This is a genomic window from Gemmobacter nectariphilus DSM 15620, from assembly GCF_000429765.1.
Lineage (GTDB): Bacteria > Pseudomonadota > Alphaproteobacteria > Rhodobacterales > Rhodobacteraceae > Wagnerdoeblera > Wagnerdoeblera nectariphila.
On record NZ_AUCM01000006.1, the window covers coordinates 1 to 112,643 of the forward strand.

Consider the following 112,643-nt stretch of genomic DNA (forward strand, 5'->3'; position numbering starts at 1 on the left):
CTCGACCAGTCCAGTCTCTACGTCATGTGCCAAGTTACCGAAGTAACGTGACCCACAAGTAGTGAAGCTGACATCCACATCATCGGCCGAAGCCTAGTGGACCGATATGCAAACGATCGTCGCCGAAACGACCAAACCGCCCGCATATCCCTTCATCATCCATCAATGTCAAAGAGCGCAACAATCCAGAACAACAAACAACCGAACCGACCCAATTCTCACCGGGCCAACTCGACCGTGCAGTCCACATTGTCAACCTCAACTTCCCATCAGGCTCGCACCCTCCGTTCCGTCTCAGCTACCGTCCGTCCCGGTTCCTTCCGTCCCCGTCGTCTCGGTGAAGCGGTATTTAGGGAGGTTCGAAGGGGGCCGCAAGAGGAAAATGTCGAGGAGATGACGCTTTCTGCCAGAACGCCGGAAAATTTCGCGATCACCCCGGCGCAGGGAAATTTCCGAACGATTTTGCACCCTTGGCGAGCAAGCTTTGCAAAAGCGGCCTTACCCACCCCTTCTAGAGGCGCCGAATCCGCCCCAGACGCAGGGCGATCAGTGCGAAAACGATGCCCAGATAGACCATCGGTTCCGGGGGCCAGGCCTTCACCACCATCATGTAATGGGCCGCCCCCGCCAGCGTTGCCGGCCATGCCAGCAGATGCAGCCGGCGCCAGGCGGCCCCGCCCATCCGGCGGATCGCCCGGTCGGTGCTTGTCACTGCCAATGGCACCAGCAGGACCAGCCCCAGCATTCCGATGGTAATATAGGGACGCTTGATCAGATCGCGGATGACCTCGTCCCAGCGCAGCTGGATATCCAGGACCAGCCAGACCAGCAGGTGAATCACCGCATAGCCAAAGCCTAGGACCCCCAACGCACGACGATAGCGGATCAGGTTGATCCCCAAGGCCCGCATCAGCGGTGTGACGCACAGCGCCGCAATCAGGAATCGCAGCGACCAGATCCCCAGTTCATGTTCCAGCGGCCTGACCGGATCGGGCCCCAGCCCGCCCTGCACCAGCCGCCACACCAGCCACAGCGCAGGAAGCGTCCCCCCGATCCAGACCACCCAGGTCGGCACATGGCGCAGCCCCCGGTTCACCCGCATCGCCACGGGCATCAGTGCGGCAACCGGCATCAGTAGAACTTCGCCAGATCCATGCCGGAATACAGCCCCGCCACCTCGTCGGCATAGCCGTTGAACATCAGCGTCTCGCGTCGCTTGGCGAACATCCCCTCGCCGATGCGCCGCTCGCTGGCCTGGCTCCAGCGCGGATGATCCACCTGCGGGTTCACATTCGCATAGAAGCCGTATTCCTGCGGCTGCAGCTGATTCCAGGTCGTCGGCGGCTCGCGGTCCATCAGGCGGATCCGCACGATCGACTTGATCGACTTGAAGCCATACTTCCACGGCACGATCACCCGGATCGGTGCGCCGTTCTGCTTCGGCATCGGCTCGCCATACAGTCCGGTCGCCATCAGGGTCAGCGGGTGCATCGCCTCGTCCAGCCGCAAGCCTTCGACATACGGATAATCCAGGTTCATCTTGCGCACCCCCGGCATCTCCTCGGGGCGGGCAAGCGATTCGAAGGCGACATACTTTGCCCCCGGCTGCACCCCGACCCGCTTGAGCAGGCCCGCCAGTTCGAACCCTTGCCATGGCACGATCATCGACCAGGCCTCGACACAGCGGAAGCGGTAAATGCGCTCCTCGATCGCCTGCCCCTTGAGGACATCGGCCAGATCATAGGTGCCGGGCCGGTCAACCAGCCCGTCGATCTTGATCGACCAGGGGTCGATGGTCATCGCGCCGGCATGGCGCTTGGGGTCATCCTTGCCAAAGCCGAATTCGTAGAAATTGTTGTAGCTGGTGATCGCCTCCAGCGCGGTCGGCGGCTCGTCCACCGTCCAAGCGGCGCGCGCGGGACCGGCCAGGGCCATCGCCCCCGCCCCGGCAATCACCGCACGGCGCGACAGGAACAGGGATTTGGGCGTCACATCGGACCAACGCGGATCGGCGGAACGGGGTCTGCGCATCGGGGCCTCCTGCGGATGCTGACAAGTCTACTGGACAATACGCGGCAAACCGGCCTGCGATTACACCGTCTCACGCCATCGTGACCCGGTGGGCCGGGTAGACATATTCACGATCTCGCATCATTCTGACCCTGCGGCCCGTCTGGCCGACAGGAGGAGACCCATGTTCCGCGCCCTTGCCGCCGCCATAGTTCTGGCAGCCGCCAGCCCCGCCTCGGCAGAGTTCATCACCCGCACCGTGGAGGGCAACTTTGACGACATCGCCTTTGCGGTGGAAAACGCCATCATCGGCAAGGGGCTGGTGGTCGATGCCGTCAGCCACGTCGGCGAGATGCTGGAACGCACCAAGGCTGATGTCGGAGCGACCCGCACCGTCTTTACCCAGGCCGATGTGCTCAGCTTCTGTTCGGCCAGCCTGTCGCGCAAGGTGATGGAGGCCGACCCGGCCAATATCCAGTTCTGCCCCTATGGCATCTCGGTCTTTGCCCTGCCCGACCAGCCCGGCAAGGTCACCGTCGGCTATCGCAGCTATCCCGAAGGCGCCATGCAAGAGGTCCAGGCCCTGCTGGCCGACATCGTCAGCGACGCGCTGGATTGATCACATCCCCTCACGCCTCTTGACGGCGGCGTGAGTGCGGGCCGAAACAGGCGGCACCGGTCATCGACCCCGGATTTCAAGGGGCGCTGACGCGAATATGACAGTGATCTGTCCCCGTCACGCCCCGTAATTCCCCACGATGCCAAGCACGGCATCGGGTTTTTTAGGGAGTGACCAATGATCCGCAGAACCTTTCTGGCTCTGACCGCTTCGACCTTCCTGGCCGCGCCGGCCTTTGCCGATGGCCATTCCAAAGACATCGTCGATACCGCCGTCAGCGCGGGCAGCTTCACCACCCTGGTTGCTGCCGTGCAGGCCGCGGGTCTGGTCGATACGCTCAAGGGCGCGGGCCCCTTCACGGTCTTCGCCCCCACGGACGAGGCCTTTGCCAAACTTCCGGCAGGCACCGTCGATGATCTGCTCAAGCCCGAGAACAAGGCCAAGCTGACCGCGATCCTGACCTACCACGTCGTTCCGGGCAAGGTCATGTCGGGCGATCTGTCGAACGGCATGAAGGCGGCCACCGTCCAGGGCGCCGAAGTGACCATCATGACCGAAGGCGGCGTCAAGGTGAACGAGGCCTCTGTGGTCACGCCCGATATCGCGGCCTCGAACGGCGTGATCCACGTCATCGACAGCGTGATCATGCCCCCGATGTGATCTGCAAGGTCGGGCCGGGATTTTCCCGGCCCGCTTTCCGTCAGGCCGCGCGCAGCCGGTGAAAGCCCCGGCGCTCTGCCCCGCGCGCCCAGCGTTCAGCGGCAATGACCGCCTCACGCAGGTTGGAAAACCAGCACACCAGCGGCTGCGTCCGGCGCCCCGACTTGCCCCATTCGCGCAGCACCGAATATTCGCCGAACAGGTTCTCGGTCACTTCGACGCGGTAGAACCTGCCAGGGCGGGTCAGCAGCAGCGCCAGCACCCTACAGCCCCAGAACGTCAAGCATATCGTATTCCCCCGGCTTCTGACCCTGCCCCCAAAGCGCCGCCTTCAGCGCCCCGCGGGCAAAGATGCGGCGGTCCGTCGCGATATGGCGCAGCACGATCCGCTCGCCATCGGCAGCGAACAGCACGTCGTGCTCGCCCACGATGTCACCCCCGCGAATGGCGGAAAACCCGATCCGCCCGCGCCCGCGCGCACCGGTGATCCCGTCACGCCCGCGGTCCGACACCTCGTCCAGCACGACGCCCCGCCCCTCGGCCGCGGCCTCGCCCAGCATCAGCGCGGTGCCGGATGGCGCATCCACCTTCATGCGGTGATGCGCCTCGATCACCTCGATATCCCAGTCGGCATCCAGCGCCGCCGCCACCTTGCGCGTCAGCTGCACCAGCAGGTTGACCCCAAGGCTCATGTTGCCGGCCCGCACGATCACCGCATGGCGCGCCGCGGCCTCGATCCTGACCAGATGCTCGGCCTCAAGCCCCGTGGTGCCGATCACATGAACCGCCCGCGCCTGGGCGGCCAGCGCGGCGAATTCCACCGTCGCGGCGGGCGCGGTAAAGTCGATCACCGCCTGCGCGCGGGAAAACGCCTCCAGCGCATCGTCGGTCACCACCACGCCCACATCAGCCCCGCCCATGCAGGCCCCGACATCGCGCCCCACCCAAGGGTGCCCGGACCGTTCCACACAGGCGACCAGGCGCGCAGCCTCGCTGGCCAGCACCGTATGCACCAGCATCTGCCCCATCCGGCCCGAAGCGCCCGTGATCACGATTCCCGGCAAGTCAGCCATGCAGCACCCCTGTTCTTTGCCTTTTTCCAAATACCCTCGCGGGCACCGCCTGGTGCGCCATCGGATCAGGATCCAACCGGCGCCTGCCACAAGGCTCCACCGCCTCCATACCGCACCCGAATCGCCCATGCAAAGCCGCCCGTTGCGGGAACGCGCCGAAACGCCTATCTGAGGGTCATGGCACAGAACCGCTTTTCCTCGGGCTCCGGCCCCTCGCAACGTCAGCTTCGCGTCGGCGAACTCATCCGCCGCACGCTGTCGGATGTGCTGAACCGTGCCGATGTGCACGATCCCGATCTCAATCGCATGTCGATCACGGTGGGCGAGGTCGCGGTTTCCCCCGATCTCAAGATCGCCACCTGCTACGTCATGCCCTTGGGCGGCGGCGATCCTCAGGGCGCCATCACCGCCCTTGCCCGCAACAAGGGCGAGCTGCGCCACCTGGTCGGCAAGGCCCTGACGCTGAAATTCTCGCCCGACCTGCGCTTTCGCCTGGACGAGACGTTCGACCGCCTGGACGAAACCCGCCGCCTGTTCGCGGATGAACGGGTGCAGCGCGACATCGCGGCCCCCGACGACGAAGACGATGATAGCTAAGGCGATTCTCGCCATCCTTGCGCTGGCGAGCCCCGCCCTGGCAGACCCCTGCCGCACCGCGACCTTCGAGGACACCCCCTACACGGTCTGCGAGGCGCAGGCCGGGCAGGATCTGCGCCTGTTCCTGAACGGCGCCGATGGCGCGCTCCTTGGCAGCTTTCAGCGAATCGATGCCGCGCTGTCACCGCGCAAGCTGGCCTTTGCGATGAACGCGGGCATGTATCATGCCGACCGAAGCCCGGTCGGCCTGTATATAGAAGAAGGGCAGCAGACCGCCCGCCTTGTCACATCTGCAGGCCCCGGCAATTTCGGGATGCGCCCGAACGGTGTGTTCTGCATCCGGCCCGACGGGCGATTCGCCGTCATCGAATCGCGCACCTTCGCGCAGACCCCGCCCGAGTGCCGCTTTGCCACCCAATCCGGGCCGATGCTGGTCATCGGTGGCGATCTGCACCCGCGGTTCCTGCCCGAATCCGATTCGCGCTATACCCGCAACGGCGTCGGCGTCAGCGCAGATGGCAGGCGCGCGCTGTTCGTCATCTCGGATGCCCGCGTGACCTTTCACCAGATCGCCCGGTTCTTCCGCGACGGCCTTGGCCTGCGCGACGCGCTGTATTTTGACGGCAATATCTCGCGTCTGCACGCCCCCGGACTGGGGCGCAGCGATTTCGGCTTTCCGATGGGGCCGGTGGTCGGGCTGGTGGTGGACTGACCGGGCTTAGCTGCCGGTCAACATCGTCCACCAGATCTTGCCGCTCTTTTCCTGATACAGCGCAAAACCCATGTTCCGCGCGTCGGGTTGCAGCACGATGGCGCGGGTATCCGGGTCAGCCATCCAGGCGGCCAGCGTTTCCAGCTCGGTCTCGTAGGTCTCGGAAATCAGCTCGCCCAGCAGGGTGCCGGGATAGCCCACGCGCTGCGCCCGCTGGATGGGCGAGGAGCCGTCAGACCCGAAGTGCCAGGGCCGGTTCTGCACCGACATGTCCCGCGAATGCGTCGCGGCGGCCGCGTTCAGTTCGGCGTTCAACGCAAGCGGCGTCAGACCGCGCGCCTGCCGCAAGGCATTGACCGAATCCGTCATGCGCAACTGGATGCGCCCGACATCGGCTTCGCGGATCTTGTAGACCTGCGGCAAGGGCTTGCCATCGGGGCCCAGGGTGGCGCCCCCCATCGTGTCCGCGCAGGCCGACAGGACCAGGACCGCACCCAGCGAAAGCAGCACTTCACGACGCAGCATCGCGCATCCACCTTGTTTGCAACGTATTCTGCGACGCAATACATGATCAGCGGACAGGGGGCAAACCCTGCCAATGACACCTGCGTGAATACCCGCTGACATCTGAAGTGACAGGGGTTTGAATTGCGATCCCCGGCATCTCGCCGTAAGGATACCGCCAACGATCCGAATTCCCATCAGAGCAGACGACCAGAAGGACCGCCGCATGTCGCGCGACACCCTGAACCGCATGAACCGCCGCCTCTTCCTTGGCTCGGCCGCCGTTGCCGCCACCGGACTGGCCATGCCCGCACTGGCCCAGACCAGCGCCAGCACCACCGAAATGGAAAACGCCGTCGCTGGCGGGGTGCGTCACAACATCTCCAGCTTCCGGACGCTGCAATGGCAGCCCTACTTCGACAACACCAAGAACGGGGCGATCCTGGTCGACCTGACCTCGCGCGCGCTGCACTACTGGTCCGAGGATCAGTCGATCTACCGCCTCTATCCTACCTCGGTGCCGCTGAGCGAGGATCTGACCCGCCGGGGCCGCACATCCGTGGTGCTCAAGGATCCCAGCCCCAGCTGGCGCCCGACCCCGTCGATGAAGGAACGCAACCCGGACTGGCCGGATTTCATCGGCCCCGGCCCGGAAAACCCGCTGGGAACCCGCGCGCTGCACCTTGGCTGGACCTACTACCGTATCCACGGCACCCACGACACCCGCAAGATCGGGCGTCGGTCCTCCAACGGTTGTGTCGGGCTGTATAACGAGCACATCGAAGAGCTGTACGAGATGGCCAAAATCGGCACGCAGGTGTTGCTGATTTGACAACGTGACCCGATTGCCACAGGCCATGTGCTTTCCCCCGTTGCGTTTTCACCGCACCGATGGTTAGGAATGAATCACGAGGCATCTTGTTCGCGCCCGCTGCTGCCCTCATTCAACTGGCAGCGGGTTTATCTGGAGGTTACTATGAAGAAAATCGCTCTCGCTGCCGCCCTGTCGATGGCTGCTTCGACCGCTTTCGCTGGCGGCCCGGCTGCTCCGGTCGTCGAGGCTCCGGTCATCGCCGCCAAAACGTCGTCGTCGTCGGGCGTCCTGATCCCGCTGCTGCTGCTGGTCATCGTCGCCGCTGCTGCGTCGAAGTGATCTGACGCAAGTCAAACGAAAAGGGCGCCCCCAGCGGGCGCCCTTTTTGTTTGTCCGGTGATTTGCCCGGCGCGGCGGCCAGACAGGGCCGGTCCTCAGACCCAGCCCTTCAGGTTCTCCTCGATCACCGCGACCAGCGCTGCGATATGCGCCTCGTCATCGTTCAGACAGGGGATATAGGTAAAGCTCTCGCCCCCGGCATGAACGAAGGCTTCCTGAATCTCGCCCTGAATCTCCTCGAGCGTTTCGATGCAGTCAGCCGAGAAGGCAGGCGCGATCACCGCGATGTTCTTCTTGCCCTGTTTCGCCAGCTCGGCCACATGCTCGACCGTATAGGGCCGCAGCCATTCCTCGCGCCCAAAGACCGACTGGAAGGTGGTATCAATACTGCCCTTGTCCCAGCCCAGCCGTTCCCGCAGCAGGCGCGAGGTCTTCTGGCACTTGCAGTGATAGGGGTCGCCCTCCATCAGATAGCGCTTCGGCATCCCGTGATAGCTGGCGACCAGCACGTCGGGCTTGCGTTCCAGCCCGGCATAGACCCGTTCCACGGACTGGGCGAGCGCCTCGATATAAGCCGGATGCGCAAAGTATTCGGGCACCGTGCGCGCTGCCGGCTGCGCCTTTTCCGCCATCAGCGCGCGGAAGAACTGATCGTTCGCCGTCGCCGTCGTCGCCCCGGCATATTGCGGATACAGCGGAAAGAACACGATCCGGTCGCAGCCCGCCTTGACCATCTCGCGCACCTTGCTGACGGTCGAGGGGTTGCCATAGCGCATGCAGAAATCGACCATCACCTCATCGCCATGCAGATCGGCCAGCGACGCGGCAATCTTGGCGGTCTGGGCCTTGGTGATCGTCATCAGCGGGCTTTCGCCCTTGTCGTGGTTCCAGATCAGCTTGTAGTTCGCCCCGCTGGTGAACGGGCGCTTGGTCAGGATGATCAGCTGAAGCAGCGGCTGCCACTTCCACGCGGGGAAATCGATCACCCGCTTGTCCGACAGAAACTCGTTCAGATACCGGCGCATCGACCAGTAGTCGTAGTTGTCCGGTGTGCCAAGATTGGCCAGCAGAACGCCCACCTTGCGGCGCGGCACAGGCGGGTGATTGGCGGGCAGCGGCGCGGTGGCCTGTGGGTCGGTCATCGGGGCTCCTCTGGCATCCGGGCTGGAACATACCTCAGATAAGCGGATTTGCGCCGGGGTCAATCAATCGCGCTGCGGCAGAACGCCCTCGTCGACATTCAGCGCCTCGGCCAGCCGATGCGCGGCCGATCCGGGCCGCAGCGGCTTTTGCTGGCTCTCGTGCGGCTTCCATCCGGTCAGGAACACCAGCTCGAAGGTTGCGCGAATCCGCCCGTCAGCCTCGGGGTAATGCGCCGCATACAGCGCCGCCGCCTGCGCCAGCACGCCCCGCCCGGTAAAGCGCCGCAGCCGGCCGGCCAGGGCGTTCCCCTCGCCCATCGCACGCAGATCGCGCATCAGATGCAGCGCATCGCGGTAACTGACCCGCTGGGTCAGGCTGTCGGCCACCGGCAGCGCGAACCCGGCCCGTTGCAGCAGCGCGCCCAGATCGCGGATCTCGCCCATCGGCAGCACACGCGGCGACAGCCCGCCCGAAACTGCTGCCTCGGCCTCGGCCAGAACAGCGCGCAATTCGGCCAGCGTCTGCCCGCCAAACAGCGCGCCCAGGAACAGCCCGTCTGGCCGCAGCGCGCGAGCGCATTGAATGATCTGCCCCACCGGATCATTCGCCCAGTGCAAGGACAGCGCATGGATCACCAGATCCTGCGACCCGGGCGCCAGATCCAGCACCTCGCCCTCGGCCAGCATCCGCGCGCCGGGCAGGCGATCTTGCCAGACCTGCGGAAAGGCGGTGACGACCGCCACATCCGTAAACGCCCTGTTAACCTCGATGAGGCGATCCTGCACCTCGTCGGCCACCAGCTCGTGCAGGAACAGCTCCGGCGCGCGGCGGGCGCGGGCACGGTTGCGGGCAAGGGCGGCGGGGTCGGTCAACTGCGGCGCGGACATGGGCGGACCATAGGGGGACGGAATGCGAATGCAAGCCCTGGTGCGGGCGATCTACCCGCCGCAATGCCTGTGCTGCGAGGCGCTGGTGGAACAGGACTTTGCCCTGTGCGGCGCGTGCTGGCGCGACATGCCCTTTGTCACCGGGCTGGCCTGCGACACCTGCGGCCTGCCCTTGCCCGGGGTGGAAGATGACGGCGCCCGCATCCAGTGCGACGATTGCCTGCGCACCCCGCGGCCCTGGGCGCGCGGGCGTGCCGTCGCGGCTTATGGCGGCAACGCCCGCCGGATGGTGCTGCAGCTCAAACATGCTGACCGGCTGGATCTGGCACGCCCGCTGGGCGACTGGATGGCCCGGGCGGCGGCACCGATCCTGACGCCGGACATGATCATCGCCCCGGTGCCGCTGCACTGGTTCCGCCTGCTGCGCCGGCGCGCGAATCAGTCGGCGCTGCTGGGCGCGCGGATCGCCCAAGTGACAGGCCTGCCGCATATCCCCGACCTGCTGCTGCGCGCCCGCCATACCCCCAGCCAGGAAGGCCGCGGGCGCGATGCGCGCTTTCGCAACCTGTCGGGCGCACTGCGCGCCCACCCCCGCCGAATCGCGCAGGCGCAGGGGCGGCATGTCCTGCTGGTGGATGATGTGATGACCTCGGGCGCCACCCTTGCCGCCGGGGCCGAGACGCTGAAGGCCGCTGGCGTGGCCGAGGTTTCGGTGCTGGTCGTGGCGCGCGTCAGTCAGGGCGGGCCCTGAGCCGGGCCGCCCCTAGAACCGCGGCTTGCCCGCATGTTTGGCCCGGATCGTGGCGATCACCTCGGGCCGGTCAATCCGCGCAAGTTCCGCCCGCCCCTCGCCCGCCATGTCGAAGCCATGCGCACTGCACAGCGCGGCAAGCGTCATCATCACGCCGCCGATTTCCTGCCCCGGCTCGCCCGCAGGGCGCGCATAGACGTAATCGACGATCTGCCCGACCACCTCGCGCGGGCAGCCCAGCGACTGGGCCAGTTCCAGCCCTTCTTCCAGAAAGCGCCGCATCCGCTCGGCCCGGTCCATCGCCACCTCGGGGCCGAAACATGCAACCACCCAGCGCTGCGCCTCGGCCTGAAACCCGTCGTCCATCATCCACTCCGCTCTTTGCCCTGTCCTGCCTGCCGAATGCCCGTCAAGGCAAGAGCGCAAGGTTGACTTGCCGCCCCGATCCGCCCTAACCTGCATCTGAGCAATAATTGCACAAATGCAGGTTCACATGGGCGCGCCCGCAACCGACCAGACACGGCAGCGCCTTCCGATGGACGAATCGCGCGATCACCTGCTGGTGCAGGTCGCCAAGATGTATTTCCAGCTCGACCGCACACAGGCCGAAATCGCCCAGTCGCTGGGCCTGACGCGCTGGCAGATCGGCCGCCTTCTGGCCGAGGCGCGCGAAACCGGCGTCGTCCGCATCGAGATCGCCCCCCGCGCCAACCGCGTCGCCGCGCTGGAATCCGCATTGCAGCGCCAGTGGCGGTTGCGCGATGCGGTGGTCGTGCCCTCGGATGGCGATGCTGCGGTGGATGCGGGGGCGGTCGCGCAGGCCGCCGCCACCTGGCTGGCCGGGCTGGCCGACAAACCGGCGCTGATCGGCGTGTCCTGGGGGCGCACCATGGCTGCCGTCGCCCGGGCGCTGCCGCCAGGCTGGAACCCCGATGCGCATGTGGTGCTGGTGAACGGGGCAACCGCGCTGCGCCTGACCTCGCCCGGCATCGGGGCGGTGGCCGAATCCTTTGCGCAATCGGCGGGCGGCACCGCCACGCTGCTGCCCGCCCCGGCGATCCTTGGCCGCGCCGAAACCCGCGCCGCGCTGGAATCGGACCCGGTGATCGCCGCCGCGCTGGACCTTGCGCGCCGCGCGCCGCTGGTGATCTTCGGCATGGGCGCGATGGAGGATAGTGCCTTGGCCGCCTCGGGCTTTCTGACCGATGCCGATATTGCGCGCCTGCGCGATCAGGGCGCTGTGGGCGATATCCTAGGCCGGTTCCTGGATGCGAACGGCAAGGTCGTCGATCCCACGCTGGATGCCCGCACCCTGGGCCTGCGCCCCGAATCGCTGACCTGTCGGCGTCATGCCGTGGGCGTCGTCTCGGGCCCCGCCAAGCAGGACATCGCCCTGGCCGCCCTGCGCGCGCGCCATGTCAACGTGCTGGTCACCGACGAATCGACCGCCCGGCACCTTCTGTCCGATTCCCCCTGACGCTACGAGGGCCCCGATGCAGACCGACTTTCCCCGCAATTCCGGTGTCCCGCTCGATCCGTCATGGTTCGACCGGGTGTCGGTGAACACCCCCGCCGCCGACCGCCGCGCCGCCACGCTGACCACCCGCCGCAGCGTGAAAAAGGACCACCAGGCCGCCTGGCTGTGCAAGGCGATCACCCTGACCGACCTGACCACACTGGCCGGTGACGACACCCCCGCCCGCGTCCAGCGCCTGTGCGCCAAGGCACGCCAGCCGATCCGCGCCGATATTGCCGAAGCCTTGGGGGTGGACCTGACCGTGGGCGCCGTCTGCGTCTATCCCACCATGGTGCCCCACGCTGTCCGCGCGCTTTCCGGCAGCGGCATCCCCGTCGCCTCGGTCGCCACCGGCTTTCCGGCGGGCCTGATGCCCCTGCCCCTGCGACTGGCCGAGATTCGCTGGGCCGTCGACCAGGGCGCGGATGAAATCGACATCGTCATCACCCGCGAACATGCGCTGCTGGGCAACTGGTCCGCGCTGTATGACGAAATCGCCGCCATGCGCGAGGCCTGCGGCGCGGCCCACATGAAGGCGATCCTTGCCACCGGGGAACTCAAGACGCTGACCAACGTCTATGCTGCCTCCATGGTGGCCATGCAGGCGGGCGCCGATTTCATCAAGACCTCGACCGGGAAAGAGGATGTAAACGCCACGCTCCCCGTCTCGCTGGTGATGTGCCGGGCGATTCGCGACTACCGCGCCGCCAGCGGGCAGATCGTCGGCTTCAAGCCCGCCGGCGGCATCCGCAGCGCAAAGGATGCGATGAACTGGCTGGTCCTCATGAAGGAGGAACTGGGCCTGCGCTGGATGCAGCCCGACCTGTTCCGCTTTGGCGCCAGCTCGATGCTGGCCGATATCGAACGCCAGCTCGAACACCATGTCACCGGCCGCTATTCCGCCGCCAACCGCCATCCGCTTGCCTGAGGTAGCCCCATGTCAAAGGTCAGAACCCTCATGGAAACCATGGATTACGGCCCCGCCCCCGAATCGAATGCCGATGTGCTGACCTGGCTGGCGCGCACGCCTGCGGTCGGGCACTGGATCGGCGGCGCGCATGTGGCCGAAGGGCCGCTGTCGGATGTGGTGAACCCTGCCACCGGCGCCGTGCTGACTCAGCTTCATACTGCAGGCGAATCGCAGGTGGACGCCGCGGTGCAGGCCGCCCGCGCCGCCTTTCCGGCCTGGTCGGCGCGGCCGGGGCATGAACGGGCGCGTTACCTCTATGCCATCGCCCGCGCGGTGCAAAAGCGCGAACGATTCCTGTCGGTCCTGGAAACCATGGACAACGGCAAGACCATCCGCGAAACGCGCGACATCGACATTCCGCTGGTCGCCCGGCATTTCTATCACCATGCGGGCTGGGCCGAGCTGATCGACAGCGAATTTCCCGGCCATGGCCCCGTGGGCGTCTGCGGCCAGATCATCCCGTGGAACTTTCCGCTGCTGATGCTGGCGTGGAAGGTCGCGCCCGCGCTGGCCGCCGGGAACACCGTGGTGCTGAAACCCGCCGATCTGACCCCGTTGACCGCCCATGCCCTGGCCGAGATCTGTGTGGAAATCGGCCTGCCGCCGGGTGTTCTGAACATCGTGCAAGGGGGTGGCCCCACCGGCGCGCTGGTCGCGGGCCATCCGGGCGTGGACAAGGTGGCCTTTACCGGCTCGACCGAGGTGGGCCGCGTGATCCGCCGCCAGATCGCCGGAACGGGCAAGAAACTCTCGCTGGAACTGGGCGGCAAATCGCCCTTCATCGTGTTCGAGGACGCCGATCTGGAGGCCGCCATCGAAGGCGTCGTCGATGCCATCTGGTTTAACCAGGGCGAGGTCTGCTGCGCCGGATCGCGCATTCTGGTGCAAGAGGGCATCGCGCCGCGCTTCTTCGCCCGGCTGGCCGAGCGGATGGAATCGTTGCGCGTCGGCGATCCGCTGGACAAATGCACCGATGTCGGCGCCGTCGTCTCGGCCCGCCAGCTTCAGCGCATCAACGACCTGCTGGCACAAGGTCAGGCCGAAGGCGCCACTTTGCACCGAGCCCCCGGCCAGCTGCCCGCCAACGGCTGTTTCAGCGCGCCGGGCTTCTTTACCGGCACCACGCCTGCCAGCACGGTGTCACAGGTGGAAATCTTTGGCCCAGTCGCCGTCACCATGACCTTCCGCCACCCGGACGAGGCGGTTCAGCTGGCCAACGATACCCGCTATGGCCTGGCCGCCTCGGTCTGGTCGGAAAACATCTCCAAGGCGATCGACGTGGCCGCGCGGGTCAAGGCAGGCGTGGTCTGGATCAACGCCACCAACATCTTTGACGCCGGCGCCGCCTTTGGCGGGATGCGCGAAAGCGGCTTTGGTCGCGAAGGCGGGCGCGAGGGGATGCGCGAATATCTGACACGCCGCAGCGGGCCAAAGCCGCACACGCGGAAGTTGACAGCTGTCAACTTCGATCCGGCGCCGCTGACCGAAACCGTGGCGCAAGCGGCCAGTGGCGGGGTGGACATCACCGCCCGGCACTGGATCGGCGGCAAATGGACCCGCGCCGACAGCGGGCAATCGGCCAGCGTGCGCGGGGCCAATGGCGCGGTGCTGGGTCAGGTTGCCATCGGCAGCCGCAAGGACATCCGCAACGCGGTCGAGGCCGCGGCCAAGGCCGGCGGCTGGGGCGGCGTCACGGCGCACAACCGCGCGCAAGTGCTGTATTTCCTGGCGGAAAACCTTGATCAGCGGCGCGGCGAATTTGCCGATCTGATCACCGCCAGCACCGGCGGCGATGGCACGGCCGAGGTGGATCAGGCGATCCGCCGCGCCTTTTGGGCGGCTGCGCAGGCCGACAAGGTCGATGGCACGGTCCGGGCCACGAAATCGGCCCATGTCACGCTGCACATCAACGAGCCATGGGGCGTCATGGGTGTGATCTGCCCGGACGAATCGCCGCTGCTGGCGCTGATCGCGCTGGTGATGCCGGCGCTGGCCATGGGCAACCGTGTGGTCTGTGTGCCCTCGCAGGTGCATCCGCTGGTGGCAGCGCGGTTTGCGCAGGTGGCAGCGGTGTCTGATCTGCCGGCAGGGGCGCTGAACATCGTGACAGGGCCGTCGGATATGCTGGCGAAAACGCTGGCCGAGCACGACGAGGTGGCGGCGCTGTGGTATTGCGGCAGCGCCGAGGGTTCGGCCATGGTCGAGCGGGCAGCGGCAGACAATCTGAAAGCCACGCGGGTTGATCATGGCCACCTGCGCGACTGGGCCGACCTTGCGGATGCGGCAGCTGATTTGCGCGCGGCGGTGCAGGTCAAGACGCTTTGGCTGCCCTACGGGGCGTAACGTTCCCGCACCCGTCAGGCGCCCCGGGGGGCGCCAGACGGCCTTGGGCCGGGCGCCGCTGACGCGGCGCGGCGGCCCGGGGTCACTGAAGCCGCTCTGGCAACGCGAGTCCGCGCAAGGCCTCGGTGACCGGCAGGGCGCGCTTGCCCTCGCGCTGGACCTGCGAAATCTCGACAGCGCCAGAGCCGCAGGCGATCCGCAGGCCGCCCCCGTGCAAGACCTGGCCGGGAATGCCGGACCCGTCGACGGCAATGGCGCGCAGCAGTTTCAGCCGCTCGGCGCCCATCTGGCACCAGGCGCCTGGAAAGGGCGACAGCCCCCGGATCCGCGCCGCGACCTGATCGGCGGGCAAGGTCCAGTCCACGCGCGCCTCGGCCTTGTCGATCTTGTGGGCATAGGTCACGCCGTCCTCGGGCTGCGGCTGGGGCACCAGATCGGGCAGCCGGTCCAGCGCCTGCGCGATCAGATCCGCGCCCAGGGCCGACAGCCGGTCATGCAGATCGGCGGTGGTTTCCTCGGGCCCGATGGCGGTTGCCTGACGCAAAAGGACGGGGCCGGTGTCGAGCCCGGCCTCCATCTGCATGATGCAGATGCCGGTTTCTGCATCGCCCGCCATGATCGCCCGGTGGATCGGCGCCGCCCCGCGCCAGCGCGGCAAAAGCGAGGCATGGATGTTCAGGCAGCCATGGCGCGGCGCGTCCAGCACGGGCTGCGGCAGGATCAGGCCATAGGCGACGACGACCGCCACATCGGCATTCAGCGCGGCAAAGTCGGCCTGCGCCTCGGGCGTGCGCAGGGTTTTCGGGGTGCGCACCGGCAGCCCCAGCGTCTCGGCCCGCGCCTGGACGGGCGAGGGGCGCAACTGCTGGCCCCGGCCTGCGGGGCGGGGTGGCTGGGTGTAGACCGCGACCACCTCATGTGCGGCGGCCACCGCATCCAGCGCGGCAACCGAGAAATCCGGCGTGCCCATGAAGACGACCCGCATCAGCGCCCCCCGATCTTGGCCGCCCGTTTGAGCAGCATCTGGCGTTTCAGCGGGCTGAGACGGTCGAAATACATCTTGCCGTTCAGATGGTCGATCTGGTGCTGCACCGAGGTGGCCCACAGATGGACGAAATCCCGTTCTTCGATTGCGCCATCGGCGTTGAGAAACCGTATCGTCACCGCGCGCGGGCGGGAGATCACGGCCGATACCCCCGGCAGGTTGGGCGAGGCTTCGTCATGGTCGCGCATCTGGCCCGAGGCATGGAGGATTTCCGGGTTGGCCATCAGCACCGCCTTGCCGCGTTCCTCGGAGCAATCGACGACGGCAAGGCGCTGCATGACGCCGATCTGCGGACCGGCAAGGCCATAGCCGGGCATGGCGTCCATAGTTTCCACCATATCGGCCCAGATGCGGCGGATGTCGTCGGTGATGGTCTCGACCGGGGCGGCGGGGGTGCGCAGGCGTTTGTCGGGCCAGGGCAGGAAGGGGCGTTGCACGGGCGTTGCTCCTGTGGCGGCGGCCGGGGGTTTCACCCCCGGACCCCCAGGGTATTTGGAAAAAGGCAAAGAGGGGTCAGGCGGGGCGGCCCATGGCCGCAAGTGCCACCGAGGCGGCGACGCGGGCAGGTTCGTCCAGCAGGTCGATGCAGAGCCGGCCGTTCAGATGATCGAGTTCGTGTTGTGCGCAGGTGGCGGCAAAGCCAGTCAGGTGTTCTTCGAGGATCGCGCCGCTGAGGTCAGTCCAGCGCAGGGTGATTTCGGCCGGGCGGGCGACGGGGCAATCGACGCCGGGGATCGAGAGGCAGCCTTCGGTGCGGGTGACCAGATCGTCCGAGGCGGCAAGGATTTCCGGGTTGAGGCAGACCCGCGGGCTGGGCGCGCCTTCCTTCCAGGTGGTGTCCATGACGAAGATCCGCTGCATCACGCCGATCTGGGGGCCGGCGAGGCCGCGGCCGGGGGCGGCATACATCGTGTCCAGCATGTCGGCGGCCAGCTGGCGCAGGCGATCGTCAAGCTGTGTCACCGGCGTGCAGGGACGCCGCAGGCGGGGGTCGGGAAAGCGGAGGATCGGAAGAATGGCCATGGCCGGGAATTACCACCGGGCGGGGCCGTCGTCCATGGGACGCAGCGCGCCGCGGCCGTTCAGGCGCGGGCGCGGTCGCGTTTCAGTTTTTCCATCTTGCGGGTGATCATCTGGCGCTTGATCGGGCCCAGATAGTCGATGAACAGCTTGCCATCGAGATGGTCGATTTCATGCTGGACGCAGGTGGCCCAGAGGCCGGCGAACTGTTCTTCGTGCACGGAGCCGTCGAGCGCCATCCAGCGCACCTTGACCTCGGCCGGGCGGGTGACTTCGGCATATTGCTCGGGGATCGACAGGCAGCCTTCCTCGTAGGTGCTGGTGTCTTCGGAGGACCAGATGACCTGCGGGTTGATCAGCACCATGGGGCGCGGGGGTTCCGGCGCCTTCATGCAATCCATCACCAGCACCCGTTTCATCACGCCAACCTGCGGCGCGGCAAGGCCGACACCGGGGGCGTCATACATGGTCGCCAGCATGTCATCGGCGAGCATGCGCAGCTCGTCGTTGAATTCGGTCACGGCGGGGCAGGCCTTTTTCAGGCGCGGATCGGGATGGATGAGGATGGGGCGCAGGGTCATGCCCTATGATCTAGTGAATGGCGCGCTTTCGTGCAATGGTGCCGCGTCGGGCCGGAATGTCGCACGGTGGGCGGAACGGATTCCGGCGCAGGATCGGTTTGGTGGGAAATTGTTGCGAAATTGCCCAGAAATTCGGGATGATTTCCCGATCAAGCTGGAATATCCGGAACAATCAGACCCCGCACAGCAGGCAGGACGAGACAGCATGAACTTTGACGAGATCATCGAGCGCCGCGGCACCCATTCGGCGAAATGGGACATGATGGACAAGCTTTACAATGTTCCGGCCGATACGGGCATCTCGATGTGGGTGGCCGACATGGACTTTCGCCCACCGGCCTGTGTGCAGAACGCGCTGAAGGACATGCTGGACCACGGGGTCTATGGCTATTTCGGCGACGACCGCGCCTACAAGGAGGCGATCCGCTGGTGGATGGCAAACCGCCATGGCTGGGAGATCGAGGGCGATGCGATCCTGACCGCCCACGGGCTGGTGAACGGCACGGCCTTGTGCGTGCAGACCTTTACCCAGCCGGGCGAGGGTGTGGCGGTGATGGCGCCGGTCTATCATGCCTTTGGCAAGGTGGTGAAAGGGTCGGGCCGGCGGCTGGTCGAGCTGCCACTGAAGCTGGAGGCCGGGCGGCTGGAGATGGATTTCGCGGCCTGGGACGCGATGATCGACCCTGGCACCAAGATGCTGATCCTGTGCTCGCCGCACAATCCGGGCGGGCGGGTCTGGACGGTCGAGGAGCTGCGCGGGGTTGCCGAGTTCTGCAAGCGGCATGATCTGATCCTGGTCTCGGACGAAATCCACCACGATCTGGTGTTCGGTGGCGCGCAGCACACCGTGATGACCAAGGCCGCGCCCGAGGCGCTGGACCGCACCATCGTGATGACGGCGACCACCAAGACCTTCAACATCGCGGGCGGGCATACCGGCAACATCATCATCCCCGACCCTGCCCTGCGCAAGCGGGTGGCGGATACGCTGTGGGGCTTGGGGATTTCGGGGAATTCCTTTGGGCTGGTGATGGCGACGGCTGCCTATTCGCCGGAAGGCGCGGAATGGGTGGATGCGCTGGTGGCCTATCTGGATGGCAACCGGAAGCTGTTCGACGAGGGCGTCAATGCGATTCCCGGCGTGAAATCCATGCCGCTGGAGGCCACCTATCTGGCCTGGGTCGATTTTTCCGGCACCGGGATGGCGCCCGAGGAGTTCATTCGCCGGGTCGAGCAGGAGGCGGGGATCGCCGCCAACCATGGCGCGACCTTTGGTGCGGGCGGCGAGAGCTTCCTGCGATTCAACCTGGCGACGCCGCGGGCGCGGGTGGCCGAGGCGGTGGCCCGGCTGCAAAAGGCGTTCGGCGATCTGCAATAGGCAGGGTGTGCGGCTTGGCCCCATTGAGGGGCCGCGCCGCACCGGGGGGCCGTCTGCCCCCCGCCGGGGCCTGTCGGCCCCGCCCCCCGAGGGTATTTTCAGAAGGTGAAAGGCGGGTCTAGGCGCCTTGGATGGCCGCAAGGCAGCCGGTCAGGGCGGCGAGATCGTCGGTGATGAGGTGTAGCGCCATGTCGCAGGGCGGGCCCTTGTTGGGGTTCGGGGCGCTGAAAGTGGTGGCGATGGTCGGCCCGAGCCCTGCACGGACGAGGGCCTGAGCAACTGAGCCTGCCAGCCAGATGCCGTTTTGCGGCAGGGTGATCAGGGCGATGTCCTGAAGCCAGAGGCCCAGAAGGTGGGCGTAAAGCGCGAACGTGTCATGGTATCGGGGGTCGGCAGCCAGCGCCTCGGGTGGCAGGGCGGGACCGTGCAGGCATTGGTGCAGGCGGGACAGGCCGCGGCCCGAGAACAGATCTTCGGTGGTGGGAAAGTCAGCTAGGTTGGCGCCGATGCGGGCCGACAGCTGTTGTGCGATGCGGTGCGGCAGGGCGAGGTGCCCGGCCTCGGCCGCGAGAATCGCGGCGGGCTGGCCGGGGCGCTGGATCACCGCGGCGACGTTGACGCCTGTGCCAAGGCCGAGAACCACGGACTGGCCGTTGGATTGCGATGTGCGGGCCGGTTGCAGCAGGTGTGAGGCGCCAGGGCCAAGATGCGGCAAGGCATGACCCAGCGCGGCCAGATCGTTCAGAAGCGTGACCGGGGCGCCAAGCCGCGCGGAAAGGCGGGCGGCATCGGCGGTCCAGCCACTGTTGGTCAGCCGGGCCTGTCCGCCCGACACTGGCCCCGCAACGGCCAGACAGGCGCCGGACAGCGGCGGGTTGCCCTGCGCGGCAAGATAGTGATCGAGCGCGACATCGAGCCCGGCATGGTCCGCGATGCGCAGCCGCATCAGCGTGCCGGGGCGCAGCCTGTGCTGCCCCAGCGCAAGGCGGGCATTGGTGCCCCCGATGTCTGCAACAAGAATGGTCATGCTGGAGATGGGCTTAGCCGATCACGCAGCGGACCGGCAGACGCAAAAAGGCCGCGCCCTTGCAGGCGCGGCAGGCGTGTTCCTGCGGCCACGGCCGCGGAACACCGGCGGAAGGCCGATTGGTTCAGGGCTCGCCCAGTTCGGCGCGGATCTGCTGGCGCAGGAAGTCGATGGGCACCATCTTGCCCTCGCGCTTGAAGTGCCAGTAGGTCCAGCCGTTGCAGCTGGGGGCGCCTTCGTAATGGGCGCCGACCTGATGGATGGATCCGGTCATGCTGTCCCCGACCAGTGTGCCATCGGCCCGCACCTTGGCGGTAGAGCCGCGCGGGCCGACCAGCACCTCGCCCGGACGCAGCATCCCGCGTTCGACCAGCTGGCCAAAGGGCACGCGGGGCTCGGCCCGTTTCGAGGCCGAGGTTTCCAGCGCCGAGGCATCATAGGGGCGCACACGGGCGATGCGGGCAGTGGCGGCCTGGCGATACGCCTCTTCGCGTTCGATGCCGATGAAGTTGCGGCCCAGCATCTTGGCGACCGCGCCGGTGGTGCCGGTGCCAAAGAACGGGTCCAGCACCACATCGCCCGGGTTGGTCGAGCCGATCAGCACGCGGTGCAGCAGCGATTCGGGCTTTTGCGTCGGATGCGCCTTGTCGCCGTTCTGATCCTTGAGCCGCTCATGCCCGGTGCAGATCGGCAGCACCCAGTCCGAGCGCATCTGGACGCCTTCGTTCAGCGCCTTGAGGGCGTCATAGTTGAAGGTGTATTTCGCGGCTTCGGATTTCGAGGCCCAGATCATCGTTTCATGCGCGTTGGTCAGCCGCTTGCCGCGGAAGTTCGGCATGGGGTTCGACTTGCGCCAGACCACATCGTTCAGGATCCAGTAGCCGGCATCCTGCAGCGCCGCCCCGACGCGAAAGATGTTGTGATAGCTGCCGATCACCCAGATCGCCCCGTTGGGTTTCAGCAGGCGCCGTGCGGCGGCCAGCCAGTCACGGGTGAAGCGGTCATAGGCGGAAAAACTGGAGAACTGGTCCCAGTGGTCATCCACCGCATCGACGCGGGAATTGTCCGGGCGATGCAGCTCGCCTTTCAGCTGCAGGTTGTAGGGCGGATCAGCGAAGATCAGGTCGATCGACGCCTCGGGCAGGGACTGCATCATCTCGATGCAATCGCCCGCCAAAATCTGGTTGAGCGGAAGCGCGGGCGCCTCCGTTGCCTTGGTTTTTACAGCCATCTTCTGCCTCTAAGTCCCGCGCGTTGATCGCGCTGTTGTGAGGCCGAGTCTGATTCAAACCTGATTCGTCGTCAAATTCTTTATTGAATCAAGGGGTTACGGTTTTGACTTGATACAAGATATTGTGCACTGGGCGGAACGAACGCCTATGAACGGGGGTCACGCCCAAATCTAGAAGCGCCTGAAGGTGGTCCCTGGTCGGGTAGCCTGCGTTCCGGTCCCAGCCATATCCGGGATACTGTTGCGAAAGATCCACCATGATCGCGTCGCGCGCGACCTTGGCCATGATCGAGGCAGCAGCAATCGAGAGGCTGCGGGCATCGCCCTTCACCACGGCCTCGCCCCGGCAGGGCAGATCGCGCGGAAGGCGATTGCCGTCGATCAGCGCATGGTCTGGCATCTCGGGCAGTCCGGCGAGGGCACGGCACATGGCAAGGTGGCTGGCCTGCAGGATGTTGAGGCGGTCGATTTCCTCGACGCTGGCATGGGCGACGCAGACCTGCGCGGTGGCGGCGATCTGCTCGGCCAGGCGGGCGCGGCGGGCGGGGGACAGGGCCTTGCTGTCGTCCAGCCCGTCGGGGATGCGGGCGGGGTCGAGGATGACGGCGGCGGCGGTAACCGGGCCGCACAGCGGGCCGCGGCCCACCTCGTCGACCCCGGCGATGCGGGTGGCGCCAAGGGCGCGGGCGGCGGATTCGAAGCTGAAATCGGGCATGGGTCGGTGATGCCCTGCCCGCCGGGCGCGCGCAATGGTCAAGCGCGAACGGGGGGCTTTGCGCCCCCCGGGCGCCGGCAGGGCCGGCGCCTCCCCCCGCAGGATATTTGGATCAAGGCGAAGGGAATCACCGGCTGGGGTGCATCACCTCGCGGTCGCGGCGCGGGTCGTAGTGGTGATCGTAATGCGGATAGGGCTGCGGGCGGGGCTGATAGTAGCCGTAGCCGGGCGCCGGCCGGGCGCACCCATAGGGGCCGCAGGGATAGGGGCGCGGATAGACGAGCGGCGGGCGCGGGGGTTCATGGCGGTGCCAGCCAGGATACTGCGGGCGGGGCTGGTGCCAGCCGGGTTGCGGACGGGGAGGCTCGGGGCGCATCACCGGCGCGGGGCGGTGGTGCCGGTCATTGTCATTGAGGGCCGAGCCGATGATGGCGATGGCGGCCACGCCCGCGATCACCTTCATCATGTCGTCAGGCTCGGCTCGGGCCGGAAGCGCCGAAGCGGTCATGGCGCCCATCGCAATGGCGGCGACACCAAGGGCGGTTGCGATCTTGCGGGTGGCCGGGCGGAAGATGGTCATGGCGTTGTCCTTTCGGGTGATCCGCCGAGATGTGTCCCGGTCGGGATGGGGTCACCCTGGCCCGCAGCGCCGTGTCAGGCAAAATCACCGCCCTGTCATCACATAACAGGCGCGCAAAACCCCGCCTGTCATGTGATGACACGCGCGCCAGAGGGCCGGACATTGCATAACCGCGTGCCAGCCGCCATCCTGCCCCCATCACCCGGAAGGAGGCCCCGATGCCCCGCACCCTAGCCCTTGCGGCCCTGATGGCCGCCGCGCTTGCGCTGCCTGCGCAGGCCGACTGCTATGCCGATTACAAGGCCAAGCAGGACAACCCCCTGCGTCTGCATTACGGCGTGATGCAGGTGTCTGACGGCGCCTGTTCCCCGCGCGCGGCACAGGCCGAGATTGCCCCGCGCCTGGCCGCGCAAGGATGGACCTTGCTGAACGTCATCGGCGTTTTCGGCCCTGAGGGTCTGAGCGAAAGGAAAGGCAATGCCGGCGCCTACTTCCTCCGCTATTGAGGCGCTGCGGCGGGGCAGCCGCACGGTGACGCTGGGCGTGGCGGCGGTGGTCGTCATCTTGCTGGCGGCGGCGGTGTTCCTGTTCCTGAACCTGCCCGACGCGAATGCGTTCAACACCCGGATCGAGCGGCTGTTCATCGAGAACGACCAGCTGCGCGGCGCGACCGAGATCAAGCTGCTGGAGATTCTGGCCCAGTCCGGCACGGCCTTTTCCGAAGTGCTGGTCAGCTACCGGATGGTGATCTTCGTGCTGCTGGTGTTTTCCTCGGCGCTGCTGGTGGCGGCGCTGGTGTTTCTGGTCACCATCGTCGCGCTGAACCAGCGTCTGCGCGAGATGCGGCAGGCCGGGATTCAGGTGGCCTCGCTGGCGATCAGCCGGGCGGAAAATACCGTGACGCTGAACAGCATGGAATTTCCCCTGACCGCCGCCGCCATCGAAACGCTGGCCGTATTGGCCGAGGCGCGGATGGATGACGAGGTGCTGAACGGCGCGCAGATCGAGGCGATGATTTCCGGCAAGAATGCCGCCGACTGCGAGGAAGCCGCGGGGGCCACGCGAATCAAGCGCCTGCGCGATGCGCTGGGGAACCAGATGGTCAGCGAGCTGCTGATAAAGACGATCGCGCGCAAGGGCTATGTGCTGTCGATCGACAAGGATGCGATCCGCATGGATTGAGGGCGCGCGATGGTCGGGGGCCGGCGCCTGGCCCCGGCCGGGGATGGGTATTTGGAAAAAGGCAAAGAGGCAGAGCGCGCGCGGGGTCGGGTGCGGGCGGGGCTTGTTGGTCGCGCGATCTGTTCGCCTTGATCGAGGTCCCTGGCGGGTGCGCCGGGCGGCGCCATCGGGTCAGGAAGCAACTTGGCAGCGGGCCGGGAAGCGACGGTGGCCAGTATGCGGGCAGGCAGATCCCGGCGGGCCGGGGCGCGGCCCGTCAGGTCTGGGGCCTTGCAGGCTGGCACGCTTCGCGGGATACCCCCGGGGCAGGCAAGTCCCGAGGTGCAGCATGAGCCGATTCTGGAGCCCCCTTGTAAGGTCGCTGGTGCCCTATGTCCCTGGCGAGCAGCCTAAGGACCGGCAGTTCATCAAGCTGAACACCAACGAGAACCCGCATGGCCCCTCGCCCCGCGCGATCGAGGCGATCCGGGCCGCGACCGGCGACGGGCTGCGGCTGTATCCTGACCCGGTGGCCGGCGATCTGCGGGCGGCGGTGGCGGAGAGTTTCGGGCTGACCCCGGCGCATGTGTTCGCGGGCAACGGGTCGGACGAGGTGCTGGCCCATGCCTTCAACGCCTTTTTCGGTGGCGGCGGAGAGGTGCTGTTCGCAGATGTGACCTACAGCTTTTACCCGACCTATTGCACGCTTTATGGCCTGCCGCACCGGCTGATCCCGCTGGATGCGGATTTCGGCTGCGATGTGGGCCTCTATCGCGGCCCCTGTGCGGGGATCGTGATTGCCAATCCGAATGCGCCGACCGGGATTCCGCTGGGCCTTGCGGCCATCGAATCGGTGCTGCGCGCCAATCCCGATGTGGTGGTGATCGTGGACGAGGCCTATGTGGATTTTGGCTGCGAAAGCGCGGCGGGGCTGATCGCGGCCCATGACAACCTGCTGGTGGTGCAGACCTTTTCCAAATCGCGCAGCATGGCGGGGCTGCGGGTCGGGCTGGCGCTTGGGCAGCCGCATCTGATCGAGGGGCTGGTGCGGGTGAAAGACAGCTTCAATTCCTATCCGCTGGGCCGGCTGGCGCTGGCCGGTGCCCTGGCCGCCTGGCAGGACCGCGACTGGTTCGACCGCACGCGCGCGCAGGTGATGGCCGACCGCGAGGCGATGGCCGAGGGGCTGCGGGCGCAGGGGTTCACGGTGCTGCCCTCGGCTGCGAATTTCGTCTTTGCCCATCACCCCGGCATGGCGGCCGAAGCGATTCTGGCCGGGCTGCGCGAGCGGGGGATTCTGGTGCGGCATTTCCGGCAAGAGCGGATTTGCGACTGGCTGCGGATCTCGGTCGGGACCAGCGCGGAATGTGCGGCGCTGCTGGCGGCGACAGGGGCGATTCTGGCCGGGGGTGCGGTGGGGTGAACCCCGCCAATCCTGCGGTCAGACCTACTGTTCCAGCCCGTTGCTGGAGACCCAGCCCGCTTGCCCCTGCCACACGATCCGGCACCAGTCGTATGTGCCGCCGCCCGGATCGGCGGGCTGGCAGCCATCGACCTGCACGCCGCGCGCACCAGCCGGCACGGTGAACAGAACGCCATGCATGGTCCCGGGGCCCGAGCGGACATTCATGTAGCCGCCTGACACATTGCCCTTGATGCGCCAGACGGCCTTGGGCGCCTCGCGCGGCGGCGATGCCTGCGGCGGGGCCGAAGGCGCGGCGGCAGGGGTCGGCGCGGCGCCGCCCAGCGGGCGCACGGGGATCCCCAGATCGTCGGCATCGTCGAAGTTCAGCCAGGTCATCTCGGCCGGCGCCGCCTGGGTGATATAGAGCACCGCCTTTTCCGACAGGCCCAGCTGGTTGAGATAGGCACCGATCAGCGCGTTGCCCTGCCCGGTTTCAATCGCGCGGCCCTGATCGTCGACGTAATAGGCGGCGTGAAAACCCACCTTGGCAGAATGGCCCATCAGCCGGCGCACCCCGCCCAGCCAGGCCAGACCGCAGGCCGAGGCACAGGCCGCACCATCGTCCACCGCCGTATGGGCACCCTGAATGCGGATCGCGCGGCCCATGGCAAGCCCGGCCAGAAGGCTGCCGCCGGGGCTTTCGAACACCACCACCTGCTCGCCGTGGGTGTCAAGCAGCGCGCGGGTCAGCTTCTTGTCGTCGCCTGCATCGAACTGGCCGCTGACGCGGATGATCGCGCCATCTCCGCTTTGGAACGGCTGGGTGGAAATGTCGGCGCCCAAGGCCGGAAACGCAAAGGCAAGGCTGGCAACGAAAGACATCAAACGCATGGTGGCCCCGGACAGGATAATGCCGGGGCAGCCTAGCCGGGTCATCCCCATCGGCGCAATGCCCGAGAACGGGGGGTCAGCCGATGCGAACCCCGACCGCGCCCAGACCTGCGATTTCAACGCGGCAGGTCTCGCCCGGAAGGATCGGGCCAACACCGGCGGGCGTTCCGGTAAAGATCAGATCGCCCGGCGCCAGTTCCACCAGCCCCGACAGATGCGAGATGATATGCGGCACGTCCCAGATCATGTCCGCGATATCGGCATCCTGGCGGATCTGGCCATTCACCGTGCAGAGGATGCGGGCGGCGCTCAGCGGTCCGGTTTCCGACACCGGCACCAGGGCGCCGCAGGGCGCCGACTGGTCGAACCCCTTGGACATGTCCCACGGACGGCGCATCTGCTTGGCTTCGGCCTGCATGTCGCGGCGGGTCAGGTCGATGCCCGGCGCATGGCCCCAGACCAGCGCGCCTGCCGCCTCGGGCGTCAGGTTGCGGCCAGCGGCACCGATCGCGACCACAAGCTCTGCCTCGTGATGCAGATCCGAGGTCGCCATGGGCCAGGGCAGGACGGCCCCGTCCGGAACCAGCGCATCGGCGGGTTTGGCAAAGAAGAACGGCGGCTCGCGCGTGTCGGCGCCCATCTCCTTGGCGTGTTCGGCATAGTTGCGCCCCACACAGAAGATGCGGCGCACGGCAAACCGCTGTTCGCTGCCCCGAATGGCAAGCGAGGGAACCGGTGGCGGGGGAAAGACGTAATCCAAGGCAAGGCTCCTCACGGCCCGAGTGTGAAGCAGGCGATAGCGCGGGCCTGCAGCCGGCGGCAAGCCAGATCCGCCTGATCCTGGGTCAGACCGGCAAAGGTTGCCTCCCAGCCGGGGCCGCGCTGGATGACCTTGCGCAAGGCACCATCAAGCGCGCGGGTTTCCGACAGCGCGGTCTGCAGCAGCGCGCGTTCGGCGGTGCCACGGCTGTTGAACTTGCCAAGCGTCACGGCCCAATGCCGCCCGCCCGAGGTCGAGACGCGGCTGACCACCTCGCCTGCGGCGGCGGCGACGGCAGAGGTGCGTTCGATCTTTTGCGGCACTTCGGCGGCGGGTTCGGCCGCGGCCATGGTCATCACGATTTCGCCGGGACGGGCGCGGGGGCGGCGCGATGGGCCCGAATCGGTCAGCGTCGGCACGACAAGGGCCGCGGCGGTGCGCACCGCGCCAGGCAGAGCGTCGGCATCTTCGGCGATCGGGGCGGGAAGGTCCTCGGGCTCGCCGTCTGCGGCAAAGTCTTCGGTCGTTGCCTCGCCCGGCAGGGCCAGCGTCTGGCCCGCAGGATCGACGACGCGGAAGGGCACGGGTTCCGGCGCAGCAGTGGCCACCTCGACCGGGGGCGCATCGGCGGGCGGATCGGCGGCGATTTCCTCGAGTTCGGGATCGTCCTCGGCCGCAGCAACGACGAGATCGGCCGGCCGCGCCTGCGGCGGGGCGACCGATGCCAGCGGTGCGGGTTCGGGTGCCTTGGGCTCGTCGGTCAGCCCGGCGAGCACATCGGCCACGCCGCTGGTCACCTGGGCCACGGCCTCGGCCCCCACAAGTTGCGGGCGACGCGCCGGGCGGGGCGAGCTGTCGCGGGCCATCTTCAGGCGGATGGTCTTGCCAGCCCCGGTCGGGGTTGCCGGCTCGGCCTCGGCGATCTGGTCCAGCGCCACCGGCGGCGGCGGCGTGGTGCGCGCCGTGGCCGGGGCATTGCCAAAGCCGATGTCCAGAAGTTCGGACATGCGCACGTTGCGCTGCGCGGTCGAGGTACCGCCGAACACCGTAGCCACCAGACGCTTGTTGCCCCGCTCGGCCGAAGCCGTCAGGTTGAAGCCTGCCGCATTGGTGTAGCCGGTCTTGATGCCGTCGGCGCCGCGATAGCTTTCCAGAAAGCGGCGGTTGGTGTTCGATACCTTGGCGATCCCCGCATCCTCGGTGATGCGCGAAAACAGGCCATAGTAATCCGGGAAATCATAGAACAGCCGCCGCCCCAGCAGCGTCATGTCGCGGGCGGTGGACAGATGGCCTTCGGTGGTCAGGCCGTTGGCATTGCGAAAGGTGGACCGGGTCATCCCCAGCGCCTTTGCCGTGCGGTTCATCCGCGCGGCAAAGGCCGATTCGGACCCCGAGATATGTTCCCCCAGCGCCGTTGCCGCATCGTTCGCCGATTTGATCGCCGCACCGCGGATCAGATAGCGCAGGCTGATCTTCTGCCCGGCCCGCAGCCCCAGACGCGAGGGCGGCTCGGCCGCCGCATTGGCCGAGATCGTCACCATGTCGTCCAGCGAAATCTCGCCCCGGCGGATCGCGTCGAAGGTGATATACAGGGTCAGCATCTTGGTCAGAGATGCCGGATGAAGCCGCGTATCGGCGTTCTGTTCCCAAAGCACCTTGCCGGTGCGCGCATCCATCACGATCCCGGCAAAAGGCGCCGCCACCGCCAGAACCGGCGCGAGCAGCATGATCGCCATGAATACTGCGGATAGTGCAAGCCTGCGGGCACGGTCGCCCGGGCGCATCGTCCCTGACCCGATCACGGTATCTGTCCTTGTTCTGCCTCGACTCCGGTCTTTTTGCCGGATGACTTCAAAAGGCTAGCACAAGGCCGTGCGTCAGAAAACCCGGAAAAATCAGTAACTTTCCGACCCAGCTTTATTTCGCGCATCGCAGATGTCGTAGGCCGGACACCCCCTGACACTAGCCCTGCGCAGCCGCCACCCTACCGCCGCAAGGGCGCCACAATCCGGCCACAATCAGCCCAGTTCGGCGATCAGCAAGGTCAGGCCGCCAAGATCGGGCAGCTCACGAAACCGTGGGTGATCGGCCGGTGCCTCGGCATGTTCCAGCGCCCAGACCTCGCCATGGGGGACATGCACGCCCCAGCCCCCTGCGGCGATCGCGGGCAGCACATCCGACTTCATCGAATTGCCGACCATCAGCGCACGATCCGCCCCGTCGCCATGGGTGGCAAAGGCGCGGGCATAGGTCTGCGGGGTCTTTTCCGACACGATCTCGACCCCGTGGAACAGATCGCCCAGCCCCGACTGCGCCAGCTTGCGTTCCTGGTGCAGCAGATCGCCCTTGGTGATCAGCACGATCCGGTGACTGTCCGCCAGCGCCTCGACCGCCTCGCGCGCATGCGGCAGCAGTTCCAGTGGATGCGCCAGCAGATCGCGCCCGGCGGCCATGATCTCGGCAATGACCGAGGCGGGAACCCGGCCCTCGGTGACCTCGATCGCGGTTTCGATCAGCGACAGGGTAAAGCCCTTTACCCCATAGCCATAGTGACCGACGTTGCGCCGCTCGGCTTCCAGCAGGCGCTGTTCCAGATGCTCGCGCTCGGCATGGTCGGCCAGCAGGCCAAGCACATGCGCCTGCGTCAGGCGAAAGAATGTCTCGTTGTGCCACAGCGTGTCGTCGGCATCAAAGCCGACCGTGGTGATCTGCATGGGCGCGTCCCCCTGTCGGCTTGTCTTGGCTCAGGCACGGCGTTTGTGCAAGCGCGCGCTTGACCGGCGGCGGGCATTGGGCCACTGGGATGCCGCATTCGCAAGAGGATGAGATGACTCGCTGGCGTGTTGCCCTGTGCCTGATGTTGGCCCTGTTTGCCCCTGCGGCGCGGGCGTCGAATACCGTGGTCGCGGTCGATCCGGGCTTTGCGCCGGTGGCCTCGGTGCTGTTGCAGGTCTTCGCGGAACAGACCGGCCATGATCTGGTGCTGACCGTGGCGCCCGCCCCGGCACTGGAGGGCACGGCAGCCGATGTGCTGCTGGCCCCCGACGCTGCCCTGCCCACGCGCCTTGCGCAAAGCGGCCGGGCCGAGGCCGGGTCGCAGATCACCTATGCCATGGGCCCCGAGGGAACCGCGGGCGCGACCCAGCCGCGCGATGCGGTGCTGCTGGGCCAGGGCGCGACGAACCCGGTTGCGCAATCCTTCATGGCCTTTTTGCTGACCCCCGAGGCATGGGACATCATCGTCTCGCACGGGTTCGGCGCGCATTAGGGCAGAATTCAGATACCGGAACGCAAAAGCCACCATGCGGAATTGCCAGGTGGCCTGCCGTTTGGCATGATGGACCTGCACAGCAGCAGGGGCCGCGCCATGCAAGTCAGGCAAGCATCGAACGTTCTGGAGCTGCTGGAATATTTTGCTCAGCGCAAGCTACCCGCGACCATGGCCGAAATCTCGGACGGGCTGGGCTGGCCACGGTCAAGCACGTTCAACCTTGTCGCGACACTGGCCGAACGCGGCTATCTTTATGAACCACGGCTGAGGGGCGGCTATTACCCCACCCAGCGCTGGCGATTGATGCTGGACGAGATCGACAGCGCCGACCCCTTGCCCGAAGCCGTGTTCGATCTGGCCGCCGATGTTGCCGCCGCCACGCGCGAGACCACGGCGATTGCCGCGCCCAACGGCACGCAGGCCATCTTCCTGCATGTGATCGAATCGGAACAGCCCGTGCGGTATTTCGCGCAGGTCGGGTCATGCGTGCCGATCCATGCCAGCTCGGCCGGCCGTGCGCTGCTGGCGCAGATGACCCCCGAAGAGCGGCAGGCGATCTATCGCAAGTCCGGCTTTCCGGTGTATTCCGGCACCACCCCGTCCAGCCCCGAGGCGGTCGAGGCCGAACTGACCGCCGCCGCCCGGCGCGGCTATCACCAGAGCAACGCGGAATATGTGCCCGATCTGGCCGGCCTTGCGATCGGGTTGCCAAAGACCGGCCGGCGTCTGTCGATCGTGGTCGCGGGCCCCGTGCCGCGCTGCGTGCCCCACCGAGCCGATATCGCCCGCACCATCAGCCTTGCGATGGACCGTCACGGGCTGGCCTGAGCGGCCCGATCAGCCCCGGGCGCGGCTTTCGCGCAGATGTTCCGCCAGCGCCAGCCCGGCGCCGATGAAGGACAGCACTGCGAACAGCCGGTAGGAATGGCTGAAATCGCCGATCATGCCATAGATCAGCGCAAAGCTGGCCGGCCCCGCCATCACGCCAGCAAAGGTCCAGGTCAGAACCTCGCCGGTCACAGTGCCGCCCGCCGGGCTTTGCCGCGCGGTTTCGGCCAGCAGCACCCCGTTCCAGCCCAAGCCGCACAGCCCGGCCAGCACCACCATGGCCAGACCGACCAGCGGCACAGCGCCAATCAGGCCAAGGCCGAGGCCCGCGATCCCCGTCAACGCCCCGACCAGCGCCAGCACCAGAAAGCCGGACCCCACGCGGTCGGCCACCAGCCCCCAGAGCACCCGGCCAAAGGCCCCGCCCGCCTGCATGATCGCCGCAACGGCCGCCGCGGCGGCCACGGACCAGTGGAATTCCTCGATCAGCATGGCGACCAGGAACGAGGACATCGACAGTTGCACCGCCGAATAGACAAAGCCAAGGATCGTCAGGCAGCGCAGCCCCGGCATACGCCAGATCAGCCGTTGCCCCCGCCAGATCCCGCCCATGACCGGCGCATCCGGCCGGCGGTCGCCATCCCAATGCGGGATGAAGCGCAGGTAGATCAGCGCCAGCCCAAGCGGCAGCGCCGCCATCGCCAGCATGGTGGCCTGCCAGCCGAAAATCTGCGCCAGCGGCGGCACCGCCAGCGCCGCAACGACGCCCCCCAGCGGCACCCCCGCCTGCTTGACCGAGAACACCAGGTTGCGCTTGGCCGCCGGCGCAAGCCGCGACAGGATATGCGAGGATGACGGATTGTTCAGCGCATAGCCCACACCGATCAGCACAGAGCCCAGCGCAATGCCCGCAAGCGTGCCGCTTGCCATGCCCAGAAAGCCCATCGCCGCCAGGATCAGCGCCATCTGACCCACACGGCCCGCGCCCAGCCGCTTGACCATTCCGCCCGCCAGCATCGAAAAGAAGATGCCCGAGGCATAGATCAGGCTGACCTGATAGCCGATCAGATGTGGCGCAACGCCCAAGGCAGAGGCAACAAGCGTAGGAATGGCCGTCAAGGCCAGCACCGATGTTGTCGCCGCAACCTGCGAGGCCGTGGTCAGGGCAAGGGAATCGGCCAGCCCCGCAGAACGGCTGGCGGAATGTTCGCTGATCGTCACTGTCGCAAGACCCTTTTCCCGTCAATGGGTTAGCCATGACGACTCCTGTCATGGCCCTTGGGGCAAAGGTCGGATGGCGCGGGCCGACTGTCAATTTGGCGGGCCGCTAAGATTTTCTCACCCCCCCTGCCGAGAAACCTGCATTTGACCCCTGCCCTGCTGCTGGCCGCAAACTGTCGGCATGAAACCGGACCGTTTCGGCCACTGGCAAAGCGGGAACCGGGCAAGAATGACAGCAACAGGGACCACCATGACCAACACGCCTGACCGCGCCCCGCGCAAACGCCGCCTCGCCCCCCTTGCCGCCGCGCTGCTGGGCGCGGCCCTGCTGCCGGGCGCCGCACTGGCCGCCGCCGATGTGACCGCCGCCGAGGCGATCATCGCCGAACATTCCATGATCCCGACCTTTGCCCCGCCGGGGACGCCCTTCGATGCCAAGACCTGCATGGCCGGGAAAAAGATCCTGACCATCCCCACCTCGTCCGCGATTCCGTTCAATGCCGGGATCGTCGCCTCGATGGAGGAGGTCGCAAAGGAAATCGGGTTCGAACTGCGCGTCTGGCAGAACCAGGGCCAGCCGACCCAATGGGTTCAGGGCATCGAATACGCGATCCAGAACGGCTATGACGCCGTCGATCTGGTGGCCGGGATCGTTCCCGACGGGCTTGCCCCGCAGCTGACCGCCGCGCGCAAGGCCGGGCTCAAGGTCTTTGCGACCCACCATCTGGACGTGACCAACGATCGCAGCGCGCTGACCGATGTGGAACTGCCCGTCTCGTTCACCCGCGTGGGCGAAATCGTCGCCGCCTGGGTGATCAAGCAGACCGGCGGCAATGCCAATGTGCTGGTGATCGGCTCGGACGACGTGATGCCCTCGCAGCCCTACTGGAAGTCGTTCGAGGCCACGCTGAAGAAGCTCGACCCCGATTCGAAGGCAACCTATGTCAACGTCTCGGTGGCCGACTGGGCGACCAAGATCCAGACCTCGGCCCAAGGCGCGCTGCTGCAGGATCCCTCGATCAACTTCATCGTGCCGCTGTATGATTCCATGGCCCAGTTCGTGCTGCCGGCGCTGGCGATCACCGGGCGCAAGGCGGATGTGCCGATCGCCTCGTTCAACGGCACGCCCTTCGTGATCGACATGGTGCGCAACGGCGATGTTCAGATGAATGTCGGCGAAAGCCTGGGATGGATCGCCCGCTCGTCGCTGGATGCCTATATGCGCTCGCTCTGCGGCCAGGCCGAAGTGCCGACCGAGCTGTATGTGCCGTTTTTCATCTTTGACAAGACCAACGCCGAAACCGCTGGCAAGCCGGCCGATTTCGACAAGGGCTATGGCGATGCCCATGTCGCGGGCTACCGCAAGCTCTGGGGTCTGGAATGAGCGCGGCCGGGGCGCTTCCGGCCGATGGCCTGCCCCGGCGGGTGCCCGGAGAGGCCCCGGCCCTCTATGCGCGCAACGTGTCGAAGGTGTTCGGCACGTCCCGCGTGCTGGACGGGGTGGATTTTGCCGTCATGCCGGCCGAGGTGCATGGCCTGCTGGGGGCCAATGGCTCGGGCAAATCCACGCTGATCAAGACGATTGCCGGCCTGCACGCCCCCGAACCGGGGGCCGAACTGATCCTCTACGGTCAGGGCGTGCCCTTTCCGCTGCCGGCCGGCGGGGCGCGGGCCAATGGCATTTCCTTTGTGCATCAGCATCTGGCGCTGATCCCGTCGCTGACGGTGCTGGAAAACATGATGCTGAACGATCTGGCCACGGCCCAGAACTGGCGGATCAACTGGGCACGCGCCCGCAACCGGGTGGCCGAGGTGTTCGACCGCTTCGACATCGCCATCGACCCGCAGGCCCGCGTGGCGGACCTGCCCCAAGCCGACCGCGCGCTGATCGCCATCACCCGTGCCTTTGACGAGATCGAGACCCATGCCCCCGAAGGCCGGGGCATCCTGATCCTGGACGAGCCGACCCCCTTCCTGCCCAAGGCGGGGGTGGATCAGCTGTTCTCGCTGATCCGGGCGGTCAAGGCGAACGGGGTGTCGGTGATCCTTGTCGCCCATGACATCGACGAGATCCGCGAGATCACCGACCGTGCCACGATCCTGCGCGATGGCAAGCTGGCCGGCACGGTCTATTCCGCCGAGACCGACCATGCAGGCTTCATGGAACTGATCATGGGCCAGAAGGTGTCGTTGTTTCAGGCGGGCAAGGATCTGGCGCCAGATCGTCCGGTCGCCGCGCGGGTCAGGGGGCTGGTGTCCAAGGCCGCCGAGGATGTCACCCTGGAAATCCGTCAAGGCGAGATCCTGGGCCTGACCGGGCTGATCGGGTCGGGGTTCGACCGGGTGCCAGAGGCGATCTATGGCGCCGATCCGGCCACGGCGGGGCAACTGGTGCTGGGCGATGAAATCCTTGATCTGCCCGGCATGACGCCCGGCAAGGCGATGGCGCGGGGCGTGGCCTTTCTGCCGGCCGACCGTCTGGGCCGGGCGGGCGCAGGGTCGCTGTCAATCGCCGACAACATGTCGCTGCCGGTGCTGGGCAAGTTCCGCACCATGTTCGGCATCGACTGGGCCGCCATTGAACGCCACTGCCTGGAACTGGGCGGCATCTATGACATCCGCCCCAACCGCCCCGGCCTGCGGCTTGGCGCGTTGTCGGGCGGCAACGCGCAAAAGGTGCTGATGGCCAAATGGCTTCAGACCCGGCCCCGCCTGCTGATGCTGGACGAGCCCACCCAGGGCGTGGATGTCGGCGCCCGGCAACGGCTGTTCCAGGCGCTGGATGCAGCGGCGCGCGAAGGCTCGGCCATCCTGATCGCCTCGACCGATCCCGAACAGCTGGCGCAGCTGTGCCACCGGGTGCTGGTCTTCTCAAAGGGGCGCATCGTCAGCGAGCTGACGGGCGCGCGCATCACCAAGGAAGCGATCTCGCACGAGACGCTGGCAATCCACCCCGGCGTTGCCGTGGACCACATCAAGGAGGCCGCCGAATGAGCCGCCCAGCCACCGGAAAACCCCTCAACTGGGCCCGCCTTGGCGAAAGCTATGCGCTGCTGGTTGCCATGGTGGTGCTGTTTTGCATCTTCGGCCTTGCGCTGCCCAAGACCTTTCCCACCTGGGGCAATGTCTCGACCATGCTGGGATCCCAGGCGGTGCTGGTGTTCCTGACGCTGGCGCTGATCGTGCCGCTGACTTCGGGCGATTTCGACATGTCGGTTGCGGCCGTGCTGACCATGGCCGCGATGCTGATCGCGATCCTGAACGCGCGGCTGGGCGTGTCGCTGTTCCTGGCGATTCCCGTGGCGCTGGTCGTCGGGCTGCTGGTCGGGGTGGTGAATGCGTTCTTCATCCTTTACTTCCGCATCCCCTCGCTGATCGTCACACTGGGCACGGGCACATTCGTCAATGGCATCGTGCTGTGGATCAGCAATTCGGCCACCATCGGCGGGATCGACTTTGCGCTGGTGATGTGGGTGGTGGGCACGCGGCTGTTCGGCATTCCGCTGGCCTTCTACTATGCCATCGGCATGGCGCTGCTGATCTGGTATGTCTTTGGCTATACCGCGGCCGGGCGGCGGCTGCTGTTCGTCGGCCGCGGGCGCGAGGTGGCGCGGCTGTCCGGCATTCCGGTGGACCGGGTGCGCGCGGCGGCGCTTCTGACATCATCGTTCATCGCGGCCCTGGCGGGGGTGCTGTATGCCGGCACCATCGGCGCGGCGGACCCCAATTCGGGCAACAGCTTCCTGCTGCCGGCCTTTGCCGCCGCCTTCCTGGGCGCCACGGCGATCACGCCGGGCCGTTTCAACCCGATGGGATCGGTGGTTGCGGTCTATTTCATCGTGATCGGCATCACCGGGCTGACCATGCTGGGTATCCAGTCCTATGTGCAGAACCTGTTCTATGGCGGCGCCCTTGTCACCGCCGTTGCCCTGAGCCAGCTTGTGCGCAAGCGCGAGCCGCAGGATTTCAACTGATCCTGTCCACACAGCCTTGGGGCCCCGGCGCCTGTCCGGGGCCCCGTCCTTATGACGGAGCAAGACATGACCCTCGAAGCCACCGGCGCCGATATCGACATCGGCAAGTTCTGGAAAACCCTGGGCGAGCGCCCGATCGGCGCCACCGTTGTCACCGCGAGGGGCGCAGGCGGGCCGGTCGGCTTTCTGGGCCTGTCGGCCGCGCATGTCACGGCGAACCCGCCGACCATGCTGGTCTCGATCGACCGCAAGACCTCGGCGCTGACCTCTGTGCTGGAAAGCGGGCATTTCGCGGTGAACTTCCTGCCCGAAGGTCAGGCCGCGCTGGCCAACATGTTCGGCGGCAAGGGCGAGAAGGTCTTTGCCGAGGGCGACTGGGACACGCTGGCAACCGGCGCGCCGGTGTTCAATGCCGCGCTGGGGGTCTTTGACTGTGCCGTCGACAAGGTGGTCGAACATGGCGACATCTCGATCATCATCGGCACCGTCAAAGGCGTGCGCGCCAAGGGTGACGGCGCGCCGCTGATCTTCTTCCGCGGCAAGTTCCTGTCGGACTAGGCCGCTCAGCCAGACGGCAAAGGCCCGCCGCCCATCGCGGCGGGCCTTTGCATGGCCGGCTACAGCGCGGTCATCAGCCGCCGGGCAAGGTCCGGCAACTGCCGGTCAAACGCGCGCCGCACGATCAGCGACAGGCCCAGCGGCAGATCGTGGCCCGGCACCGGCACGTTCATCACCGGCAGCTGCAGCGCCGTCCACAGCGCGTTGAACAACGGATTGCCCGGCCCCCGCCCCAGCGGGGCAAAGCCGGGGGCCGAAGGTGCGATCAGCGCATCCACCTGCGCCAGCTGCGCTTCGACCCCCAGACGCAGCTGGGCAAGGCGGTCATAGGCCTCGAAATGCTGGCGCTGGGTAAAGCCGGTGCGATGCTCGATCCGGTCATGGAACTCGCGGTGCAGCAAGGTGCCTTGCGTGCGCGACAGATTGAGAAAGGCCGAAGCCCCCTCGCAATGCTGGATGCAGCGGTGCAGATGGTCCAGATCGGCTGCGCCCTCGGGCAGATCGACCGGCACCAGATCGGCCACGGGCGCCAGCCGTGCCGCCAGATCCGCGAACAGGGCGCGGGCCTCTGGCTCCAGGTGATCGGCATAGGGGGTCAGCGTCACCCCCAGCCGCAGGCGGGCCGCAGTAACGGGCGGCGCGGGCGGCAGGGCAAAGACATCGGCCAGCAGATCCAGATCCTCGGGGTCGCGCACGAACAGCCCGATGGTGTCAAAGCTGACAGCATAGCGGCGCACCCCTTCGGTCGAGATCAGGCCCCAGCTGGGTTTCAGCGCCGCAACCCCGCAGAACGAGGCCGGCCGGATCGTCGATCCGCCCGTCTGGGTGCCGATGCCGATGGGACACTGGAAATCCGCCACCGCCGCCGCGCTGCCCGACGATGACCCGCCCGGCGTGCGGGCCGGATCATGCGGGTTGCCCGTCGCCGCATCGCGCCCGCAGGCGGCGAATTCGGTGGTATCGGTCTTGCCCAGCACGATGGCACCCGCCGCGCGCAGGATCTGCACCACGGGCGCATCCAGCCCTGGCCGGTTGGTGCCGCACAGGGGCGAGTTGTTGGTGGTCGGCAGATCGGCCGTGTCGATCACATCCTTGATCGCCACCGGAATCCCGGCCAGCGGGCGCGGATCGTCCGGGGCGATGGCGGCCGCCTCGGCCTCGGCCCGCGGGTTCAGCGTGATCCAGGCGCGCACCGCAGTGTCACGCACAGCGATGCGGGCCAGACAGGCGCGCGTCAGCTCAAGCGCCGTCAGGCGCCCCTCGCGCATCGCCCGGCGCGCGGCAGAGGCGGACAGATCGGCGGGGCTTGCGGGCGGGGAAACGGTCATGGCTGGGCCCTTTCATGCAAACGGGCGCGGGATGCCCCCCGCGCCCGCCGGTTCAGTCCGACGACAGCTTATTCGGCCGCCAGCTGGTTCACCTTGTCACGGCAGGCCATCAGCGGCTGGATCCGGGTGCCAAAGGCATCAAGCCCGCCCAGGAAGTCATCAAAGGTCAGCATCAGCCCCTTGGTGCCCGGCACGGCGGCTGCCTCGTCCAGCAGTTTGGCCACGGTCGCATAAGAGCCGACAAAGGTGCCCATGTTGAAGTTGATCGCGCCATCGGGCAGGTTGATGTGCTTGGCGGTCGAATTGTCGGCCGCGTTGGTATCGGCCGCGCCCTGCACGCCCATATAGGCCAGCGCGCCCATGTCGGCGCCTTCCTGATAGGACTTCCAGCGCGCCATCGCGGCTTCGTCGGTTTCATCGGCGATGACCATCATCAGCACATAGGCGCCCACGTCGCGGCCGGTCTTGGCGGCCGCTTCCAGCAGCGCCGCGGCGGTCGGGGCGTGGCCTTGCGGGTTGTTCAGCCCCTTGCCGTTCACAAAGGAATAGTTGGTGAACTGCGACGAGAATTCCATCCCGCGGCCCGACTGGCCGGCCGCCACGATCTCGATCGGTTCCTTGGGCAGGGGCGAGAGCTTGCAGTCCTCCATCTGGAAATACTTGCCCTTGAAGTCCGAGCTGCCCTTTTCCCACAGATCCTGCATGACCTGGACGTATTCGGTCGCATAGTCATAGCGGTAGCCGAAATAGTCGTTGCCCGGCCACATGCCCATCTGGGTGTATTCGTTGGGCGCCCAGCCGGTCACGATGTTCACGCCGATGCGGCCCGGGGCGATATTGTCGATGGTGGAAATCATCCGCGCGACAATCGCCGGGGGCAACGTCAGGATGGCGGACGAGGCGAACAGCTTGATCCGCTTGGTGGTCGCCGCCAGCGCCGACATCAGGGTAAAGCTTTCCAGCCCGTGATCCCAGAATTCGGTATCGCCGCCAAAGCCGCGCAGCTTGATCATCGACAGCGCAAAGTCAAAGCCGTAGCTCTCGGCCTTTTCGACGATCTGCCGGTTCATCTCGAAGCTGGGCATGTATTGCGGGGCGGTCTTCGAGATCAGCCAGCCATTGTTGTTGATCGGGATGAAGATGCCGATGTCCATGAACGTCTCTCCTGTCGGTGTTTCTTTCCACCATCCTCGCCCTGTGACGGGGGCGAATTCAAAGGAGTTATTCGCAGGGCAATGGCACAAAAAATCTCACGTCCTCAATATGTTGCGCATGTAAAAACGCCGCAGGAACAGGCAGATTGCCCGTTTCGGTGGCAGATGAAAAACCTGGGTCGGCTCAGCAGGGTGCCAGGCGACACCGCCGTTCCGTTCCAGCGCCGAGAGAATGTGCCGCGAACCCCAATTGTCAGCCGCAAGGAACCCAAGCCCTGCCTCGGCAAGGCCCATGCAATGGCGCAATTGCAGGCCGGGCGCCGCAGGATTGGGCAGGCCCCCGGCGCTGATGAATTCTCATCCTGCAGGCAAGAATTCCGCAGTCGCCACAAGGTGGCCCCTACGCCTAGGTTTTCGGCAAAAGGAACCATCAAGGACTGTGCCCCATGCCGCGCGTCTGGGAAACCTACATGACCGAGGAAGACCGCAGGGTCTTTGCCAATGGAAAGCTTCGCGCGCCCAAGAGGCCGGGCCGGGTCAACGCGCTGCTGGTCATCGACATGCAGGTCACCGCCTGCGGCGAGGACCGGCCGATCAGCGAACAGCTGGACCGCTTTCCCGGCGCCTGCGGCCCCCATGCCTGGGCTGCGATTCCGGTGCAACAGCGCCTGCTGGCCGCCGCCCGCGCCGCCGCAATGCCGGTGATCTATTCCAAGCACGTCTTCCACACCTATACCGGCCGCAAGGCGGCAGAGTCGGGCGTCTTTGCGGCAACTGACCCACGCAGCGAGATCGAGCCCGCCGTCGCCATGCAACCCGGCGACATCCTGATCGAAAAGCAGACGCCGTCCTGCTTTGCCTATACCAACCTTGTGCCGATCCTGGCCGAGCTGGGCGTCGACGGGCTGATTGTCGTGGGCAATTCCACCTCGGGCTGTGTGCGGGCCACCTGCGTCGATGGCGAAGCGGCCGGCTTTCGCATGAGTGTGGTCGAGGAAGGCGTCTTTGACCGCATCCAGATGAGCCATGCCGCCTCGTTGTTCGATCTGACCTTCAAGATCTGCGACGTGATCGACGAGGCGCGCGCGCTGGAGATCATCGCAACCTCATCCCTTCGGAAAACGGCCTGACCCCATGACGAATTTCATTGCCGCCGCCGTCCAGCTTGGCCCTGCCTCGGACACGATGGACGAAACGCTTGCGCGTATCCTTGCGTTGCTGGATCAGGCTGCCGCCCGGGGCGCCAAACTGGCAGTGCTGCCCGAACTGGCGCTGACGCCCTATTTCGCCTCAAGCGTGCACGACGATCCGGCCGCCCTTGACCCGCATCTGGACGAGGCTGCGAATGCCGCCGCCCTGGCCGCGATCGCCGCCAAGGGCGCCGAACATGGCATGGCGGTGGTGGCCAGCTGGGCCGAACGGCAGCCGGGGGGCATCTACAACACCATGTCGTTCTTCGACATCTCGGGCACCGAGGTCGGCAAGTTCCGCAAGGTGCATATCCCCGGCTTTGTCGAACCCGACCCCGCCAAGGAAACCACGATCCTTGAAAAGCGCTACTTCCTGCCCGGCGATCTGGGCTTTGCGGTCCATGATCTGGGCCCGGTCCGCGCCGGCGGGCTGATCTGCTATGACCGCCGCTTTCCCGAAAGCTACCGCAGCCTGATGCTGGGCGGGGCCGAGGTGTTCTGCATCGGCTTCAACACCCCGGTGCTGAACGATGGCACGCTGGAACGGGGCCGCGCGGCGGCGCGGATGTCCGTCTGCGGCGGGGCGTTCTTCAACTCGACGCATGTCATCGCGGCCGGCAAGGCCGGAGTCGAGGGCGGCACCCGCTATATCGGCGACAGCCTGATCGCCGGACCCGAAGGCGACGTGCTGGCCCATGCGCTTACCGATGGGGATGAAGTGGTCACCGCCGAAATCGACCTGGACCGCCAGGCCGCGATGCGCGCCGAATGGGATTTTCGCGCGAACCTGCGCCCCGAGGTCTATGCCAGCCTCTGACCGGGCGCCGTCTGGTTAATCGCCCCCACCCGCGTTTGCCCAAAAGCTGGGCAGCTGCCCCCGCCGCCCCGTGCGCGGGGGCGCATATCATATGGATAATACATTTCTTTCGCGATCAGATGGATGTCGGGAGGACTCTGGAATCACCCCCTGTCGGGGCGCACGAGGAATCTGCCATGCGCAAACGAGTTCCCCTGAATGCGATCCGCGCTTTTGAAGCGGTCGCGCGCAACAGTTCGGTCGCCAAGGCGGCCAACGAATTGTGCGTGACCCCCACCGCCGTCAGCCACCAGATCCGGCTGCTGGAGGATTTCCTGCAAACGGAACTGTTCGTGCGGCGCAACAGCCGCATGTATCTGACCCCCGAGGCATCGGCCAATCTGGTCAGCATCACCCGGGCGCTGGATCTGATCGACGATGCCGTCCTTTCCATGAACCGCGCCCGCGCCGAGGACAGCCGCAGCATGGCGATTGCGGCCTCGGCCTCGGTCACCTCGTTGTGGCTGATGCCGCGGATCGGCAAGTTCCTGGAACGCGAGCCCGATCTGGAACTGAACCTGTCGACCTTCATTTCCCGCAAGGAGGCCGAAGGGCGCGAGGCCGACATTCGCATCTGCAACTGGCAAAGCCAGCTGGATTGCCAGGTGGAACCGCTGTTCGAGGAAGAGATCGTGCCGGTCTGCGCGCCTGCGCTGGCGGCCCGGTTCGGCAATGATCCGGTCGAGGTGCTGCGCCAGGCACCGCTGATCCATGTCGACCGCACCCTGATGGGATATGACGGCAATCTGTCCGACTGGACCAGCTATTTCGCCGAGGCCGGGATCTCGCGCAGCGACCTCGCGCATGGGCCGCGCTTCAACACCTCCAGCACCGGGGTGGATGCGGCAAGGGCCGGGGTCGGGGTGCTGCTGGGCCGCTCGCTGCTGATCGAACAGGCGCTGGAAAAGGGCGAGCTGGTGGTTGTCGGCCAGCCGTTTTCGGTGCGCAGCCCCTATTACATGATGACCCCCTGGAAGCCCGAAAGCCGCGCGCGTCTGCAACGGTTCAAGGATTGGCTGCTGGAATCGGTCAGCCCCAACCAGATGCTGCACGCCATCTGAGGTGTTGAGGATTTCTCGTGCCCCGGCATGAGGAAACATCGGGCGCGTGCGCTGCGCATTCATGCTTTCTGTCGATCAAAGACAGGAGTGCCGCAATGCCCACGCCCCCGATGACCGCCCGCAGCATCGCCCTTGACCTGGCCGCTGGCCGCCGCACCGCGACCGAGGTTGCCGAAACCACGCTGGCCACCATCGCCGCCCGCGAACCCGAGGTTCAGGCCTTTGAATTCCTTGATCCGGCATTGGTGCGCGCTCAGGCCAGCGCGATCGACGCCCGCCCGGCCAAGGGGCCGCTGGCCGGCGTGACGGTGGGCGTCAAGGACGTAATCGCCACCCATGACATGCCGACCGGCCACAACACCGCGCGCTATCGCGGCGTGGCAACCGGCGTTGATGCGGCCTGCATCGACACGCTGCGGCAGGCCGGCGCGATCATCCTGGGCAAGACCGTCACCACCGAATTTGCCGCCACCCAGCGCGGCGACAAGACGCGCAACCCGCACGATCTGACGCGCACGCCCGGCGGGTCGTCCTCGGGATCGGCGGCGGCGGTTGCGGCCGGCATGTGCGCCATTGCCCTTGGCACCCAAACCGGCGGATCGACCATCCGCCCGGCCTCGTTCAACGGGATCTGGGGCTGGAAACCCACGTGGAACGTCATCTCGCGCGAAGGGCTCAAGGTCTATTCGCTGACCTGCGATACGCTGGGCCTCTATGCGGCCGACTGTGACGATCTGAAGCTGCTGGCCGATGTCTTCGATCTGGACCCGTCGCCTGAACCGGCCCAGCTGGCCGGGCTGCGCATCGGCCTGTGCCGCACGCCGACATGGGACCGGACCGAACCGGCGATGCGCGATGCGCTGGCGACGGCGGCAGACCTGCTGGCACAGGCCGGGGCCCGCGTCACCGATCTGGACTTGCCGCCCGACTTCGACGGCCTGCCCGAAGCGCATGAGCGCATCCTGACGCGCGAGGGCCGCGCTGCCTTTCTGAACGAGGCCCGCGCCACCCCCGACACCTTGCACGACGAATTCCTCGCCAAGGTCGAGAACCGCACCGGCCTGACGCCCGAGGACATGCGTGCCGCCTATGCCCTGGCCGACCGCTGCCGCGCGCGGCTGGATGACCTGCTGCAAGGGTTCGACGCGATCATCACCCCGTCGGCCTGCGGCGAGGCGCCGGTCGGGCAGGAGATGACGGGCGATGCCTCGATGAACTCGATCTGGACGCTGCTGCATGTGCCCGTGGTTTCCGTGCCGGGCCTGACCGGGCCATCGGGGCTGCCGCTGGGGATCAGTGTCATCACCCGCCGCTATGCCGACCGCACCGCCCTGGCCATCGCCGGGCTGGCCGGCCCGATCCTTGCCAAGGCCTGATCCGGGGCCACATCCCATTGGAACGGGACAACAGGAAAGACCTTGCCATGACAGATACCCACACCGACGAAGTTCTTGCCCATGTCTCGCGCGAGGCGTTTCGCGACGGCATGTCCTGCCTGGCAGGCGCCGTGAACATAGTCACCACCGATGGCCCGGCCGGACGGGCGGGGTTCACCGCCTCGGCCGTCTGTTCGGTCACCGATCAGCCGCCAACGCTGCTGGTGTGCATCAACCGTTCCAGTTCCGCCGCGCCTGCATTCCTGGGCAATGACCGGCTATGCGTGAACACCGTCGGGCCCGCTCATCAGGATCTGGCGATGCTGTTCGGCGGCAAGACTCCGATGGCAGACCGCTTTGCCCCGGCCGAATGGCGGACCGGCGTCACCGGATCGCCCATGCTGGTCGGGGCCTCGGTGTCGTTCGACTGCCGCATCACGCTGCGTCAGACCATCGGCACACATGACGTGATGTTCTGCGAGGTGGTGGACATCGCCACGCAGCCGGATGTACGCGGATCTGTCTGGTTCGGGCGGCGCTTTCACGAGCTGAGGGCCTGATCGCAGGCCAAGGCGACACCGGCGTGCAACCGCCAGGGATCGCCTGACCCCGGCCCACCATCCTGCCGGACCCCATGAACGACGAAAGCCGCGCACCCCATCCGGGCTGCGCGGCTTTTCGCTGGAAAGTGGTGCCGGTGAAGGGACTCGAACCCCCGACCCCATCATTACGAATGACGTGCTCTACCAGCTGAGCTACACCGGCATCTGACGCAGCACGGTCAGGAACCGGGCCACACCACGGACCATACGTTCCTGCCGGATCGCAAGGTCCGCGGTGCTCTTAGCACCGGGCCACGGGACTGTGTAGCCCTAAAATGCGCCTTTGCGTGCGAGTTCCTCGGGTGTGACGGGGCCTTTGGGTTCCGGCTCGGCGGGGGTGATGTCGCGCGCGCCTTCGGCGGCCTCGGCGTCTTCCACAGGGGCATCCTTGGGGCCGGTGCCGGCCAGATGTTCGGGCGCGGGCTCGGCAGCCGCCGGGCGGCCGACGATCAGGGGCAGCATCTCGGTCTGGGTCGGGCTGGGGCCGCTGGTTTCCGGCGGCTCGGTCCAGGCAAGGGTGTCGAACCCGCCGCAATTGTCACAGACCGGATCCCAGGCGGCATGGACGGCGTGGCACTTCTCGCACACCCATTGCGGGCCGCGCGGCGCCGTCAGCGCCCGTGCCAGCCAGCCGCGCACGACCGCATCGTCGGCGCCCGAGCCACGTTCGATGGCCGCCATGATGGTCAGCGCCCGCGCCGTCGGATGATCGGTCACCAGCGATCCCAGCGCGCGGCGGGCGGCGGGAAAATCCTCGGCCGCGATGTTCAGCTCGGCCATCAGAAGGCGGGTTTCCTCGTGGTCGGGCTTGATGTCGGTCAGCGCATGGAACCGGCGCACGCGGGCGGCCGGGCTTTCATCGGGCACGACCTCGGCAAAGGCGGCGGCAAGGTCGGGGTGGGGCTGCGCCTCCCATGCCTTGCGCAAAACGCGGGCAGCGGCCTTGGCGTTGCCCTGTTCGATATAGCTGCGCGCGGCCATGGCGGCGGCGGGGATCAGATCGGGGCTGGCCTTGTTGGCGGCAATCGCCGCCTCGCGCGCCTCGATGGTCGAGGCGTCATCCAGCAGAACCCGCGCCTCTTGCAGCGCCAGCACGGCATCGCGGCGGCGCCAGACATCCTTGGGCAGCGCGCCGGTTTTCAGCTTGGCGCCAAGGGTCTGGCGCGCACCTTGCCAGTTCTTGCCGCCGGTCTGCAGCTGCAGCAGGATATCCTGCGTCTCGGTATGTTTCGGCTTCAGCGCCAGCGCCTTTTCGGCCAGCTTCATCGCCGTTTCGGTATCGCCCTCTTCCAGCTTCAGCTTCATCAGCCCGCGCACACCGACAAAGCGGCTGCGCTCGTCGGCCAGCAGCTTGCGATAGGCGGCCTCGGCTCTGGTGCGCTCGCCTGCGGCCTGGGCGGCTTCGGCGGTAATCAGGGTGGTCAGGTCCGGGCGATCCAGCAGCTTTTCCGCCTTGGCGGCGCGGGCGGCGGCCACACGGTTTTCTCCAGCAGCCAGCGCCATCATCGCCTCGGACAGGGCGGCATAGCCGCGGCGTTCGCGGTTGCGGTCAAAATAGCGCGACAGGGCGGTTTCATCGCCCGTGAGAAAGCGCAGCACCGCAATGGCCAGACCCGCAATGCGCATCAGCAGCCAGATGCCGGCAACCAGCAGCAGCGCGGCAATCGCGGCCTGCAGGGGGCCAAGCGTGACCTCCCAGCCCAGCATGGATATGCGGATCCCGCCGCCGGTTTCCGACAGGATCGACGCCCCCCAGGTCAGCGCGGCAACCAGCGCGAAGAATAGAAGGGCCTTGGCAAGCGACCAGAGCATCTCGGCCTCCTATTTCGCGTTGAGATCGGTGGCCAATGTGGCCAGGGCGGCGGCGGCTTCGGCGCGGGCATCGGCCTTGGCGCGCCAGTCGGCCATCGCTGCGGCGCCTTCGGGCGGCAGGGCGTCCAGCTCGGCCAGCGCGCCGGTCAGATCGCCCTTGTGCAGGGCCGCTTCGGCCCGCGACAGGATGGCATCGGGATCATCCCCCTCTTGCGGGGTCAACGCGCGCATCCCGGTCTGCGCCTTGAGAAAGGCGCCCAGCCGTTCCGATACCGTCGCATCGGCCCCCGGCTTTTGCGTCGCGGCCAGCACGGCGCGGGCGGCGTCAGGAAAGGCGGTCTGCAATTGTGCCAGCGTCAGCAGGCCTTCGGCGTGCGCGGACAGCGCCACCGGAACGGTGATCCCGGCCGACCCCAGATCGTCAAGCGCCGTGTCAAACGCCCCGCCCGCGTCCAGCGCCGCCTGCACGCGCAGCACCGCACCGCGCGCCACGGCTGACCGGGCTGTCGCCTCGGCCTCGGCCCGCAAGGCGGCGGCACGCGCCTCGGCGGCTTCGCGTTCGGCCTGAGCTGCGGCTTTCAGCGCCTGCAATTCTGCGCTGCCATCCTTGGGGATCGCGGACACTTCGCCGCGCAGGGTGGCGATTTCGGATTTCAGGGCCGCGATGTCGGGGGTCAGATCGGCGGCCGGGGCGCTGGCCTGCTGTTTCAGATCGGCCAGCTCGGCGCGCAGCGCGGCCAGATCGGCCGTCGGGTCGGGCAGGCCCTGCACCCGCGCCTCCAGCGTGGCGATCCGGTCGGCCAGGGTCTGATCGGGGGCCAGGGAGGCAAGTTTCTGATCCTGGGCCGCCAGCCGCGATTCAATGCTGGCCAGCTGCTCGCCCGTCGAGGCCAGCGGCCAGCCATTCGGCACCACCTGCGCCAGACCAAAGCCAAGCCCGGCCGCGACCACGCCGCCCAGCACCAGCATCAGCGGGTTGCCGCCCCGCGACGGTTCGGGGGGCGGCCCAGGTTGGCGGGCCGGTTCGGCCACGGGCGGCGCGGATGCGCTGGTCGACGCGGGGTCCGGGCGTTCCTCGGAAGGGTCCGGCAGTTCCGCAGGGGCACGATCCTCGACCGGCGCCTCGGCGATCACCTCTGCATCCGGGACCAAAGGCGCCGCACCAAGGTCTTTGGCGGGCGCGGGTTCGGCGCCAGCCGAAGCCGTCGCCCCATCTTCGGCAAGATCAGCCGTTTCGTCGGATTTTTTCCTGCTCCCGGCCATGCTTGCCTCCTTCCGCTGTCCACTCGCCCCAAGGAACTAACCTAGCGATCCCCCGCCGGGGTTCAAGCGCCTGCACCTGCGCCCATCAGACGCGCCAGCGCCGTCAGCATCCCCGGCCCGTCGGGCGTCGGGGCACATTCCACGCGCAGCGCGCCCAGCGGCCCGACCGCATCTGCTGCCGCCTTGCTGATCGCGGCGACAAGCAGCGGCGCGACCGTCCCCCCTGTTTGTGCCACGAAAAGCCCGGCGCTGCGCGGGGAAAATAGCGGCACGATCACCGGCGCCCCCTCCATCAGCCGGGCGCGGGCGGCTTCGGTCAACGGGCGCGGCTCCTGGGCATAGACGATGGCCTCGGTCACCGACATGCCAGCCGTGCGCAGCCGGGCCGCCAGATCCCCTGCCGCCTCGCGCCCCCGCGCATGCAGCCAGAGGCCCGGGCGGGGCTGCCTGGTCAGGGCGGCGACCAGCCCATTGGCATCGCCGCCGATGACCTCGGCCTGCCAGCCTGCGGCCTGTGCGGCCTCGGCGGTGCGCGGGCCGACGCAGACCGCGGGGCCGCGCCTGCCCGTCAGGCGCCGCAACCCTTCGACCCCCGTCTCCGAGGTGAAGATCGTGCCCTGCCAGCCGCCCGGCAGGGTCGGCGCCAGAAACACCGGCGCCATCAGGGGCGAGGACAGGATTTCCAGCCCGTCCCCGAACCTCTCGCGCAGTTGCGCGGCGAATCGCGTCGCGGCAGGCTCGGGCCGGGTCAACAGAAGGGTCGGGCGGGATTGTGCGGCCATGGGTCCGGTGTTACCTGCAACGACAACCCCCGGCAACGGGGTGGAGGGTGCATGGCGCAAACGCTGACATTCCTGGGGCTGGAAAGCAGCTGCGACGATACCGCAGCCGCCGTGGTGCGCCATGCGCCGGGCGAGGCGCCGCAGATCCTGTCCTCGGTCGTCGCCGGGCAAGAGGCATTGCACGCGGCCTTTGGCGGTGTGGTCCCCGAAATCGCGGCCCGCGCCCATGCCGAACGCATCGACCTTGCCGTCGAAGAGGCGCTGGCCGCCGCCGGCCTGACGCTGGGGCAGATGGACGGCATTGCCGTGACTGCAGGGCCAGGGCTGATCGGCGGGGTTCTGGCCGCCGTGATGTGCGCCAAGGGTCTGGCCGCCGCGACCGGATTGCCGCTGGTCGGGGTCAACCATCTGGCCGGCCACGCGCTGACCCCCCGGCTGACGGATGGGCTGGACTATCCCTATCTGATGCTGCTGGTCTCGGGCGGGCATTGCCAGTTCCTGCGCGTGGACGGCCCCGAAACCTATGCCCGCCTTGGCGGCACCATCGACGATGCCCCGGGCGAGGCCTTTGACAAGACCGCCAAGCTGCTGGGCCTGCCCCAGCCCGGCGGCCCCGCCGTCGAGCGCGAGGCCGCGCAGGGCGATCCCCGCCGTTTCGCTTTTCCCCGCCCGCTTCTGGACCGGCCGGGGTGTGACATGTCGTTCTCGGGGCTGAAAACCGCGCTGCTGCGGGCGCGCGACGGGGTGATTGCAGAAAAATCGGGGCTGACCGTGCAGGACCGCCGCGATCTGTGCGCGGGATTTCAGGCCGCCGTGGCCGATGTGCTGGCCGAAAAATCCCGCCGCGCGCTGGCGGCCCATCCCGGCATGACCGCCTTTGCCGTCGCGGGCGGGGTGGCCGCGAATACCGTCATTCGCGCTCGTCTGACCGATGTGGCTGCGGCGGCGGGCGTGCCCTTCCTTGCCCCGCCGCTGAGGCTGTGCACCGACAATGCCGCGATGATCGCCTGGGCGGGGATCGAGCGGTTCCGGCTGGGCCATCGCGACGGGCTGGACCTGTCCGCGCGCCCGCGCTGGCCGCTGGACCAGAGCGCGGCCCCCATGCTGGGCGCCGGCAAGAAGGGGGCCAAGGCATGACGCTGGTTCTGGGCGCGGGCGCCTTTGGCAGCGCGCTGGCGGTGGCGCTGGCGGCCAACGGGCCGGTCACGCTGTGGGGTCGGCGGCTGGACTGGGCGGATGCCCGCGAAAACCCGCTGCTGCCGGGTGTTGTGCTGCCCGACACCATCACGCTGACCGAATCCCTGCCCGCCCCCGGCAGCGCGCCGGTGTTGCTGGCGGTGCCCATGCAGGCGCTTGGCCGGTTCCTGGCCGATCATGCCGCACGGCTGGACGGCAGCCAGCTGGTGCTGTGCTGCAAGGGGATCGACCTTGCCACGCTGCGCGGCCCCTCGGCGCTGGTCGAGACGCATTGCCCCGCAGCCACCCCGGCGGTGCTGACCGGGCCCAGCTTTGCCGCAGACATCGCGCGCGGCCTGCCGACGGCGCTGACGCTGGCCTGCGCCAGTGATGCGGAAGGCGCGCTGCTTCAGGCGCAGCTGTCCACCCCGACGCTGCGGCTTTACCGCACCGCCGATGTGGCCGGGGCCGAGCTGGGCGGCGCGCTGAAGAACGTGATCGCCATTGCGGCCGGGATCGTCATGGGCGCGGGCCTTGGCGACAGCGCGCGCGCGGCGCTGATGACGCGGGGCTATGCGGAAATGGTCCGCCTGGCCGCGCGGCTTGGGGCGCGGGCGGAAACGCTGGCCGGGCTGTCGGGCCTGGGCGATCTGGTGCTGACCTGCACCTCGGCGCAATCGCGCAACTTTCGCCACGGCCTTGCGCTGGGTCAGGGCACGCCGCCCGACGCCTCGGCCACGGTCGAGGGTCTGGCCACCGCCCGCGCCGTGCTTGCCCGCGCGTCTGCGCTGGACATGGCGGCCGAGGTGCCCGTGACGCAGATGGTCGTGGCCGTCACCACCGGACAGATCGGCATTGCCGAAGCCGTGCAAACCCTGATGACCCGCCCGCTCAAGGAGGAATGAATGCTTTTTGCCCTGACCTGCATCGACAAGCCCGGCGCGCTGCAAACCCGGCTGGACAACCGCCCCGCGCATCTCGACTTCCTGAACGCCAGCGGCAAGGTGGTCTTTGCCGGCCCGTTCATCGCCGATGACAAGCCCACCGGATCGCTGGTGGTGATCGACGTGGCCGACCGCGCCGAGGCCGAGGCCTTTGCCGCCGCCGACCCCTATGCCAAGGCCGGACTGTTTTCCGATGTCACCATCCGCGAATGGCGCAAGGTGATCGGCTGATGCGCTACTGGCTGATGAAATCCGAACCCGACGTCTTCAGCTGGGACGATCTGGTCGCCACCGGCGCACGGGGCGAGCAATGGGACGGCGTGCGCAACTACCAGGCCCGCAACAACATGCGGGCGATGGAACTGGGCGACCAGGTGTTCTACTATCATTCCAACGTCGGGCTGGAGATCGTCGGCATCGCCGAGGTCTGCGCCCTGTCGCATCCCGACAGCACGGCAGGCGAGGATACCCGCTGGGATTGCGTCGATATCCGCGCGGTCAAGCCGATGCCGCAGCCGGTCAGCCTGAAGCAGGTCAAGGCGACGCCGGAACTGGCCAACATGTCGCTTGTCACCTCGATGCGTCTGTCGGTGCAGCCGGTCACGCCCGAGGAATGGGCGCTGGTCTGCCGCATGGGCGGGCTGAGCGACTAACCCGCCTTGCGGGCGCCAAGGACGGCGCCCGCAATCGCCCCGATGACCGACCCCAGCGGCACCCAGAAGAACACCAGCCCCATCGCATAGGCCCCTTCGGCCTGCGAGATGTGACACATCTCGGCCGCGGCCAGCCCTGCGGCCAGGGCGATGGCCCCGCCACCGATCAGCCCGACCAATCCCCAGACAACCCGGCGCATCCTTGCCTCCATGATCTGCAGGCAGTCTGCCACGGACCGGCCCAGCCACAAAACGCCATGTGCGGCGCCCTTGCGTCTTTCGCATGTCACCGCAGCGCGGCATTCTGCCCCAAAGCGGAGAGGTGAGATGCGGACACTGGTGTTCAATGCGGGCAGTTCCAGCCTGAAATTCGGCCTTTACGACATGGGCGGCGCCGAGGTGTTGCGCCTCAAGGGCGGGTTCGACCGCTTTGCCGAAGATGGCTGCGATCTGAAACTGACCGTGGATGGCACCCGCCACGACAGCCGCGCCCCGCACCGCGACATGGCCGCTGCAATTGCTGCCGTGCCGGGCATTCTGGCAAGCCACGGGATCGACGGGATCAATGCCATCGGCCACCGCATCGCCCATGGCGGGGCAAGGTTCGACAAACCCGCCCTGATGGACGCCCCGACACTGGCCGCCATCGAGGATCTGACCCCGCTGGCCCCGCTGCACAACCCGGCCAATCTGGCCGCTGTCCGGCTGGCGCAGCAGATCTGGCCCGGCCTGCCGCAGGTGGGGGTGTTCGACACCTCGTTCCACATGACGGCGCCCGCCTTTTCAACCACCTATGCCGTGCCGCTGCTCTGGCGCGAGGCCGGGCTGCGGCGGTTCGGCTTTCACGGCACCTCGCACAAATATGTGGCCCTGCGCGCGGCCGAGGTGATCGGCCAGCCGGTCGAGCGGCTTCAGATCGTGTCCTGCCATCTGGGCAATGGCGCCTCGGTCTGCGCGATCAACCGGGGGCGCAGCATGGACACGTCCATGGGCCTGACCCCGCTGGAAGGTCTGGTGATGGGCACCCGGTCCGGCGATGTCGACCCGGGCGCCTTCGGGTTCCTGTCGCGCGAACTTGGGCTGGACGTCGCGCAGATCGAAGCCGCGCTTTACAACGATTCGGGCCTCAAGGCGCTGACCGGCAGCCCCGACATGCGCGATGCCGAGGACCGGGCCGCGGCCGGCGATCCTGCAGCCCAGCTGGCCATCGAAATCTATGCCTATCGCGCCCGCAAATACATCGGCGCCTATGCGGCGGCGATGGGCGGGATCGACGCGCTGGTCTTTACCGGCGGGATTGGCGAGAATTCGGCCTCGATGCGGCGGCGGATCTGCGACGGGCTGGAATTCATGGGCGTCACGCTGGACATCGACCGCAACCAGCATGTCGATCTGGCCAACCGCGCGGCGCCCGAATTGCAGGCCTGGGGCGGCCGGGTGCGGGTGATCGTCACCGAAACACAGGAACAGCTGCAGATCGCCCGCGAAACCGCCGCCGCGCTGGCGGTCACGCGCCGCGCGCGGCTGGTGCTGCCGGTCGCGGTCTCGGCCCGGCATGTCCATCTGTGCCAGGCCGATGTCGAGGCGCTGTTCGGCCCCGGCGCCACGCTGAGCGCAGAATTCCCGCTGCGCCAGCCAGGCAACTTCGCCGCCCACCAGAAGGTGACGATCGAGGGGCCCAAGGGCGCGCTGCATCATGTCCGTGTGCTGGGCCCGACCCGCAGCCGCACCCAGATCGAGGTCTCGCGCACCGATACCTTCGCGCTGGGGGTCGAGGCGCCGGTTCGGCTGTCAGGCGATCTGGACGGCACGCCAAAGATCCGCCTGATCGGGCCCGCGGGCACGGTGGAAACCGATGGGCTGATCATCGCCGCGCGGCACATCCACATGCACCCGGACGATGCCGACCGCTGGGGCGTGAGCGACAAGGAAGAGGTCGAGGTGCGCGTCACCGGCACAGGCCGCGGCATGACCTTTTCCGGCGTCATTGTCCGCGTGCAGCCCAATGCCTTTACCGAAATGCACATCGACACCGACGAGGCGAATGCCGCCGGCATTTCGGGCGGCGCCGAAGGGGCACTGATCGCGCCGGAACACGGGGGCTAGGCCCACGCAAAGGCGCGCAGCACCCACCCCCGTTCGATCAGCCATATTTCGACTTGATCCGAATATCCTCGGGGGGTGAATTGGCCGTCAGGACAAGAGGGATCGGAGAGGACCGTGGCCGCGGTGCGGCCGCGTAGGCCCCAAAGATGAAAGCCCCCCTGCGACGCCGGCAAGGATCGTGACATGCCTGTTCAAGAAGTGCAGCAGACTGCGAAATCTCCGCTCAGGGCAGATCGCTGACCTGCACCAGGCCGAGCGCCAGCCGCTCGCCCGCGCGGGCGTCCAGCGGGCGTTCCGAGGCCGTGACCTCGACCACCGGGCCGCTGACCGTCCGCCCGCCGGTCTGCCAGACCAGCCGCCCGGCCAGCGCCTGCGGCTCGTCCCGCGTCAGTTCCAGTGTCACCGTGACATTGTGCCCCGCCAGCAGGGCCGTCAGGCTGGAACAGGCCGGACCCGTCCCCAGATGCCCGCCACCAGGCCCCCGGCAGGTGATGCGGGGATCCGCTTGCACGGGCAGCGCGGCAAGCATGATGGCAAGGACAAGGGCGATGCGGATCATCCCCCCTGATACCATGATGCGGTGCAGCAGGGCCACCCCTCGAACCGGGGGCGGGGCGGCGCCGTCGCATGGGTATTTGAGGCAAGGTGAAGCATGCAGATGCTGGACGGGGGCGGCCGGGCGGGGCAAGGATGGCCCGGACAACAGGGGGCAGGATGAACAGGGCTGATATTCTGGTCATGGGCGCCACCGGCAAGGTGGGGCGGCTGATGCGGGCGCATTGGCAGGCCAAGGGGCTGCGCGTTCTGTGGCAGGGCCGCAGCGCGGGCGCAGCGCCTGACTGGGCGGCCTGGACGCCGGGAATGGCGCTGCCGCGCGCGCGGGTCGTTCTGCTGTTGTCTGGCATTACCTCGGGCGACAGACCGGCATTGGCCGAGAACCGCCGCATCGGGCTGGATGTGGCCGAGGCGGCGATCAAGGCGGGGGTTGGCTGCATCCTGCTGGCCTCGACCATGGCGGTTTATGGCGCGACGCCGCCTGAAGGCGCGACCGAAGAGACGCCGCCCGATCACCCGCAGGCCTATGGCGCAGCAAAGCTGGACATGGAACAGGCGATGGCCAAGCACCTGCGCGGCAGCGGCACCGCACTGTGCGCCCTGCGGCTGGGCAATGTGGCGGGGGCCGACATGCTGGGCACCGTGATCGCCTCGGGGCGCCGGGTGGCGCTGGACCAGTTCGCCGATGGCAGCGGGCCGATGCGGTCCTATGTCGGGCCGCGGATGCTGGCCCGGGTGGTCGAGGCGCTGGCGCGCCGCATCATCGCGGGCGAGACGTTGCCATTGGCGCTGAACGTGGCCGGGCAGCGCCCTGTCGCCATGGCGGATCTGCTGGCAGCGGCCGGGGTCGGCTTTGACTGGCAGCCGGCCGGGCCGCAGGCCGTGCAGCAGGTCGCCATGGACTGCACGCGCCTTGCGGCGCTGGTGCCGCCCGTGCCAGAGGCGGAAACCGCCGCCGGGCTTGCGGCAGAATGGAAAGGGGCGATGTCGGCATGACACCTGCGAAACGGGCATTGGATCTGGCTGTCGCGCTGCTGCTGATTGCCATTCTGGCGCTGCCGTTCGGCCTTTTGCTGCTGTGGCTGCTGTGGCGCGAAGGTCGGCCGGTGTTCTATGTGGCCGAGCGGATGAAGGCGCCTGGCCAACCCTTTGCCCTGTGGAAGCTGCGCACGATGCGCATGGCCGATCCCGGCGCGAACAGCGGGGTTTCGGGGGGCGACAAGGCCAGCCGCATCACCGCCACCGGCCGCCTGCTGCGCCGCACCCGTCTGGACGAGGTGCCCCAGCTGTGGAACGTGCTGAAGGGCGACATGAGCTTTGTCGGCCCCCGCCCGCCGCTGCGCGAATATGTCGAGCGGTTTCCGCACATCTATGCCCGTGTCCTGCAATCGCGCCCCGGCATCACCGGCCTTGCCAGCCTGCATTTTCACCGGCACGAGGAATGGCTGCTGGCGCAATGCCGCACCCCCGAGGAAACCGATGCCGTCTATGTGCGCCGCTGCATTCCGCGCAAGGCGCGGCTGGATCTGATCTACCAGAAACGGCGCTCGATCTGCCTTGATCTTTCCTTGATGATTGAAACAGCGGCAAAGGTTTTGCCGGGACGGCGCGGCAAGCGATAACCGCCGCCACGCGGCTTGCCGTGGGGGAACCGCTCGCCTAAGGTGCGGCAAACCACGAGGGACCGCCGCATGATCCTTTCCGACTGGCGCCGCTTTTCGGCCCGCCCTGCTGCCGCGCTGTTGCTGACGGCTGCCGTGCCGATGGCAGCGCTGGCGGAAACCCGGCCGACGCTCAACTTCTATGGGGTGACCGGGCTGATCGACATGCCGTCGGCCGAAGGGCAGCCCGATGGCGATTTCTCGCTGAACGTGTCGCGGTTCGGCCGCACGACGCGAACGACCCTGACCTTCCAGATCAGCCCGCGCCTGCAAGGCAGCTTTCGCTATACGGGGGTGCGCGGCCTGACGCTGGGCGGCTTCGGCCCGAACGACACCTATTATGACCGCAGCTTCGACATCCGCTATCGCCTGCTGAACGAGGGACTCTGGTGGCCCGCGGTGACGATCGGCCTGCAGGATTTCATCGGAACCGGGCTGTTTTCCGGCGAATATGTCGTGGCGACCAAACATGTCAGCCCCCGCGTCAAGGTGACGGCTGGTCTGGGCTGGGGGCGCCTTGGCAGCTTTGGCTCGTTCGCCAATCTTGGCACGCGCCCGGCCCCGGGAACCGCGACGGGCGGCACGCCCAACATCAAGCAATGGTTCCGTGGCCCCATCGCCCCCTTTGGCGGGATCGAATGGCAGGTCTCCGACAAGCTGGGGCTGAAGTTCGAATATTCCTCTGATGCCTATAGCGAAGAGGCAGGCAAGCAGGGCCTGTTCAACCGCCGCAGCGCCCTCAACATCGGGGCGGAATATCAGCTGACCGAAGGGGTCCGGCTGGGCGCCTATTATCTCTATGGCTCGACGCTTGGATTTTCGGCCAATATCGCGCTGAACCCCAAGCGCCGGGCGATTACCGGCATTTCCGGCCCTGCCCCGGCGCCGGTGGTGCTGAGGCCGTCACGGCAGAGCAATCCGGCCGCATGGTCCGACAGCTGGGCAAGCGCGGGCGGCACTGCGGCGGCGACCAGCCTGGGGGGCAAGGTTGCCAACCAGCTGCAGGCCGAAGGCGTCGTGCTGGAATCGCTGGCGGTGACGGGATCGCATGTCGAGGTGCGCATCTCGAACCGGCTTTACGATGCCAATGCCCAGGCGATCGGGCGCACCGCGCGGGCGCTGACCGCGACGATGCCCGCCTCGGTCGAGACCTTCGACATCGTCCCGGTCGAGCGCGGCATGGATCTGGCCCGCGTCAGGGTCCGCCGGTCCGATATCGAATCGCTGGAACATCAGCCGCACAATGCCGCCGCGCTGCGCCAGCGGGTGGAATTCTCGGACGCGGCCACCGTTGCGCCCGGCCATGTGCCAAGCCCGAACAAGCAGCGCGCGCTGCGCTGGGGTGTGTCGCCCTATCTGCGGTATGGCCTGTTCGACCCGTCGGGTCCGGTGCGCGCCGACGTCGGCCTGCGGCTTTCGGGTGAGCTGCGGGTGGCGCGCGGGCTTTATCTGTCGGGCTCGGTCACCCAGCGCCTTGCCGGCAATCTCAGCAAATACAACAAGGCGTCGAACTCGGTGCTGCCGCATGTGCGGACCGACGATTATCTGCGCAGCCGCCGCAGCAACGAGCTGGAGCGGCTAACGCTGGCCTGGTATGCGCGGCCCGGTGCGAACCTTTATAGCCGCGTGACCGCGGGCTATCTGGAACGCGGCTATGGCGGCATCTCGGGCGAGCTGCTGTGGAAGCCGGTGGACAGCCGCCTCGCCCTGGGGGCCGAGCTGAACTATGTCAAGCAGCGCTCGTTCACCTCGGCGACCGGGTTTGCCAACTATGCCATCGCGACCGGGCATGTGTCGGCCTATTACGCCTTGCCCAGCGGCTATCATGTGCAGCTTGATGTCGGCCGGTATCTGGCGGGCGATCTGGGCGCGACACTGTCGCTGGACCGCGAGTTTGCCAATGGCTGGCGTGTCGGCGCCTTTGCGACGCTGACCAACGTGTCGGCCGCGCGATTTGGCGAAGGGTCCTTCGACAAGGGGATCCGCCTGACCATTCCGGTAAACTGGCTGATCGGCGCGCCTGTGCGGGCTGCGGCCAGCACGACCATTCGCCCGATCCAGCGCGACGGCGGCGCGCGGGTGGATGTGACAGGCCGGCTTTATGAAACGGTCCGCAGCTGGCACATGCACCGCACGGACGATCAATGGGGGAGGGTCTGGCGATGATCCGGCAGGTTTCGCGGATGCGCCCCGGCCTTCTGGCGCTGACACTGATTTCTGGGCTGACCGCCTGCGCCAGCGGCAATCATACCGATGTCGGCGGCATGAAGGTTGTCACTGCGGTGCTCAAGGAACAGATCGCCGCCCGCAAGGCCAAACCTGTGGTGCCCCAGCTGACCCGTGCACAGGTCGGTGCCTCGCCGATCCCGCTGCTGATCATGCAGGTTGAAAAAGACGGGCGGGCCGGCATCTTTGGCCAGATCAGCGCGAACAGCGGCGCGCAGACCTTTGCCTCGCTTGATGCCGTCTCGCTGACGCTGCGCGATGGCGTCCTGATTTCGACCCGCGGGCTGGGGACCGACCTGATGTCGGCCGAGGTTCCGACCGCCGCGACCATTGCCTCGGGTGATGCCAGCTACCTGCGCAGCTATCAGGTGCTTGACGGCACCGATCAGACCCTTGATCTGCAATACGAATGCCACCTGCGCCCCGAAGGCCAGGAGACGCTGGTGATCGCGGAACGCAGCTATCCGACCCGCACGATCACCGAAGTCTGCATCGGCGATGGCGACGTGTTCGAGAATCAGTACTGGATCGACAACCGCGGAAAAATCAGGCAGTCGCGCCAGTGGACGGGCACTGTGATCGGAAAGCTGCGCATGACAAACCCGGCGAACTAGGCCCCGGGATTTTTGCTATACTTGCAAACTGGCCGATGCTATCAAAACTCAAGTGACCTATCTGAGGAGTATTGAAAAGAAGACCATTGCTGCACTGGCTGCTGCTGCTGCCCTGCTGACCGCCCCGGCCGCTTTCGCTCAGGCTTCGGCTGGCGCTGCTGTGACCTCGCTGGGCGGCGCTGGTGCGACCGCAGCGATCATCACCGCGCTTATCGCTGCGGGCCTGATTGCTGCCACCAACAACGGCACCACCACCACGACCACCAATTGATCGGCATTCCCTTCGGGGATGTCGCGGGGGGCAGCCTTGGCTGCCCCCTTCGCATTTGCAGACATGGTTGGCCAACTTCTGCGATTCGTGCCGGGCATCATACGCCGGCCAGTGATTGTCGCCCTGCGTGCCTGGACGCTGAGCGCGCAGCGCCATCTTGGCCTGATCGCGGCGGGGGTGGCGTTCTTTTCCGTTCTGGCCATCTTTCCCGCGCTTGGTGCCCTGGTCGCCATCTGGGGCCTGTTCGCCGATCCGCATGTGGTTGCGGCGAACATGGCCGATCTGGCCGAGTTCCTGCCGCCCCAGGCCTTTGAGATCCTGAATGCACAGGTCACCGGGCTTGTCGGGGCCGGGGCAAGCACGCTGGGCTGGACCACTGCCATCAGCCTTGGGGCTGCCTTGTGGTCGGCACGCGCGGGCATGGCGGCGCTGGTTCAGGGCATCAACGCCATCTTCGGGCGCGAGAATCGCAGCGGGGTCCACCATCAGGCGCTGTCGCTTGCGCTGACCATGGCCATGGTCGGGGCGGCTGTGGTGGCGCTGGCGGCGGGAATCATCGTGCCGATCATCCTGGCGCTGGTGCCGCTGGGTCAGTTCGAGGCGGATCTGATCGGGCTGGCGCGGTGGTCCATCGCGCCGATCTCGACTGTGATGGGAATCGGTCTTGTCTACCGCTATGGCCCCAACCTGCCTGGCCGGCGCCCGCCGCTGTTGTCCGTCGGCCTGCTGGTGGCGGTGCTGCTATGGCTGGCCGCCTCGGCCGGATTTTCGATCTATCTGGCGAACTTTGCCAATTACAACAAGGTCTATGGCTCGATCGGGGCGGTGATCGCGCTGCTGATGTGGTTCTATCTCAGCGCCTGGGCGGTGCTGATGGGCGCGGCGGTGAATGCCGTGCTGACGGGCCGGGATCAGGGGACCCGCCCCTAGTAATCGCGTTCGAAGTGAATGCCGACCCCGGTATTCCCCGCAGCCGAGGTTCGCCCGCGCACTGTCACGCTGGGGCTGAGATCAAGGTTGATCGACACTTCCGAATCCTGGCTGCTGCCCAGTGTCAGATCGACATAGATGTTGTCGGACAGATACTTGCCCGCCTTGACCGCCGCGCCGCCATTCTCGGACGAGGTGACATCGAAATCGTCCAGACCGAACGACTTGCGCAGCCTGTCGACGACCCCGCTGCCGCCCTTGCCGGTCAGCGTCGCCACGGCCGAGGCCAGTTGCGCGGCCTGAATCGGTGTCAGCGTCGTCAGCCCGCGGCCGAACAGCAGGCGGGCGACCACCTCTTCCTCGGGCAGTTCGGGCGAGGACAGGAAGTGAATGCCCGGCGCATCGGCAGGGCCATCCACCACGACGCTGGCTGTTCCATCGACGGTATCGGTGGTCGCCACCAGACGGATGGTCGGGATCAGGCTGCCCTCCATCTGCATCTGGCCTTCCGAGAACGAAAACCGCTTGCCCAGCAGATCCAGCCGCCCCCGGATCAGCTCCAGCCCGCCCGAGGGCACGACATTGGCCGTGCTGCCCATGATGCGGAACGCCCCGCCCAGTTCGGCATCCAGCCCGCGGCCCCGGATGAAGACCCGATTGGGGGCCGAGATCGTCACATCCAGCGGGAACGCCCGGCCGGGCCCGGCAGAGCCGGCCGCCTGCGAGTCCAGCAATCCGGCGCGGGCCCGGGTGCGATGGACCGCCGCCGGCTCGCCGATATGGCGCAGGTCGGGAATCGCTGCCGCGCCGCCCAGCCCCGTCGAGGGGATGCGCATTTCGGTATCCGACAGCGTAACATCGCCTGCAATGCGCGCCCCCCCTGTCAGCGGGCCAGACACCGTCAGCGCCCCGTTGGTCCGGGTCCGATAAAGCTGAGGATCGCGCAGGACCAGATCTTGCAAGGCGATGCGCAGATCGCCCGAATAGGGCGCCGCCAGGGTGACCGGCCCCGCGACCGTCACCGCGCCGCCTGCATCCGACTGTGCCCGGATGTCCAGATCGGCCCGGCCGCCCGACAGGTTGGCCGTGACCCGCACCCCGGAAAACGCCATGGGCGGATCGGTCAGCGTCAGGCGGCCATCTGACAGGCTGACCTGCCCGGACAGCGATTGCAGGGCGGGCCTGCCGCTCGCTGCAACGTCAAACCGCAGCGGCCCGCGCACCGCGACCGGCCCCAGAAAGGCATTGGCCAGCGCGGCATCGGCCGTCCCGTTGGCGGTCAGCGCAACGGTGGAAAGGTCGCTTGCCGCCGTGCCGCCCAGCTTCGCATTGATCCCGCCCGGCCCCTGCGCCGTCAGATCCAGCATCAGGCGGCCCGCGGCTTCCTCGACCCGGCCGGCCACGGTCAGCGCGCCCGGAACGCCCGGCACCAGCAAGGCCATGTCCACCAGCCGCGCGGTCAGATCGACCTGCCGCCGATCGCCCGTCTGCTGGGCATCCGCGCGGGCGGTCAGTTGCGGGTTGTCCAGCCGCAGCCCTTCCAGGCGGATCACCCCGTCCTGACGGCTGGCGCTGACTGACAGGCTGGTCGCGCCGCGCAGCAACCGATCAGCCTCGGCCTGCCCGATCGACAGGCCCTGCGCCCTGGCCTCGATACGGGCGGCCTCGCGCCCGGCAGTCAGGCTATAGCTGACATCGCCTGTCAGGCTGCCCCCAAAGCCCGCGCCTGCCAGCGACAGGTTGCCGAAATCGAACTGCGCCGCCAGATCGCGCGCGGTGTCCGACAGGCTGCCTCTGGCCGCCACGGTCCATGTCGGGGCCGCAACGGTGGCCCGCTGCACCGTGACCGTGCCGTCCAGCAGATGCGCGGCGATGTCCAGCGTCGAGGCGCCGCGCAGCAGACCGTCGGCCTGCGCGATGCCGGTCCGCAGGTCGGTGCCCTGCCCCTTCAGCGTCAGCGTCAGGTCATTGTCCAGCGCCGAGCCGCCAAGGGTCGCATCGGCCACCAGCCGCCCGCCGCGATCCGCGCCCAGCACGGAGATATCGGCGAAATCCAGCCGCGCCATCAGGCTGGGGCCCGTCGAGCGGATCCAGCCCTGACCGGCCAACGTCAAGGTCTGCGCATTGACAGTCAGCGCGCGGATCTGCGTGCCCTGTTCGCCCCGCGCCGCATCCAGCCGGATCGTGCTGGTGCCGCGCAGCAGCGCGTCAGCCTCGGGCTGGCCAAGGCGAATATTGGTGCCGCGCAGATCGGCCACACCATCAAAGGCGCCAGACAGCGGCGTGACCGCGCCTTGCCAATCCAGCTGCCCCGCCCCGGCCAGATCGCGCCCGGCCAGACGCGACAGGCGCGACAGATCGTCAAGCCGCGCGGTCAGCTTGCCATCGACGGTCAGGGCGGTGGCCGGACCATCGACGGTCACGGCGGCATCGGCGGAATAATCGGTGCCTTGCAGCACGAGTTCGGAAATCGACAGCGGCCGGTCCTCGGCCCAGTCGAACCGGGCGGCGCCGCGCAGGGCACTTCCCAGAGCCTCGGCCAGTGCCGGATCGGCTGGGGCCAGCCCCACACCCTCGAACGTCAGCGCGCCGCCCACGGCCTGGCGGCCATCGGGCTGGCGGGCAATGCGGCCGCTGCCGGTCAGGTCCAGCCGCGCGGCCTTGGCAGCCGGGGCATCAAGGCCCGCGATCTGGCCGGTCAGGGTCCAGCCTTCGCCCCCGGACAGCGAATCGTAGTCCAGGGCCAGCACCGCACTGGCCAGCTGCACCGGATCGCCCGAGACCGGCAGACGCACCGGCTGCCCATCCGTCGCGCCAAGGTTCAGCGCGAGTTTCAGCCGCTGGGGCAGGCCATCCGCCGCGATCTGCGCGGAACCATCGACCGTCAGCGCCGCCGCCTGAATCTGCAACCGCTCCAGCGTGGTCAGCCCTTCGGGCGAGCGGCTGCCCTTGGCGAACAGCGCCACATCGGGGCCAAAGAAGGCCCGGTATTCGGGCAGGAACAGCGGCGTCACATCGCCCTTCAGATCGGCGCCAAAGGTCTGGTTGCCATCGGCATCGCCGCCCACCGAAACCTTGCCGGCGAAACGGTCCTGCCCATCCGAGGCAAGCCCGACATTGGCGGTGAAATCGCTCAGCGGTCCCTTGCCGGCAATGGTCAGATCAAGCGCCGGCTTGCCCGGCAGGCCGATCATGCCAGCCGCGATCCCGCCCTGGGGTTCCTGCAAGGACAGATCCAGCGACAAGTCGCGGCTGGCATTGGCAAAGCTGCCTTTCAGCGCCAGTTTGCCCAGGGTGCCATCGGTGCGTTCCAGCACCAGCTGGGCCTGACCCTCGCCGCCCGACAGGTTGGCGCCGCCTTCTAGCCGGGCCTCGACCGGCTCGCCCAGGATGGTGGGGCCAAGGCTGATCCGGTCGGCCTTCATTTCGCCCACGCGCACCGAAACCGGCAATTCCGGCAGGGCAAAGGGCGTCGCCTCGGGGCTGGGGGCGGCGGCTTCGGTCTGGGGCAGGCGCTTCAGCTCGATGCTGCCTGCGGTCAGGCTGTTCACCTCGACCCGCCCGACCAGCAGGGCGGCGCGGCTCCAGTCCAGGGCCACATCGGTCAGCCGCAGCCAGACGCCCTGATCGTCGGCAATGGTCAGCGCGGCGATCTGCGCGCGCGAGGACAGCGCGCCCTGAAACCCCTCGATCCGCACCTCGCGCCCGGCGCCGGACAGGTTATCCTCCAGCAGGGCGGTCAGAAAACCGCGGTCGTCACTTTGCTGGGCCAAGGCACCCAGCGGGACAAGACATGTTGCCAGAAGAAGCGCGCGCCGCATCAGAAGGCCTGCCCGATGCCAAGGTAGAACTGCAAGCCATCCCCCTTTCGCCCGCCAGCCGGAACCGCAAGATCCAGCCGCAGGGGGCCAACCGGGGTTGCATAGCGCACACCAATGCCGGCGCCCGCGTGCCAGCTGGACAAGGCGCCAGCGTTGAACGTGGAATCCGTGATGCGGCCATAATCGAAGAAACCGACCAGGCCGATCTTTTCGGTCACCTTGCCCCGCACCTCCAGCGAGCCGCCCAGGAACCGCGATCCGCCCGAGGCGACCCCGCCGATCGTGACCCCCAGCGACTTGTAGGGCTGGCCGCGCACCGTGCCGCCGCCGCCCGACCAGAAGCGATAATCCGTCGGCGTATCGTCCAGCGCGGCCCCCGCGATGAACCCGCCCTGAAAGCGCGCCGCGAAAACGATCCGCTTGCCCAGCGGATAGAACCCGCGCGCATCGACCGTGCCGCGCAGACCCGAAGCCGTGCCCCCGAACCCCAGGAACGGCATTGCCTCGGCGTCGATCCAGAAGCCCTTGCGGGTGTCCAGCGCATTGTCGCGCCGATCCCATGTCAGGCCAACCGGCAACGAGAGGCTGCGATAGTTGCGGGTGCCATTCGCATCGGTCGTGTGGGCAAAGGTGTAAACAACCTCCGCCCGCCCGGTCAGCTTGTCGTTGAAGATATGCGACAGGCCAAATCCGAACGAGGCCTGATCCGTGCGGCTGCCCGAATCGTTCACCCGCTCGACCCCCAGGGTCAGCTTGGCGGTGGTGTCGGGTGTAAAAGTGGCAGGGCGTTCCAGCGTGACGCCAAGGCTGTAATCCATCCCGCCGCTGCCCTTGACGCCGATATTGGTCGCCTCGGCCTCGATCATCAGCCGCTCGCCGCCACCATTGAGGTTGCGATGCAGCCAATAGGCGGAAACCGTGGCGCCTTCGGTGCTGGTCAGTTCTGCCCCGAAGCCCAGCCGGCGCAGCGGCATTTCCGAAACGCTGGCCGCAATGTCCAGCGTGTTGCCGGGGCCAAGGGTTTCCGCCTCGGTCATGGCGACGGATCGGAAAACGCCGGTGCGCCGCAGTCGGTCGGCGGCCTTGCGCAATTCCTCGGGCGAATAGATCGTGCCCTCTTTCAGCCCGGCGATCTTGTAAAGCCGCGCCAGCCGCATCCGCTGCTGACCACTGAAAGTCAGCTTGCCGAACCGCGCCTGCGGGCCGGGGGCGATGCCAAGCCGCGCATCCAGCGTATGACGCGGATGATTGGCGGTCAGCTGCTGGCTGCCCACCTTGGCCTTGGCATGGCCGATGGTGCGCCAACCGTCGACCGCCGCATCCGCTGCATCGCGAATGGTGCCGGAATAGGCCGGCTGGCCAACCGCAAACCCGCCGGGCAAGCGGGTGCCCGGCGCCAGCGGCGCCGCCTCGGCCCGGCTAAAGGTGAACTCGGGGCCGGGTTTCACCTCGATGGTCACGTTGCGAATCTGGGAAGGCGCGTTCAGCGGTGCGATATCCGCCGCCTCGCGCCCGTCGATGCGGATCGAGATGATGCCGGAATAATGCCCCGCCGCATACAGCGCGCCCAGAAGGCGGGCATAATCGGCCTGCGCGGCACCGAAGATTTCCTGCGCTTCGGTCCGGCCATCGCGCCGCGCAGCCTCGGTCAGCGAGGCGCCACGCAGCGAATCGGCCAGATCCTTCGATGCCCCCGGAAGCGCAAAGGTCACCCCATCCAGCGCCCATGCAGAGGATGCCGCGAACACCATCGAGGTCACGACGGGCAGGACACCCCTGGGAACACGACCAACAGACACGACACACCCCGCAAGCATGAGGCGAATCTCGCATGGACCCGATTCAAGGGCAATGCCGGGGCAAAGGAAAACCGGGGGAAACTGGCCCCCCGGTTCACATCGGCGTTGGATCGCCGATCAGAAGTTCAGCGGACGGTCGCCCTGCGCATCACGAATGCAGGTCGGCAGACCGATCTGGTTCAGGATCGCCAGGAATGGCTTGGGGTCCAGTTCCTCGACGTTCTTCATAGTGCCGACATCCCAGGTGCCATTCGCGATCAGCATGGCGGCTGCAACCGGCGGCACGCCGGCGGTATAGCTGATGCCTTGCGAACCGACCTCGAGATAGGCGTCCTTGTGGTCGGCGACGTTATAGATGAACACCTCGGCCGTCGCGCCGTCCTTGGTGCCCTTGACCAGCGTGCCGATGCAGGTCTTGCCGGTATAGTCCGGCGCCAGCGACGAGGGGTCGGGCAGCACGGCCTTGACCACCTTGAGCGGGACCACTTCCAGCCCTTCGGCGGTTTTCACCGGCTTTTCCGACAGCAGGCCCAGGTTCTTCAGCACGGTGAACACGTTGATGTAGTGATCGCCAAAGCCCATCCAGAACCGCACATCCGCCTGCGGATAGTTGGTGGCAAGGCTATGCACCTCGTCATGGCCGGTCAGATAGGCTTTCTGTTCGCCCACCACCGGCAGATCCCAGGTCTTGCCGACCTCGAACATCCTGTTTTCCTGCCAGCCGCCATTTTGCCAGCTGTAAACGGTGCCGGTGAATTCGCGGAAGTTGATTTCCGGATCAAAGTTGGTGCTGAACCAGCGGCCATGGCTGCCCGCGTTGATGTCCACGATGTCGATCGACTGCGGCTGCGGCACATAGTCGTCAATGGCCAGCTTGGCATAGGCATTCACCACGCCCGGATCGAAGCCGACGCCCAGAATGGCGGTGACGCCGGCCTTGGCCGCTGCCTCGCGCCGCTTCCATTCATAGTTGCCATACCATGGCGGGGCTTCGCAGATCTTCTCGGGATCTTCGTGAATCGCCGTGTCCATATAGGCCACACCGCAGGCGATGCAGGCATCCAGCACCGGCATGTTCACAAAGGCCTGCGCGACATTGATGACAATCTGCGCGCCGGTCTTGCGGATCAGCGCCGCCACCTCGTCGGTATCGCGGGCGTTCACGGCATGGGCTTGCAACGCGCCCTCAACCTTCAGGCTGCCTTTTTCGCGGACACTCGCGATGATCGCTTCACATTTCGAAAGCGTTCGCGAAGCGATGTGAATGTCGCCCAGCACGTCGTTGTTCTGCGCGCATTTATGCGCCACGACCTGGGCCACGCCACCGGCGCCGATGATCAGGACATTGCGTTTCATTTCGCCCATGCACCTCCTTGGGGTTCTGCGGGTTTACGAAAGGGCGGCCACGAATTCGTCGTAGCCGAACGAGCGTTCAAGTTTCACCGTGCCATCCAGCTCGCGCACCGCGATGGAGGGCATCTTGACGCCATTGAACCAGTTCTTCTTGACCATCGTGTAACCGGCAGCATCCTGGATGCTCAGCCGATCGCCGGGTTTCAGCGGCTGATCGAACCGGAATTCACCGAAAATGTCGCCGGCCAGACAGGACTTGCCGCAGACCATCCATTCGTGGTCACCGCTTTCCGCCATCTTGGCCGGCTGACGGTAGATCAGCAGATCCAGCATATGCGCCTCGATGGAGCTGTCCACGATGGCAAGGTTCTTGCCATTGAACAGCGTGTCCAGCACCGTCACCTCCAGCGTGGCCGAATTGGTGATCGCGGCTTCGCCCGGCTCCAGATAGACCTGAACGCCGTTCTCATCCGAGAACCGTTTCAGCCGGTCGGCCAGCTTGTCCAGCGGATAGCCCTCGCCGGTGAAATGGATACCGCCGCCAAGGCTGATCCATTTCATCTGGCGGATAAGGAACCCGAACCTTTGTTCGATATGCCCCAGCATCGCGTCAAACCGGCCGAAATCGGCGTTCTCGCAATTGTTGTGGAACATGAAGCCGCTGACACGGTCCGCCACCTTGGCAATCGCATCGGGGTCATGTTCGCCCAGCCGCGAGAAGGGGCGCGCCGGATCCGCCAGATCGAAGCCCGAGGTCGAGACGCCCGGATTCACCCGCAGGCCCCGCACATGGCCCGCAGATACGGCATCGAAGCGGTCCAGCTGGCCGATGGTGTTAAAGATGATCTTGTCCGAAGACGCCAGAACCTCGTCGATTTCGTCCGGCGCATAGGCGACCGAATAGGCGTGGGTCTCGCCGGGAAATTTTTCGCGCCCCAGCTTGACCTCGAAGAGCGAGCTGGACGTGGTGCCGTCCATATACTGCGACATGAAGTCGAACACCGACCAGGTGGCGAAACACTTCAGCGCCAGCAGGGATTTCGCCCCGGACCGCTCGCGCAGCCAGGCGATCTTTTCCATGTTCGGCAGCAAACGCGCCTTGTCGATGACGTAGCAGGGTGTGGGAAGCATGGCGGGCCCTTCCGGCGACGGTGGTCGAAAGTGCGCGGACGTGCGCGGGCGGCGTGTAGCGGGTTTGGCCCGAAGTCTCAATACAATTTGGGGCCTGCCATGCCGTCATGCAACCCTTGCAAGGGTTTTGCGCCCACGGCATCACTGACGCACAACCCCCGAGGCCCCATGACCGACATCACCTTGCGCCCTGTTCCCGTCACCGACCCGCAAGCGCAGGCCTGCCTGATCGCCTATTACGACGAACTTTCGCGCCGCTTTGGCACGCTGTTCGAGCCAGGGGTCGAGCCGGACCCGACCGTCTATGATCCGCCGCGCGGCATCTTCCTGCTGGCCGAGCGCGCAGGCCAGGTGCTGGGCTGCGTCGGCCTGCGGCCCGACGGCGCGGGGGGCGAGATCAAGCGGCTCTGGGTATCGCCCGGCGCCCGCGGCCTCGGCCTGTCGCGGCGGCTGATGGCGGCCGTGGAACAGGCGGCGCGCGATCTGGGCTATGCCCGCCTGCGCCTCGACACCAGCCGCCATCTGGCCGAGGCCATCGCGCTGTATCGCCGCGATGGATGGGCCGAGATCGCGCGCTACAACGACAATCCCTATGCGGATTTCTTCTTTGAAAAGGCGCTGGACGCGCCCTAGGTGCTGCGCAAGGCGTGCAGCGCCAGGACAGAGATCAAGATCAGCCCCAGGCTCAGCCCCACCAGCGCGCCGAAGCCCGGCCCCTCCAGCAGCAAGGCCCCGATCATCGGCGCAAAGGCGTTGATGACCATCGAGGGCACCTGAATCCGCCCGGCATTGGCGCCATAATTCTCGGCCCCCAGCATGTCCGCAATCAGCACGGGGCGCAGGATGGTCGTCATGCCGATCGCCGCGCCCTGAACCAGCACATAGGCGATGACCATCCCGACCCCGGCCCCGGACAGGGCAAGGAATGTGGTGGCCACGAACATCGCGCACAGGGTCAGCAGTGTGGCCCGTGCGTTGCTGATCCTGGCCTCGGAATACATCAGCGCGAATCGCCCGGCGACCTGCGCAGGTCCGATCACGGCCGCCGCAAAGACCGCCAGTTCCTGCGAATAGCCGCGCCCGACCAGCACCGGGATCAGCAGGTGCGCGATCATCCAGTGGCTCAGGCCGGACAGCGAGAACATCACCGCCAGCAGCCAAAGCCTGCGGGACCGCGTGCCCGATCCGATGGGTGGCGCTGGCGCGGCAACCGGCGGCGGCGCGCCAGCGCGAATCCGCCGGGTGCCCCACCAGTTCAACGGCACCACGCCAAAAGCCATCACCGCCGCCCCCGTCATCAGGGCGAACCGCCAGCCCTGCCCCTGCGCCAGCGCGGTGTAGGCCGGAATGGAAACGGTGCTGGCAAATCCGGCAACCAGCGTCACCCGGATGATCGCGCGGCGGGCATCGCGGCCAAGACGCCGGATCAGAAAGGCAAAGCAGACCTCGTATTGGCTGGACAGCTGCCCGATGCCCAGCAGCATCCAGATCAGCGCCCATTGCACCGGCGTCTGCACCTGCGACATCAGCACCAGCGCAACCACCCCGATCATGGCACCGAACACCATGAGTTCAGGGCCGCGCCCGCCATCGACGACCTTGCCGATCAGCGGGGCAAAGGCGGCCCCGACCAGCAGCGCCAGCATGGGGCCAAGGGCCAGCGTGGACTTGGCCCAGCCCAGATCCTCGTGCCAGAACAGCACCAGCCCGGCAAAGACAAAGAACTGGCAGGCAAAGCCCAGCATCTGCCCGGCCGCCAGCGCCCAGACGGCCGGGCCGCGCGACAGGGCCTCGGTGGGGCTCATGCGTCAGAGCCGGTAGAGATCACCGAACTTCGCCTCGAGGTAATCCAGCAGCGGGCCTTCGTCGGGGGCAAAGCCGCAGGCATGTTCCACCGTCGCGCGCGGCTCGCGCAGCCCGCCGTGGCGTTGCAGCCGATCGCGCAGCCAGCCAGTGGCCGGCGAGGTATCGCCCGAGGCCAGCGCGACATCCAGATCGGGCAGGTCAGCCCGCATCGCCCGCGTCAGGCAGCCGGCATAGACATTGCCCAGCGAATAGGTGGGGAAATAGCCGAACAGGCCCACTGACCAATGCACATCTTGCAACATGCCATGCGAAGGCCGGTCCACCGCCACGCCGAAATCGGCCAGGAACCGATCGTTCCAGGCGGCTTCCAGATCGGTCGGCAGCAGATCGCCGGCAATCAGCGCGCGTTCCAGATCGAAGCGCATCATGATGTGCAGGTTGTAATGCACCTCGTCGGCCTCGGTGCGGATGAAACCGGGCTGCACCCGGTTCACGGCGGCATAGAACGCGCCTTCGTCGCCCAGGTTCAGTGCCAGCCCCTCGGCCTGCATCCGGCGGAACAGCCAGCCGGTAAAGGCGCGGCTGCGGCCCAGCTGGTTTTCATAGCTGCGGCTTTGGCTTTCATGCACGCCCATCGACACGCCGCGCCCCAGCGGGGTCAGCAGATAGGCCTGGTCGATGTTCTGCTCATAGGCGGCGTGGCCAACCTCGTGGATGGTGGAATAGAAGCAGTTGAACGGATCGGCCTCTTGCACGCGGGTGGTGATGCGCACATCGTTGCCCGACCCGCTGGAGAACGGATGCACCGCCAGATCCAGCCGCCCGCGCGTCCAGTCATAGCCAAAGGCACTGGCCAGATCGCGGGCAATGCGCATCTGCGCCTCGGCCGGGAATTCGCCGCGCAGGGGCTCGGGCGCCGTCGCGCCCAGCACCTTTTCGCGCAAGGCAACCAGCCGGGGCCGCATCCGGCCAAAGACACCGCCGATCCATTCGGCGGTGGCGCCGGGCTCATAGTCGTCCAGCAGCGCATCATAGGCATCGGCATTGGTGCCCTGCGCCAGCGCGGCCGCCTCTTCGCGTTTCAGCGCGATGACCTGCGAAAGCGTCGGCAGGAAATGCGCCACATGGTTGCGGGCCCGGGCGTCGGCCCAGATGCCTTGTGACAGGCTGGTCAGGCGGGCGAGTTCCTGTGCCAGACGGGCAGGGATCTTCACCGCGCGATCATATTCGCGGCGGATGTGACGCAACTGCGCGGCCTCGACCTCGGTGGCCGCGGACGCCGTGGCAAGCCAGTCCGCGATGCGCGGGTCGGTGCGGCGGGCGTGCAGCACGCCTTCCAGCGCCGCGCTTTCCTCGGACCGCTGATCGGCCGAGCCGCGCGCCATCATGGTTTCCTGATCCCAGCCCAGACGGCCGGCGACCTGCGCCAGCGCCTCGGTTTCGCGCTGGAACGCCATCAGGTCGGAATAGCTCATGCCGTGCCCTTTCGGATCGACCCCGCCACGGGGTATTGCGCCAGATGCCGGGCGCGCAGGATCAGCACCCACAGGATGACCGCGCCAATCTGGTGGGTCAGCGCCACATGCAGATGCGCGCCGGTCAGAACGGTGACGATGCCCAGAACCATCTGCCCGAACAGCATGACCGCCACCCAGTCATAGGCCCGGCGCGTCGCCAGATGCGGCGATTTGCGGCCCCGGTTCCAGACCACCAGGCCGAAGACGAACAGCAGATAGCCCGACATGCGGTGCATGAACTGCACCAGCCCCTCATTCTCGAAGAACGCCCGCCACAGCGCGCCGCCATCGGGGACATAGAGCGCGTTCGAGGGGAAGAATTCGCCGTTCATGTCGGGCCAGGTCGGAAAGGCGCGGCCCGCGTCGATCCCGGCGACCAGCGCACCCAGCAGGATCTGCAGGAAGGCAAAATGCATCAGGCCCGTGGTGATCGAGAACAGCCGCCCCTCGCGCCCGCGTCGGGCCTGCATGAGGTCCGACTCGGACCGGCCAAGCAACAGGACATACCAGGCGATGAAACCAAGGATGACGAAGGCAAGGCCCAGATGCGTGGCAAGACGATACGAGGCCACGCGCACCATCTCGCCGGTCAGGCCGCTGGCGACCATCCACCACCCGATGGCGCCCTGAAGCCCGCCCAGCGCGCCGATCCAGACCAGCCGCCTGGTCCAGCCCGGCGGGATGCGTTTCGTCAGCCAGAAGAAGACGAAGCCCAGCGCCCAGACCAGCCCGATGGTGCGGCCAAGCTGCCGATGGCCCCATTCCCACCAGTAGATCGTCTTGAACTCGGACAGGGTCATGCCCTTGTTCACCAGCTCGTATTGCGGGATCTGGCGGTATTTGTCGAATTCGGCCTGCCAATGGGATTCGGACATCGGCGGGATCGACCCGGTGACGGGCCGCCATTCGGTGATCGAGAGGCCGGAATCGGTCAGCCGGGTGGCGCCGCCCACGGCGATCATCGCGACCACCATCAGGAACAGCACTGCCAGCCACACCCGAACCGCCCCGCGCGCGCCGCGCGGCGCCTTGTCGATCATGCCGCCCGACGTGGGGCTGGCGGAACGTTCGCCCTGGACTTCCTCGAAGATGCTGCGTGGCTTGGCCATGATGCGCTCCCGTTGCTGGCGGCCAAACTATGCGCGGGCGCGGGGGGGTGCAAGGCGGTGCGAGGGGGGGGGCGCTGCCCCCATGGCAAGGACAGCGCGGGAAGGCCACCAAGGCGCAGCCCCCCGGGATATTTGGATCAAGGCGAAAGGATCAGCGGCCCAGCTTGGCGTGAACCTCGTCCAGGTCGACCTCGGCCAGCGGATACTTGTTGTCGGGGTCGTCGAAATCATAGCGGAAGAGCTGGAAATCCTTGCGGTAGATTTCCCACATCAGGTGGCGCGACAGGTCATCGAAATAGGCGCTGACCGGATGGGCGCGCTTTGGCCCGTGACCTTCGGATTCGTTGAACCGCGGGATCTGCGCCAGATCGACCTTGAAAGGCGTGTCGATGGCGTCCAGCACCTTCTGCATCCCGTCGTTGAACCGCTCGGTGAAGAAGATCTGGTTGTAGCGCCCGCCGTTGACGATGAAGGTCGAGATATGGCCCGACATGGCCGACCAGTGAATATCGGGCTCCATCGGCTTGCGGAACCGGATGGTATCGCGCGCGAACAGAAGAAAGCGGCGGAAGCTGGCGATCTGATCGAACTCTTGCTTGCCATCGTCGCCGCCGACCTCGATGCCGTATTTCTGGGTCAGCAGCGGCACAAGGTTGCCGCGATAGCGCTTGCCGTTGCGCTGGATGCCGCAGATCTTGTCAAAGAACGACGACAGGATGCGGGCATAGGGATTGCGCACACAGGTAAAGGCCAGAATCTGCTGGTCCTTGACCGCGCGGGTGATGGCGGGCTGGCTCTCCTCCATCGCCCATTTGTGCAGGCCCGAGGTGGCATCGTGGATGTCGCCATCGAAGAAACGACCATGATCTGAATAGAACATGATCTGACCGATGGTAGAGCAGGCGCATTTGGGCACCACGCGGTAGACCACGCTTTCGCTTTCGGTCATCCAGGTTCCGGGAAATCCCATGTTCGTTGCCTTTTATCTATTCCTGCCACCCCGCACGCCACCATGCGGCACGCGCGTAAACTCGGCCTTTCCAACCCTTGTGCAAGACCATTAAAGAAGGATCGTGGCACGGTGAAGGCATACTGTTTCCGATATGGCAAAAATCGCGTATATCCTGCTCTGCCATAAGGACCCCGAAGGGATCATCGCCCAGGCCGAACGGCTGACCGCGGCAGGCGATTACATGGCCATCCACTTCGACGCCAACGCCAGAAAGGCCGATTACGACCGCATCCGCCTGGCGCTGGAGGGCAACCCCTCGGTGGTCTTTGCGCAGCGGCGCATCCGGTGCGGCTGGGGCGAGTGGAGCCTGGTCGAGGCGACCTTGCAAGCCGTGCGCGCGGCGATCGAGGCGTTTCCGCGCGCGACGCATTTCTACATGCTGTCCGGCGATTGCATGTGCATCAAGTCGGCGGAATATGCCCATGACTATCTGGACCGCGAAGATGCCGACTTCATCGAAAGCTTCGATTTCTTCAACTCGGACTGGATCAAGACCGGGATCAAGAAAGAGCGGCTGATCTATCGGCACTGGTTCAACGAACGGCGGCACAAGGCGTGGTTCTACCGCTCGCTCGACTGGCAAAAGCGGCTTGGGCTGGCGCGCAAGATCCCGGACGATCTGCAGATCATGATCGGCAGCCAGTGGTGGTGCCTGCGCCGGCGCACCGTCGAATGGGTGCTGGACTTCTGTGACCGCCGGCGCGACGTGATGCGGTTCTTCCGCACCACCTGGATCCCGGACGAGACCTTCTTTCAGACACTGGTGCGCCATGTGGTGCCGGAATCGCAGATCCGCCTGCGTCCGCTGACCTTCCTGATGTTCACCGATTATGGAATGCCGGTGACGTTCTACAACGATCACTATGACCTGCTGCTGGCGCAAGATTACCTGTTCGCCCGCAAGATCTCGCCCGAGGCGATCGAGCTGAAGACCAAATTGGGCGAGCTTTACGCAGCGACGGGCCGCGCCTTCGCCATTTCCAACGAGGGGCGCAGCCTGTTTCGCTTCCTGACCGGGCGCGGGCGGGTGGGGCGCCGGTTTGCGCCGCGGTTCTGGGAAACCGGCACCAGCCTGGGGCGCGAGCGGACGCTGATGATCGTGACCTGCAAGAAGTGGCATGTCGCCAAGCGGCTGGTCGACCAGATCGGGGCCCGTGCCGGCATTCCGGTCGTGCATTACCTGTTCAACGAGGCCAGCTGCGCCTTGCCCGACATGGGCGGCATCCAGACCACGCTGGAAAAGCGCACCCGCCACCGGCGCGCGCTGGTGCGGATGCTGTTCGACCTGTGGCAGACCGACCGGCTGGTCATCTGCATCGACCCGACGAACATCGACCTGATCCAGGACTTCTATTCCGACAAGTCGAACGTGCGCCTTCTGCATGTCGATTGCGCGTTTTCCGATGATTACCTTCTGGGCCATGCCCGGCGGGTCGGCCTTGCCGCCGACGGAACGCCGCAAGATGTGCTGGACCGGCTGTTGCCGACGATCCGCTATGACATCCGCTTCGAGGCTGATCGCCTGCGCGATGCCGACTTCGACGGCTTTCACCGCATCCGCGAGGAGGCCTCGCCAGACGAGAATGCCTTGCCGCTGGCGCGGTTCCTTGGCATTCCGTTCGAGACCGCGCGCGAGATCGCCGCGAGCGACCATCTGTTCAGGGACTGAGAGCCGGAGAGACCCATGGCCTATGCCTATGACACCAACAATATCTTCGCCCGCATCCTGCGTGGCGAGATCCCCTGCCGCAAGGTGATGGAGACCGAGCATACGCTGGCCTTCCACGATATCGCCCCGCAGGCGCCGGTGCATGTGCTGGTCATCCCCAAAGGTGCCTATGTGAATGCCGACCATTTCGCGCTGGAAGCCTCGGATGCAGAGATCGCGGATTACACCCGCACCATCGGCAAGATCTGTCAGGAACTGGGCATTCGTCCGGGTGACGGCGGGCAAGGCTATCGCCTGATCGCCAACAGCGGCGAGGCAGGCATCCAGGAAGTGCCGCACCTGCATTTCCACATCCTGGGCGGCCGCGTTCTGGGCCGGATGCTGAAACAGGCGGACTGAGCCGCCGCCGAAAAGCCCCGGACGGGCCCGGCCGCATCCTTCCGGATACCGGGCAATCCGGCCTCCCCCCTTTCGCCTTGATCCAAATATCCCGGGGGGAGTCCGGCCACGGGCCGGACGGGGGGCTGGCCCCCCTACCCGATCACCACCGGACCTGCCGCCACCACCTCATCGGTGGTGATCCGGCAGCCCAGCCCCAGCATGGCCACGCCTGCCGCCCGCGCCTCGGCAAAGGCTGCGGCATAGGCGGGGTCAGTGTCGGCCGCAATGCGGATACGGTCGCAATCGTCACGGGCCAGAAGATAGACCATCGCCGCCCGCTCGCCCCGCCGCACCGCTGCCGTCAGCGCCCGCAGATGCCGCGCGCCGCGCTCGGTTCGTGTGTCGGGGAACTCGGCCCAGCCATCCCGGGCCAAGGACACGCTTTTCACCTCGACCCAGACCGGGCCATCGCCACCATCAAGTCGAAAGTCGATGCGGCTTTCGCTGTCCAGCCGCGCCTCGGGGCGGATGGTCTTATAGGGGGGCAATCCCGGCACCGCGCGGGCCTCCAGCGCCTCGGCCACCACGCGGTTGGCCAGGCCCGTGTCGATCATCGCCATGCCGCCGCCAGGCAGCTCGGCCAGCTTCCAGCCCCAGTCCAGCTTTGCCCCCGGACGGGCCGGGGCCAGCCAGCACAGCATGCCCGGATCCAGCAGCCCGGTCATCGCACCGGGGTTCGGGCAATGGGCCGTCACGATGCTGCCATCCGGCATTTGCATATCTGCAAGAAATCGCTTGTAGCGCTGTTGCAACCTTGACGCGAAAAGGGGGGTAGGAAAGCGCATGAACCCGGCCTATACCCAAGAGTTGGGGGCTGCAAGGAGACGGAGATGGCGAATCCTACCGCCGCGATGCTGGTGATCGGCGACGAGATTCTGTCGGGTCGCACACGCGATTCCAACATGCACCACCTTGCCCGAGAGCTGACACGACATGGAATCCGCCTGATGGAGGCACGGGTCGTCGCAGACGACCAGCCCGCCATCGTCGCCGCGCTGAACGCGCTGCGGGGGGCCTGGGATCATGTGTTCACCTCGGGCGGGATCGGGCCGACACATGACGACATCACCGCCGATGCGGTCGCCGCCGCCTTTGGCGTCGGGATCGACATTCGCGACGATGCGCGCGCCATTCTGGCGGCGCATTACGACCGCGCAGGGCTGGAATTCAACGCCGCCCGCCAGCGGATGGCCCGCATCCCCGACGGGGCGACGCTGATCGAAAATCCGATCTCCTCGGCCCCCGGGTTCACCATCGGCAATGTGCATGTCATGGCCGGCGTGCCGACCGTGTTCGAGGCGATGGTCGCCAGCGTCCTGCCCCGGCTGACCGGCGGGGCACCGCTGCTGAGCCAGTCGTTGCAGGTCAACTGCGGCGAGGGCGAGATTGCCGGGCCCTTCGGCGCGCTGGCCGCCGAATACCCCGATCTGTCGATGGGCAGCTATCCGTTCATTCGCAATGGCGCGCATGGCACCAATCTGGTGATTCGCGGCACTGATGGCGCCCAGCTGGATGCGGCCATGCAGCGGTTGGTCGCCCTGTTCGGGCACGGCTGACCATGCTGCATGCCACACCGCCGAAATCGCTGATCGCGCCATCGACTCCGCGGCTGCTGTCGGCGGTCGATGCCACCTGGCCCGCCGCCGAGCTGCACGAGGTTGGTCCCTGGCTGATCCGCGAAGGTCGCGGGGGCGGCAAGCGCGTCTCTGCCGCCACGGCCGAAGCGCCGGTGACCGAGGCCGATATTCCCCTGGCCGAGGCGATGCACCGCAAGCTGGGCCAGACCCCGCTGTTCTGGATCCGCCCTGGCGACGAGGCGCTCGATGCCATGCTCGAGGCGCGCGGCTACAAGGTGGTCGATCCGGTCGACCTGCGGGCCGCGCATGTTTCGGCCTTTGACGCGCCAGAGCTGATGTTCAGCTTTCCGCACTGGCCGCCGCTGGCCATGGCGCAGGACATCTGGCGCGAAACCGGCATCGGCCCGGAACGGCAAGCGGTGATGCTGCGCCCGCGCGGCCCGGTCACCGCCTTCATCGCGCGCAGTCCCGAACGGCTGGACCGGGCCTGCGGAACCGCCTTTGCCGCCATCGACCGCGACATTGCGATGATCCATGCCGTCGAGGTGCTTCCGGCACTGCGTCGGCAGGGTTCCGCTCACAACATGCTGCGGTCTGCCGCATGGTGGGCCCAACAGAACGGGGCAGAATGGCTGGCGCTGGCCGTCACCCAGGCGAACGAGGGGGCGGCGCGACTCTATGCTTCCCTGAACATGGGCATTGTGGGACAGTATCACTACAGAAGCGCCTGACAATGGGCCGAGCAGTGATGCCAGATTGCCAAGTTCTCTCTCTTCGCGGCTTGCGGCGCCTTGTGCAGATGGCATTGGCGGTCGCGTTGGGCGTGGCCCCCGCCGTCGCGCTGGAAGCGCCGTTTCCCGAAGGGACCGAACAGACCGCCATGCGGGTCGAACGGCTTGGCAGCTACGGGTTGCCGATCGGTCCCTGGGCGGATGGCAGCATGCTGACTCGCCGCACCGAAGGCCGGATCGAACAGACCGCCTGGCGCATTCCCGCCCCCAACCAGAGCACGCTGGAACTGTTGCAGCCGATGCGCGCGGCCCTGCTGGCCGATGGCTGGCGGATGATGTTCGAATGCGAAACCGTCGATTGTGGCGGGTTCGATTTTCGCTATTCAACCCAGGTGCTGCCCGAACCCGGCATGCATGTCGATCTGGGTGATTTCCGCTTTCTGTCCGCCCGCAAGGGCATGGGGATGACCGAAGAACACATCAGCCTGCTTGTCAGCCGATCGACCGGGGCGGGGGCCGGCTATGTGCAGATGATCCACGTTGGCCCGCCCGACGTGCGGCCAGCCCCCCCGCGCCCCGACACAGCCCCTTCCAGGCCCGAGATCCTGGCGCTGTCCACGATGTCCGCCGACGGAATCAGCGCCGCGCTGGAACGCGGATCGGTGGTGCTGGACGGTCTGGAATTCGCCAGCGGCGCCGCCGATACCCCAAAGGGCGCTGACGGCCTGCTGAAGGATCTGGCCGCCTATCTGGCAGATCACCCGGATCGCAATGTCGCGCTGGTCGGACATACCGATGCCTCGGGCAGTCTCGAGGCCAATGTTGCCCTGTCGAAACGCCGGGCCGAGGCGGTGCGCAGCCGACTTGTGCAAGAGTACGGTGTCGAGGCCGGGCGACTGGTTGCGCTGGGGGCCGGCTTCATGTCGCCGCGCGATTCCAACCTGACCGAAGAAGGCCGCGCCAGAAACAGGCGGGTCGAGGCCATTCTCGCCTCGACCCGATAAGTTGGTATTGATGCACCTTGACGTGACGCCTTGGCCCCCGGCGTCCAGGGAACTGCTCACCAGCTATCCGGCCCTTTGTCCGCATAATTGCGCACCAGAAAATCAATGAAAGCCCGCACCTTGGGCTGGGTGAAGCGGCCAGGCGGATAGACTGCATAGATGCCCATGCTTTCAGCAGGAAGGCCGGGGATCGCCTCTTCGACAAGCCCCTGTTTCATGGCGTCGGCATAGAGGAACGAGGGCAGGTAGGCGATGCCCAGCCCTGCGATGGCCGCGTGCAGCAGTGACTGGCCGTCGTTCACCGTCAACCAGCCGTTCGAGCGCACCTGACGCCGCTCGCCCGACGGTGCGGTGATTTTCCAGACGTTGCCATTGGCCTGGCTGGAATAGTGCAGCAGCTTGTGATCGTTCAGATCGTCGATCTTCATCGGGCGGCCAAAGCGCTGGAAATAGGACGGCGCGCCGATCATCCGCTTGGAGGTATCGCACAGCTTGCGCGCGCGCAGGGTGCTGTCTTCCAGCTCGCCCACGCGGATCGCCATGTCGAACCCTTCGGAGATCAGTTCCACATAGCGGTTGTTCAGCACCATGTTCACGGTGATGTCGGGGTATTCCTGCAAGAACCCCCCAAGGATGGGCGAGAGGTGATTCACCCCGAAGTCGGTGGCCACCGAGATGCGCAGCAGGCCCGAGGGCGCCGATTGCATCGAGGTCACCAGGGCATCCGCCTCGCCGGCATCGTTGAGCACGCGCCGGGCGCGGTCGTAATAGGCAAGGCCGATCTCGGTCGGCGATACCCGCCGGGTGGTGCGGTTCAGAAGGCGCGCGCCAAGTCGTGCCTCGAGCGCCGAGACGTGCTTGGAGACGGCCGATTTGGAAATCCCCATCTTCTTCGCCGCGTCGGTGAATCCACCCTGGTCCACAACCGTGGCGAAGGCTTCCATTTCGGTCAGTCTGTCCATTGTCGTCCCCATGCGAATAGTCCGGGTGTTCATCCGGTATTGCCGGTCAAATGGGGCGGGATTGGGGAAAGCGCGCGACAAGTCCGGGGTATTCCGGGGGATCGTCTACGATCTGGAAGCGATCGGGGGCGGGTTTTCAGGGTGTCGAACCGGGGATAGGGGGGGCTGTCTGCCCCCCTCTGGCCCGTTCCGGGCCATTCACCCCCCGAGGATATTTGGATCAAGGCGAAAGGAAAGTGCGCCTTGGCGGCGGATCACCCGGCCGGTCTTGCGGCCGCCATCTTGTGCGCCGCGCGGTCGCGCCGCAGGTAGCGTCCCGGGCGCGCGCCGGTGGGGCGGCCATCTTCCCAGACCGGGGCGCCGTTCACCATCACAAGGGCGATGCCGGCCGCTGGCTGGATCGGATCGGTATAGGTGGCGCGGTCGGCAATGGTGCGGTCGTCGAACAGCGTGATGTCGGCCATGAACCCGGCCCGCAGCTCGCCCCGTTCGGCCAGGCCGATCTCGCTGGCGGTCAGCCCGGTCATCTTGTGGACCGCCGTTTCCAGATCGAACAGCCCCAGATCGCGCGCATAGCGGCCGAGCACACGCGGGAAGGTGCCCCACAGGCGCGGATGCGGCCGTTCGTCATGCGGCAGGCCGTCAGAGCCGATCATCGTGGGCGGGTAGGCCAGGATGCGCTGGACGTCTTCCTCGCACATGCGGAAATAGACCGCGCCGGCCGGGATCAGCCGGGCGCAGGCCGTATCCAGATCGCAGCCCCATTCGGCGCAGATATCGGACAGCTCGCGCCCGGCCATCTGCGGCGCGCCGACCGACCAGGTGACGATGGTGCGCGGGCTGACCTTGGCATGAGACGCCGTGAGGATGGTCGAGCTGGCCTCGTAGGGGTAGCAATCGAGGCAGATCTGCTGATCCGCCCGATGGGCGCCAATATGGGCGAGCGTCTGGACGGACTGGCCAAAATTTTCCTCGCCGGCCAGTTTGTGGTGCGAGATCAGCACCTGAACCCCCAGCGCGCGGCCGACGGCGAAGCTTTCGTCCAGGGCCTCGATGCTGTGCCCGCTTTCGTCGCGCATATGGGTGGCATAAAGGCCGTCATGCGCGGCGATGGGGCGGGTGACCTCGATCACCTCTTCGGTCGTGGCGGCAATCGCAGGCGGATAGGCAAGGCCGGTCGAGACACCCAGCGCGCCGGCCTCCATCGCCTCGGCGACCAGGTCCTGCATGGCGGCAATCTGGGCCGGGCTGGCCGGGCGGGTCAGATCATCCATGGTGATGGCGCGCAGGGTGGTATGGCCGACGTAGTGGGCGCAGTTCACCGCGGCAGGCGTCGCATTGAACGCCGCGACATAGGCGGCGAAGGTCGGAAAGCGATACCAGTCGCCCGAGGCATCCAGCAGATCCAGCGGCGGGGTCACCGGGCGCTTGACCGGCACCGGCATGGGCGCCAGCGAGATCCCGCAATTGCCGCCGATGACGGTGGTGACGCCCTGGCTGACCTTGGCGGTCATCGACGGGTCGGAAAACAGGATGCGGTCGTCGTGGGTGTGCACATCGATGAAGCCGGGTGCCGCGATCAGGCCCGTCGCGTCGATCTCGCGCGCCGCGCTGTGGCCGGACAGATCGCCGATCGCCGTGATCCGGTCACCATCGACGGCAATGTCGGCGGTGCGGCGCGGGGCGCCGGTGCCGTCGATCACGGTGGCATGGCGGATCAGGATGTCGTGGCGGGTCATGTCGGGGTCCGTTCATAAAGGAAACAGCGTTGAGCAAGTCCGGGGCGGGCGATCAGCACGCCGCCCCGCAGATCGGCAAAGGCTTCGCTGGCCGCCCAGCCGATGTGGCGGCCCGATTGCCAGATCGGCACGCGGGCATAGACGGCCGTGATACCGGGTTTCGGGCCGAAATAGGCCGGATCGGCGCTGTGGATGGCGGTCACCAGGCCCGAGGTGTCGATCTCTACTGCCTCATGTCCGGCGGGGGTGACGGGAACGCGATCCGGCAATTGCCCGAACGCCAGCGGCGCGGGGCCAAGGCCCATGACCTCGGCGGCAATCGCACCAAGGGCTGCTGCCAGCGCATCGCCCGGCAACCTGACCGTGGTGATGGAATTGTAAAGGATCGCACAGGCCGCATCGCCTTGCTGCATCACATGACGCCCGGTATCGCCGCGCCCTTCCACCCGCGGGCTGTTGGCGGCCAGCACCGGGCCGGACCATGGCAGGCAGATCAGCCCAGCATCCATCGCCGGGCCAAGGGACAAAAGCGCCTCCAGCCCCGCCTGTGTCAGCCTGCCCTGCGCCATCGCCGCCAGCGCCGCCAGATTGACCGGGCGGCCATCGGGCAGCGGGCTGGTCGGCAGGCGATGGCCGGTGACAAGACCGCCCGCATTGCCAGGCAGGAACTGGGTCAGCGGCTCGGGCCGGTCAGGGCCGCTGGAGATCAGCGCAGCGTGCCGCGCCTTGGCCCAGCCATCGGGCAGGGTCAGGCCGCTGGTGCCGCCGCGCTGGGTGGTGGCATAACGGGTCTCTCCGACGCCATCGCGCCAGGCGAAAACGCAAAAGCCCCCGATCTCGCCCCGGCCCAGCAATTCGGCCGCCAGCAGGGCGCGCCAGGCGGCAAGCCCGGCCCCGGGTCCGCGCGTGGCTATTCCGATGGTCATGGACGAACCCTCCCTACGCCCGGTCGCAGCTTTCACCGGGCGCAGCCAAGGGTCAATGGCCGATCAGCGGGCCGCCAGCCGCCCGCGCGTCAGTCGCCGCACGACGACATAGAACGAGGGGACCATGAAGATGCCGATGAAGGTGGCCGCCACCATCCCGCCCAGCACCCCGATGCCTATGGCATTTTGCGCACCTGCCCCCGCGCCGGTGGCAACGGCCAGCGGCAGCACGCCCAGAATGAACGCCAGCGAGGTCATCAGGATCGGCCGCAATCGCAGCTTCGCGGCCTCGAGCGCGGCCTGAACGGCGGTGCGGCCCTGACTTTCCAGCTCGCGCGCGAATTCGACGATCAGGATGGCGTTCTTGGCCGCAAGCCCGATGGTCGTCAGGATGCCGACCTTGAAATAGACGTCGTTCTGCTGGCCGAACCACCAGGCAGCGGCCAGCGCGCCCAGCACCCCGACCGGGACCGACAGCATCACCGACAGCGGAATCGCCCAGCTTTCATAGAGCGCGGCCAGGCACAGGAACACCACCAGCACCGACAGCGCATAAAGATACGGCGCCTGCGCGCCCGACTGGCGTTCCTGATAGCTGAGGTCGGTCCAGGCCACCCCCCAACCGCCGTCCAGCCCGGCAACCAGTTCCTCCATCACCTCCATCGCCTCGCCCGAGGAAATGCCGGGGCCGGGCGCGCCCGAAATCGACACGGCCGGCAGACCGTCGATGCGTTGCAGGGTCGGCGTGACCGGCGCCCAGTCGATCGAGGTGAAGGCGGCAAAGGGCACCATCTCGCCCTTGGTGTTGCGGGCATACCAGTTCTCGATGTCTTCGGGCTGCATCCGGCCACTGGCCTCGCCCTGCACGATCACCGGGCGCAGGCGGTTGCCCATCTGGAAATCGTTCACCTCGCGCCCGGCAAAGATGATCGACAGCATCGAGTTCACCGAGCTCAGCGACACCCCAAGCGCCCCGGCCTTTTCCTGGTCGATGATCAGCCGCAGCGCCGCCTTTTCCTCGGAGGCGCCCGAACGGACCGAGGTCAGGCGGCTGTCTGCCGTGGCGGTCGCCGTCAGCTGGGCAGCCGCGGCAAACAGCGCATCGGTGCCATTTCCGGCCTGATCCACCAGATACATCGAAAAGCCGGACGCCGTGCCCATGCCCGGAATCGCCGGCGGCTGGGTAAAGAACACCCGCCCGGCCCGATGCCCGCCAAACCGGCGGTTCGCGCGCTGCGCAAGGGCCGAGGCAGCGCTGTCTGCCTCGGTCCGGTCGTCGAAGTCGCGCAGCTTGATGAACATCATCGCGTTGTTCTGGCCCGACCGCCCGAACCCGAAGCCAAGCGCCACAAAGGTCGATTGCACCGTCGCGGCCTCTTGGGTCAGCATGTAATCCTCGACCTCTTGCACGACGGCAAGCGTCTGGTCGGTGGTGGTGCCTTCGGTCAGCTGGATCATGGTCATCAGCACGCCCTGATCCTCGGTCGGCAGAAAGCTGCTGTTGATCCGGCCGAACAGATGCCAGGCGCCGCCACCGATCAGCCCCAGCACCAGCAGCATCGCAAATGGCCAGCGCAGCAGGCCCGACAGCGTGCCGCCATAGCCCCGGATCGCGGCGCCAAAGCCGCGGTTGAAGGCCCGCGCCGGCAGGCCCAGCACCCCGCGCGGCGGCCCCGCATGGCGCAGCATGGTGGCGCACAGCGCCGGGGTCAGGATCAGCGCGACCAGCACCGAAAACACCATCGCCGAAATGATCGTGACCGAGAACTGGCGATAGATCACCCCGGTCGATCCGCCCATGAAGGCCATGGGCAGGAAGACCGCCGACAGCACAAGACCAATGCCGATCAGCGCGCCGGTGATCTGGCCCATGCTTTTCTCGGTCGCCTCGACGGGGGGCAGGTGATCTTCGCTCATCACCCGCTCGACGTTTTCCACCACGACGATGGCGTCATCGACCAGAAGGCCGATGGCCAGCACCATGGCGAACATGGTCAACGTGTTGATCGAATAGCCCAGCACTGCCAGCACCGCGAATGTGCCCAGCAGAACCACCGGAACGGCGATGATCGGGATCAGCGTCGCCCGCCAGTTCTGGAGGAACACCAGGATCACCAGGAACACCAGCCCGATCGCCTCGGCCAGGGTGTGCCAGACCTTCTCGATCGACAGTTCCACAAAGGGCGAGGTGTCATAGGCCCATTCGACCTCGATCCCTTCGGGCAGCGCGGGTTTGAGCCGCTCCATGGTGGCGCGCACGGCGGCGGCGGTGTCGATGGCATTGGCGCCGGTAGCCAGGTTCACCCCGAACCCGGCCGAATTCAGCCGGTTGAAGCGTGACCCGCCGCCATAGCTGGACTGCCCGATCTCGATTCGCGCAACATCGCCCAGACGGACGATGCGGCCTTCGGTCGTGGTGGTCAGCAAGATGCGCTCGAATTCCTCGACCGTGGTCAGCTGGCTTTGCGCGGTGATCGTGGCGGTGAACTGCTGGCCCGGAATCACCGGCTGGGCCCCCAGCGAGCCAACCGAGACCGTGGTGTTCTGCGCCTGAACCGCGGCGACCACATCGGTCGGGGTCAGCTGGAATTGCACCAGGCGCATCGGATCCAGCCAGATCCGCATGGCATAGTTCGACCCGAAGACGTTGATCCCGCCCACCCCTTCGGTGCGGTTGATCGCGCCCTCGACCGTGGTGCGCATCATGTCGCCCAGTTGCAGCGTCGAATAGCGTCCGTCGGTCGAAACCAGCGAGCCGACCATCAGGATCGAATCCGACGAACGCGACACCCGCACGCCCGAGGATTGCACCGTTTCCGGCAGCCGCGAGACGATGCGCTGCACCCGGGTCTGAACCTCGTTCAGCGCGTCGATCGGCTTGACGGAATCGTCAAAGGTCAGGCTGATCGACGCCCGCCCCTCGGACGAGGTGGACACCGTGTAAAGCAGCCCGTCCAGCCCGGTCAGGCTGTCCTCGATCACCTCGGTGACGGAATTCTGCACGGCTTCGGCGGTTGCGCCGCCATAGTTGGCCGTGATGCGGATCGTCGTGGGCGCGATGTTCGGATATTGCGAAATCTGAAGCTGGGTGATCGACCAGGCACCGGCCAGCATGGTGACAATCGCCAGAACCCAGGCAAAGACCGGGCGATGGATAAAAAAGCGCGCCATCGGTCAGTTCCCCGGACCCGTCTTGGCCGGCGCGCTGTCGCGCGTCACGCCAAGCGCATCAATGGTCACGGGAATGGTCTGGATGTCTGCGCCTTCGCGCAGGTTCGACAGGCCGTCAACGATCAGGTGATCGCCCTCTTCGACACCGGCCGTGACGACCCAGGCGTTGCTGTAGCTGCCCGTCGCCTCGATGACGACGCGGCGGGCCTTGCCATCGCGGGCCAGCCATGCGGTCAAGGTGCCGTCCGAGGATCGGGTGGTCGCCCGCTGCGGCACCAGAATCGCGCGCATGGTGCCCAGCGTCACCTCGACCCGCAGGAACTGGCCCGGCAGGATCAGCCGGTCGGGGTTGTCAAAGCGGATCCGCATGTCCACCGTGCCGGTGCTGGAGGAAACCTCGGTGCCCAGAACGACCAGCTCGCCCTGCCGGTCATAGGGCACGCCGGTTTCCAGCAGCAGCCGCAGGCCGACGTGGTCACCCTGCTGCACCTTGCCCGATTCCACCCGGTCGCGCACCCGCAGCATGCCCGAGCTGGAATCGGCCACATCGACATAGATCGGGTCCAGCCGGGTGACCGTGGCCAGCGCCGTGGTCTGGTTTGCCGTGACCAGCGCGCCCACCGACACCTCGGCCTTGCCGGCGACACCGGCGATGGGGCTGGTGATCGTGGTATGGTCCAGGTCGATCTGGGCGGATTCCAGATTGGCCTGTGCCGCAGCCAGCCCGGATTCCGCCTTGGCCACCGCCGCCTCGGCGGTCTGCAGGTTGGCGGCCGTCGCCGCACTGCCTTGCAAGGCGCGATAGCGCGCGGCCGTCGCGCGGGCGGTGGCAAGTTCTGCCTCGGCCCCCGACACGGCCGCACGGGCCGAGGCCAGCGCGGCCCTGTAAGTCACATCCTCGATGCGGAACATCGGATCGCCAGGTTTCAGCGCGGCGCCCGGCTGATACAGGATTTCGACGATGGCCCCGCTGACACGCGGGCGGATATCGGTCCTTTCAAACGCCACCGCCCGCCCTGGCAGCGTGCGGACATAGGGCACGTCCTCGACCTTCAGCGCAACGATGCCCACCTTGGCCGGCCCCCGCGCCCCGCCAGGCGGCCCGCCCTGCGCCAGCACCAGCCCGGGCGCCAGCAGCATCAAGGCCATGGCAGCGGCTGCCAAGAAAGCGGATCGTCTCATTCCATGCCCCACATTATCCCGAGCCACTTGTACGGCCAGCCATCCGGTTTCCGTCGCGGAAAAACGGCAAACAGCCTGACATTTCCCAAGCGTGACGCGAAGGGATTCCCGGCGCAATGCCAATCTTGATCAAACGCCTCAACTGCCTGCGAGCAAGAGCGCCAGAAGGGCCGCCATCGCGCGGCTTTCATGCCGCTTGCGATGGCGGATCGCCGAAAAGACGCGCGGCGCCAGATCGAACCCGGCCACGGCCACCAGCCCTTGCGCCAGATGCGGCGCGGCGGCCCGGCGCGACAGGACGGTCGCCGCCTCGCCCCCCTCGATGGCAGCGATGCAGGCCTCGTTGCTGGGCAGTTCCAGCAGCACCGACAGCGCCCCCGCCCCCATGCCGACCCGCGCCAGATCGGCGTCAAAGGCCAGCCGGGTGCCCGACCCGGCCTCGCGCAGCACCCAGGCCGAGGCCGCCAGATCGGCCGGGGCCAGGCGCCGCCCGTCGGCCCAGGGGTGGCCGCATCCGACCAGCACGACCATAGTATCCTTGGCAAGCGGCTGCACGATCAGGTCGGGCGCGCTGACAACGCCCTCGACAACGCCCAGATCGGCGCTGCCCTCGGCCACCGCCGCAGCGACGGTGCTGGTGTTGCCGGGCACGAACTCCAGCCCGACCTGAGGATACAACGCACGATAGCGCACCAGATGACGGGGCAGCCAATAGGCCGAAACCGTCTGGCTGGCCTGCACCCGCAGACTGCCGCCGACCCCGCTGCCCAGATCGGCCAGCACATCCGCCGCCGCCTCGGCCTGCTGCACCAGCGCGCGGGCATGGGGCACAAAGCGCCGCCCCGCATCGGTCAGCGCGATATTGCGCCCCACCCGGTCGAACAGCCGCACATCATGGCGCGCCTCCAGCGCCGCGATGGCGGCACTGACCGCCGATTGCGTCATGTTCAGCGCCTGCGCCGCGCGGGTCACATGCTCGGTCCCCGCGACCGCCAGAAAGACGCGCAGCTGATCCAGTGTCATTGGGCGCTCCGGTTGGCCATGTCGCTACCTAGCGGCGCCGGCACGGGAACATCAATCCAAAGCATCGAACGGTTTGAGAAAATCAATCCATTGGACCGAACATTCGCAGAATGACATACCGCCTGTGAACAGGCGAGGACAGCATGAGCGCACCCACCACGGCCATCCGCCAGATTTCCCCCCTGCCCGGTCTGGCCCTGGCCGGCGGCCTTGCGGCGGCCGCCATGGGGCTGCGGCAGGCCAGCGGCATCGCGGTGCTCAGCCCGATGATCGTGGCGGTGCTGGCAGGGTTGATCGTGGGCAGCCTGTGGCGCGTGCCCGCCGCTGCCCGGCCCGGCCTTGCCCTGGCCACGCGGCCCGTGCTGCGGGCGGGCATCGTGCTGCTGGGGTTCCAGATCACCCTTGGCCATGTCTGGGCCCTGGGTCCGGCGGCTTTTGCCGTCTCGGCGCTGACGCTGCTGGCGACCTTTCTGGCCGTGCGTCTGGCGGGCCGGCTTCTGGGGGTTTCGGGCCCGCTGGGCACGCTGATCGCGGCCGGAACGGCGGTCTGCGGTGCCTCGGCAGTGATCGCCGCCAATCCGGTGGCCCAAGGCGATGACGAGGATGTGGCCTATGCCATCGCCTGCGTGACCATCTTCGGCACCATTGCCATGCTGGCGGCCCCGCTGCTGGCGGCCCCGCTGGGGCTGGCGGGCGAAAGCTATGGCATCTGGGTCGGCGCCTCGGTCCACGAGGTGGCGCAGGTGACAGCCGCCGCCTTCCAGCTTGGCGATGGCGCAGGCCACGCGGGCACGGTGGCCAAGCTGATCCGGGTGATGCTGCTGGCCCCGCTGGTGCTGGGCCTCGCGCTGACGCTGCGCGGGCAGGCGCGCGGCGGCGCCTCGGCCGTGCCGGTGCCATTGTTCGTCCTTGGCTTCATCGCGGTCATGCTGCTCAACAGCGCGCTGGATCTGCCCACGGCGCTGCGCACCGGCGCCGCCCTGCTGGCAACGTTCCTGCTGTCTACCGGACTTGCCGCCATGGGCCTGATGACCGACCCGCGCCGCCTGCGCGCCCGTGGCGCGCGCCCGCTGCTGCTTGGGGCCTTCGGCACGATCTTCGCGGCCAGCTTCGCGGCAACGGCCGTGATTTTCCTGCACGCCTGAAACTCGCGCTTGACCTCGGCGTTGCCTTGGGTGCGATCTGGGCACCGGGCAATCCGGGGTGTCATTGATGAAACTGTTCCAATGCCAATGCTGCGGACAGGTGCTGCACTTCGAGAATACCGTCTGCCTCAGCTGCGGGCGCAGCCTTGGCTATCTGCCCGGCCCCGACCGCATGGTCGCGGTCGAACCCGACGGCGCGCTCTGGGCCGTCGCCGATGCGGGCGATCCGCAACGATGGCGGTTCTGCAAGAACTGGGAACGTTCCGCCTGCAACTGGATGGTGCGCGAAACCGGCCCCGACTATTGCGAGGCCTGCCGCCACAACCGCACCGTCCCCGACCTTGCCGATCCCGAAAACCATCGCCGCTGGCAGCGGATCGAGATGGCCAAGCGCCGGCTGATCTACACGCTTTGCCGCCTTGGCCTGCCCCGCCCCACCCTGGGCGATGGCCACCCCGAGCCGCTGATCTTCGACTTCCTCGCCGACGATCCCGGCAGCGTGCAGCGCGTGCTGACCGGCCATGCCGGCGGCGTCGTCACCATATCATTGACCGAAGCCGACGATGCCGAACGCGAGGCGATGCGCACCCGGCTTGGCGAGGCATATCGCACCCTGCTGGGCCATTTCCGGCACGAGATCGGGCATTATTACTGGGATCTGCTGGTGCGCGATGGCGGCGCACTGGATGCGTTTCGCGCCATGTTCGGCGATGAACGCGCCGATTACGCGGCCGCGCTTGATCGGCACTATCAGAACGGCCCGCCCGCCGGGTGGGAGGCAACCCATGTCTCGGCCTATGCCACCATGCACCCGTGGGAGGACTGGGCGGAAACCTGGGCGCATTACCTGCACATGGTCGACACGCTGGAAACCGCCGCCGCCCTTGGCATCCAGATCGACCCCGGCGTCGACAACCACGGCCAGCTGACCGCCGAGATCGACGTCAACCCCTGGCGCGCCGGCGACACCGGGCGCTTGCTGGCGGCATGGCTGCCCCTGACCGTTGCGCTGAACGCGCTGAACCGATCCATGGGACAGCCGGACCTCTATCCCTTTGCCCTTGCCGCGCCGGTCCAGCAGAAACTGGCCTTCGTCCACGATCTGGTGATGACGCGGCAAGGATAGGGATCAGAAATCCCAGTCTTCGTCCTCGGTCGCCACCGCCTTGCCGATGACATAGCTGGACCCCGAGCCGGAAAAGAAGTCGTGGTTCTCGCTGTCGGGGCTCAGCGCGGCCAGGATCGCCGGGTTCACCTCGCAGGCGGATGCCGGGAACAGCGCCTCATAGCCCAGGTTCTGCAGGGCCTTGTTGGCGTTGTAATGCAGGAACGCCTTGACGTCCTCGGTCAGCCCGATCCCATCATAAAGCTCGGCGGTATACTTCGCCTCGATGTCGTACAGGTCGAACATCAGCGCAAAGGCGAAATCCTTCAGCTCCTGCCGCTGCGCCTCGAGCAACACCTCCTGCGCGCGCTGGAACTTGTAGCCGATGTAATAGCCATGCACCGCCTCGTCGCGGATGATCAGGCGGATCAGGTCAGCGGTATTGGTCAGCTTGGCGCGGCTCGACCAGTACATCGGCAGGTAAAAGCCCGAATAGAACAGGAAGCTTTCCAGGAACACCGATGCGATCTTGCGCTTCAGCGGGTCCTCGCCCGCGCGATACTTGTCCAGCACCAGCCGCGCCTTGGCCTGCAGATGCGGGTTTTCCTCGGACCAGCGAAAGGCCTCGTCGACCTCCTTGGTGGAACACAGGGTGGAAAAGATCGACGAATAGCTGCGGGCATGAACCGATTCCATGAAGGCGATGTTGGTCAACACCGCCTCTTCATGCGGGGTCACCGCATCAGCCATCATCGAAAACGCCCCCACGGCGCTTTGCACCGTGTCCAGAAGCGTCAGCCCGGTGAACACCCGAATGGTCAGCGCGCGCTCTTCCGGGCGCAAGGTGGCCCAGCTTTGCACATCGTTCGACAGCGGCACCTTTTCCGGCAGCCAGAAATTCGCGGTCAGGCGGTTCCAGACCTCAAGGTCCTTGTCATCCTGCATCCGGTTCCAGTTGATCGCCTTGAGCGGCGCGCGCACGACATGATCCTTCACGGCGAAGAACCCTTTCATCTGTCCACAAATATCCCGGGGGTCCGGGGGCTGGCCCCCGGCCTCTCCGCTCTTACAACGTGCAGGACACGCAGCCCTGCACTTCGGTCCCTTCCAGCGCGGTCTGGCGCAGGCGGATGTAGTAGATCGTCTTGATGCCCTTCTTCCAGGCATGGATCTGCGCCCGGTTGATATCGCGCGTCGTCGCCTCGGCCGGGAAGAACAGCGTCAGGCTCAGGCCCTGATCCACATGTTCGGTGGCCGCCGCATAGGTGTCGATGATCTTCTCGGGGCCGATCTCATAGGCGTCCTTGTAGAACTCGAGGTTCTCGTTGGTCATGAACGCCGCCGGGTAATAGACCCGGCCGATCTTGCCCTCCTTGCGGATCTCGATCTTGGCCACGATCGGGTGGATCGAACTGGTCGAGTTGTTGATATAGCTGATCGACCCCGTCGGCGGCACCGCCTGAAGGTTGCGGTTGTAGAGCCCGTGCTCCATCACCAGCGCCTTCAGCGCCGCCCAGTCCTCGCGCGTCGGCAGGTCGATGCCTTCGAACAGGCGGGCAACCTCGGGCATCTGGGGCAGCCAGTCGCGGCTGGTGTATTTGTCAAAGAACGACCCGTCCGCGTATTTCGACGCCTCGAACCCCTTGAACGTCGTGCCATGTTCCTGCGCCAGCAGGTTCGAGGCGCGGATCGCATGATAGGCCACCGCCGCGAAATAGACCGAGGTGAACTCGATCCCCTCGGGGCTGCCATAGTGGATCCGCTCGCGCGCCAGATAGCCGTGCAGGTTCATCTGGCCCAGACCGACCGCATGGGCCTCGTCATTGCCGCGCCGGATCGAGGGCACCGCGTCGATGGCCGACATTTCCGACACCGCCGTCAGCGCCCGGATCGAGGTTTCGACCGTCGCGCCGAAATCCGGCCCGTCCATGGTGGCGGCAATGTTCAGGCTGCCAAGGTTGCACGAAATGTCGGTGCCCAGATGGCTGTAGGACAGGTCCTCGTTGTATTCGCTGGCCTCGTTGACCTGCAGGATCTCGGAACACAGGTTCGACATGGTGATCCGTCCCGCGATCGGGTTCGCGCGGTTCACCGTGTCCTCGAACATCACATAGGGATAGCCGGATTCGAACTGGATCTCGGCGATGGTCTGGAAGAACTCGCGCGCGTTGATCTTCTTCTTCTTGATCCGCTTGTCATCGACCATCTCGGCATATTTCTCGGTGACCGAGATTTCCGAGAACGGCACGCCATAGACCTTGGCCACGTCATGCGGCGAGAACAGGTACATGTCGGCGTTCTTCTTGGCCAGTTCAAAGGTGATGTCGGGGATCACCACGCCCAAGGACAGGGTCTTGATGCGGATCTTCTCGTCGGCATTCTCGCGCTTGGTGTCCAGAAAGCGCAGGATGTCGGGGTGGTGGGCGTTCAGATAGACCGCCCCCGCCCCCTGCCGCGCGCCAAGCTGGTTGGCATAGGAGAACGAATCCTCGAGCAGCTTCATTACAGGAATGACGCCCGAGGACTGGTTCTCGATCCCCTTGATGGGGGCCCCCGATTCGCGCAGGTTGGTCAGCATCAGCGCAACGCCCCCGCCGCGCTTGGACAGTTGCAGCGAGGAATTGATGCTGCGGCCGATGGACTCCATGTTGTCCTCGACCCGCAGCAGGAAGCAGGAAATCAGCTCGCCGCGGGATTTTTTCCCCGCGTTCAGGAAGGTCGGCGTCGCCGGCTGGAACCGGCCCGAGATGATTTCCTCCATGAAGCTCATCGCCAGCGCCTCGTCCCCGCGGGCAAGCGCCAGGGCGACCATGACGACACGGTCCTCATAGCGTTCCAGATAGCGTTGTCCGTCGCGGGTCTTCAGCGTGTAGCTGGTGTAGTATTTGAACGCGCCCAGAAAGGTCGGAAAGCGGAACTTGCGGGCATAGGCCTCGTCCCAGATGCGGCGCTGGAAGTTCTTGGAATACTGATCCAGCACTTCGGGCTCGTAATAGCCCTCGTCCACCAGATAGCGCAGCTTTTCATCCAGGTTGTGGAAGAACACCGTGTTCTGGTTGACGTGCTGCAGGAAATACTGCCGCGCGGCCATGCGGTCGGCGTCAAAGCGGATCTTCCCCTCGCCATCATAGAGGTTCAGCATCGCGTTCAGCGCATGGTAATCAAGAGTAGGCTTCACAGCGCTGTCGAGCATTCCATTCCCCAGAATTCATCCAGCCCGGCACGGACGCGGGCAACATCGGTTTCGGTGCCCGCCAGTTCGAACTTGAACAGGATCGGGACGGCGCATTTGCCAGAGATCACCTCGGCTGCCAACCCGTAGGTCGCGCCAAAGTTGCGGTTGCCCCCGGCAATGACGCCGCGCAGCAGGGCGCGGCGGGCAGGGTCGTTCAGAAAGCGGATCACGGGCTTGGCCACGGCGCCCCGCCCCTGCCCGTCGGCATAGGTCGGGCAGATCAGCACATAGGGCCCGTCCGGCATGGGCAGCGGATCGTCAGGCCGGACCGGAATGCGCTGTGCGGGAATCCCCAGCCGTGCCACGAACCGCGCCGTGTTGCCCGAGGCCGAGGAAAAATAGACCAGCCCGCCCATGGCGGGATCAGGACAGCCGGCCGATCATGTCGGGGCGAAAGCCGGCCCAATGGGCCTCGCCGGCGACGACGACGGGGGCCTGACGGTACCCCATCGACATGACCATTTCCATCGCGTCCGAATCCTCGGTCAGGTCGATGACGCTATAGGACAGACCACGCGCATCAAGGGCACGGGTGGTGGCGGTGCATTGCACGCAAGCGGGCTTGGAATACACGGTGATGGTCATGGCCTTCGTCCCTCGGGTCAGGTTTTGCGAAAGGCAACAGGAAGCCATCCGACTGGCACAAGGCCAGCCCGACATCTCCCCACGCCCTCCGCGTGGTTTGGTCTTTTTCGTGTCGCGGCAGGTCTTCTGGCTCACGGATCAATGCGCAACCGCCCTTCCCAGGGCTATCGCCCCAGTGGGTTCTTCGGTTTTGCTCACCGCTTACAGCTACGGGGGTAGCGCCGGATTTCCACCGGCTTCCCTTGTCGTCCTGAGTCGCCCCAGGCACCGCGACCCCCTCATAAAGACACCAGATGTAGGGGGCGTCAACGGCGATTAACACATCAGTAGTGGATCGGCGGCACGCTGGGCGGGGTCTGTGGCTTTGGCGCACCGCCCGTGAATCAGCGGCCGCGCCCCTTTGCCGGCAGGCCATTTCGTCAAGCCGCAAACAGAGTTTATCCACAGAAAAAGGGCGGGGTCGCCCCCGCCCTTGTCACCCTTCGGACAGCCCCGCCTAGGCGGCGCTTTGTGTGCCCGAGGTGCCAACCGGCACATAATTCAGGATCGGCGCCAGCCAGCGTTCTGCCTCGGCCAGATCGATTCCCTTGCGGCGGGCGTAATCCTCGACCTGATCGCGCTCGACCTTGGCCACACCGAAGTAATAGGCCTCGGGGTGCCCGATATAGAGACCCGAGACCGAAGATCCCGGCCACATCGCCATGCTTTCGGTCAAGACCACGCCCGTCGTCGCCTCGGCGTCCAGCAGCCGGAACAGCGTCTGCTTTTCGGTGTGATCGGGCTGGGCGGGATAGCCGGGGGCCGGACGGATGCCGCGATAGGGCTCGCCGATCAGATCCTGCGGATCGTGGGATTCGTCCGGGGCATAGGCCCAGAATTCCTTGCGGACCCGTTCATGCAGCATCTCGGCCATGGCCTCGGCGATGCGGTCGGACAGCGCCTTGACCATGATCGCGGCATAGTCGTCGTTTGCCCGTTCGAACCGGGCGGCGATTTCCTGCTCTTCGGGCCCGGCGGTCACGACAAAGCCGCCCACCCAGTCGCGCGCCGCGCCATCGGGGGCAACGAAATCGGCCAGCGCAAGGTTCGGGCGGCCATCGCGCTTGTGGGTCTGCTGGCGCAAGGTGTGCAGCGTCGCCATGATATGCGCCCGATCATCCCCCGACCACAGCACGATGTCATCGCCCACCGAGTTCGCCGGCCAGAACCCGACCACGGCGCGCGGCTTGAACCACTTCTCGGCGATGATCTTGCCCAGCATCTCTTGCGCATCGGCAAACAGCGACCGCGCGGCCTCGCCATGCTTTTCGTCATCCAGGATGCGCGGGTAGACGCCCTTCAGCTCCCATGTCTGGAAGAACGGGGTCCAGTCGATATAGCGGGCGATCTGGGCCAGATCCCAATCCTCGACCACGCGGGGGCCGGTGAACTGCGGGGCGGGGGGGGCATAGCTCGCCCAGTCGATCTTCATCGCATTGGCCCGCGCAGCCGGCAGCGGCAGGCGCTGCTTGGCGCGTTCGGCCCGTTCGTGGCGTTCGGCCACATCGACATATTCGGCGCGAATGCTGTCGACATAGCCCGCCTTCTGCGTCGGGCTGAGCAGCTGGCTGACAACCCCCACCGCCCGGCTGGCGTCGGTGACATAGACCGCCTGCGAGCGGGTATAGCGCGGCGCGATCTTGACCGCGGTATGCACCTTGGAAGTCGTCGCCCCGCCGATCAGCAGCGGAATGTCGAAACCTTCACGTTCCATCTCGGCGGCCAGGTGGACCATCTCGTCCAGGGACGGGGTGATCAGACCCGACAGGCCGATCACATCCACCTTTTCCTCGCGCGCTACCTGAAGGATCTTCTGCGGCGGGACCATCACGCCCAGATCGATGATCTCATAGTTGTTGCAGGCCAGAACGACGCCGACGATGTTCTTGCCGATGTCATGCACATCGCCCTTCACCGTCGCCATCAGCACCTTGCCGGCGGCCTGACGTTCACTGCCGCCCCCGTTGGCGGCCTTTTCGGCCTCCATATGCGGAAGCAGCACGGCCACGGCCTGTTTCATCACGCGGGCGGATTTGACCACCTGTGGCAGGAACATCTTGCCCGCGCCGAACAGATCGCCCACCACGTTCATGCCCGCCATCAGCGGCCCTTCGATGACATGCAGCGGGCGTTCGGCGGCCAGGCGCGCCTCTTCGGTGTCGGCCTCGATGAATTCGGTGATGCCGTTGACCAGCGCATGTTCCAGCCGCTTTTCCACCGGCCAGTCGCGCCATTTCAGATCGCGGACCTTTTCTTCCTTGGGGCCGCCCTTGAAGCGATCAGCGATCTCCAGCAGGCGTTCGGTGCCGTCGGGGCGGCGGTTCAGAACCACATCCTCGCAGGCCTCGCGCAATTCCGGGTCGATCTGGTCATAGACCGCCAGCTGCCCGGCGTTGACGATGCCCATGTCCATGCCCGCCTGAATGGCATGATAGAGGAACACGGCATGCATCGCCTCGCGCACGGGTTCGTTGCCGCGGAAGCTGAACGACAGGTTCGACACCCCTCCCGACACATGGGCATGCGGCAGGTTCTGGCGGATCCAGCGCGTCGCCTGAATGAAGTCGACGCCATAATTGTTGTGTTCCTCGATGCCGGTGGCCACGGCAAAGACGTTGGGGTCAAAGATGATGTCTTCCGGCGGGAAATCCATCTCCTCGACCAGAATGCGATAGGCGCGGGCGCAGATGTCGATCTTGCGCTGGAAGGTGTCGGCCTGCCCGGTTTCGTCAAAGGCCATGACCACCACGGCGGCCCCATAGGCCAGGCACAGGCCGGCATGGTGGCGGAACGCGTCCTCGCCCTCTTTGAGCGAGATCGAGTTGACCACCGGCTTGCCCTGCACGCATTGCAGGCCGGCCTCGATCACCTCCCATTTGGAACTGTCGATCATCACCGGCACGCGGGCAATGTCGGGTTCGGCCGCCAGCAGGTTCAGGAACTCGACCATGGCGGCTTTGGAATCGATCAGCCCTTCGTCCATGTTGACGTCGATGATCTGGGCGCCGTTTTCCACCTGATCGCGGGCCACCTCCAGCGCGGCGGCATAGTCGCGGTTGGTGATCAGCTTGCGGAACCGGGCGCTGCCAGTGACGTTCGTGCGTTCCCCCACGTTCACAAAGGGAATGTCGGGCGTCAGGACAAAGGGTTCCAGCCCGGACAGGCGCAGATAGCGGGTCATTGGCGCACCTCACGCGGGGCAAAGGGTTTCACGGCCTCGGCGATGGCGCGGATATGGTCGGGCGTGGTGCCGCAGCAGCCGCCAACCACGTTCACCAGCCCTTCGCGGGCAAAGTCGGCCACCTGAACGGCGGTGTCCTGCGGGCCTTCGTCATACTGGCCAAAGGCGTTGGGCAGGCCGGCGTTCGGGTAGGCGCAGGTGAACGTATCCGCGACCGAGGCCAGTTCCGCGATATGCGGCCGCATGGCGGCCGCGCCCAGCGCGCAGTTCAACCCCACGGTAAAGGGCCGCGAATGGCGCACCGAATGCCAGAAGGCGGTCGGCGTCTGGCCCGACAGCGTGCGCCCCGAGGCATCGGTGATCGTGCCCGAGATCATCAGCGGCAGGCGCGCGCCATGTTCGGCAAAGGCCTCGAAACAGGCAAAGATCGCGGCCTTGGCGTTCAGCGTGTCAAAGATCGTCTCGATCAGGATGATGTCGGCGCCGCCCTCGATCAGCCCGCGCACCTGCTGGCCATAGGCCACGCGCAGATCATCGAAGGTCACGGCGCGATAGCCGGGGTTGTTCACATCGGGCGACAGCGAGGCGGTGCGGTTGGTCGGCCCGACCGCCCCGGCGACAAAGCGCGGCTTGCCGTCGATGGCGGTCGCCCGGTCCAGCGCCCGGCGCACCACGCGCGCGCCTTCGGCGTTCAGGTCATGCACCGCCTGTTCCATCCCGTAATCGGCCTGCGCGATGGTGGTGGCCGAAAAGGTATTGGTTTCGACGATATCCGCCCCGGCCATGGCATAGCGGAAGTGGATTTCCTCGATCGCCTCGGGCTGGGTCAGGATCAACAGATCGTTGTTGCCCTTTTGCGGATGGTCGGAATGGTGGCGGCAGGCGCACCCCGACCCATGGCCGGTATAATCCTCTTCGGACAGGCCAAGCTGCTGGATCTGCGTGCCCATCGCACCATCGAGGATCAGGATGCGCTCGCGCGCAAGCGCCTGAAGGCGGTCGAAGGCGGCGGTGCGGGGAAGGTGGAAGTTGAACATCGGACAGCCCGGACTGCGAAAGATCGCGGCAATCTATATCAGTTGCACCGGAAAGACCATTTCATGTTTTTCCAGAAGATCATGAGCCATGTCGATAATCCAGGCGAAAGCCGGGGGGCCGTCTGCCCCCCGGACCCCCCGAGGATATTTTCAGACAGATGAAGGTGCGGATCAGCCGAACCGATCACGCAGAAGGTGCTTTTCCATCTCCATCAGGCCCAAAAAGCCGATCCCGATGGCCAGGATCGCGGCGCCCTCGGCCAGGGGCAGCGGGCGCGAGCCGAAAATCCCGTTCATCACCGGCAGATAGGTGAACGCCAGCTGCCCCAGGACCACCACCGCAACGGCGGCCAGCACCGGGCCGGTGCCCTTGACCCCGGTCAGGGTGAAGCTGGACATGTGCAGATAGCGCACGTTGAACAGATAGAACACTTCAAGCACGACAAGCATGTTGACGACCATCGTGCGGGCGGTTTCCAGATCATGGCCGATGGACTGGGCGCCAAAGAACACCGCCAGCGCGATGGCCGTGAACAGGATCGAGACAAATGCGGTCCGCCAGACCATGAACGGGGTCAGCAGCCCTGCCCCCGGCTTGCGCGGCGGGCGATTCATCACGCCGGATTCGGCCGGCTCGAAGGCCAGCGCCAGATCGAGCGTCGCCGACAGGATCAGGTTCATCCACAGGATCTGAACCGCCGACATCGGCATCGCGAAACCGAACAGGATGGCCAGGACCACGACCAGCGCCTCGCCGCCGTTGGTGGGCAGCATGTGGGCCACGACCTTGCGGATATTGTCGTGAACCACCCGCCCTTCATGCACTGCATTGACGATCGAGGCGAAGTTGTCGTCCATCAACACCATGCGGGCCGCTTCCTTGGCGGCCTCGGTGCCCTTGATGCCCATGGCGATGCCGACATCGGCCTGTTTCAGCGAGGGCGCATCGTTCACGCCATCCCCGGTCATGGCGACAATATGCCCGTCGGACTGCAACGCCTGCACGATGCGCAGCTTGTGTTCGGGGCTGGTGCGGGCAAAGACCTGGGTGTCGCGCACGGCCTGGGCGAAACCTTCGCCGGTCAGCTGGTCAAGGTCATGGCCGGTCAGCACGCGCGGGGTCTGCGCCAGACCCAGTTGCCGGGCGATGGCGGCGGCCGTTGCGCCGTGATCGCCGGTGATCATCCGCACGTCAATTCCGGCGCGGCGACATTCCGCGATGGCTTGAACCGCCTCGGCGCGGGGCGGGTCGATGAAGCCGGCGATGCCCAGGAACACCAGCCCGGACTGCACATCGCCATGATCCAGATCGCGGGCATCGGCGGCGGCCGGCCGGGTGGCAAAGCCCAGAACCCGTTCGCCTTCGGCCGCGGCCTCGGCGATGCGGGCGGACCACAGATCGGCATCCAGCGGTTCCGGCCCATCGCGCCCCTGCTGACGATTGCACATCGACAGGATCCGCTCGGGCGCGCCCTTGACCAGAACGACGGTGTCGTCGAACGGCATCCGGTGCAGCGTGGCCATGTAGCGGTGCCGCGCGTCAAACGGGATCACATCCAGACGGGGCCAGTCGGCGGTATCGGCATCTGGATCCAGCCCTGCCTTGAGCGCCAGCGTGATCAGCGCGCCTTCCATCGGATCGCCCTGAACGTGCCAGCTGCCATCCAGCCGGGCATCGTTGCACAAAAGGCCCGCGCGGATCAGCATCAGCGCCGGGCCATGGCCTGCCGCCCCATCACTGAACAGGCGGTGCTGCCCCGGATCATAGCCCGCGCCATCGACCATCAGCCGCTCGGGCGCCGTGACCACGCGCCGCACGGTCATTTCGTTGCGCGTCAGCGTGCCGGTCTTGTCCGAGCAGATCACCGAGGTCGCGCCCAGCGTTTCCACCGCAGGCAGGCGGCGGATCACCGCATTGCGTGCGGCCATCCGCTGGACCCCGATGGCAAGCGTGATGGTGATCACCGCCGGCAGCCCTTCGGGGATCAGCCCCACGGCCAGGGCGACGACCGACAGCAGCGCCTCGTCCCAGGCAAAGCCGCGCAGGGTGACGGCGAAGGCAAAAAGCAGCACCGATCCGATCAGCGAGGCCAGCGTGAACCATTGGCCAAAGGTGTTGATCTGGCGCAGCAGCGGGGTGGTCAGTTCCTCGACGCTGCCCAGAAGGCGGCTGATCCGGCCCATTTCGGTGGCGGCCCCGGTTGCGACGACAACGCCAGTGCCCTGCCCGGTTGCCACCAGCGTGCCGGACCAGGCCATGCCGCTGCGATCGCCCAAGGGTGCCGCCGGAGCCACCGCTGCCGTGTGCTTGTCGGCGGCCACGGATTCGCCGGTCAGAATCGCCTCGTCGATCCGCAGGTTGCGGGCGTGGATAAGCCGCAGGTCGGCCGGCACACGGTCGCCAGCCTCGATCAGCACGATATCGCCGGGCACCACCTCGGCCATCGGGACAGCATGGCGAAGCCCGCCGCGCAGCACCGTCGCATGTGGAGAGATCATCCCCCGGATTGCCGCCAGCGCGTTTTCGGCCTTGCCCTCTTGCAGGAAACCGACGACGGCGTTGACCAGCACCACCGCGACAATCACCAAGGCATCGGTGATATGCCCAAGCGTGGTGGCCGCTACGGCACCCGCCAGCAGGAACCAGATCAGCGCATTGTTGAACTGCGCCAGAAACCGCAGGATCGGCGGGCTTCGCCGCCCTGCGTGCAAGGCGTTGGGGCCGTGCTGGTGCAGCCGTTCGGCGGCCTCGGACGCGCTCAGCCCCTCGGCCCGGCTGGACAGTGCCGCCAGAACCTGCGCGGCCGGCAAGGCATAAGGGGGCTTGGTCGTGGCAGGTCCGGGCACGCTCATGGCCGCAGCATGCCGCGATTGCGAAATCCACTCAACCTTGGGGGTGTGATCTGGTGCGAAACGCCGCAATCAGTCCAGCGCGCCGGGGGCCAGCAGCATCAGCGCCCGCCCCTCGCAGATCGTGTGCCCGCCGGCACCCAGGCAGATGCAGGACAGATCGGCCAGCCGCTTTTCGGGTCTGAGGCGTGTGACCTGGACCGAGGCGGTCAATACCTCGTCCGGCAGGGCGGCGGCATGATGGTGCAGCGATTGCTTCAGCCAGCCGGTGCCCGGCCCCGGCAACCGCGTCCCCAGCAGGCAGGAAAACAGCGCGGCGATCAGGGGCTCTGGCACGGTATCCACCGGGCCGCCACCGGCCAGCGCGGCAAAGGCGGCCAGATCGGCAGCAGCAAAGCTGCGCGACAGGCTGGCGCGGTCGCCCACGCGGATCATTCGGCCAGCTCCCAACGCCCAAGATAGACCGGGGTGCCATCGGCGCGATGTGCCTGCGCAAGGATTGCGCCCCCATCAGGGACCAGCGTCAGCAGAAGGGGTTCATCAGGATAGGCCGGGTTGGGGAACATCAGATCCGCCACCCGGAACCGGCCCGGCACCATGGTCATCGCCAGCGCCCAGAGCCGGGAATGGATCAGCATTCCATGGCTGACGGGGCGGCCAAAGGGATGGGTGGCCGCATAGGCCGGATCGGTGTGGATCGGGTTATCGTCGCCCGACAGCGCGGCAAAGGCGCGAAAGTCCTCCAGCGTGGGCAACCAGTCGGCGCGGATCATGGCCGCCCCTTCAGCTCTGTCTTGCGCACCTTGCCCGAGGCGGTGCGCGGCAAATCCTGCACCACCCGCACCTCGCGCGGGGATTTGAAGGCGGCCAGATGCTGGCGGCACCACTGGCGCAGCTCGTCCGGCTGGACGGCCTGGCCAGGGTTCAGGATGACAAAGGCCAGACCGGCTTCGCCCCATTTCGCGTCCGGCACGCCGACGACGGCGGCCTCGGCCACCGCAGGGTGCAGGCCAAGCGCGGCTTCAACCTCGGCCGGCCAGACATTTTCGCCGCCCGAGACATACATGTCCTTGAGCCGGTCGACGATGGTGTAATAGCCATCCGCGTCACGCCGCGCGACATCGCCGGTGCGCAGCCAGCCATCGGCAAAGGCGGCCTCGGTCGCCTGCGGGTTGCGGTAATAGCCTGGCGTGACCGTCGCGCCGCGCATCAGCAATTCCCCCTCGCCGGGCTGGCCATCGGGCACACCGTCCAGCCGGGCCTCGGTCATCATCTGTGGCTTGCCGACCGACCCGATGCGGGTCTGCGCGCCCTCGGGGTCGATCAGAAAGCCGGTGGGGCCGGTTTCGGTCATGCCAAAGCCGTTGCGCACCACCGCGCCAAGATGGGCAAAGCGCCGGATCAGATCGGCCGGCAGCGCCGCCCCGCCCGAGGCCAGCCCGCGCAAGCGGCCGATCCCCGCCGCCTGCAACCCCGGATGGGCGGCAAAGGCCTGCCAGATCGTCGGCACGCCAAAGAACTGCGTCACCTGCCCTGCTGCGATCAGGTCCAGCAGCCGGTCGGCATCGAACCGCGGCAGGATGTAGCTGTGCCCGCCCCATTGGAACAGGGGCAGGGTGAACAGGTTGATCCCCGCGGTATGGAACAGCGGCAGATAGCAGACCGACTGATCGGCCGAGGTCAGCCCCATCGCCTGGGCAATGTTCATTGCCACCGCCAGCGCCATGCGCGGGGTCTGTATCACCGCCTTGGGCGCCCCTGTGGTGCCCGAGGTGAACAGCAGATACCACGGCGCATCCTCGTCCAGCTGCGCGATGATCTGCGGCGCCTCGGGCAGGCCGAAGCCGCCCGAATTGCGCATGGCCAGCCGGGGCAGATCGGGCGCCAGCGCGGCGGCCAGCCCATAATGATCCACATCGTGGACCAGCGCCGACATCCCGACCGAGGCCGCAACGGCCCGCAGTTCCAAGAGCGGCGCGCGCCAGTTCAGCGGGCACAGGATCACCCCGGCCTTGGCGGCGGCGAACAGCGCGATGAACCCTTCGGCCCGGTTGAAGGTCAACAGCCCCACCCGCGCGCCCGCCCCCAGGGGGGCCAGCACGGCGGCCAGACGGTTCGCCTGATCCTCGATCTCGGCAAAGGTCCAGGCACGGCCGGACGCATGATCGGTGAAGGCGCGCGCATCAGGCGTCAGCGCGGCGCGGCGGGCGGAAAGGTCGGGCGCGGTGGCCATGGCTCCGTCCTGTGGGTGTCAGGGACGCAGGCCCCTTTCCAGCATGTCGAACACTTCGGCCACCACCGCATCGCGGTCGGCCCCCGGGTTGCGCTGACCGTAGCGTTCCCCCAGCGTGACCGCCAGCCCCATCAGCGCCCAGGCGCGGATTTCCGGGTTGCCGGGGCGAATGGTGCCCTCTTTTGCCGCCGCTTCAAGGTTGCGGGCATAATTGCGGGCAAATCCGGTGAAATAGGCGTCATAGCTGGGCGGATCGACGAACCGCGCCTCTTCGACAATGCTGTAAAGCGTCGGGCGGGTGGCGGCGATTTCCAGAAAGGTGCGCAGACCGATCCGTTCCGCCGCCAGCCGGTCGGGCGTGTCGGCAACCGCTTCGGAAATGGTGCGGCGGGTAAAGCGGCCCATCTCGGCCACCAGTTCGCGAAACACCTGCTCCTTGCCATCGAAATAGATGTAGAACGTGCCCTGGGCGATGCCCGCCGCGCGTGTGATATCGGCAATCGAGGCGGCAGCAAAGCCGCGCGCGCCGATCACCTCTTCGGCAGCGCGCAGGATCGCCTCGCGGGTTTCGCGGCCGCGCTTGGTGGCAGGCTGGCGGGGGCTGGCAGGGGTGGTCATGCGACAACCTGACGGGCAAAGGCCGCAATGGCGGCGGCGGTTTCTTCGGGGCGCTCCAGATGCGGGGCGTGGCCGGCCCCGGTGATGCGCAGGGCAGCACCATGGGGCGCGGCACCGGCCAGCCAATCGGCGCAGGCGGGGGGATATACCCGGCTTTGAGCGCCATGAACAGCCAGCAGCGGCACCGGCAGGCGGCGCACCGCCGCCCGGCAGTCCGCCTCGATCAACGAGGCCCAGAAGCCGGCCATCACCGCGCCATCCTGCGCGCCGATCACCGCGCGGGCCTGTGCGGCGCCAAAGGCAGGGGCGCCAGCATCGGTCGCGAAAATCCCGGTGGCCAGCGGGCCCACGGCGGCGGACCAGTCGTCGCGGAACCAGTCGGTGCGCGCCCGGATACGATCGGCCGACTGGCCGGACATGGCGAAATCCCAGCCCGGTTCCGGCAGGGGGCGGGGGCTCATGTCCAGGCTGATCATGCCGGTAACCGGCCCCGGCCCGTGGGCGTCCAGCCATTGCCAGCCGATCAGCGCGCCCAGCGACCAGCCGACCAGCAGGGTCGGCTCGCCATCGGCCAGCAGATCGCCCAGCATGGCAACGGCGCCCGGCAGGTCGGCCGTATAGCCGACCGTCGCACCATGCCCCGGCAGGTCGGGCGCCAGGCAGCCAAAGCCCGGCAGGGCCGCCGCCAGCGGCGCCATCACCGCCCCGCACATCGTCCAGCCGTGCAGCAGCACCATGCGAGGGCCGGTGCCCCAGCGTTGCGCATGGATATGCCGCCGGGGCGTCATCCCCGCGCCCGCAACCGGCCGACAATGCCGGTGGGGAAGAAATAGACCGACAGGATGAACAGCACCCCCAGCCACAGCAGCCAGCGGTCGGGGTTCAGCAGGTCGGGCACCAGCGGCAGCGCGGCCGTTGCATCGGCGGCGCCCTGCATCAGCGTCTGCAGATAGTTCTGCGCCAGAACAAAGATCGTTGCCCCGACGACCGCGCCCCAGATCGTTCCCATGCCGCCGATCACCACCATCAGAAGGATGTCGATCATGATCTCCGATGCCAGCGTGGTATCGGGCCCGACATAGCGCAGCCAGATGGCGAACAGCGACCCGGCCAGCGCCGCGACCCCGGCCGACAGACAGGTGGCCACCGTGCGATAGATCACCACGCGATAGCCCACCGCCTCGGCCCGGAAGGCATTTTCGCGGATCGCCTGCAGCACCCGGCCAAAGGGCGAATTCACCACCCGCAGCAGCAGCAGGAACAGCACCGTGCAGCAGAGGAACACCAGATAATAGTTCAGAATCTTGCCCGTGACCCTGGTGCCGAAAATCTCCAGATCCAGGCGGAAGGCAGGGGTCAGCTCGCGCGGGATGGTGATGTTCATGCCATCCTCGCCCCCGGTCAGCCAGGACAGCTGGCTGACCAGCACCGCCACAGCCGAAGCAACCGCCATGGTGATCATCGCGAAAAAGATCGCCCGCACCCGCAGCGAGAACAGCGCGATCACAAAGGCCACCGCAACCGCAACCGCCGTGCCGCCCAGGGCACCCGCCGCCAGCGCGCCCCAGCCGCGCCCCAGGTGCGCCCCCGCCAGCGCAACCCCATAGGCGCCAAGACCGAAGAACACCGTATGGGCAAAGCTGACGATCCCGGCATAGCCCAGCATCAGATCGTAGCTGGCGACCAGCACGATGAAGATCGCGATGCGCGCCGCCACCTCGAGCGAGCGGCTGCCCGGGAACAGGAACGGCGCCGTGGCCAGCGCCACGAAGATCAGCGCCACGATGACCGACAGGATGAGCGAACGCGGGCCATCGCCCGACAGCAGGAAACGCACCATCGCCTTACACCTTGATGACGGGGGACATGCCCTGCGGGCGCCACATCAGAATGGCGACCATCAGCGCGATGTTCGATACCAGCGCCGCCTTGGGCTCGATGAAGGCGACATAGTTCTGCAAAAGGCCCACCAGCAGCGCGCCGATGAACGCGCCCTCGACGCTGCCAAGGCCGCCGATGATCACCACGATGAACACCAGAACCATGATCTCGTTGCCCATATGGGCGGTGATCAGTTCCTGATACAGCGCCCACATGATGCCCCCAAGGCCGGCCAGCGCGGATCCCGCGATGAACACGCCGACAAAGACGCGGCGGATGCGGTAGCCAAGCGCCTGCACCATCTCGCGGTTTTCAACGCCGGCGCGGACGATCAGCCCGATCTTGGTGTGACGCAGCACCAGCCGCATGGCGATGAACACGGCGGCGCCAAAGACCACGGCGACCAGCCGGTATTTTTCCAGCGTGGCGCCAAGGATGGTGATCGCACCCTTCAGCATCTCGGGCCGGGCAATGTGGATTTCCTTGGGCCCCCAGATCACCTGAATCAGCTGCTCTGCAACGATCAGGCCGCCCATGGTGACCAAAATCTGTTTCAAATGAGCACCATAGACGGGTCTCACGATGACCCTCTCGAACCCCCAGCCGATGGCGCCGGTCACGGCCATGGCCGCCAGCACCGCCGCCAGCAGCGCCAGCAGGTTCAGCGCCAGCGACGGCACCCCCGTCAGGCCCCCCAGCGCGATCAGCACCGAGACGCCGACAAAGGCCCCGAACGAGATGAAGGCGCCATGGCCGAAGTTGATGATGTCCATCAGGCCGAAGATCAGCGTCATGCCGCTGGCGATGACAAAGATCATCATGCCCATGGCAAGGCCGGACACCGTCAGCGTCAGCCAGCTGGTCGGGTTGCCGACTGCGATGAAGCCGGTGATGACCAGCGCCGGGATCAGCAGAACGGGGATCCAGGGCTGCATCCGCACCGACAGGGGCGGGCGCTGCATGATCGGGGTATGGTCGGGGGCGGCGGTCATGTCAGGCATGCTCCATGCTCAGGCCCATAAGGCGTTCCTGAAGTCCGGCGTCGGTGGCCAGTTCGGCCATGGCGCCGGTCCAGATGATGCGGCCGTCGTCCATGACGGCGGCATGATCGCCCAGGGCCTTGGCCAGCTTGAAGTTCTGTTCCACCATCAGGATCGTCGCGCCCGCCTGTTTCAGATCGCGCAGCGCGCGGGCAAGGGTGGACACGATGGCGGGGGCAAGGCCCTTGGAGGGTTCGTCGATCAGGTAGAGCCGCCGTTCCTCGATCATGGCCCGGGCGGTGGACAGCATCTGCTTCTGCCCGCCCGACAGGTTGCCGGCGGGGTTCTTCCAGAAGGTCCGCAGCGGTGGGAAGACCGCAAAGATCCACTCCAGCCGCGTCTTGTCGATCGGGCCCGACACGGCGGCAAGGGTCATGTTTTCCTCGACCGTGAGGTTGGCAAAGATGCCCATGTCCTCGGGAACCAGCGCCACGCCCTTGCGCGCAATAATGGCAGGGGGCTGGCGGGCGATGTTGTCGCCGTCCAGCAGGATATCGCCGGTGTGCGGCTGCCACAGGCCCATGATGGTGCGCAAGGTGGTGGTCTTGCCTGCGCCGTTGCGGCCCAGCAGCATGGTCACCTGCCCGCGCGGCACGTCCAGATCGACGCCATGCAGGATGTGATATTGCGCGATGTCGGTCTTGACCCCGCGCAGGGACAGAAGGGGGTCAGACATCCTCGATCTCCTTGCCCATATAGGCCTCTTGCACGATGTCGCTGGCCATCACCTCGACAGGCTTGCCATCGGCGACCAGCGTGCCGTTATGCAGAACGACGATGCGGTCGGCCAATGTGCGGATCACGTCCATCTTGTGTTCCACCAGCAGGACGGTTGCGTTGGGGTCCGCCTTGATTTCGGCGATCAGGCCCAGGATCACCGGGGATTCGTCCACGCTCATCCCGGCCGTGGGTTCGTCGAACATGAAGATCTTCGGCTTCAGCGCCAGCATCAGGGCGACTTCCAGCTTGCGCTGATCGCCATGGGGCAGGGCCCGCACCTCTTGATGGGCCTGCGAAGACAGGCGCACCCGATCCAGGATTTGCTCGGCCTCGGCGGTCAGGTCGCGGCGGCTGGCGGCCATGGTCAGCAGGCTGAACCCTGCCCCGCGCCGGGCCTGCACCACAAGGCGGACGTTTTCCAGCACCGAGAGCGCCGGAAACAGGTTGGTCAGCTGAAACGCCCGCCCGATGCCCGCCCGCGTCCGCGCCGCAACGCCCAGACGCGAGATGTCCTGCCCGTCCAGCAGCACCTGCCCCGAGGTGGCCGGGATCTGGCCCGAGATCAGGTTGAACCAGGTGGTCTTGCCGGCGCCGTTCGGGCCGACGATGGCGGTCAGCTCGCCCGGCCGAAAGGCGCAGGAGACCGCGTTGACGGCGACATGGCCGCCAAAACGCACCGTAAGGGCGCGGGTTTCAAGCGATGGGGAGGGCATGGGAACCGTCGGTCTGGCGGTGAGGCCGGGGGGCCAGCCCCCCGGACCCCCCGGGATATTTTCAGACAGATGAAAGGGCGCAGGCGCCCCTTCGGGGGCTTAGCGCGTATTGCGGACAGGGACGTCCATTTCCTCGATCGGGATTTCGCGGACCAGGTCCGGGATACCCCAGGCGACGTTCGGATCGACCTTGATCTTGAAGTGATACATGGCTTGCAGCGCCTGATGGTCTTCGGCGCGGAAGATCATCTTGCCCTTGGGGGTGTCGAATTCCATCCCCTCCATGGTCTCGATCAGCTTCTCGGTGTCGGTCGATCCGGCCTTCTTCAGCGCCTCGACCGCCGCCATGCCGGCCGCCATGCCGCCTGCGGTGAAGAAATCGGGCGGGGTGCCGAAGCGGGCCATGTGTTCCTTGACCAGCCAGTCGTTCACCGGGTTCTTCGGGATTTCGTAGTAGTAATACGCCGCCCCTTCCATGCCGGGGAATTCCTTGTAGGCCTTGAGCGCCTCGAGGATGTTGCCGCCCGTCGCCAGTTCGATGCCATAGCGGCCCGGATCCATGGCCTGCAGTTTCGACATGGGGTTGTTGGCGCCGGCCCAGATGATGAAGATGCGCTTCTCGCCGTCCAGATCCTTCAGCGCGTTGAACATGCGCTCGCCAAAGGCGGTGAAGTCGGTGGTGTCGGTCGGGGCGTATTCTTCGGCGACCAGCTTGGCCGGGGTCTTCGCCAGCGCCTCCTTGAAGGCGGCGATCCCATCGCGGCCAAAGGCGTAATCCTGCGCAAAGGTCACGACCTTGACGCCTTCACGGCCCAGCGCCACCGCGTTCGAGATGGCATCTTGCGAGGAGTTGCGGCCAGTGCGGAAGATATAGCGGTTCCACGCCGAGCCGGTGATGGAATCGGCAACTGCGGGTTCAACGATCAAGATCTTCTCGAATTCCTGCGCGACGGGCAGCATGGCCAGCGCAACGCCCGACCCGACCGGGCCGATGGCCAGATCAGCCTCGTCGTCGCCAAAGGCCTCGGCCAGCATGGCGCGGCCGACATCGGGCTTCAGCTGGCTGTCCTTTTCGATCACGACGATTTTTTCGCCGTTCACCTCGAACGTGCCGCCGGTGGCATATTCGATGCCCAGCATCAGGCCATCGTGGCTTTGCTTGGCATAGGCTTCCAGCGCGCCGGTCTTGTCATAGACATGCGCGATCTTGATTTCGGCAGTCGCCGGCAGTGCCCAGCCCATCAGGGCCGTCATGGCGACGGCAAGATGCAGTTTCATGGTATCCTCCCTGGAACATGACGTCTGATTCATGTTTCACAAGAGGTAACCCAGACCAGCGATTCAGTCAACGCTGCCATGCAAGGAAATCAGAGCGGCGCGCGGGCAAGCAAGATGGCGACGGCCGACATGCCGCTATGGCCGGCACCTTCGGACAGTTCGGTCTCGATTTCCTCAAGGCGCAGGATCTCCAGACTGGCAAAGGCACTGCGCAGAAGGTTGGCGGTGTAAAGATGCGCAGGATCCCTGGGGCCGCCCGTGCCGAAGTCCAGTTGTCTGGGGGTGTAGCCGATGACGATCAGATGCCCGCCCGGCTTGACCGCGCGGATCATGCCGGCCCATTTGCGCAGCCGATCACCGGGGGCGCTGAACTGGCTGAACACATCCGCCACCAGATCGAACCCGGCCTGCGGATAGGGCCAGTCATGCACGTCGCCCTGTTCCAGATGCAGCGTGACGCCATGGCGCGCGGCCAGTGCCGCCGCCTTGCGCTGCGCGACCGCCGAGAAATCGAGTGACAGCACATCCCAGCCCTGGCGCGCCAGCCAGACGCCGTTGCGCCCTTCGCCATCGGCGACGCACAGGGCCTTGCCGGGGGTCAGCCCCGCTGCAAGGTCGCGCAGGAAGATGTTCGGCTCTTCGCCGAACACGAAGGCCTCGGTCGCATAGCGGCTGTCCCAGCGGGGCTGATCGGGATGGGTCATCGGGCGTCTCCGTGCATGTATCAGGGCAGACTAGGGTGAGTTCCCCTGCCCCGCCATGCGCGAAATGCCACCCCTAGCGCGCGGTCACGAAGAGCTGACGCGGGAAGTTGGTCAGCCGCTCGCATCCATCGGCCGTCACCACGATGGTTTCCGACATGCCGAAACCCTGCGCCAGGACATAGGTGTGGAACACCATGCCCGGCTGGAACGACCAGTCGGCACCCGGATGCGCCTCCAGCGGCTCGCCGCCATTGGGTTGCAGCAAAAGGCCGACGGAATAGAAGGTCTTGTTGGTATAGCTGTCGCGCAGCCCGGCGGACAGAACGCCTTCGCGGTAGATCGCATCCGGGGTGGTGGCGGGCACACCGGGCGCCACGGTGGCGATGGCGGCGTCCTGAATGGCGATCAGCTGTTCGGCCAGCCGATGATCGGCGTCCGAGGCCTCGGCCACGCGGATCGGGCGCATGAAGCGGGCGTGATAGTGGTGATTGTTCGGCGTCGTCTCGATCTGGACGATATCGCCACGTTCCAGCACCCGGTCGGAATAGCCGCCATGCAGATGGAACGCCCGCTCGCCCGAGGACATGACGCCCGGCCCCGGCAGGTCGGACCCGGCCCGGATCATGGCGGCGCAGATCTGGGCAGCCATCTCGCGTTCCGACACGCCCACGCCGGCGCTGTCGATGGCGGCCTGCATCCCGGCCTCGGCCGCCCTGGCGGCGATGCGCTGATAGGCGATTTCGGCCTGCGACTTGATCAACCGCATGTTGGGAACCAGCGCGCTTTCGTCAAGCAGCCGGACGCCGGGCAGTTCGGCCCGGATCGCCTCCCACCGCTGGGCGTTCAGCACCCAGGCGCCCATTTCCACCCCGATGGCGGCGGCCTTGCCGACCCTGGCGGCAATGGTGCGGGCGGCCAGCGCGATGCGGTCGTCGCTGTCGGTCCACATCACGCGGTCAGGGAACACGCAGGTGCTGTCGAGGTAATATTCCTCGACATCGCGGCAGAACAGCGTCGGCTCGCCCTCGGCGGGGATGATGGCGAACTGGAACGTGCCATAGCCGCGGGTAAAGAACCCCGTGACCCAGGTCACGGTTTCAGGCTGGAACGCCAGCAGCGCATCCAGCCCCCGTGCCTTCAGCGCCGCCTGCACACGCAGCAGCCGCGCGCGGTATTCGGCCGGATTGAACCAGTAATTCGGTTGCACCATGGGGGTATTCCTTCAGCCGCGCGAGACCATCTCGGCAAAGCGGGTCAGCATGATCTTGGCGTCCAGCGCCTCATCGGCACCGGCGATGAAGGCATCGACATCGCCGCCATCAATCGTCATCCGCTCGCGGTTTTCCTCGAACCAGACGGGGGCCTGCGCGCGGGTGATCTCGGGGTGGCCCTGGATGCCCCAGGCGGGCGCGGTGCGGTGGCGCCAGACCTGGTTGGGGCAATCGTCGGAGGAGGCGAGGATCACCAAGTCTGGGTGGCCGGCCCGCACTTCGTCATTGTGCCAGACGAACATGCGCACACTCTCGCCCCAGTCCTGCGCCAGCGGGTCGGTCGCGGCGGCCGCGGATACGGGCAGGTCCTTGTAGCCGATCTCGCAATAGGACCGGCGGAACACCTGATCCTTGCCACACAGCGCCGAGGCGAGGATCTGGCTGCCAAAGCAGATGCCCAGCATGGGGATCTGCAGATCCGCCGCCTGCCGGATCAGGTCATGTTCGCGGTGGATGAACGGCACATCCTCATAGGCGCCATGCGGGCTGCCGGACAGGAAGATGCCGTCATAGCCGTCCAGACTGGCGGGAAATTCGCCGTTATGGGCCCAGTATCGGTCGACCTTCAGCCCCCAGCCTTCAAAACGGTCGTCGAGTTTCGCCACCGATTGCAGCTTGCGGCCGTTGCCGAGGTAGAGCAGTCGTTTCACGATGAAATCCCGGTTCTGCATGGGTCTCCATTTTGGTATACCAACGGAGTGCCATATAGCAACCACTATCATACCAACCGTTGGAGGTTCCCATGCGCATCGACCTGAACGCCGATCTGGGAGAGGGGTTCGGCCCCTGGAAGATGGGTGACGATGGCGCCCTTCTGGGCATTGTCACCACGGCGAATGTCGCCTGCGGCTTTCATGCGGGGGATCCGGCGATCATGCGGGCAACGGTGCGCGCGGCGCGGGCGCAGGGTGTCGCGGTCGGGGCGCATCCGGGCTATGCCGATCTGGCAGGCTTTGGCCGCCGCGCCGTGCCGGGCATCACCGAGGCCGAGGTCGAGAACCTGGTCGCCTATCAGACCGGCGCCTTTGCCGCGATCTGCGCGATGGAAGGCTATCCGATGACCCATGTCAAAACCCATGGTGCGCTGGGGAACGCCTGCGCCGACGATGACGGTCTGGCCATGGCCGTGGGACGGGCGATCAAGGCGGTGGACCCCTCGCTGGGGTTCATGATCATGCCGGGCACAGCGACCGAGCGGGCAGCGGACAAGCTGGGCCTGCGCCCGATCCGCGAGATCTATGCCGACCGCACCTATGCCGACAGTTTCAACCTGACCCCGCGCAGCCGCCCCGATGCGATGGTCCATGACCCGGCGGAGGCGCTGGCACGGGTGATCGACATGGTGGTCGAGGGGCGCATCACCTCGACCAGCGGCAAGGTGCTGAGGGTGGGCATCGATTCGGTCTGCGTGCATGGCGACACTGCGCAAGCGGTGGCGATGGCCCGGCATCTGCGGCAGGGGCTGGAGGCCGCGGGGATCGCGGTCAAGCCGACGCTGGCGTAGGGCTGGGTTCACCCCGCTACCCCCGCCGGGATACTGGCCGGCGGTTTCCGTAGGGCAAGGGGGGCCGTCTGCCCCCCTCGGCGCGTTCCGCGCCTCACCCCCCGAGGATATTTCTACAAGGCGAAAACACCAGGACGACTGCGGTGGTACGGCGCGGATCCGGGTTGGATCGTGTGGTCAGGCCTGATCGAGGTCGCCGCGCGCATCGACCACGCCGTCGATCAGATTGGCCGACAGCAGCCGCACGGTGTCGATGGCGCCGGCCGGGCGCGGGTTCAGCGCCGCGATGGTCTGGGCAAGGCGCTGCGCTGCGCTGACGGCACCGGCCCGGTCCACGGGCGCCAGCCGGAAGCGCGCGCCGGCCGGCAATTGCGCCAGCCGGTCCAG

109 protein-coding genes, 1 tRNA gene and 1 riboswitch (1 of these 111 running past the window's edge) are annotated in these 112,643 nt (G+C 66.7%); of the genes, 45 read left to right on the forward strand and 65 right to left on the reverse strand.

Going from position 1 to position 112,643, the window contains the following annotated elements:
- Window positions 1–511 precede the first annotated feature (511 nt).
- Both msrQ and msrP read right to left on the reverse strand, forming a co-directional pair.
- Complete coding sequence (gene msrQ / locus G481_RS0106685; protein WP_245594935.1) at window positions 512–1,132, reverse strand: protein-methionine-sulfoxide reductase heme-binding subunit MsrQ; 621 nt, start codon at window positions 1,130–1,132, stop codon at window positions 512–514.
- Window positions 1,132–2,031, reverse strand: coding sequence for a protein-methionine-sulfoxide reductase catalytic subunit MsrP (gene msrP / locus G481_RS0106690; protein WP_028029341.1), 900 nt, complete (start codon window positions 2,029–2,031; stop codon window positions 1,132–1,134). Before msrP ends, msrQ begins: the two co-directional genes overlap by 1 nt.
- 163 nt (window positions 2,032–2,194) lie before the next feature.
- Here msrP and G481_RS0106695 point away from each other — a divergent pair, with 163 nt between their 5' ends.
- On the forward strand, window positions 2,195–2,629 hold the full coding sequence (locus G481_RS0106695; RefSeq protein WP_028029342.1) for a DUF302 domain-containing protein: 435 nt from the start codon (window positions 2,195–2,197) through the stop codon (window positions 2,627–2,629).
- Window positions 2,630–2,806: 177 nt separating this feature from the next.
- Entirely contained in the window at window positions 2,807–3,289 is a 483-nt protein-coding gene (locus G481_RS0106700; protein ID WP_028029343.1) for a fasciclin domain-containing protein, read from the forward strand.
- Window positions 3,290–3,329: 40 nt separating this feature from the next.
- On the opposite strand, the gene G481_RS0106705 is transcribed toward G481_RS0106700, so the two are convergent.
- Both G481_RS0106705 and dapB read right to left on the reverse strand, forming a co-directional pair.
- The gene (locus tag G481_RS0106705) at window positions 3,330–3,551 is read right to left on the reverse strand and encodes a WGR domain-containing protein (protein WP_028029344.1); all 222 of its coding nucleotides are present in this window, start codon (window positions 3,549–3,551) and stop codon (window positions 3,330–3,332) included.
- A 1-nt stretch (window position 3,552) separates the two neighbouring features.
- Entirely contained in the window at window positions 3,553–4,362 is an 810-nt protein-coding gene (gene dapB, locus G481_RS0106710; RefSeq protein ID WP_028029345.1) for a 4-hydroxy-tetrahydrodipicolinate reductase, read from the reverse strand.
- 177 nt (window positions 4,363–4,539) lie between these two features.
- On the opposite strand from dapB, the gene rbfA reads away from it, so the two are divergent.
- Both rbfA and G481_RS0106720 read left to right on the forward strand, forming a co-directional pair.
- On the forward strand, window positions 4,540–4,959 hold the full coding sequence (gene rbfA / locus G481_RS0106715; protein ID WP_028029346.1) for a 30S ribosome-binding factor RbfA: 420 nt from the start codon (window positions 4,540–4,542) through the stop codon (window positions 4,957–4,959).
- Entirely contained in the window at window positions 4,949–5,671 is a 723-nt protein-coding gene (locus G481_RS0106720; protein ID WP_051294350.1) for a phosphodiester glycosidase family protein, read from the forward strand. The genes rbfA and G481_RS0106720 overlap by 11 nt, the downstream gene beginning before the upstream one ends.
- Before the next feature lie 6 nt (window positions 5,672–5,677).
- On the opposite strand, the gene dalA is transcribed toward G481_RS0106720, so the two are convergent.
- Complete coding sequence (dalA, locus tag G481_RS0106725; protein ID WP_035025380.1) at window positions 5,678–6,196, reverse strand: divisome-associated lipoprotein DalA; 519 nt, start codon at window positions 6,194–6,196, stop codon at window positions 5,678–5,680.
- 205 nt (window positions 6,197–6,401) lie between these two features.
- Between dalA and G481_RS0106730 the strand changes: the two genes are divergently transcribed.
- Window positions 6,402–7,007, forward strand: coding sequence for a L,D-transpeptidase (locus G481_RS0106730; protein WP_028029349.1), 606 nt, complete (start codon window positions 6,402–6,404; stop codon window positions 7,005–7,007).
- A 144-nt stretch (window positions 7,008–7,151) separates the two neighbouring features.
- A complete protein-coding gene (locus tag G481_RS26345; RefSeq protein ID WP_028029350.1) occupies window positions 7,152–7,328 on the forward strand; it encodes a hypothetical protein in 177 nt (58 codons plus the stop codon).
- A 95-nt stretch (window positions 7,329–7,423) separates the two neighbouring features.
- Here G481_RS26345 and hemH read toward each other — a convergent pair whose 3' ends face one another.
- Together hemH and G481_RS0106745 are read right to left on the reverse strand one after the other, a co-directional pair.
- On the reverse strand, window positions 7,424–8,470 hold the full coding sequence (hemH, locus tag G481_RS0106740) for a ferrochelatase (RefSeq protein ID WP_028029351.1): 1,047 nt from the start codon (window positions 8,468–8,470) through the stop codon (window positions 7,424–7,426).
- Between the two features lie 63 nt (window positions 8,471–8,533).
- Window positions 8,534–9,358: a methyltransferase domain-containing protein gene (locus tag G481_RS0106745; protein WP_028029352.1), complete on the reverse strand. Its 825-nt coding sequence runs from the start codon at window positions 9,356–9,358 to the stop codon at window positions 8,534–8,536.
- Window positions 9,359–9,380: 22 nt separating this feature from the next.
- Between G481_RS0106745 and G481_RS0106750 the strand changes: the two genes are divergently transcribed.
- Complete coding sequence (locus tag G481_RS0106750) at window positions 9,381–10,109, forward strand: ComF family protein (RefSeq protein WP_028029353.1); 729 nt, start codon at window positions 9,381–9,383, stop codon at window positions 10,107–10,109.
- Between the two features lie 12 nt (window positions 10,110–10,121).
- Here the strand turns inward: G481_RS0106750 and G481_RS0106755 are convergent, their stop codons facing one another.
- The gene (locus G481_RS0106755; RefSeq protein ID WP_028029354.1) at window positions 10,122–10,475 is read right to left on the reverse strand and encodes a hypothetical protein; all 354 of its coding nucleotides are present in this window, start codon (window positions 10,473–10,475) and stop codon (window positions 10,122–10,124) included.
- Window positions 10,476–10,602: 127 nt separating this feature from the next.
- Here G481_RS0106755 and G481_RS0106760 point away from each other — a divergent pair, with 127 nt between their 5' ends.
- From G481_RS0106760 to G481_RS0106770, 3 genes are read left to right on the forward strand one after another with little or no spacing between them, the layout of a single operon-like run.
- Window positions 10,603–11,586, forward strand: a complete 984-nt coding sequence (locus G481_RS0106760; protein ID WP_028029355.1) for a sugar-binding transcriptional regulator — start codon at window positions 10,603–10,605, stop codon at window positions 11,584–11,586.
- A 16-nt stretch (window positions 11,587–11,602) separates the two neighbouring features.
- Window positions 11,603–12,553: a deoxyribose-phosphate aldolase gene (deoC, locus tag G481_RS0106765; RefSeq protein WP_028029356.1), complete on the forward strand. Its 951-nt coding sequence runs from the start codon at window positions 11,603–11,605 to the stop codon at window positions 12,551–12,553.
- A 9-nt stretch (window positions 12,554–12,562) separates the two neighbouring features.
- A complete protein-coding gene (locus tag G481_RS0106770; RefSeq protein WP_028029357.1) occupies window positions 12,563–14,938 on the forward strand; it encodes an aldehyde dehydrogenase family protein in 2,376 nt (791 codons plus the stop codon).
- Between the two features lie 82 nt (window positions 14,939–15,020).
- Here the strand turns inward: G481_RS0106770 and fmt are convergent, their stop codons facing one another.
- The 4 genes from fmt to def (G481_RS0106790) all read right to left on the reverse strand — a co-directional run bounded on the left by fmt (window position 15,021) and on the right by def (G481_RS0106790) (window position 17,584).
- Window positions 15,021–15,923 carry a methionyl-tRNA formyltransferase gene (gene fmt / locus G481_RS0106775; protein ID WP_028029358.1) on the reverse strand — a complete coding sequence of 301 codons (903 nt, stop codon included), beginning with the start codon at window positions 15,921–15,923 and terminating at the stop codon, window positions 15,021–15,023.
- Window positions 15,923–16,420: a peptide deformylase gene (gene def / locus G481_RS0106780; RefSeq protein WP_028029359.1), complete on the reverse strand. Its 498-nt coding sequence runs from the start codon at window positions 16,418–16,420 to the stop codon at window positions 15,923–15,925. The genes fmt and def (G481_RS0106780) overlap by 1 nt, the downstream gene beginning before the upstream one ends.
- 76 nt (window positions 16,421–16,496) lie before the next feature.
- Complete coding sequence (gene def, locus G481_RS0106785; protein ID WP_028029360.1) at window positions 16,497–17,006, reverse strand: peptide deformylase; 510 nt, start codon at window positions 17,004–17,006, stop codon at window positions 16,497–16,499.
- Between the two features lie 59 nt (window positions 17,007–17,065).
- A complete protein-coding gene (gene def / locus G481_RS0106790; RefSeq protein ID WP_028029361.1) occupies window positions 17,066–17,584 on the reverse strand; it encodes a peptide deformylase in 519 nt (172 codons plus the stop codon).
- 205 nt (window positions 17,585–17,789) lie between these two features.
- Between def (G481_RS0106790) and G481_RS0106795 the strand changes: the two genes are divergently transcribed.
- Window positions 17,790–18,962: a MalY/PatB family protein gene (locus tag G481_RS0106795; RefSeq protein WP_028029362.1), complete on the forward strand. Its 1,173-nt coding sequence runs from the start codon at window positions 17,790–17,792 to the stop codon at window positions 18,960–18,962.
- A gap of 118 nt (window positions 18,963–19,080) precedes the next feature.
- On the opposite strand, the gene G481_RS23060 is transcribed toward G481_RS0106795, so the two are convergent.
- From G481_RS23060 to G481_RS25030, 4 genes are all read right to left on the reverse strand, one after another.
- Window positions 19,081–19,989, reverse strand: coding sequence for a glucokinase (locus tag G481_RS23060; protein ID WP_035025383.1), 909 nt, complete (start codon window positions 19,987–19,989; stop codon window positions 19,081–19,083).
- 124 nt (window positions 19,990–20,113) lie between these two features.
- Window positions 20,114–21,220: a site-specific DNA-methyltransferase gene (locus tag G481_RS0106815; RefSeq protein ID WP_028029364.1), complete on the reverse strand. Its 1,107-nt coding sequence runs from the start codon at window positions 21,218–21,220 to the stop codon at window positions 20,114–20,116.
- Between the two features lie 88 nt (window positions 21,221–21,308).
- Entirely contained in the window at window positions 21,309–21,935 is a 627-nt protein-coding gene (locus G481_RS0106820; protein ID WP_028029365.1) for a ribonuclease HII, read from the reverse strand.
- A 127-nt stretch (window positions 21,936–22,062) separates the two neighbouring features.
- On the reverse strand, window positions 22,063–22,515 hold the full coding sequence (locus G481_RS25030) for a hypothetical protein (RefSeq protein WP_051294352.1): 453 nt from the start codon (window positions 22,513–22,515) through the stop codon (window positions 22,063–22,065).
- A 218-nt stretch (window positions 22,516–22,733) separates the two neighbouring features.
- On the opposite strand from G481_RS25030, the gene G481_RS0106830 reads away from it, so the two are divergent.
- From G481_RS0106830 to G481_RS0106840, 3 genes are all read left to right on the forward strand, one after another.
- Window positions 22,734–23,021 (forward strand): hypothetical protein, encoded by a 288-nt coding sequence (locus G481_RS0106830; RefSeq protein WP_028029366.1) that lies wholly within the window; start codon window positions 22,734–22,736, stop codon window positions 23,019–23,021.
- Window positions 22,993–23,697, forward strand: coding sequence for a winged helix-turn-helix domain-containing protein (locus tag G481_RS0106835; protein WP_028029367.1), 705 nt, complete (start codon window positions 22,993–22,995; stop codon window positions 23,695–23,697). The genes G481_RS0106830 and G481_RS0106835 overlap by 29 nt, the downstream gene beginning before the upstream one ends.
- A 328-nt stretch (window positions 23,698–24,025) precedes the next feature.
- Entirely contained in the window at window positions 24,026–25,099 is a 1,074-nt protein-coding gene (locus G481_RS0106840) for a pyridoxal phosphate-dependent aminotransferase (protein WP_028029368.1), read from the forward strand.
- A 24-nt stretch (window positions 25,100–25,123) separates the two neighbouring features.
- Here the strand turns inward: G481_RS0106840 and G481_RS25035 are convergent, their stop codons facing one another.
- The 4 genes from G481_RS25035 to G481_RS0106860 form a co-directional block, all read right to left on the reverse strand.
- Window positions 25,124–25,972, reverse strand: coding sequence for an SH3 domain-containing protein (locus G481_RS25035; protein WP_051294353.1), 849 nt, complete (start codon window positions 25,970–25,972; stop codon window positions 25,124–25,126).
- A 76-nt stretch (window positions 25,973–26,048) separates the two neighbouring features.
- The gene (locus G481_RS0106850) at window positions 26,049–26,732 is read right to left on the reverse strand and encodes a fumarylacetoacetate hydrolase family protein (protein ID WP_028029369.1); all 684 of its coding nucleotides are present in this window, start codon (window positions 26,730–26,732) and stop codon (window positions 26,049–26,051) included.
- A gap of 11 nt (window positions 26,733–26,743) precedes the next feature.
- A complete protein-coding gene (locus G481_RS0106855) occupies window positions 26,744–28,468 on the reverse strand; it encodes a serine hydrolase (RefSeq protein ID WP_245594936.1) in 1,725 nt (574 codons plus the stop codon).
- A gap of 282 nt (window positions 28,469–28,750) precedes the next feature.
- Window positions 28,751–29,446: an HAD family hydrolase gene (locus G481_RS0106860; RefSeq protein WP_028029371.1), complete on the reverse strand. Its 696-nt coding sequence runs from the start codon at window positions 29,444–29,446 to the stop codon at window positions 28,751–28,753.
- Between the two features lie 113 nt (window positions 29,447–29,559).
- On the opposite strand from G481_RS0106860, the gene G481_RS0106865 reads away from it, so the two are divergent.
- Window positions 29,560–30,000 (forward strand): substrate-binding domain-containing protein, encoded by a 441-nt coding sequence (locus G481_RS0106865; protein WP_028029372.1) that lies wholly within the window; start codon window positions 29,560–29,562, stop codon window positions 29,998–30,000.
- A 99-nt stretch (window positions 30,001–30,099) separates the two neighbouring features.
- The gene (locus G481_RS0106870) at window positions 30,100–30,831 is read left to right on the forward strand and encodes an IclR family transcriptional regulator (RefSeq protein ID WP_028029373.1); all 732 of its coding nucleotides are present in this window, start codon (window positions 30,100–30,102) and stop codon (window positions 30,829–30,831) included.
- Window positions 30,832–30,840: 9 nt separating this feature from the next.
- Here the strand turns inward: G481_RS0106870 and G481_RS23075 are convergent, their stop codons facing one another.
- Entirely contained in the window at window positions 30,841–32,052 is a 1,212-nt protein-coding gene (locus G481_RS23075) for an MFS transporter (RefSeq protein WP_051294354.1), read from the reverse strand.
- 250 nt (window positions 32,053–32,302) lie between these two features.
- Between G481_RS23075 and G481_RS23080 the strand changes: the two genes are divergently transcribed.
- From G481_RS23080 to G481_RS0106895, 4 genes are all read left to right on the forward strand, one after another.
- A complete protein-coding gene (locus tag G481_RS23080; RefSeq protein WP_051294355.1) occupies window positions 32,303–33,436 on the forward strand; it encodes a sugar ABC transporter substrate-binding protein in 1,134 nt (377 codons plus the stop codon).
- A complete protein-coding gene (locus tag G481_RS23085) occupies window positions 33,433–35,046 on the forward strand; it encodes a sugar ABC transporter ATP-binding protein (RefSeq protein WP_051294356.1) in 1,614 nt (537 codons plus the stop codon). The genes G481_RS23080 and G481_RS23085 overlap by 4 nt, the downstream gene beginning before the upstream one ends.
- Window positions 35,043–36,026, forward strand: coding sequence for an ABC transporter permease (locus G481_RS23090; RefSeq protein ID WP_051294357.1), 984 nt, complete (start codon window positions 35,043–35,045; stop codon window positions 36,024–36,026). The genes G481_RS23085 and G481_RS23090 overlap by 4 nt, the downstream gene beginning before the upstream one ends.
- A 66-nt stretch (window positions 36,027–36,092) precedes the next feature.
- On the forward strand, window positions 36,093–36,584 hold the full coding sequence (locus G481_RS0106895; RefSeq protein WP_028029374.1) for a flavin reductase family protein: 492 nt from the start codon (window positions 36,093–36,095) through the stop codon (window positions 36,582–36,584).
- Between the two features lie 59 nt (window positions 36,585–36,643).
- Here G481_RS0106895 and G481_RS0106900 read toward each other — a convergent pair whose 3' ends face one another.
- Both G481_RS0106900 and rutA read right to left on the reverse strand, forming a co-directional pair.
- On the reverse strand, window positions 36,644–37,912 hold the full coding sequence (locus G481_RS0106900; RefSeq protein WP_028029375.1) for an amidase: 1,269 nt from the start codon (window positions 37,910–37,912) through the stop codon (window positions 36,644–36,646).
- A 68-nt stretch (window positions 37,913–37,980) separates the two neighbouring features.
- The gene (gene rutA, locus G481_RS0106905; protein WP_028029376.1) at window positions 37,981–39,066 is read right to left on the reverse strand and encodes a pyrimidine utilization protein A; all 1,086 of its coding nucleotides are present in this window, start codon (window positions 39,064–39,066) and stop codon (window positions 37,981–37,983) included.
- Between the two features lie 446 nt (window positions 39,067–39,512).
- On the opposite strand from rutA, the gene G481_RS23095 reads away from it, so the two are divergent.
- From G481_RS23095 to G481_RS0106930, 5 genes are all read left to right on the forward strand, one after another.
- A complete protein-coding gene (locus tag G481_RS23095; RefSeq protein ID WP_051294358.1) occupies window positions 39,513–40,196 on the forward strand; it encodes an isochorismatase family protein in 684 nt (227 codons plus the stop codon).
- Between the two features lie 4 nt (window positions 40,197–40,200).
- On the forward strand, window positions 40,201–41,073 hold the full coding sequence (locus G481_RS0106915) for a nitrilase-related carbon-nitrogen hydrolase (protein WP_028029377.1): 873 nt from the start codon (window positions 40,201–40,203) through the stop codon (window positions 41,071–41,073).
- Between the two features lie 176 nt (window positions 41,074–41,249).
- Window positions 41,250–42,173 carry a LysR substrate-binding domain-containing protein gene (locus tag G481_RS0106920; protein WP_028029378.1) on the forward strand — a complete coding sequence of 308 codons (924 nt, stop codon included), beginning with the start codon at window positions 41,250–41,252 and terminating at the stop codon, window positions 42,171–42,173.
- A 95-nt stretch (window positions 42,174–42,268) separates the two neighbouring features.
- Window positions 42,269–43,549: an amidase gene (locus G481_RS0106925; protein ID WP_051294359.1), complete on the forward strand. Its 1,281-nt coding sequence runs from the start codon at window positions 42,269–42,271 to the stop codon at window positions 43,547–43,549.
- 47 nt (window positions 43,550–43,596) lie between these two features.
- A complete protein-coding gene (locus G481_RS0106930) occupies window positions 43,597–44,109 on the forward strand; it encodes a flavin reductase (protein WP_028029380.1) in 513 nt (170 codons plus the stop codon).
- Window positions 44,110–44,238: 129 nt separating this feature from the next.
- Here the strand turns inward: G481_RS0106930 and G481_RS0106935 are convergent.
- The 4 genes from G481_RS0106935 to G481_RS0106950 all read right to left on the reverse strand — a co-directional run bounded on the left by G481_RS0106935 (window position 44,239) and on the right by G481_RS0106950 (window position 48,008).
- Window positions 44,239–44,314 (reverse strand) — tRNA-Thr (locus tag G481_RS0106935).
- Between the two features lie 107 nt (window positions 44,315–44,421).
- Complete coding sequence (locus G481_RS23100) at window positions 44,422–45,963, reverse strand: heme biosynthesis protein HemY (RefSeq protein ID WP_084450698.1); 1,542 nt, start codon at window positions 45,961–45,963, stop codon at window positions 44,422–44,424.
- 9 nt (window positions 45,964–45,972) lie between these two features.
- Window positions 45,973–47,226: a COG4223 family protein gene (locus tag G481_RS23105; RefSeq protein ID WP_051294360.1), complete on the reverse strand. Its 1,254-nt coding sequence runs from the start codon at window positions 47,224–47,226 to the stop codon at window positions 45,973–45,975.
- 62 nt (window positions 47,227–47,288) lie between these two features.
- Entirely contained in the window at window positions 47,289–48,008 is a 720-nt protein-coding gene (locus tag G481_RS0106950) for a uroporphyrinogen-III synthase (protein ID WP_028029381.1), read from the reverse strand.
- A 51-nt stretch (window positions 48,009–48,059) separates the two neighbouring features.
- Here G481_RS0106950 and tsaD point away from each other — a divergent pair, with 51 nt between their 5' ends.
- From tsaD to G481_RS0106970, 4 genes are read left to right on the forward strand one after another with little or no spacing between them, the layout of a single operon-like run.
- The gene (gene tsaD / locus G481_RS0106955) at window positions 48,060–49,145 is read left to right on the forward strand and encodes a tRNA (adenosine(37)-N6)-threonylcarbamoyltransferase complex transferase subunit TsaD (protein ID WP_028029382.1); all 1,086 of its coding nucleotides are present in this window, start codon (window positions 48,060–48,062) and stop codon (window positions 49,143–49,145) included.
- The gene (locus G481_RS0106960) at window positions 49,142–50,089 is read left to right on the forward strand and encodes an NAD(P)H-dependent glycerol-3-phosphate dehydrogenase (protein WP_028029383.1); all 948 of its coding nucleotides are present in this window, start codon (window positions 49,142–49,144) and stop codon (window positions 50,087–50,089) included. The genes tsaD and G481_RS0106960 overlap by 4 nt, the downstream gene beginning before the upstream one ends.
- Window positions 50,090–50,359: a YciI family protein gene (locus tag G481_RS0106965; RefSeq protein ID WP_028029384.1), complete on the forward strand. Its 270-nt coding sequence runs from the start codon at window positions 50,090–50,092 to the stop codon at window positions 50,357–50,359.
- The gene (locus G481_RS0106970) at window positions 50,359–50,781 is read left to right on the forward strand and encodes an EVE domain-containing protein (RefSeq protein WP_028029385.1); all 423 of its coding nucleotides are present in this window, start codon (window positions 50,359–50,361) and stop codon (window positions 50,779–50,781) included. Before G481_RS0106965 ends, G481_RS0106970 begins: the two co-directional genes overlap by 1 nt.
- Here G481_RS0106970 and G481_RS23110 read toward each other — a convergent pair.
- On the reverse strand, window positions 50,778–50,981 hold the full coding sequence (locus G481_RS23110; protein WP_154664544.1) for a hypothetical protein: 204 nt from the start codon (window positions 50,979–50,981) through the stop codon (window positions 50,778–50,780). The genes G481_RS0106970 and G481_RS23110 overlap by 4 nt on opposite strands.
- A 127-nt stretch (window positions 50,982–51,108) precedes the next feature.
- On the opposite strand from G481_RS23110, the gene G481_RS26640 reads away from it, so the two are divergent.
- Window positions 51,109–52,887 carry an acetate/propionate family kinase gene (locus G481_RS26640; protein ID WP_028029386.1) on the forward strand — a complete coding sequence of 593 codons (1,779 nt, stop codon included), beginning with the start codon at window positions 51,109–51,111 and terminating at the stop codon, window positions 52,885–52,887.
- A 223-nt stretch (window positions 52,888–53,110) separates the two neighbouring features.
- On the opposite strand, the gene G481_RS0106985 is transcribed toward G481_RS26640, so the two are convergent.
- Entirely contained in the window at window positions 53,111–53,446 is a 336-nt protein-coding gene (locus tag G481_RS0106985; RefSeq protein ID WP_028029387.1) for a hypothetical protein, read from the reverse strand.
- 155 nt (window positions 53,447–53,601) lie between these two features.
- On the opposite strand from G481_RS0106985, the gene G481_RS0106990 reads away from it, so the two are divergent.
- The 6 genes from G481_RS0106990 (at window position 53,602) to G481_RS23120 (ending at window position 59,144) form a co-directional block, all read left to right on the forward strand.
- On the forward strand, window positions 53,602–54,438 hold the full coding sequence (locus tag G481_RS0106990; RefSeq protein ID WP_028029388.1) for an NAD-dependent epimerase/dehydratase family protein: 837 nt from the start codon (window positions 53,602–53,604) through the stop codon (window positions 54,436–54,438).
- On the forward strand, window positions 54,435–55,064 hold the full coding sequence (locus G481_RS0106995) for a sugar transferase (protein ID WP_028029389.1): 630 nt from the start codon (window positions 54,435–54,437) through the stop codon (window positions 55,062–55,064). The genes G481_RS0106990 and G481_RS0106995 overlap by 4 nt, the downstream gene beginning before the upstream one ends.
- A gap of 69 nt (window positions 55,065–55,133) precedes the next feature.
- Window positions 55,134–57,269 carry a YjbH domain-containing protein gene (locus tag G481_RS0107000; protein ID WP_028029390.1) on the forward strand — a complete coding sequence of 712 codons (2,136 nt, stop codon included), beginning with the start codon at window positions 55,134–55,136 and terminating at the stop codon, window positions 57,267–57,269.
- Window positions 57,266–57,943, forward strand: a complete 678-nt coding sequence (locus G481_RS23115) for a YjbF family lipoprotein (protein WP_161630508.1) — start codon at window positions 57,266–57,268, stop codon at window positions 57,941–57,943. The genes G481_RS0107000 and G481_RS23115 overlap by 4 nt, the downstream gene beginning before the upstream one ends.
- A 52-nt stretch (window positions 57,944–57,995) precedes the next feature.
- Window positions 57,996–58,214, forward strand: coding sequence for a hypothetical protein (locus G481_RS25820; RefSeq protein ID WP_154664545.1), 219 nt, complete (start codon window positions 57,996–57,998; stop codon window positions 58,212–58,214).
- A gap of 63 nt (window positions 58,215–58,277) precedes the next feature.
- Window positions 58,278–59,144, forward strand: a complete 867-nt coding sequence (locus G481_RS23120) for a YihY/virulence factor BrkB family protein (RefSeq protein ID WP_161630509.1) — start codon at window positions 58,278–58,280, stop codon at window positions 59,142–59,144.
- Here G481_RS23120 and G481_RS0107020 read toward each other — a convergent pair.
- The 4 genes from G481_RS0107020 to G481_RS0107035 form a co-directional block, all read right to left on the reverse strand.
- Window positions 59,141–62,917 (reverse strand): translocation/assembly module TamB domain-containing protein, encoded by a 3,777-nt coding sequence (locus tag G481_RS0107020; RefSeq protein WP_161630510.1) that lies wholly within the window; start codon window positions 62,915–62,917, stop codon window positions 59,141–59,143. The genes G481_RS23120 and G481_RS0107020 overlap by 4 nt on opposite strands.
- A 47-nt stretch (window positions 62,918–62,964) precedes the next feature.
- On the reverse strand, window positions 62,965–64,764 hold the full coding sequence (locus G481_RS0107025) for an autotransporter assembly complex protein TamA (protein WP_245594937.1): 1,800 nt from the start codon (window positions 64,762–64,764) through the stop codon (window positions 62,965–62,967).
- A gap of 117 nt (window positions 64,765–64,881) precedes the next feature.
- Window positions 64,882–66,120, reverse strand: a complete 1,239-nt coding sequence (locus tag G481_RS0107030; protein WP_028029393.1) for a saccharopine dehydrogenase family protein — start codon at window positions 66,118–66,120, stop codon at window positions 64,882–64,884.
- A gap of 33 nt (window positions 66,121–66,153) precedes the next feature.
- Window positions 66,154–67,248 carry a carboxynorspermidine decarboxylase gene (locus tag G481_RS0107035; RefSeq protein ID WP_028029394.1) on the reverse strand — a complete coding sequence of 365 codons (1,095 nt, stop codon included), beginning with the start codon at window positions 67,246–67,248 and terminating at the stop codon, window positions 66,154–66,156.
- Between the two features lie 168 nt (window positions 67,249–67,416).
- On the opposite strand from G481_RS0107035, the gene G481_RS23125 reads away from it, so the two are divergent.
- Window positions 67,417–67,881: a GNAT family N-acetyltransferase gene (locus G481_RS23125; protein ID WP_051294364.1), complete on the forward strand. Its 465-nt coding sequence runs from the start codon at window positions 67,417–67,419 to the stop codon at window positions 67,879–67,881.
- Here the strand turns inward: G481_RS23125 and G481_RS0107045 are convergent.
- From G481_RS0107045 to G481_RS0107060, 4 genes are all read right to left on the reverse strand, one after another.
- Window positions 67,878–69,053: an MFS transporter gene (locus G481_RS0107045; protein ID WP_028029395.1), complete on the reverse strand. Its 1,176-nt coding sequence runs from the start codon at window positions 69,051–69,053 to the stop codon at window positions 67,878–67,880. The genes G481_RS23125 and G481_RS0107045 overlap by 4 nt on opposite strands.
- A gap of 3 nt (window positions 69,054–69,056) precedes the next feature.
- Window positions 69,057–70,529: a carboxypeptidase M32 gene (locus G481_RS0107050; protein WP_028029396.1), complete on the reverse strand. Its 1,473-nt coding sequence runs from the start codon at window positions 70,527–70,529 to the stop codon at window positions 69,057–69,059.
- The gene (ctaA, locus tag G481_RS0107055) at window positions 70,526–71,680 is read right to left on the reverse strand and encodes a heme A synthase (protein WP_028029397.1); all 1,155 of its coding nucleotides are present in this window, start codon (window positions 71,678–71,680) and stop codon (window positions 70,526–70,528) included. The genes G481_RS0107050 and ctaA overlap by 4 nt, the downstream gene beginning before the upstream one ends.
- Window positions 71,681–71,831: 151 nt before the next feature.
- Window positions 71,832–72,650, reverse strand: a complete 819-nt coding sequence (locus G481_RS0107060) for a sulfotransferase family protein (RefSeq protein WP_028029398.1) — start codon at window positions 72,648–72,650, stop codon at window positions 71,832–71,834.
- Window positions 72,651–72,783: 133 nt separating this feature from the next.
- On the opposite strand from G481_RS0107060, the gene G481_RS0107065 reads away from it, so the two are divergent.
- Together G481_RS0107065 and G481_RS0107070 are read left to right on the forward strand one after the other, a co-directional pair.
- Entirely contained in the window at window positions 72,784–74,361 is a 1,578-nt protein-coding gene (locus tag G481_RS0107065; protein WP_028029399.1) for a DUF5928 domain-containing protein, read from the forward strand.
- Between the two features lie 15 nt (window positions 74,362–74,376).
- Window positions 74,377–74,760 carry a histidine triad nucleotide-binding protein gene (locus G481_RS0107070; protein WP_028029400.1) on the forward strand — a complete coding sequence of 128 codons (384 nt, stop codon included), beginning with the start codon at window positions 74,377–74,379 and terminating at the stop codon, window positions 74,758–74,760.
- Window positions 74,761–74,894: 134 nt separating this feature from the next.
- Here G481_RS0107070 and sfsA read toward each other — a convergent pair whose 3' ends face one another.
- Window positions 74,895–75,587 (reverse strand): DNA/RNA nuclease SfsA, encoded by a 693-nt coding sequence (gene sfsA, locus G481_RS0107075; RefSeq protein ID WP_028029401.1) that lies wholly within the window; start codon window positions 75,585–75,587, stop codon window positions 74,895–74,897.
- A 45-nt stretch (window positions 75,588–75,632) separates the two neighbouring features.
- On the opposite strand from sfsA, the gene G481_RS0107080 reads away from it, so the two are divergent.
- From G481_RS0107080 to G481_RS0107090, 3 genes are all read left to right on the forward strand, one after another.
- Window positions 75,633–76,358, forward strand: coding sequence for a competence/damage-inducible protein A (locus G481_RS0107080; protein ID WP_028029402.1), 726 nt, complete (start codon window positions 75,633–75,635; stop codon window positions 76,356–76,358).
- A gap of 2 nt (window positions 76,359–76,360) precedes the next feature.
- A complete protein-coding gene (locus tag G481_RS0107085) occupies window positions 76,361–77,110 on the forward strand; it encodes a GNAT family N-acetyltransferase (protein ID WP_051294365.1) in 750 nt (249 codons plus the stop codon).
- 68 nt (window positions 77,111–77,178) lie between these two features.
- Entirely contained in the window at window positions 77,179–78,114 is a 936-nt protein-coding gene (locus G481_RS0107090) for an OmpA family protein (RefSeq protein WP_161630511.1), read from the forward strand.
- 56 nt (window positions 78,115–78,170) lie between these two features.
- Here G481_RS0107090 and G481_RS0107095 read toward each other — a convergent pair whose 3' ends face one another.
- From G481_RS0107095 to G481_RS0107120, 6 genes are all read right to left on the reverse strand, one after another.
- Window positions 78,171–79,076, reverse strand: a complete 906-nt coding sequence (locus G481_RS0107095; protein WP_028029405.1) for a LysR family transcriptional regulator — start codon at window positions 79,074–79,076, stop codon at window positions 78,171–78,173.
- A 254-nt stretch (window positions 79,077–79,330) separates the two neighbouring features.
- Window positions 79,331–80,815, reverse strand: coding sequence for an N-acyl-D-amino-acid deacylase family protein (locus tag G481_RS0107100; RefSeq protein WP_028029406.1), 1,485 nt, complete (start codon window positions 80,813–80,815; stop codon window positions 79,331–79,333).
- Window positions 80,812–81,741: a DUF6963 family protein gene (locus G481_RS23130; RefSeq protein ID WP_051294366.1), complete on the reverse strand. Its 930-nt coding sequence runs from the start codon at window positions 81,739–81,741 to the stop codon at window positions 80,812–80,814. The genes G481_RS0107100 and G481_RS23130 overlap by 4 nt, the downstream gene beginning before the upstream one ends.
- A gap of 63 nt (window positions 81,742–81,804) precedes the next feature.
- The gene (locus G481_RS0107110; protein WP_028029407.1) at window positions 81,805–84,912 is read right to left on the reverse strand and encodes an efflux RND transporter permease subunit; all 3,108 of its coding nucleotides are present in this window, start codon (window positions 84,910–84,912) and stop codon (window positions 81,805–81,807) included.
- A 3-nt stretch (window positions 84,913–84,915) separates the two neighbouring features.
- Window positions 84,916–86,094 (reverse strand): efflux RND transporter periplasmic adaptor subunit, encoded by a 1,179-nt coding sequence (locus G481_RS0107115; protein WP_035025393.1) that lies wholly within the window; start codon window positions 86,092–86,094, stop codon window positions 84,916–84,918.
- A 138-nt stretch (window positions 86,095–86,232) separates the two neighbouring features.
- Window positions 86,233–87,117, reverse strand: a complete 885-nt coding sequence (locus G481_RS0107120; protein ID WP_028029409.1) for a LysR family transcriptional regulator — start codon at window positions 87,115–87,117, stop codon at window positions 86,233–86,235.
- A gap of 143 nt (window positions 87,118–87,260) precedes the next feature.
- Here G481_RS0107120 and G481_RS23135 point away from each other — a divergent pair, with 143 nt between their 5' ends.
- Window positions 87,261–88,262, forward strand: coding sequence for a YeiH family protein (locus G481_RS23135; protein WP_035025395.1), 1,002 nt, complete (start codon window positions 87,261–87,263; stop codon window positions 88,260–88,262).
- Window positions 88,263–88,329: 67 nt separating this feature from the next.
- Entirely contained in the window at window positions 88,330–89,388 is a 1,059-nt protein-coding gene (locus G481_RS0107130) for a zinc-binding metallopeptidase family protein (protein WP_028029410.1), read from the forward strand.
- Between the two features lie 3 nt (window positions 89,389–89,391).
- On the opposite strand, the gene nrdF is transcribed toward G481_RS0107130, so the two are convergent.
- The 20 genes from nrdF to G481_RS0107230 form a co-directional block, all read right to left on the reverse strand.
- Window positions 89,392–90,381 carry a class 1b ribonucleoside-diphosphate reductase subunit beta gene (gene nrdF / locus G481_RS0107135; protein WP_035025397.1) on the reverse strand — a complete coding sequence of 330 codons (990 nt, stop codon included), beginning with the start codon at window positions 90,379–90,381 and terminating at the stop codon, window positions 89,392–89,394.
- Between the two features lie 52 nt (window positions 90,382–90,433).
- Window positions 90,434–92,560: a class 1b ribonucleoside-diphosphate reductase subunit alpha gene (nrdE, locus tag G481_RS0107140; RefSeq protein WP_028029412.1), complete on the reverse strand. Its 2,127-nt coding sequence runs from the start codon at window positions 92,558–92,560 to the stop codon at window positions 90,434–90,436.
- Window positions 92,542–92,958 (reverse strand): class Ib ribonucleoside-diphosphate reductase assembly flavoprotein NrdI, encoded by a 417-nt coding sequence (nrdI, locus tag G481_RS0107145; protein ID WP_028029413.1) that lies wholly within the window; start codon window positions 92,956–92,958, stop codon window positions 92,542–92,544. The genes nrdE and nrdI overlap by 19 nt, the downstream gene beginning before the upstream one ends.
- Before the next feature lie 7 nt (window positions 92,959–92,965).
- Window positions 92,966–93,187: a glutaredoxin-like protein NrdH gene (gene nrdH / locus G481_RS0107150; RefSeq protein WP_028029414.1), complete on the reverse strand. Its 222-nt coding sequence runs from the start codon at window positions 93,185–93,187 to the stop codon at window positions 92,966–92,968.
- Window positions 93,188–93,286: 99 nt separating this feature from the next.
- Window positions 93,287–93,474: riboswitch (cobalamin riboswitch) on the reverse strand.
- 209 nt (window positions 93,475–93,683) lie between these two features.
- Complete coding sequence (gene metH / locus G481_RS0107155) at window positions 93,684–96,407, reverse strand: methionine synthase (RefSeq protein ID WP_028029415.1); 2,724 nt, start codon at window positions 96,405–96,407, stop codon at window positions 93,684–93,686.
- Window positions 96,404–97,444, reverse strand: a complete 1,041-nt coding sequence (locus tag G481_RS0107160; RefSeq protein WP_028029416.1) for a homocysteine S-methyltransferase family protein — start codon at window positions 97,442–97,444, stop codon at window positions 96,404–96,406. Before G481_RS0107160 ends, metH begins: the two co-directional genes overlap by 4 nt.
- Before the next feature lie 171 nt (window positions 97,445–97,615).
- Window positions 97,616–100,297, reverse strand: a complete 2,682-nt coding sequence (locus G481_RS0107165; protein ID WP_028029417.1) for a cation-transporting P-type ATPase — start codon at window positions 100,295–100,297, stop codon at window positions 97,616–97,618.
- Between the two features lie 69 nt (window positions 100,298–100,366).
- Entirely contained in the window at window positions 100,367–100,729 is a 363-nt protein-coding gene (locus G481_RS0107170; protein ID WP_028029418.1) for a hotdog family protein, read from the reverse strand.
- The gene (locus G481_RS26455; RefSeq protein WP_028029419.1) at window positions 100,726–101,067 is read right to left on the reverse strand and encodes a MaoC family dehydratase; all 342 of its coding nucleotides are present in this window, start codon (window positions 101,065–101,067) and stop codon (window positions 100,726–100,728) included. Before G481_RS26455 ends, G481_RS0107170 begins: the two co-directional genes overlap by 4 nt.
- Window positions 101,064–102,527 (reverse strand): class I adenylate-forming enzyme family protein, encoded by a 1,464-nt coding sequence (locus tag G481_RS26460; protein ID WP_028029420.1) that lies wholly within the window; start codon window positions 102,525–102,527, stop codon window positions 101,064–101,066. Before G481_RS26460 ends, G481_RS26455 begins: the two co-directional genes overlap by 4 nt.
- Window positions 102,528–102,545: 18 nt before the next feature.
- Complete coding sequence (locus G481_RS0107185) at window positions 102,546–103,145, reverse strand: TetR/AcrR family transcriptional regulator (RefSeq protein ID WP_028029421.1); 600 nt, start codon at window positions 103,143–103,145, stop codon at window positions 102,546–102,548.
- Entirely contained in the window at window positions 103,142–103,933 is a 792-nt protein-coding gene (locus G481_RS0107190) for an alpha/beta fold hydrolase (protein ID WP_028029422.1), read from the reverse strand. Before G481_RS0107190 ends, G481_RS0107185 begins: the two co-directional genes overlap by 4 nt.
- Window positions 103,930–104,985: a branched-chain amino acid ABC transporter permease gene (locus G481_RS0107195; protein ID WP_028029423.1), complete on the reverse strand. Its 1,056-nt coding sequence runs from the start codon at window positions 104,983–104,985 to the stop codon at window positions 103,930–103,932. The genes G481_RS0107190 and G481_RS0107195 overlap by 4 nt, the downstream gene beginning before the upstream one ends.
- Before the next feature lie 4 nt (window positions 104,986–104,989).
- Window positions 104,990–106,018, reverse strand: coding sequence for a branched-chain amino acid ABC transporter permease (locus G481_RS0107200; RefSeq protein WP_028029424.1), 1,029 nt, complete (start codon window positions 106,016–106,018; stop codon window positions 104,990–104,992).
- Between the two features lies 1 nt (window position 106,019).
- A complete protein-coding gene (locus tag G481_RS0107205) occupies window positions 106,020–106,742 on the reverse strand; it encodes an ABC transporter ATP-binding protein (RefSeq protein WP_028029425.1) in 723 nt (240 codons plus the stop codon).
- Window positions 106,735–107,499: an ABC transporter ATP-binding protein gene (locus tag G481_RS0107210; protein ID WP_028029426.1), complete on the reverse strand. Its 765-nt coding sequence runs from the start codon at window positions 107,497–107,499 to the stop codon at window positions 106,735–106,737. Before G481_RS0107210 ends, G481_RS0107205 begins: the two co-directional genes overlap by 8 nt.
- 99 nt (window positions 107,500–107,598) lie before the next feature.
- Window positions 107,599–108,777, reverse strand: coding sequence for a substrate-binding domain-containing protein (locus G481_RS0107215; protein ID WP_028029427.1), 1,179 nt, complete (start codon window positions 108,775–108,777; stop codon window positions 107,599–107,601).
- 89 nt (window positions 108,778–108,866) lie between these two features.
- Window positions 108,867–109,481: a class I SAM-dependent methyltransferase gene (locus G481_RS0107220; protein WP_028029428.1), complete on the reverse strand. Its 615-nt coding sequence runs from the start codon at window positions 109,479–109,481 to the stop codon at window positions 108,867–108,869.
- Window positions 109,482–109,554: 73 nt separating this feature from the next.
- Complete coding sequence (locus G481_RS0107225) at window positions 109,555–110,691, reverse strand: M24 family metallopeptidase (protein WP_028029429.1); 1,137 nt, start codon at window positions 110,689–110,691, stop codon at window positions 109,555–109,557.
- A 12-nt stretch (window positions 110,692–110,703) separates the two neighbouring features.
- Window positions 110,704–111,423, reverse strand: a complete 720-nt coding sequence (locus tag G481_RS0107230; RefSeq protein WP_028029430.1) for a type 1 glutamine amidotransferase — start codon at window positions 111,421–111,423, stop codon at window positions 110,704–110,706.
- A 71-nt stretch (window positions 111,424–111,494) separates the two neighbouring features.
- On the opposite strand from G481_RS0107230, the gene G481_RS0107235 reads away from it, so the two are divergent.
- Window positions 111,495–112,256, forward strand: a complete 762-nt coding sequence (locus tag G481_RS0107235; RefSeq protein ID WP_028029431.1) for a LamB/YcsF family protein — start codon at window positions 111,495–111,497, stop codon at window positions 112,254–112,256.
- 177 nt (window positions 112,257–112,433) lie between these two features.
- On the opposite strand, the gene G481_RS0107240 is transcribed toward G481_RS0107235, so the two are convergent.
- A protein-coding gene (locus G481_RS0107240; protein ID WP_028029432.1) for a 5-oxoprolinase subunit C family protein crosses the window boundary here: on the reverse strand, window positions 112,434–112,643 show its 3' portion. 789 nt of this gene lie beyond the right edge of the window; the window shows 210 of its 999 coding nt (coding positions 790–999); its start codon lies off the right edge, out of view — the gene reads right to left on this strand; it ends in the stop codon at window positions 112,434–112,436.

Coding starts and splice junctions, on each gene's coding strand:
- def (WP_028029361.1), bottom strand. CDS start 17,584: ATGACCCTGCGCCCCATCCTCATCCATCCCGATCCGCGCCTGAAAAAG.
- G481_RS23120 (WP_161630509.1), top strand. CDS start 58,278: ATGGTTGGCCAACTTCTGCGATTCGTGCCGGGCATCATACGCCGGCCA.
- G481_RS0107100 (WP_028029406.1), bottom strand. CDS start 80,815: ATGACCCGCCACGACATCCTGATCCGCCATGCCACCGTGATCGACGGC.
- G481_RS0106760 (WP_028029355.1), top strand. CDS start 10,603: ATGGGCGCGCCCGCAACCGACCAGACACGGCAGCGCCTTCCGATGGAC.
- G481_RS23085 (WP_051294356.1), top strand. CDS start 33,433: ATGAGCGCGGCCGGGGCGCTTCCGGCCGATGGCCTGCCCCGGCGGGTG.
- G481_RS0107085 (WP_051294365.1), top strand. CDS start 76,361: ATGCTGCATGCCACACCGCCGAAATCGCTGATCGCGCCATCGACTCCG.
- G481_RS0107080 (WP_028029402.1), top strand. CDS start 75,633: ATGGCGAATCCTACCGCCGCGATGCTGGTGATCGGCGACGAGATTCTG.
- G481_RS0106995 (WP_028029389.1), top strand. CDS start 54,435: ATGACACCTGCGAAACGGGCATTGGATCTGGCTGTCGCGCTGCTGCTG.
- G481_RS0107130 (WP_028029410.1), top strand. CDS start 88,330: ATGAAACTGTTCCAATGCCAATGCTGCGGACAGGTGCTGCACTTCGAG.
- G481_RS0107235 (WP_028029431.1), top strand. CDS start 111,495: ATGCGCATCGACCTGAACGCCGATCTGGGAGAGGGGTTCGGCCCCTGG.
- tsaD (WP_028029382.1), top strand. CDS start 48,060: ATGGCGCAAACGCTGACATTCCTGGGGCTGGAAAGCAGCTGCGACGAT.
- G481_RS23080 (WP_051294355.1), top strand. CDS start 32,303: ATGACCAACACGCCTGACCGCGCCCCGCGCAAACGCCGCCTCGCCCCC.
- G481_RS0107060 (WP_028029398.1), bottom strand. CDS start 72,650: ATGGGATTTCCCGGAACCTGGATGACCGAAAGCGAAAGCGTGGTCTAC.
- def (WP_028029360.1), bottom strand. CDS start 17,006: ATGGCCATTCTTCCGATCCTCCGCTTTCCCGACCCCCGCCTGCGGCGT.
- sfsA (WP_028029401.1), bottom strand. CDS start 75,587: ATGCGCTTTCCTACCCCCCTTTTCGCGTCAAGGTTGCAACAGCGCTAC.
- G481_RS0106770 (WP_028029357.1), top strand. CDS start 12,563: ATGTCAAAGGTCAGAACCCTCATGGAAACCATGGATTACGGCCCCGCC.
- G481_RS0107000 (WP_028029390.1), top strand. CDS start 55,134: ATGATCCTTTCCGACTGGCGCCGCTTTTCGGCCCGCCCTGCTGCCGCG.
- dalA (WP_035025380.1), bottom strand. CDS start 6,196: ATGCTGCGTCGTGAAGTGCTGCTTTCGCTGGGTGCGGTCCTGGTCCTG.
- deoC (WP_028029356.1), top strand. CDS start 11,603: ATGCAGACCGACTTTCCCCGCAATTCCGGTGTCCCGCTCGATCCGTCA.
- G481_RS0107050 (WP_028029396.1), bottom strand. CDS start 70,529: ATGAGCTATTCCGACCTGATGGCGTTCCAGCGCGAAACCGAGGCGCTG.
- G481_RS23130 (WP_051294366.1), bottom strand. CDS start 81,741: ATGACCATCGGAATAGCCACGCGCGGACCCGGGGCCGGGCTTGCCGCC.
- G481_RS0106795 (WP_028029362.1), top strand. CDS start 17,790: ATGAACTTTGACGAGATCATCGAGCGCCGCGGCACCCATTCGGCGAAA.
- G481_RS25035 (WP_051294353.1), bottom strand. CDS start 25,972: ATGCGTTTGATGTCTTTCGTTGCCAGCCTTGCCTTTGCGTTTCCGGCC.
- G481_RS0106930 (WP_028029380.1), top strand. CDS start 43,597: ATGACAGATACCCACACCGACGAAGTTCTTGCCCATGTCTCGCGCGAG.
- G481_RS0106745 (WP_028029352.1), bottom strand. CDS start 9,358: ATGTCCGCGCCGCAGTTGACCGACCCCGCCGCCCTTGCCCGCAACCGT.
- nrdE (WP_028029412.1), bottom strand. CDS start 92,560: ATGCTCGACAGCGCTGTGAAGCCTACTCTTGATTACCATGCGCTGAAC.
- G481_RS0106815 (WP_028029364.1), bottom strand. CDS start 21,220: ATGGCTGTAAAAACCAAGGCAACGGAGGCGCCCGCGCTTCCGCTCAAC.
- G481_RS0107220 (WP_028029428.1), bottom strand. CDS start 109,481: ATGACCCATCCCGATCAGCCCCGCTGGGACAGCCGCTATGCGACCGAG.
- nrdF (WP_035025397.1), bottom strand. CDS start 90,381: ATGAAAGGGTTCTTCGCCGTGAAGGATCATGTCGTGCGCGCGCCGCTC.
- G481_RS0106895 (WP_028029374.1), top strand. CDS start 36,093: ATGACCCTCGAAGCCACCGGCGCCGATATCGACATCGGCAAGTTCTGG.
- G481_RS25030 (WP_051294352.1), bottom strand. CDS start 22,515: ATGACCATCTTCCGCCCGGCCACCCGCAAGATCGCAACCGCCCTTGGT.
- G481_RS23115 (WP_161630508.1), top strand. CDS start 57,266: ATGATCCGGCAGGTTTCGCGGATGCGCCCCGGCCTTCTGGCGCTGACA.
- G481_RS0107190 (WP_028029422.1), bottom strand. CDS start 103,933: ATGACGCCCCGGCGGCATATCCATGCGCAACGCTGGGGCACCGGCCCT.
- G481_RS23060 (WP_035025383.1), bottom strand. CDS start 19,989: ATGACCATTCTTGTTGCAGACATCGGGGGCACCAATGCCCGCCTTGCG.
- fmt (WP_028029358.1), bottom strand. CDS start 15,923: ATGCGGGTCGTCTTCATGGGCACGCCGGATTTCTCGGTTGCCGCGCTG.
- nrdI (WP_028029413.1), bottom strand. CDS start 92,958: ATGGGCGGGCTGGTCTATTTTTCCTCGGCCTCGGGCAACACGGCGCGG.
- G481_RS0107160 (WP_028029416.1), bottom strand. CDS start 97,444: ATGTTCAACTTCCACCTTCCCCGCACCGCCGCCTTCGACCGCCTTCAG.
- G481_RS0106915 (WP_028029377.1), top strand. CDS start 40,201: ATGACGAATTTCATTGCCGCCGCCGTCCAGCTTGGCCCTGCCTCGGAC.
- G481_RS0106820 (WP_028029365.1), bottom strand. CDS start 21,935: ATGCCCGATTTCAGCTTCGAATCCGCCGCCCGCGCCCTTGGCGCCACC.
- dapB (WP_028029345.1), bottom strand. CDS start 4,362: ATGGCTGACTTGCCGGGAATCGTGATCACGGGCGCTTCGGGCCGGATG.
- G481_RS0106925 (WP_051294359.1), top strand. CDS start 42,269: ATGCCCACGCCCCCGATGACCGCCCGCAGCATCGCCCTTGACCTGGCC.
- G481_RS0106950 (WP_028029381.1), bottom strand. CDS start 48,008: ATGGCCGCACAATCCCGCCCGACCCTTCTGTTGACCCGGCCCGAGCCT.
- G481_RS0107095 (WP_028029405.1), bottom strand. CDS start 79,076: ATGGACAGACTGACCGAAATGGAAGCCTTCGCCACGGTTGTGGACCAG.
- G481_RS26345 (WP_028029350.1), top strand. CDS start 7,152: ATGAAGAAAATCGCTCTCGCTGCCGCCCTGTCGATGGCTGCTTCGACC.
- G481_RS0106965 (WP_028029384.1), top strand. CDS start 50,090: ATGCTTTTTGCCCTGACCTGCATCGACAAGCCCGGCGCGCTGCAAACC.
- G481_RS23135 (WP_035025395.1), top strand. CDS start 87,261: ATGAGCGCACCCACCACGGCCATCCGCCAGATTTCCCCCCTGCCCGGT.
- G481_RS0107195 (WP_028029423.1), bottom strand. CDS start 104,985: ATGGTGCGTTTCCTGCTGTCGGGCGATGGCCCGCGTTCGCTCATCCTG.
- G481_RS0106840 (WP_028029368.1), top strand. CDS start 24,026: ATGAGCCGATTCTGGAGCCCCCTTGTAAGGTCGCTGGTGCCCTATGTC.
- G481_RS0106970 (WP_028029385.1), top strand. CDS start 50,359: ATGCGCTACTGGCTGATGAAATCCGAACCCGACGTCTTCAGCTGGGAC.
- G481_RS0107170 (WP_028029418.1), bottom strand. CDS start 100,729: ATGATCCGCGTGGGCGACCGCGCCAGCCTGTCGCGCAGCTTTGCTGCT.
- G481_RS0107070 (WP_028029400.1), top strand. CDS start 74,377: ATGGCCTATGCCTATGACACCAACAATATCTTCGCCCGCATCCTGCGT.
- G481_RS0107205 (WP_028029425.1), bottom strand. CDS start 106,742: ATGTCTGACCCCCTTCTGTCCCTGCGCGGGGTCAAGACCGACATCGCG.
- G481_RS0107120 (WP_028029409.1), bottom strand. CDS start 87,117: ATGACACTGGATCAGCTGCGCGTCTTTCTGGCGGTCGCGGGGACCGAG.
- nrdH (WP_028029414.1), bottom strand. CDS start 93,187: ATGACCATCACCGTGTATTCCAAGCCCGCTTGCGTGCAATGCACCGCC.
- G481_RS0107185 (WP_028029421.1), bottom strand. CDS start 103,145: ATGACCACCCCTGCCAGCCCCCGCCAGCCTGCCACCAAGCGCGGCCGC.
- ctaA (WP_028029397.1), bottom strand. CDS start 71,680: ATGGCCAAGCCACGCAGCATCTTCGAGGAAGTCCAGGGCGAACGTTCC.
- G481_RS0106985 (WP_028029387.1), bottom strand. CDS start 53,446: ATGATCCGCATCGCCCTTGTCCTTGCCATCATGCTTGCCGCGCTGCCC.
- G481_RS0106830 (WP_028029366.1), top strand. CDS start 22,734: ATGCCCCGCACCCTAGCCCTTGCGGCCCTGATGGCCGCCGCGCTTGCG.
- G481_RS0106865 (WP_028029372.1), top strand. CDS start 29,560: ATGACTCGCTGGCGTGTTGCCCTGTGCCTGATGTTGGCCCTGTTTGCC.
- G481_RS0106855 (WP_245594936.1), bottom strand. CDS start 28,468: ATGGCGATCATGCTGCTCGCGCCGGTTCTGGCGGTGGCGGCGCCTTTT.
- G481_RS0107090 (WP_161630511.1), top strand. CDS start 77,179: ATGGCATTGGCGGTCGCGTTGGGCGTGGCCCCCGCCGTCGCGCTGGAA.
- G481_RS23100 (WP_084450698.1), bottom strand. CDS start 45,963: ATGCTCTGGTCGCTTGCCAAGGCCCTTCTATTCTTCGCGCTGGTTGCC.
- G481_RS0106920 (WP_028029378.1), top strand. CDS start 41,250: ATGCGCAAACGAGTTCCCCTGAATGCGATCCGCGCTTTTGAAGCGGTC.
- G481_RS26455 (WP_028029419.1), bottom strand. CDS start 101,067: ATGATCCGCGCCGACTGGTTGCCCACGCTGGAGGACTTTCGCGCCTTT.
- G481_RS0106835 (WP_028029367.1), top strand. CDS start 22,993: ATGCCGGCGCCTACTTCCTCCGCTATTGAGGCGCTGCGGCGGGGCAGC.
- G481_RS0106700 (WP_028029343.1), top strand. CDS start 2,807: ATGATCCGCAGAACCTTTCTGGCTCTGACCGCTTCGACCTTCCTGGCC.
- G481_RS0106960 (WP_028029383.1), top strand. CDS start 49,142: ATGACGCTGGTTCTGGGCGCGGGCGCCTTTGGCAGCGCGCTGGCGGTG.
- G481_RS0107065 (WP_028029399.1), top strand. CDS start 72,784: ATGGCAAAAATCGCGTATATCCTGCTCTGCCATAAGGACCCCGAAGGG.
- G481_RS0106755 (WP_028029354.1), bottom strand. CDS start 10,475: ATGGACGACGGGTTTCAGGCCGAGGCGCAGCGCTGGGTGGTTGCATGT.
- G481_RS0106720 (WP_051294350.1), top strand. CDS start 4,949: ATGATAGCTAAGGCGATTCTCGCCATCCTTGCGCTGGCGAGCCCCGCC.
- G481_RS0107225 (WP_028029429.1), bottom strand. CDS start 110,691: ATGGTGCAACCGAATTACTGGTTCAATCCGGCCGAATACCGCGCGCGG.
- msrP (WP_028029341.1), bottom strand. CDS start 2,031: ATGCGCAGACCCCGTTCCGCCGATCCGCGTTGGTCCGATGTGACGCCC.
- G481_RS0107230 (WP_028029430.1), bottom strand. CDS start 111,423: ATGCAGAACCGGGATTTCATCGTGAAACGACTGCTCTACCTCGGCAAC.
- G481_RS0107030 (WP_028029393.1), bottom strand. CDS start 66,120: ATGAAACGCAATGTCCTGATCATCGGCGCCGGTGGCGTGGCCCAGGTC.
- metH (WP_028029415.1), bottom strand. CDS start 96,407: ATGACCCGCTATCTGCGCCTGTCCGGGCTGGAACCCTTTGTCCTGACG.
- G481_RS23125 (WP_051294364.1), top strand. CDS start 67,417: ATGACCGACATCACCTTGCGCCCTGTTCCCGTCACCGACCCGCAAGCG.
- G481_RS0106900 (WP_028029375.1), bottom strand. CDS start 37,912: ATGACCGTTTCCCCGCCCGCAAGCCCCGCCGATCTGTCCGCCTCTGCC.
- G481_RS0107045 (WP_028029395.1), bottom strand. CDS start 69,053: ATGAGCCCCACCGAGGCCCTGTCGCGCGGCCCGGCCGTCTGGGCGCTG.
- G481_RS23090 (WP_051294357.1), top strand. CDS start 35,043: ATGAGCCGCCCAGCCACCGGAAAACCCCTCAACTGGGCCCGCCTTGGC.
- G481_RS0106870 (WP_028029373.1), top strand. CDS start 30,100: ATGCAAGTCAGGCAAGCATCGAACGTTCTGGAGCTGCTGGAATATTTT.
- G481_RS26460 (WP_028029420.1), bottom strand. CDS start 102,527: ATGGCCACCGCGCCCGACCTTTCCGCCCGCCGCGCCGCGCTGACGCCT.
- G481_RS0106990 (WP_028029388.1), top strand. CDS start 53,602: ATGAACAGGGCTGATATTCTGGTCATGGGCGCCACCGGCAAGGTGGGG.
- G481_RS0106730 (WP_028029349.1), top strand. CDS start 6,402: ATGTCGCGCGACACCCTGAACCGCATGAACCGCCGCCTCTTCCTTGGC.
- G481_RS0106750 (WP_028029353.1), top strand. CDS start 9,381: ATGCGAATGCAAGCCCTGGTGCGGGCGATCTACCCGCCGCAATGCCTG.
- hemH (WP_028029351.1), bottom strand. CDS start 8,470: ATGACCGACCCACAGGCCACCGCGCCGCTGCCCGCCAATCACCCGCCT.
- G481_RS23095 (WP_051294358.1), top strand. CDS start 39,513: ATGCCGCGCGTCTGGGAAACCTACATGACCGAGGAAGACCGCAGGGTC.
- G481_RS0107110 (WP_028029407.1), bottom strand. CDS start 84,912: ATGGCGCGCTTTTTTATCCATCGCCCGGTCTTTGCCTGGGTTCTGGCG.
- G481_RS0106695 (WP_028029342.1), top strand. CDS start 2,195: ATGTTCCGCGCCCTTGCCGCCGCCATAGTTCTGGCAGCCGCCAGCCCC.
- G481_RS23110 (WP_154664544.1), bottom strand. CDS start 50,981: ATGCGCCGGGTTGTCTGGGGATTGGTCGGGCTGATCGGTGGCGGGGCC.
- rutA (WP_028029376.1), bottom strand. CDS start 39,066: ATGGACATCGGCATCTTCATCCCGATCAACAACAATGGCTGGCTGATC.
- msrQ (WP_245594935.1), bottom strand. CDS start 1,132: ATGCCGGTTGCCGCACTGATGCCCGTGGCGATGCGGGTGAACCGGGGG.
- G481_RS0107115 (WP_035025393.1), bottom strand. CDS start 86,094: ATGAGACGATCCGCTTTCTTGGCAGCCGCTGCCATGGCCTTGATGCTG.
- G481_RS0106860 (WP_028029371.1), bottom strand. CDS start 29,446: ATGCAGATCACCACGGTCGGCTTTGATGCCGACGACACGCTGTGGCAC.
- G481_RS0107165 (WP_028029417.1), bottom strand. CDS start 100,297: ATGAGCGTGCCCGGACCTGCCACGACCAAGCCCCCTTATGCCTTGCCG.
- rbfA (WP_028029346.1), top strand. CDS start 4,540: ATGGCACAGAACCGCTTTTCCTCGGGCTCCGGCCCCTCGCAACGTCAG.
- G481_RS0107200 (WP_028029424.1), bottom strand. CDS start 106,018: ATGACCGCCGCCCCCGACCATACCCCGATCATGCAGCGCCCGCCCCTG.
- G481_RS0107210 (WP_028029426.1), bottom strand. CDS start 107,499: ATGCCCTCCCCATCGCTTGAAACCCGCGCCCTTACGGTGCGTTTTGGC.
- G481_RS23105 (WP_051294360.1), bottom strand. CDS start 47,226: ATGGCCGGGAGCAGGAAAAAATCCGACGAAACGGCTGATCTTGCCGAA.
- G481_RS0107215 (WP_028029427.1), bottom strand. CDS start 108,777: ATGAAACTGCATCTTGCCGTCGCCATGACGGCCCTGATGGGCTGGGCA.
- G481_RS0107035 (WP_028029394.1), bottom strand. CDS start 67,248: ATGCTTCCCACACCCTGCTACGTCATCGACAAGGCGCGTTTGCTGCCG.
- G481_RS26640 (WP_028029386.1), top strand. CDS start 51,109: ATGCGGACACTGGTGTTCAATGCGGGCAGTTCCAGCCTGAAATTCGGC.